General features: G+C 63.8%; 93 protein-coding genes and 3 pseudogenes (2 of these 96 only partly in view). 48 read left to right on the top strand and 48 right to left on the bottom strand.

The annotated features are described in order from the left end of the window. On the top strand, positions 1-205 hold the 3' end of the coding sequence (locus UNPA324_RS13480) for a zinc-dependent alcohol dehydrogenase family protein (protein ID WP_141934874.1). The gene continues 812 nt to the left of window position 1, outside the view; only the last 205 of its 1,017 coding nucleotides appear in the window; its start codon lies beyond the left edge, outside the window; it ends in the stop codon at positions 203-205. 201 nt (positions 206-406) lie between these two features. Here UNPA324_RS13480 and UNPA324_RS13475 read toward each other — a convergent pair whose 3' ends face one another. Together UNPA324_RS13475 and UNPA324_RS13470 are read right to left on the bottom strand one after the other, a co-directional pair. Next, complete coding sequence (locus UNPA324_RS13475) at positions 407-1,924, bottom strand: M81 family metallopeptidase (protein WP_141934873.1); 1,518 nt, start codon at positions 1,922-1,924, stop codon at positions 407-409. Positions 1,925-2,174: 250 nt separating this feature from the next. After that, positions 2,175-3,914: a methyl-accepting chemotaxis protein gene (locus UNPA324_RS13470; RefSeq protein ID WP_141934872.1), complete on the bottom strand. Its 1,740-nt coding sequence runs from the start codon at positions 3,912-3,914 to the stop codon at positions 2,175-2,177. A gap of 224 nt (positions 3,915-4,138) precedes the next feature. Here UNPA324_RS13470 and UNPA324_RS13465 point away from each other — a divergent pair, with 224 nt between their 5' ends. From UNPA324_RS13465 to UNPA324_RS13450, 4 genes are all read left to right on the top strand, one after another. After that, entirely contained in the window at positions 4,139-5,521 is a 1,383-nt protein-coding gene (locus UNPA324_RS13465) for an ethanolamine ammonia-lyase subunit EutB (protein WP_141934871.1), read from the top strand. A gap of 159 nt (positions 5,522-5,680) precedes the next feature. Beyond that, complete coding sequence (locus UNPA324_RS13460) at positions 5,681-7,267, top strand: B12-binding domain-containing radical SAM protein (protein WP_141934870.1); 1,587 nt, start codon at positions 5,681-5,683, stop codon at positions 7,265-7,267. Continuing rightward, a complete protein-coding gene (gene eutC / locus UNPA324_RS13455; protein ID WP_141934869.1) occupies positions 7,264-8,049 on the top strand; it encodes an ethanolamine ammonia-lyase subunit EutC in 786 nt (261 codons plus the stop codon). Before UNPA324_RS13460 ends, eutC begins: the two co-directional genes overlap by 4 nt. A gap of 205 nt (positions 8,050-8,254) precedes the next feature. After that, positions 8,255-10,621, top strand: a complete 2,367-nt coding sequence (locus tag UNPA324_RS13450; protein ID WP_128917075.1) for an efflux RND transporter permease subunit — start codon at positions 8,255-8,257, stop codon at positions 10,619-10,621. A 290-nt stretch (positions 10,622-10,911) separates the two neighbouring features. On the opposite strand, the gene UNPA324_RS13445 is transcribed toward UNPA324_RS13450, so the two are convergent. Continuing rightward, positions 10,912-11,409, bottom strand: a complete 498-nt coding sequence (locus tag UNPA324_RS13445; RefSeq protein ID WP_128917076.1) for a hypothetical protein — start codon at positions 11,407-11,409, stop codon at positions 10,912-10,914. A gap of 459 nt (positions 11,410-11,868) precedes the next feature. On the opposite strand from UNPA324_RS13445, the gene UNPA324_RS13435 reads away from it, so the two are divergent. The 6 genes from UNPA324_RS13435 (at position 11,869) to UNPA324_RS13410 (ending at position 18,071) form a co-directional block, all read left to right on the top strand. Next, positions 11,869-12,102 (top strand): hypothetical protein, encoded by a 234-nt coding sequence (locus tag UNPA324_RS13435; protein ID WP_128917077.1) that lies wholly within the window; start codon positions 11,869-11,871, stop codon positions 12,100-12,102. Positions 12,103-12,293: 191 nt separating this feature from the next. After that, complete coding sequence (gene hpnC / locus UNPA324_RS13430) at positions 12,294-13,178, top strand: squalene synthase HpnC (protein ID WP_141934868.1); 885 nt, start codon at positions 12,294-12,296, stop codon at positions 13,176-13,178. Next, positions 13,168-14,007: a presqualene diphosphate synthase HpnD gene (hpnD, locus tag UNPA324_RS13425; protein WP_141934867.1), complete on the top strand. Its 840-nt coding sequence runs from the start codon at positions 13,168-13,170 to the stop codon at positions 14,005-14,007. Before hpnC ends, hpnD begins: the two co-directional genes overlap by 11 nt. Further along, positions 14,007-15,263 (top strand): hydroxysqualene dehydroxylase HpnE, encoded by a 1,257-nt coding sequence (gene hpnE, locus UNPA324_RS13420; RefSeq protein ID WP_141934866.1) that lies wholly within the window; start codon positions 14,007-14,009, stop codon positions 15,261-15,263. Before hpnD ends, hpnE begins: the two co-directional genes overlap by 1 nt. 64 nt (positions 15,264-15,327) lie before the next feature. Beyond that, on the top strand, positions 15,328-17,325 hold the full coding sequence (gene shc, locus UNPA324_RS13415; protein ID WP_141934865.1) for a squalene--hopene cyclase: 1,998 nt from the start codon (positions 15,328-15,330) through the stop codon (positions 17,323-17,325). Next, positions 17,259-18,071 (top strand): phosphorylase, encoded by an 813-nt coding sequence (locus tag UNPA324_RS13410; RefSeq protein WP_128917082.1) that lies wholly within the window; start codon positions 17,259-17,261, stop codon positions 18,069-18,071. The genes shc and UNPA324_RS13410 overlap by 67 nt, the downstream gene beginning before the upstream one ends. A gap of 136 nt (positions 18,072-18,207) precedes the next feature. On the opposite strand, the gene UNPA324_RS13405 is transcribed toward UNPA324_RS13410, so the two are convergent. Further along, positions 18,208-19,476, bottom strand: a complete 1,269-nt coding sequence (locus UNPA324_RS13405) for an ROK family protein (protein ID WP_141934864.1) — start codon at positions 19,474-19,476, stop codon at positions 18,208-18,210. 256 nt (positions 19,477-19,732) lie between these two features. Between UNPA324_RS13405 and UNPA324_RS13400 the strand changes: the two genes are divergently transcribed. The 5 genes from UNPA324_RS13400 to UNPA324_RS13380 all read left to right on the top strand — a co-directional run bounded on the left by UNPA324_RS13400 (position 19,733) and on the right by UNPA324_RS13380 (position 26,133). Continuing rightward, positions 19,733-20,695 carry a sugar-binding protein gene (locus tag UNPA324_RS13400; protein ID WP_181769388.1) on the top strand — a complete coding sequence of 321 codons (963 nt, stop codon included), beginning with the start codon at positions 19,733-19,735 and terminating at the stop codon, positions 20,693-20,695. A 57-nt stretch (positions 20,696-20,752) separates the two neighbouring features. Further along, the gene (locus UNPA324_RS13395; protein ID WP_141934863.1) at positions 20,753-22,279 is read left to right on the top strand and encodes a sugar ABC transporter ATP-binding protein; all 1,527 of its coding nucleotides are present in this window, start codon (positions 20,753-20,755) and stop codon (positions 22,277-22,279) included. Beyond that, the gene (locus tag UNPA324_RS13390; RefSeq protein ID WP_141934862.1) at positions 22,276-23,334 is read left to right on the top strand and encodes an ABC transporter permease; all 1,059 of its coding nucleotides are present in this window, start codon (positions 22,276-22,278) and stop codon (positions 23,332-23,334) included. Before UNPA324_RS13395 ends, UNPA324_RS13390 begins: the two co-directional genes overlap by 4 nt. Positions 23,335-23,483: 149 nt before the next feature. Then, positions 23,484-24,830 (top strand): carbohydrate porin, encoded by a 1,347-nt coding sequence (locus UNPA324_RS13385; protein WP_141934861.1) that lies wholly within the window; start codon positions 23,484-23,486, stop codon positions 24,828-24,830. 769 nt (positions 24,831-25,599) lie between these two features. Next, positions 25,600-26,133 carry a cytochrome b gene (locus tag UNPA324_RS13380; RefSeq protein WP_141934860.1) on the top strand — a complete coding sequence of 178 codons (534 nt, stop codon included), beginning with the start codon at positions 25,600-25,602 and terminating at the stop codon, positions 26,131-26,133. A gap of 1,196 nt (positions 26,134-27,329) precedes the next feature. On the opposite strand, the gene hpnH is transcribed toward UNPA324_RS13380, so the two are convergent. Continuing rightward, entirely contained in the window at positions 27,330-28,490 is a 1,161-nt protein-coding gene (gene hpnH / locus UNPA324_RS13365) for an adenosyl-hopene transferase HpnH (RefSeq protein WP_128917089.1), read from the bottom strand. Between the two features lie 36 nt (positions 28,491-28,526). Then, positions 28,527-29,453 carry a 4-hydroxy-3-methylbut-2-enyl diphosphate reductase gene (ispH, locus tag UNPA324_RS13360; protein ID WP_128917090.1) on the bottom strand — a complete coding sequence of 309 codons (927 nt, stop codon included), beginning with the start codon at positions 29,451-29,453 and terminating at the stop codon, positions 28,527-28,529. A gap of 465 nt (positions 29,454-29,918) precedes the next feature. Here ispH and hpnN point away from each other — a divergent pair, with 465 nt between their 5' ends. Further along, on the top strand, positions 29,919-32,507 hold the full coding sequence (gene hpnN / locus UNPA324_RS13355) for a hopanoid transporter HpnN (RefSeq protein WP_128917091.1): 2,589 nt from the start codon (positions 29,919-29,921) through the stop codon (positions 32,505-32,507). On the opposite strand, the gene UNPA324_RS13350 is transcribed toward hpnN, so the two are convergent. Next, positions 32,475-33,107 carry a DUF2147 domain-containing protein gene (locus UNPA324_RS13350; RefSeq protein WP_164935926.1) on the bottom strand — a complete coding sequence of 211 codons (633 nt, stop codon included), beginning with the start codon at positions 33,105-33,107 and terminating at the stop codon, positions 32,475-32,477. The genes hpnN and UNPA324_RS13350 overlap by 33 nt on opposite strands. Positions 33,108-33,248: 141 nt before the next feature. On the opposite strand from UNPA324_RS13350, the gene hpnO reads away from it, so the two are divergent. Beyond that, positions 33,249-34,640, top strand: coding sequence for an aminobacteriohopanetriol synthase HpnO (gene hpnO, locus UNPA324_RS13345; protein ID WP_128917093.1), 1,392 nt, complete (start codon positions 33,249-33,251; stop codon positions 34,638-34,640). Between the two features lie 10 nt (positions 34,641-34,650). On the opposite strand, the gene UNPA324_RS13340 is transcribed toward hpnO, so the two are convergent. The 8 genes and pseudogenes from UNPA324_RS13340 to UNPA324_RS13305 all read right to left on the bottom strand — a co-directional run bounded on the left by UNPA324_RS13340 (position 34,651) and on the right by UNPA324_RS13305 (position 40,814). After that, a complete protein-coding gene (locus UNPA324_RS13340) occupies positions 34,651-34,956 on the bottom strand; it encodes a HigA family addiction module antitoxin (RefSeq protein WP_128917094.1) in 306 nt (101 codons plus the stop codon). Positions 34,957-34,968: 12 nt separating this feature from the next. Next, positions 34,969-35,248: pseudogene (locus UNPA324_RS13335) on the bottom strand (type II toxin-antitoxin system RelE/ParE family toxin). Between the two features lie 68 nt (positions 35,249-35,316). After that, positions 35,317-36,081, bottom strand: a complete 765-nt coding sequence (locus tag UNPA324_RS13330; protein ID WP_141934857.1) for an anti-sigma factor family protein — start codon at positions 36,079-36,081, stop codon at positions 35,317-35,319. Continuing rightward, on the bottom strand, positions 36,078-36,626 hold the full coding sequence (locus tag UNPA324_RS13325; RefSeq protein WP_181769387.1) for a sigma-70 family RNA polymerase sigma factor: 549 nt from the start codon (positions 36,624-36,626) through the stop codon (positions 36,078-36,080). The genes UNPA324_RS13330 and UNPA324_RS13325 overlap by 4 nt, the downstream gene beginning before the upstream one ends. Before the next feature lie 142 nt (positions 36,627-36,768). Beyond that, positions 36,769-37,104, bottom strand: a complete 336-nt coding sequence (locus UNPA324_RS13320) for a cupredoxin domain-containing protein (protein ID WP_128917096.1) — start codon at positions 37,102-37,104, stop codon at positions 36,769-36,771. A 14-nt stretch (positions 37,105-37,118) separates the two neighbouring features. After that, positions 37,119-38,063 (bottom strand): metallophosphoesterase family protein, encoded by a 945-nt coding sequence (locus UNPA324_RS13315; RefSeq protein WP_128917097.1) that lies wholly within the window; start codon positions 38,061-38,063, stop codon positions 37,119-37,121. A 237-nt stretch (positions 38,064-38,300) separates the two neighbouring features. Beyond that, positions 38,301-39,182 carry an alpha/beta fold hydrolase gene (locus tag UNPA324_RS13310; protein WP_128917098.1) on the bottom strand — a complete coding sequence of 294 codons (882 nt, stop codon included), beginning with the start codon at positions 39,180-39,182 and terminating at the stop codon, positions 38,301-38,303. Positions 39,183-39,194: 12 nt separating this feature from the next. Continuing rightward, positions 39,195-40,814 carry a GMC family oxidoreductase gene (locus UNPA324_RS13305; protein ID WP_141934856.1) on the bottom strand — a complete coding sequence of 540 codons (1,620 nt, stop codon included), beginning with the start codon at positions 40,812-40,814 and terminating at the stop codon, positions 39,195-39,197. A 174-nt stretch (positions 40,815-40,988) separates the two neighbouring features. On the opposite strand from UNPA324_RS13305, the gene UNPA324_RS13300 reads away from it, so the two are divergent. Beyond that, positions 40,989-42,161 carry a M20 aminoacylase family protein gene (locus tag UNPA324_RS13300; RefSeq protein WP_128917100.1) on the top strand — a complete coding sequence of 391 codons (1,173 nt, stop codon included), beginning with the start codon at positions 40,989-40,991 and terminating at the stop codon, positions 42,159-42,161. Between the two features lie 73 nt (positions 42,162-42,234). On the opposite strand, the gene UNPA324_RS13295 is transcribed toward UNPA324_RS13300, so the two are convergent. The 3 genes from UNPA324_RS13295 to UNPA324_RS13285 all read right to left on the bottom strand — a co-directional run bounded on the left by UNPA324_RS13295 (position 42,235) and on the right by UNPA324_RS13285 (position 46,640). Further along, positions 42,235-43,863 carry an inorganic phosphate transporter gene (locus tag UNPA324_RS13295; RefSeq protein ID WP_141934855.1) on the bottom strand — a complete coding sequence of 543 codons (1,629 nt, stop codon included), beginning with the start codon at positions 43,861-43,863 and terminating at the stop codon, positions 42,235-42,237. A gap of 99 nt (positions 43,864-43,962) precedes the next feature. Beyond that, on the bottom strand, positions 43,963-45,405 hold the full coding sequence (locus UNPA324_RS13290) for a UdgX family uracil-DNA binding protein (protein ID WP_141934854.1): 1,443 nt from the start codon (positions 45,403-45,405) through the stop codon (positions 43,963-43,965). Then, positions 45,405-46,640: a putative DNA modification/repair radical SAM protein gene (locus UNPA324_RS13285; RefSeq protein ID WP_141934853.1), complete on the bottom strand. Its 1,236-nt coding sequence runs from the start codon at positions 46,638-46,640 to the stop codon at positions 45,405-45,407. Before UNPA324_RS13285 ends, UNPA324_RS13290 begins: the two co-directional genes overlap by 1 nt. A 161-nt stretch (positions 46,641-46,801) precedes the next feature. Between UNPA324_RS13285 and UNPA324_RS13280 the strand changes: the two genes are divergently transcribed. Genes UNPA324_RS13280 through UNPA324_RS13270 form a run of 3 tightly spaced genes read left to right on the top strand, consistent with a single transcriptional unit; the run spans position 46,802 to position 52,582 of the window. Further along, positions 46,802-47,608, top strand: a complete 807-nt coding sequence (locus UNPA324_RS13280; protein WP_141934852.1) for an ImuA family protein — start codon at positions 46,802-46,804, stop codon at positions 47,606-47,608. Then, the gene (locus UNPA324_RS13275; RefSeq protein WP_181769386.1) at positions 47,505-49,100 is read left to right on the top strand and encodes a Y-family DNA polymerase; all 1,596 of its coding nucleotides are present in this window, start codon (positions 47,505-47,507) and stop codon (positions 49,098-49,100) included. The genes UNPA324_RS13280 and UNPA324_RS13275 overlap by 104 nt, the downstream gene beginning before the upstream one ends. Next, entirely contained in the window at positions 49,097-52,582 is a 3,486-nt protein-coding gene (locus UNPA324_RS13270) for an error-prone DNA polymerase (RefSeq protein ID WP_141934851.1), read from the top strand. Before UNPA324_RS13275 ends, UNPA324_RS13270 begins: the two co-directional genes overlap by 4 nt. A gap of 192 nt (positions 52,583-52,774) precedes the next feature. Here UNPA324_RS13270 and UNPA324_RS13265 read toward each other — a convergent pair whose 3' ends face one another. Further along, a complete protein-coding gene (locus UNPA324_RS13265; protein WP_141938856.1) occupies positions 52,775-53,545 on the bottom strand; it encodes an SDR family NAD(P)-dependent oxidoreductase in 771 nt (256 codons plus the stop codon). Positions 53,546-53,723: 178 nt separating this feature from the next. Continuing rightward, positions 53,724-54,011: a hypothetical protein gene (locus UNPA324_RS13260; protein WP_128917193.1), complete on the bottom strand. Its 288-nt coding sequence runs from the start codon at positions 54,009-54,011 to the stop codon at positions 53,724-53,726. A 68-nt stretch (positions 54,012-54,079) separates the two neighbouring features. Between UNPA324_RS13260 and UNPA324_RS13255 the strand changes: the two genes are divergently transcribed. The 3 genes from UNPA324_RS13255 (at position 54,080) to UNPA324_RS13245 (ending at position 60,040) form a co-directional block, all read left to right on the top strand. Continuing rightward, positions 54,080-55,504 carry a CoA transferase gene (locus UNPA324_RS13255; RefSeq protein WP_141934850.1) on the top strand — a complete coding sequence of 475 codons (1,425 nt, stop codon included), beginning with the start codon at positions 54,080-54,082 and terminating at the stop codon, positions 55,502-55,504. Between the two features lie 145 nt (positions 55,505-55,649). Beyond that, positions 55,650-56,894, top strand: coding sequence for an efflux RND transporter periplasmic adaptor subunit (locus UNPA324_RS13250; protein WP_128917108.1), 1,245 nt, complete (start codon positions 55,650-55,652; stop codon positions 56,892-56,894). A gap of 29 nt (positions 56,895-56,923) precedes the next feature. Then, positions 56,924-60,040, top strand: coding sequence for an efflux RND transporter permease subunit (locus UNPA324_RS13245; protein ID WP_141934849.1), 3,117 nt, complete (start codon positions 56,924-56,926; stop codon positions 60,038-60,040). 3 nt (positions 60,041-60,043) lie between these two features. On the opposite strand, the gene UNPA324_RS13240 is transcribed toward UNPA324_RS13245, so the two are convergent. The 7 genes and pseudogenes from UNPA324_RS13240 to UNPA324_RS13210 form a co-directional block, all read right to left on the bottom strand. After that, the gene (locus tag UNPA324_RS13240; RefSeq protein WP_141934848.1) at positions 60,044-61,006 is read right to left on the bottom strand and encodes an amidohydrolase family protein; all 963 of its coding nucleotides are present in this window, start codon (positions 61,004-61,006) and stop codon (positions 60,044-60,046) included. A gap of 51 nt (positions 61,007-61,057) precedes the next feature. Then, the gene (locus tag UNPA324_RS13235; RefSeq protein WP_141934847.1) at positions 61,058-61,615 is read right to left on the bottom strand and encodes a P-loop NTPase family protein; all 558 of its coding nucleotides are present in this window, start codon (positions 61,613-61,615) and stop codon (positions 61,058-61,060) included. A 70-nt stretch (positions 61,616-61,685) separates the two neighbouring features. Beyond that, positions 61,686-62,036 carry an addiction module antidote protein gene (locus UNPA324_RS13230; RefSeq protein ID WP_141934846.1) on the bottom strand — a complete coding sequence of 117 codons (351 nt, stop codon included), beginning with the start codon at positions 62,034-62,036 and terminating at the stop codon, positions 61,686-61,688. A 76-nt stretch (positions 62,037-62,112) separates the two neighbouring features. After that, positions 62,113-62,322 (bottom strand): annotated as a pseudogene (locus UNPA324_RS13225) (type II toxin-antitoxin system RelE/ParE family toxin); the annotation flags it as partial. Positions 62,323-62,426: 104 nt separating this feature from the next. After that, positions 62,427-63,824: a TolC family outer membrane protein gene (locus UNPA324_RS13220; protein ID WP_181769385.1), complete on the bottom strand. Its 1,398-nt coding sequence runs from the start codon at positions 63,822-63,824 to the stop codon at positions 62,427-62,429. A gap of 218 nt (positions 63,825-64,042) precedes the next feature. Beyond that, positions 64,043-64,822 (bottom strand): enoyl-CoA hydratase, encoded by a 780-nt coding sequence (locus UNPA324_RS13215; protein WP_128917114.1) that lies wholly within the window; start codon positions 64,820-64,822, stop codon positions 64,043-64,045. 148 nt (positions 64,823-64,970) lie between these two features. Next, complete coding sequence (locus UNPA324_RS13210; protein WP_128917115.1) at positions 64,971-65,636, bottom strand: hypothetical protein; 666 nt, start codon at positions 65,634-65,636, stop codon at positions 64,971-64,973. Between the two features lie 291 nt (positions 65,637-65,927). Between UNPA324_RS13210 and UNPA324_RS13205 the strand changes: the two genes are divergently transcribed. After that, complete coding sequence (locus UNPA324_RS13205) at positions 65,928-66,473, top strand: sigma-70 family RNA polymerase sigma factor (protein ID WP_128917116.1); 546 nt, start codon at positions 65,928-65,930, stop codon at positions 66,471-66,473. 2 nt (positions 66,474-66,475) lie between these two features. Further along, complete coding sequence (locus tag UNPA324_RS13200) at positions 66,476-67,114, top strand: NrsF family protein (protein ID WP_128917117.1); 639 nt, start codon at positions 66,476-66,478, stop codon at positions 67,112-67,114. 10 nt (positions 67,115-67,124) lie between these two features. Here UNPA324_RS13200 and UNPA324_RS13195 read toward each other — a convergent pair whose 3' ends face one another. Together UNPA324_RS13195 and UNPA324_RS13190 are read right to left on the bottom strand one after the other, a co-directional pair. Next, positions 67,125-68,225 (bottom strand): DUF2336 domain-containing protein, encoded by a 1,101-nt coding sequence (locus UNPA324_RS13195; RefSeq protein ID WP_128917118.1) that lies wholly within the window; start codon positions 68,223-68,225, stop codon positions 67,125-67,127. Between the two features lie 63 nt (positions 68,226-68,288). Then, a complete protein-coding gene (locus UNPA324_RS13190; protein ID WP_128917119.1) occupies positions 68,289-69,446 on the bottom strand; it encodes a GGDEF domain-containing protein in 1,158 nt (385 codons plus the stop codon). 442 nt (positions 69,447-69,888) lie between these two features. On the opposite strand from UNPA324_RS13190, the gene UNPA324_RS13185 reads away from it, so the two are divergent. From UNPA324_RS13185 to UNPA324_RS13170, 4 genes are all read left to right on the top strand, one after another. Further along, positions 69,889-70,458, top strand: coding sequence for a sigma-70 family RNA polymerase sigma factor (locus UNPA324_RS13185; protein ID WP_181769384.1), 570 nt, complete (start codon positions 69,889-69,891; stop codon positions 70,456-70,458). Then, positions 70,455-71,150, top strand: a complete 696-nt coding sequence (locus tag UNPA324_RS13180; protein ID WP_141934844.1) for a hypothetical protein — start codon at positions 70,455-70,457, stop codon at positions 71,148-71,150. The genes UNPA324_RS13185 and UNPA324_RS13180 overlap by 4 nt, the downstream gene beginning before the upstream one ends. A 16-nt stretch (positions 71,151-71,166) precedes the next feature. Further along, positions 71,167-72,882: a S8 family serine peptidase gene (locus UNPA324_RS13175; RefSeq protein ID WP_128917121.1), complete on the top strand. Its 1,716-nt coding sequence runs from the start codon at positions 71,167-71,169 to the stop codon at positions 72,880-72,882. A gap of 626 nt (positions 72,883-73,508) precedes the next feature. Continuing rightward, complete coding sequence (locus tag UNPA324_RS13170) at positions 73,509-74,222, top strand: TIGR03809 family protein (RefSeq protein WP_181769383.1); 714 nt, start codon at positions 73,509-73,511, stop codon at positions 74,220-74,222. 127 nt (positions 74,223-74,349) lie between these two features. On the opposite strand, the gene UNPA324_RS13165 is transcribed toward UNPA324_RS13170, so the two are convergent. The 3 genes from UNPA324_RS13165 to UNPA324_RS13155 all read right to left on the bottom strand — a co-directional run bounded on the left by UNPA324_RS13165 (position 74,350) and on the right by UNPA324_RS13155 (position 77,294). Next, the gene (locus tag UNPA324_RS13165; RefSeq protein WP_141934842.1) at positions 74,350-75,720 is read right to left on the bottom strand and encodes a TIGR03808 family TAT-translocated repetitive protein; all 1,371 of its coding nucleotides are present in this window, start codon (positions 75,718-75,720) and stop codon (positions 74,350-74,352) included. Positions 75,721-75,949: 229 nt separating this feature from the next. Beyond that, positions 75,950-76,606, bottom strand: a complete 657-nt coding sequence (locus UNPA324_RS13160; RefSeq protein WP_141934841.1) for a pyroglutamyl-peptidase I — start codon at positions 76,604-76,606, stop codon at positions 75,950-75,952. A gap of 82 nt (positions 76,607-76,688) precedes the next feature. Beyond that, a complete protein-coding gene (locus UNPA324_RS13155; RefSeq protein WP_141934840.1) occupies positions 76,689-77,294 on the bottom strand; it encodes a CGNR zinc finger domain-containing protein in 606 nt (201 codons plus the stop codon). Positions 77,295-77,383: 89 nt separating this feature from the next. Here UNPA324_RS13155 and UNPA324_RS13150 point away from each other — a divergent pair, with 89 nt between their 5' ends. Further along, the gene (locus UNPA324_RS13150) at positions 77,384-78,286 is read left to right on the top strand and encodes a haloalkane dehalogenase (RefSeq protein WP_128917126.1); all 903 of its coding nucleotides are present in this window, start codon (positions 77,384-77,386) and stop codon (positions 78,284-78,286) included. A 76-nt stretch (positions 78,287-78,362) separates the two neighbouring features. Here UNPA324_RS13150 and meaB read toward each other — a convergent pair whose 3' ends face one another. The 4 genes from meaB to UNPA324_RS13130 form a co-directional block, all read right to left on the bottom strand. Further along, the gene (gene meaB / locus UNPA324_RS13145) at positions 78,363-79,352 is read right to left on the bottom strand and encodes a methylmalonyl Co-A mutase-associated GTPase MeaB (RefSeq protein WP_128917127.1); all 990 of its coding nucleotides are present in this window, start codon (positions 79,350-79,352) and stop codon (positions 78,363-78,365) included. 51 nt (positions 79,353-79,403) lie between these two features. After that, on the bottom strand, positions 79,404-80,915 hold the full coding sequence (locus tag UNPA324_RS13140) for a tripartite tricarboxylate transporter permease (protein ID WP_128917128.1): 1,512 nt from the start codon (positions 80,913-80,915) through the stop codon (positions 79,404-79,406). 4 nt (positions 80,916-80,919) lie between these two features. Next, the gene (locus UNPA324_RS13135; protein WP_141934839.1) at positions 80,920-81,411 is read right to left on the bottom strand and encodes a tripartite tricarboxylate transporter TctB family protein; all 492 of its coding nucleotides are present in this window, start codon (positions 81,409-81,411) and stop codon (positions 80,920-80,922) included. Between the two features lie 242 nt (positions 81,412-81,653). Further along, entirely contained in the window at positions 81,654-82,646 is a 993-nt protein-coding gene (locus UNPA324_RS13130; protein ID WP_128917130.1) for a tripartite tricarboxylate transporter substrate binding protein, read from the bottom strand. A gap of 217 nt (positions 82,647-82,863) precedes the next feature. Here UNPA324_RS13130 and UNPA324_RS13125 point away from each other — a divergent pair, with 217 nt between their 5' ends. Then, a complete protein-coding gene (locus tag UNPA324_RS13125; protein ID WP_141934838.1) occupies positions 82,864-83,340 on the top strand; it encodes an SRPBCC family protein in 477 nt (158 codons plus the stop codon). Positions 83,341-83,347: 7 nt separating this feature from the next. Here the strand turns inward: UNPA324_RS13125 and UNPA324_RS13120 are convergent, their stop codons facing one another. The 5 genes from UNPA324_RS13120 to UNPA324_RS13100 all read right to left on the bottom strand — a co-directional run bounded on the left by UNPA324_RS13120 (position 83,348) and on the right by UNPA324_RS13100 (position 91,907). Beyond that, the gene (locus UNPA324_RS13120) at positions 83,348-84,115 is read right to left on the bottom strand and encodes an RsiV family protein (protein WP_141938852.1); all 768 of its coding nucleotides are present in this window, start codon (positions 84,113-84,115) and stop codon (positions 83,348-83,350) included. Between the two features lie 59 nt (positions 84,116-84,174). After that, positions 84,175-86,331 carry a methylmalonyl-CoA mutase gene (gene scpA / locus UNPA324_RS13115; protein ID WP_141938850.1) on the bottom strand — a complete coding sequence of 719 codons (2,157 nt, stop codon included), beginning with the start codon at positions 86,329-86,331 and terminating at the stop codon, positions 84,175-84,177. A 34-nt stretch (positions 86,332-86,365) separates the two neighbouring features. Beyond that, complete coding sequence (locus UNPA324_RS13110; RefSeq protein ID WP_141934837.1) at positions 86,366-88,246, bottom strand: methylmalonyl-CoA mutase family protein; 1,881 nt, start codon at positions 88,244-88,246, stop codon at positions 86,366-86,368. Between the two features lie 108 nt (positions 88,247-88,354). Continuing rightward, complete coding sequence (locus tag UNPA324_RS13105; RefSeq protein WP_141934836.1) at positions 88,355-90,370, bottom strand: acetyl-CoA carboxylase biotin carboxylase subunit; 2,016 nt, start codon at positions 90,368-90,370, stop codon at positions 88,355-88,357. Positions 90,371-90,377: 7 nt separating this feature from the next. After that, a complete protein-coding gene (locus UNPA324_RS13100; RefSeq protein WP_430641872.1) occupies positions 90,378-91,907 on the bottom strand; it encodes an acyl-CoA carboxylase subunit beta in 1,530 nt (509 codons plus the stop codon). Positions 91,908-92,051: 144 nt separating this feature from the next. On the opposite strand from UNPA324_RS13100, the gene UNPA324_RS13095 reads away from it, so the two are divergent. The 4 genes from UNPA324_RS13095 (at position 92,052) to ribB (ending at position 97,332) form a co-directional block, all read left to right on the top strand. Further along, the gene (locus UNPA324_RS13095; protein ID WP_128918448.1) at positions 92,052-93,458 is read left to right on the top strand and encodes a helix-turn-helix domain-containing protein; all 1,407 of its coding nucleotides are present in this window, start codon (positions 92,052-92,054) and stop codon (positions 93,456-93,458) included. A 363-nt stretch (positions 93,459-93,821) separates the two neighbouring features. Further along, a complete protein-coding gene (locus UNPA324_RS13090; protein WP_128918405.1) occupies positions 93,822-94,448 on the top strand; it encodes an Lrp/AsnC family transcriptional regulator in 627 nt (208 codons plus the stop codon). Positions 94,449-94,541: 93 nt separating this feature from the next. Continuing rightward, a complete protein-coding gene (locus UNPA324_RS13085; protein WP_502705454.1) occupies positions 94,542-96,197 on the top strand; it encodes an acyl-CoA synthetase in 1,656 nt (551 codons plus the stop codon). Between the two features lie 58 nt (positions 96,198-96,255). Continuing rightward, on the top strand, positions 96,256-97,332 hold the full coding sequence (gene ribB, locus UNPA324_RS13080; protein WP_141934835.1) for a 3,4-dihydroxy-2-butanone-4-phosphate synthase: 1,077 nt from the start codon (positions 96,256-96,258) through the stop codon (positions 97,330-97,332). 261 nt (positions 97,333-97,593) lie between these two features. Here the strand turns inward: ribB and UNPA324_RS13075 are convergent, their stop codons facing one another. After that, positions 97,594-98,418 (bottom strand): AraC family transcriptional regulator, encoded by an 825-nt coding sequence (locus tag UNPA324_RS13075; protein ID WP_128918407.1) that lies wholly within the window; start codon positions 98,416-98,418, stop codon positions 97,594-97,596. A 95-nt stretch (positions 98,419-98,513) separates the two neighbouring features. Between UNPA324_RS13075 and UNPA324_RS13070 the strand changes: the two genes are divergently transcribed. The 6 genes from UNPA324_RS13070 to UNPA324_RS13045 all read left to right on the top strand — a co-directional run bounded on the left by UNPA324_RS13070 (position 98,514) and on the right by UNPA324_RS13045 (position 104,589). Continuing rightward, positions 98,514-100,595, top strand: coding sequence for an FUSC family protein (locus UNPA324_RS13070; RefSeq protein ID WP_141934834.1), 2,082 nt, complete (start codon positions 98,514-98,516; stop codon positions 100,593-100,595). Beyond that, complete coding sequence (locus UNPA324_RS13065; RefSeq protein ID WP_128932633.1) at positions 100,595-100,813, top strand: DUF1656 domain-containing protein; 219 nt, start codon at positions 100,595-100,597, stop codon at positions 100,811-100,813. Before UNPA324_RS13070 ends, UNPA324_RS13065 begins: the two co-directional genes overlap by 1 nt. Continuing rightward, on the top strand, positions 100,810-101,757 hold the full coding sequence (locus UNPA324_RS13060; RefSeq protein WP_128918410.1) for an efflux RND transporter periplasmic adaptor subunit: 948 nt from the start codon (positions 100,810-100,812) through the stop codon (positions 101,755-101,757). The genes UNPA324_RS13065 and UNPA324_RS13060 overlap by 4 nt, the downstream gene beginning before the upstream one ends. A gap of 342 nt (positions 101,758-102,099) precedes the next feature. Beyond that, positions 102,100-102,828 carry a LuxR family transcriptional regulator gene (locus UNPA324_RS13055; protein WP_128918449.1) on the top strand — a complete coding sequence of 243 codons (729 nt, stop codon included), beginning with the start codon at positions 102,100-102,102 and terminating at the stop codon, positions 102,826-102,828. An 84-nt stretch (positions 102,829-102,912) separates the two neighbouring features. Then, positions 102,913-103,545 (top strand): acyl-homoserine-lactone synthase, encoded by a 633-nt coding sequence (locus tag UNPA324_RS13050; protein WP_128918411.1) that lies wholly within the window; start codon positions 102,913-102,915, stop codon positions 103,543-103,545. Positions 103,546-103,629: 84 nt separating this feature from the next. Then, positions 103,630-104,589: a LysR family transcriptional regulator gene (locus UNPA324_RS13045; RefSeq protein ID WP_128918412.1), complete on the top strand. Its 960-nt coding sequence runs from the start codon at positions 103,630-103,632 to the stop codon at positions 104,587-104,589. Here the strand turns inward: UNPA324_RS13045 and UNPA324_RS13040 are convergent. Together UNPA324_RS13040 and UNPA324_RS13035 are read right to left on the bottom strand one after the other, a co-directional pair. Next, complete coding sequence (locus UNPA324_RS13040; protein WP_128918413.1) at positions 104,556-104,801, bottom strand: DUF2274 domain-containing protein; 246 nt, start codon at positions 104,799-104,801, stop codon at positions 104,556-104,558. The genes UNPA324_RS13045 and UNPA324_RS13040 overlap by 34 nt on opposite strands. Before the next feature lie 4 nt (positions 104,802-104,805). After that, positions 104,806-105,300: pseudogene (locus tag UNPA324_RS13035) on the bottom strand (TraB/TrbI/VirB10 family type IV secretion system protein); the annotation flags it as partial. On the opposite strand from UNPA324_RS13035, the gene UNPA324_RS13030 reads away from it, so the two are divergent. Beyond that, positions 105,269-105,832 carry a site-specific integrase gene (locus tag UNPA324_RS13030; RefSeq protein ID WP_141934833.1) on the top strand — a complete coding sequence of 188 codons (564 nt, stop codon included), beginning with the start codon at positions 105,269-105,271 and terminating at the stop codon, positions 105,830-105,832. The pseudogene UNPA324_RS13035 and the gene UNPA324_RS13030 sit on opposite strands and share 32 nt — an antisense overlap. 48 nt (positions 105,833-105,880) lie before the next feature. Here UNPA324_RS13030 and UNPA324_RS13025 read toward each other — a convergent pair whose 3' ends face one another. Both UNPA324_RS13025 and UNPA324_RS13020 read right to left on the bottom strand, forming a co-directional pair. After that, positions 105,881-106,663, bottom strand: coding sequence for an enoyl-CoA hydratase/isomerase family protein (locus tag UNPA324_RS13025; RefSeq protein WP_128918415.1), 783 nt, complete (start codon positions 106,661-106,663; stop codon positions 105,881-105,883). Between the two features lie 132 nt (positions 106,664-106,795). Further along, the gene (locus UNPA324_RS13020; protein WP_128918416.1) at positions 106,796-108,886 is read right to left on the bottom strand and encodes a molybdopterin oxidoreductase family protein; all 2,091 of its coding nucleotides are present in this window, start codon (positions 108,884-108,886) and stop codon (positions 106,796-106,798) included. 235 nt (positions 108,887-109,121) lie between these two features. On the opposite strand from UNPA324_RS13020, the gene UNPA324_RS13015 reads away from it, so the two are divergent. Genes UNPA324_RS13015 through UNPA324_RS13000 form a run of 4 tightly spaced genes read left to right on the top strand, consistent with a single transcriptional unit; the run spans position 109,122 to position 113,400 of the window. Then, positions 109,122-110,096 carry a tripartite tricarboxylate transporter substrate binding protein gene (locus tag UNPA324_RS13015; protein WP_164936116.1) on the top strand — a complete coding sequence of 325 codons (975 nt, stop codon included), beginning with the start codon at positions 109,122-109,124 and terminating at the stop codon, positions 110,094-110,096. Between the two features lie 15 nt (positions 110,097-110,111). Further along, a complete protein-coding gene (locus tag UNPA324_RS13010) occupies positions 110,112-110,582 on the top strand; it encodes a (2Fe-2S)-binding protein (protein ID WP_128918418.1) in 471 nt (156 codons plus the stop codon). Then, positions 110,579-112,705 carry a xanthine dehydrogenase family protein molybdopterin-binding subunit gene (locus UNPA324_RS13005; protein WP_141934832.1) on the top strand — a complete coding sequence of 709 codons (2,127 nt, stop codon included), beginning with the start codon at positions 110,579-110,581 and terminating at the stop codon, positions 112,703-112,705. The genes UNPA324_RS13010 and UNPA324_RS13005 overlap by 4 nt, the downstream gene beginning before the upstream one ends. Continuing rightward, on the top strand, positions 112,702-113,400 hold the full coding sequence (locus UNPA324_RS13000; RefSeq protein ID WP_128918419.1) for a molybdate ABC transporter substrate-binding protein: 699 nt from the start codon (positions 112,702-112,704) through the stop codon (positions 113,398-113,400). The genes UNPA324_RS13005 and UNPA324_RS13000 overlap by 4 nt, the downstream gene beginning before the upstream one ends. Positions 113,401-113,409: 9 nt before the next feature. On the opposite strand, the gene UNPA324_RS12995 is transcribed toward UNPA324_RS13000, so the two are convergent. Together UNPA324_RS12995 and UNPA324_RS12990 are read right to left on the bottom strand one after the other, a co-directional pair. Then, positions 113,410-114,216, bottom strand: a complete 807-nt coding sequence (locus UNPA324_RS12995) for an SDR family NAD(P)-dependent oxidoreductase (protein WP_128918420.1) — start codon at positions 114,214-114,216, stop codon at positions 113,410-113,412. 23 nt (positions 114,217-114,239) lie between these two features. Further along, positions 114,240-115,343, bottom strand: the 3' portion of a protein-coding gene (locus tag UNPA324_RS12990) for a TRAP transporter large permease (RefSeq protein ID WP_128918421.1). It continues 189 nt past the right edge of the window; only the last 1,104 of its 1,293 coding nucleotides appear in the window; the start codon falls outside the window, past its right edge; its stop codon occupies positions 114,240-114,242.

Here is a 115,343-nt window from a genome sequence, read left to right as displayed (position 1 = left end):
CCAGGCCTTGTTCTTCGGCCAGCGGCGCATGCTGGGCGGTCCCGCCCCAGTGCGCCGCTTCCTGCCCGACTTGATGGATCGCGTGCTTCAGGGCCGGATCCAACCGGGCAAGGTGTTCGATCTCACGCTGCCGATCGACCAGGTCGCCGAAGGCTACAAGGCGATGGACCAGCGCCGCGCGATCAAGACGCTGCTGACGGTGTGATGACAGAGGAGGGCGTCGATCTCGTTTGAAGCGACACCTTGTCGATTCTACCCAGTCATCATCCGTTCAAAATCCGCTGCTAAGGTGCCACTCGACGATTGGCTTGCCGGATGTACGCGGGCCGTATCGCAAGCCTCGGCCTTCGTGCCGAGGTTTTTTGCGTGGCATCGTGCGGAAGCTGGCGGAGCCGAGCGGGGAGGTTCAACTCGGCGGCACGTCGTCGAGCGGCCAGATGGGACGGCGGACGTTCCGATACGACAGCTTGGTGTGATCGTTGGTGGCAAGGCCGCCGCTGTCGGCCAGGATCACCTCCTTGGCCATGGGCCCGAAGGCAGCCCGGAAGTGGTGCGCTGACTTGACCGCGACGATGCGGAATTGAGCCGGTTCTGCTCCGAGAATTCGGAACATTTCCTGATCGTAGGTTTGCAGCGTGTTGGTCGAAATCGCGATCGAGATGCCGTCGACCTCGAGCAAGGCGCTGGGCCCGAGCGTCATGGGCTGACCGGCATTCATCGGCCCTTCGCATATGAAGGCGCCGTCCGACAGGCCGGTCACCCGCCCGGTCAGCGTGAGCGGAGGTCCGTAGCTTTCGGGATGGCGTTTTGCCCCCAGAACGACATCCAGGCTGGCCCCAAGGCCCGCGGCATGGCAGCGGGCCGCGGCTTCGGGGTCGCCGAGGACGCCGAAGAGCACGCTGCGGATTTCGGCCTGCAGCAGCGCCTCCAGCAGGCGGATGCCATCGCCGTAGGCGCCCGATCCGGGGTTGTCACTGAAGTCGGCGATCACGAGGGGACGGGTGTCGGCGACATCCGCTGCGGCCGCGGCGGCAAGCCTCGTTGCGGTCGGCAGGTCCAGCGCCGTGACGGTGACTTCGGCGCGCCGGTGGACCATCTCGTCCTGGAGCGCGGCCGCGGCCTGCCGCGCGGCCGCTTCGGCGGCGTTGTGAGAGGCATCGTAGGTGACCTGAACGCTGGGGCCGACCTCGGCAATGTCCGAGCGGCTGAAGCCCGCGCAGACATCGACGGACAACAGGCCGGGCGTTTGCGCCTGCATGTCCGCGGCGCGCGCCAGCAGGTCGCTCATCACGCCGCCCTGGGTGCGTCCGTGGTTGCATCCGTCGAGCAGAGCTGCCTGCGAGCGGAAGACTTTCGGCCGGATCGTGCCATCCATCGCCGATTGCAGCAGTTCGGCGGCGCGGTACGCCGTCTCGTATTGGTCGATGTGCGGATAGGTGCGGTAGGGCAGCATGATGTTGGCCAGCCGGCCCATGCGTTCGGTGACGTTGGCATGCAGATCGAGCGTCACCGCAATTGGAATCGTTTCGCCGAGACGCTGGCGCAGTCCTTCGAGCAGGGCACCTTCGGCGTCGTCGTCGGTCTCGGTCACCATCGCGCCGTGCAATGCCAGGATGACGCCATCGAACGGTCCGGCTTCGCAGGCTTCAAAGACCAGGCGCTGCAATTCGGCCCAGCACGCGGCCGTCACCTTGCCGGATGGGGTGGCCGCGGCGGCGACCGGCTGTACCAGTGTCCAGCCGTAACATTTGGCTGCGGCCAGATGCGCGGCGATCTCCATTCTGGTGTCGGCCAGGGCCACGGCGATTTCGCCATCACGCAGAAATAGCCGTTTGCGATAGTCCTCGAGTGTCGTCGGGACGATCGAGAAAGTGTTGGTCTCGTGGGCGACTTGCGCCGAGAGAACACGCCGCGTCTGGCTCATGGGATTCCTTGGTTTTTTTCTTATGCAATCTCACAAGTCAGCCGCGCCGACACGCGCCGTCTCCTGCTCAGCACTGCATGACCGCATCGTGCCCCTGTTTTGCCCGACGAGTCAAAATCAATACCGTAAGGCCAGCAGTTTGCGCTGGCCACCCAAGTCACTGAAAAATCTGACCCCTTCTACTGTGCATGGGGTTGTTTTCCAGTTTTTGTCTGGAAGCCACCGCCGCCTGGCGGCGGAATTCGCGCCGTCATCCCGCCTTGGCGATGCGGCCGTCTGCCGACCCCGACCGCAGGTTCTGGAAGAACTTCTCAACCTCCCGCGACAGCGTATTCGCCGTCTCGGTCACACTGCTTGCGGCCGTCAGCACCGAGGCGGCCGCGGTGTCGGTCTCGCCGATGGCGTCGCGGAGCGAGGTGATGTTCGCCACGAGCGTCTCGTTGCCTTGCGCGGCGCTTTGCGCGTTGGACGAGATCTCGCGCGTGGCGGCGTCCTGCTGACTGACGGCGCCGGCGATCGCCGAGGTGACCTCGTTGATCTCGCGCACCGCGCTGCCGATCTCGCGCACGGCGTCGACCGCGTTGCGGGTCGAGGCCTGGATCATCGCGACGTTCTCGCCGATCTCGGCGGTGGCCTTGGCGGTCTGGCCCGCGAGCGCCTTCACTTCATGAGCGACCACGGCAAAGCCGCGGCCGGCATCGCCGGCGCGTGCGGCCTCGATGGTGGCGTTCAGCGCCAGCAGGTTGGTCTGCTCGGCGATGGCCTGGATCAGATTGAGCACGCCGTCGATGCGCTGCGTGGCCGCGGCAAGGCTCTCGATCTCCGAGATCGACTTCTCGGTGCGCTGGCCGGTCTGCTCGACCGCGCCGGCGCTCTGCCGCACCTGGCGGCCGATCTCCACCACCGAGGCCGACAGCTCTTCGGCCGCGCCCGCCACCGCCGTGACGTTGTGCGAGGCCTGCTCGGTGGCGTCCGCCGCCGTGCCGGCGCGGCTGTTCGCGTCCGCGGTGACGCGGGTGATGGTCTGCGCGGTCTCGCGCATGACGGAGGCGTTGTCGCTGAGGCCGCGCATGATCGCGCCGATCGCCTCGCGAAATTGCTCGACGGATCGTTCGATGTGGCGGGCGCGCTCCTCGCGCGCGGCGGAATCCTGCGAGACCTGCGAGGCGAGATTGCGGTTGCGGCTCATGGCCTCCCGGAAGACCTGGATCGCGCGGGCGAGCGCGCCGATCTCGTCGGCGCGGTCAGAGTGCGGCACCACGATGTCCTCGGCGCCATCAGCGACCTGCTTGATGGTAGCGGTGATCGCGGCGAGCGGCCGGGCGATCGAGCGGGCGATGATGACGATGCCGATCACGACCAGGGCCAGCGCCACGCCGCCGAGGCAGGTCAGTACGAAGGAGAGGGTGCGGTTGGTCTCGGTCTCGCGCGCGATCTGCTTGGCGCGCTCGGCATAGACCTTGGATAGCGCCTCGAGATCCTTGTTCAGCGCCGAGCGCACGGCGCGGTTGGCGTCGTTGTCGCCCCATTCCCGCCCTGCGGCCGCATTGATCTCGACGCCGCGGCGCACCAGCTCCTTGCGGAACTCGACGAACTGCTCGATGCGCTTCTTGAAGGTCGCGAACTGCTCGGCATCGTCGGCTTTGACGATGGTCTCCCAGCGCTTCACGACGCCCAGGATCTGCTCGTTGAACTTGAGCAGGCCGTCGCCGAATTTCTTCACGACCTTCGGCTCGGTCGACATGTAGACGCCGCGCGATTCCATCACGACCGCATAGACCAGCGAGTTGACGCGCTCGACGTTCAGCGCGGCGGCGTTCGCCGTCTCGATCGCGCTGGTCAGGTCGGCGCTGCGGCGGCTGTTGTAGTCGGACAGCATCGCGATCGCCGCCGTGAGCAGCGCGAACAGTGCGAAGATCGCATAGAGCTTGGTGGCAAGCGTGAAGCGGCCGGCCAGCTTGGCGGCATTCCCAGATCGGTCTGATGTCATGGTACTCAGGGCCCGGAATGGCCTGAAGCGGCCGGTGAACGGGATCGTGTAAAATTGATGCAAAACTATGCAGAACGAAGATGGATGCGGCGTTAACGCGCCCGTTAGCTGCCTCGGTCCTCGGGCGAAGGAAACGCAAGTTATTTCAGCGTCTTGATCAGAAGGTAGAGTTTCAGGATAGTCCTGGACTCGGCCACCGGCCGACGGCCCCCCTGGAGAGACCCTTGGTCTACCGCCACACCATCGACGCCACGACCCACACGTTCCCGGACCTGCGCGATCTCCTGGCCAAGGCGACCCCGCCGCGCTCCGGCGACCGGCTGGCCGGGATCGCCGCCGACACGGCCGAGCAGATGATCGCGGCGCGGATGGCGCTCGCCGACGTGCCGCTCGCCCAATTCCTGCAGGAGGCCGTCATCCCCTATGAGGCCGACGAGGTCACCCGCCTCGTCATGGACGGCCACGACGCGACGGCCTTCGCGCCGGTGGCATCCCTGACGGTCGGGGCCTTCCGCGACTGGCTGCTGTCGGATGCCGCAACGCCGGCGGTCCTGAAGACGCTCGCGCCCGGCGTCACGCCTGAGATGGCGGCCGCGGTCTCGAAGCTGATGCGCAACCAGGATCTGATCCTGGCGGCGCGGAAATGCGAGGTCACCACCGCCTTCCGCAACACCATCGGCCTGAAGGGCCGAATGAGCACCCGGCTGCAGCCCAACCATCCGTTCGACGATGCCAAGGGCATCACCGCCTCGATCCTCGACGGCATCCTGCTCGGGGCCGGCGATGCCTGCATCGGCATCAATCCCGCGAGCGACGATCCGGCCGTCATCGCGCAATTGCTGCGGCTGCTCGACGAGATCATCGCGCGGCTGAAGATCCCGACGCAGGGCTGCGTGCTGACCCATGTCACGACGACGCTGTCGCTGATCGGGCAGGGCGTGCCGGTCGATCTCGTCTTCCAGTCGGTCGCCGGCACCGAGGCCGCCAACCGCAGTTTCGGCATCGACCTTGCGCTTCTGAAGGAGGCGCAGGAGGCCGGGCTGTCGCTGCGGCGCGGCACCATCGGGCAGAACGTGATGTATTTCGAGACCGGCCAGGGCTCGGCCCTGTCGGCGGGCGCCCATCACGGCGTCGACCAGCAGACCTGCGAGGCGCGCGCCTATGCGGTCGCCCGCGCCTTTGCTCCGCTCTTGGTCAACAGCGTGGTCGGCTTCATCGGCCCGGAATATCTCTATGACGGCAAGGAAATCATCCGCGCCGGGCTGGAGGATCATTTCTGCGGCAAGCTGCTCGGCCTGCCGCTCGGGATCGACATCTGCTATACCAACCATGCCGAGGCGGACCAGGACGACATGGACAACCTGCTGACGCTGCTCGCCGCCGCCGGCGTCACCTTCATCATGGGCGTCCCCGGCGCCGACGACGTGATGCTGAACTACCAGTCGACGTCCTTTCACGATGCGCTCTATGTCCGTGACGTCTTCTCCCTGCGCCGGGCGCCGGAATTCGATGACTGGCTGGTGCAGGCCGGGATTGCGGGCGCCGATTTCCGCATTGCCGGCGATGCGGGCCTGCTGCCTGATTTTGCCTCGCGGCTCATCGCCTGAGGGCGGCGCAAAGCGTCAAACTCGCCCCGTCAGGAAACTATCGGCGCCTCCCGGAATTATGCTTGTGCCACAATATTGAGAAATTCCGGCGGCAGCATTACGCTATGTGTCTGGCTGGCAATTTCCGCACCATCGATCGAGCGTGGCGGGGGAGCTTAGATGCGAGCTGAAAGTAACGGAACGTCCCGGCGGATCCTCTGTGTGTTTCCGCGCTACACCTCCTCGTTCGGTACGTTCGAGTATTCCTATCCCCTGACCGACGGTGTGCGCGCCTTCATGCCGCCGCAGGGGCTGCTGCTGATCTCCGCCTATCTGCCGCAGGATTGGCAGGTCAAATTCGTCGACGAGAACCTCCGCCGCACGACCCGGGAAGAGTTCGAATGGGCCGAAGCGGTCTTCGTCAGCGGCATGCACATCCAGCGCCAGCAGATGAACGACATCTGCCGCCGCGCGCATGAATTCGACTTGGCCGTCGCGCTTGGCGGTCCCTCCGTCAGCGCCTGTCCCGACTATTATCCGTCGTTCGACTATCTCCATGTCGGCGAGCTCGGCGATGCCACCAACCAGCTGATCGAGATCCTGTCGCGCGACACCTCTCGCCCCGAGAGCCAAGTGGTGCTGACCACCAGGGATCGCGTGCCGATGACGGAGTTTCCGATCCCGGCCTACGAGCTTGCCGACGTGAAGAAATATTTCCTCGGCAGCATCCAGTATTCCAGCGGCTGTCCCTATCAGTGCGAGTTCTGCGACATCCCCGGCCTCTACGGCCGCAACCCGCGCATCAAGTCGCCGGAGCAGATCATCGCCGAGCTCGATCGCCTGCGCGAATGCGGCATGACCGACACGGTCTATTTCGTCGACGACAATTTCATCGGCAACCGCAAGGCGGCGATGGACCTGCTGCCGCATCTGATCGAATGGCAGAAGCAGACCGGCTACGTGATGCGGCTCGCCTGCGAGGCGACGCTCAACATCGCCAAGCGCCCCGAGATCCTCGAGAAGATGCGCGAGGCCTTTTTCATCACCATCTTCTGCGGCATCGAGACGCCGGACCCGGGTGCATTGCATGCGATGCACAAGGACCACAACATGATGGTCCCGATCCTGGAGGGCGTGCGCACCATCAACTCCTATGGCATGGAGGTGGTGTCCGGCATCATCATGGGGCTCGACACCGACAAGCCGAACACCACGGACGCGCTGCTCGCCTTCGTCGAGGAATCGCAGATTCCGCTGCTCACCATCAACCTGCTGCAGGCGCTGCCGAAGACGCCGCTGTGGGACCGGCTGGAGCGCGAGGGCCGCCTGGTCCATGACGAGGGCCGTGATTCCAACGTCGATTTCCTGCTGCCCTATGATGACGTCGTCTCCTCCTGGAAGTACTGTATGGAGGTCGCCTACGCGCCCGAGAAAGTCTATGCGCGCTATCAGCATCAGTGCGACTACACCTATGCCAACCGCCTCAACGTCCCGGTGGCTCCGGAGATGAAGACCTGGCCCAATATCAAGCGCGGCCTGATCATGCTGCGCAACATCTTCTGGCAGATCGGGGTGCGCGGCGACTACAGGCGCGTGTTCTGGAAGTTCGCCTTCGGGCGAATTCGCCGCGGCGATCTCGAAGGCCTGATCGGCTCCGCCACGATCGCGCATCACCTCATCACGTTCGCGCGGGCGGCCTCGAGCGGCAAGCAGAACGCCTCGAACTACTCGCTCCGGCTGCGCGAGGCTGCCGTTCCGGCCGAATGAGCGACAAATCCGCTCCGGCTCGTCCGACCCCCGACCTTAGGTCGTTCACGCCCGCGCGCGTTGCGCTTGGGCGCAGCGGCGCAAGCCTGCCGACCACAGCGCTGCTCGATTTCACGCTCGACCATGCCCGCGCTCGCGATGCCGTGCATGCCGCCTTCGATGCGCGGCGTCTGCTCGCCGATCTCAGCGCGCTAGGCCTTGCCGTCACCGAGGTGAGGAGCCAGGCCGTCGACCGCAGGGACTATCTGCGGCGGCCGGATCTGGGACGACGGCTTGAACCCGGCTCAGCGGAGCTTCTAGAACGAGCGGCTTCCGCGCCGTGCCAGATCGCTATCGTGATCGGCGATGGCCTGTCGGCGGCAGCGGTTCACGCCCATGCGGTGGCGCTGGTGAGGCGCCTGCTGCCGCTGCTCGCAGCCGATGATGGTGTCGCGATCGGCCAAATCGTCGTCGCCTCAGGCGCGCGCGTTGCGCTCGGCGACGAGATCGGCGCCATTCTCGGCGCGCGCATGGTTGTCATGCTGATTGGCGAGCGGCCGGGCCTATCGGCGCCCGACAGTCTCGGCACCTATCTGACTTTCGCGCCGAACCCCGGCCGTTCCGATGCCGAGCGCAATTGCGTGTCCAACATCCACCACGCCGGGCTCAGCTATGACGAGGCCGCCGTCAAGATCGCCTGGCTGGTCCGTGAGGGGCTGGCGCGGCAGGTCAGCGGCGTGGCGCTGAAGGACGAGAGCGCGGACCGCGCGCCGCGTCGAATTGGCACATTCCCGCCCGGATGACCTGCAGGCCCCGAAATCGCCGCATCTTGATCGATTTGCCCACACTTCGCCTGCTTGCGAGAGGGGTGATTGACCTGCTAAACCCCTCGCGGCGATTTTCCGCGCATTTTCAAAGGGCAAGCCTCCCATTGGTATGGCGTTTTCAAGCCGTTCGCGGGGCGCAATAAGCTCTCAAGACCGAGCCGATTTAGGAACTGGATAAGGCATGCTCGAAAAGCACCGCGAGAATGAGGTTCATGTCGACAAGGTCGAGCAGGGACCTGCGTCCTCGATCGCCTTCGGGCTGGAGCGTCTCGGGCTGATCGCCGTCCGGGCGCCGATCCTCTCCTGCATCGTCCTGCTCGCGCTGATCGTCGGCGCCGTGTTCGGCATCCACCGAATCAAGATCGACGATTCGCTGTCGCAGCTGTTCCGCTCCGACACCCGCGAGTTCAAGCAGTACGAAGATGTGACCAAGAAGTTCCCGGCCGAGGAATTCGACGTCCTCGTCGTGGTCGAGGGCAAGACCCTGCTGGCGCGGAACAATTTGGAGAAGCTGCGCGACTTCGTCACCGACCTGCAGCTGGTCGAAGGCACGCGCGGGCTGGTCTCGCTGTTCTCGGCGCGCCAGGCGCCAGCGCCGGGCAAGCTGCCGGCGGCACTATTCCCGGCCGAGCTACCCCAAGGCGCCGACTACGACAAGTTCATCGAGACGGTCAAAAACAACGAGATCATCCGCGGCAAGTTGTTGTCGGAAGACGGCACGCTGGCACTCATCGTGCTGTCGCTCGATCCGGAGGTCGTCGCCTCCAGCAAGCTGACCAAGACCGTCGGCGACATCCGCGCGTTGATGAAGGAGGATCTCAGCGAAACCGGGCTCAACGTGCAGCTCTCCGGCGTGCCGGTGATGCAGCTCGAGATCCGCAATGCGGTCGAGCGCGACGGGCTGACCTACAACATCCTCGGCATTCTTGCCGGCTGCATCATCGCCATCGTCTTCTTCCGCAAGGTCTCGTTCATGATCGCGGCGGCGTTCCCGCCGATGATCGCGATCCTGCTGGCGCTCGGCGCACTCGGCTGGGCCAATTTCAATCTCAACATGTTCCTGAACGTGATGACGCCGCTCATCATGGTGATCAGCTTCTCGGACTCGATGCAGCTCACCTTTGCCGCGCGTGACCGGCTGATCGCAGGCCAGGACAAGTTCACCGCGTTCAAGAACGCGGTGCTGGTGGTGGGGCCGGCCTGCGTGCTGACGCACGGCACCGCCGGCATTTCCTTCATCGCGCTGCAGTTCTCCAGCTCCGACCTGATCCGCAAATTCGGCGAGGCGGGCCTCGCCGCCACCGTCATCGCGCTGGTCGCGGTGCTGTCGCTGGTGCCGGTGTTCGGCGTGCTGTTCGTGCGCAATGAGAAGGTGTTCGCGGTAAAGTTCCAGGGCGCGGATGCCGGCGTCCAGGCACTGCGCAATTTCTGCTACTGGATCGCGGTGCGCATGGTGGGCCGGCCCGGCCTGTTCAGCCTGATCGCCGTGCTGTTCGTCGGCGGCCTCGGCGTCATCTACGCCAATCTGGAGCCGCGCTACCGGCTCGCCGACCAGGTGCCGGACAAGCGCCAGGCCGTTGCCGCCAGCGACCGGCTGGATGCCAAGCTCACAGGCGCCAATCCGGTCAACGTGCTGGTCGTGTTTCCGAAGGGGCAGTCGCTGTATTCGCCGGAAACGCTCCAGACCATCGCCGAAGTGCACGCGACGGTCGAGAAGGCCGCCGGCGTCGGCAACGTCTGGTCGCTGGAGACGCTGCGTCGCTGGCTGGCGGAGAAGGCCGGCAGCGCCGACGTCGCAACGCTGAAGGAATATGTCAGCGTCATCCCCGAGCATCTGGTGCGGCGCTTCATCGATGCCGAGCAGGACGCCGTCGTGGTCGCAGGCCGCGTGCCGGACAAGGATTCCAGCCAGCTGCTACCGATCGTCGACAAGCTCGACACCGAACTCGACGCCGTCCGAAAGAAGCATCCGGGCTATGAGGTCGCGGTGACAGGTCTTGCTGCGATTGCGGCGCGCAATTCGGCCAGCATGATCGAGAAGCTGAACCGCGGCCTCACCATCGAATTCGCGCTGGTCGCGATCTTCATCGGCCTTGCCTTCCGCTCCTGGGTCGTGATGTTCGCCTGCATCCTGCCGGGCATTTTCCCGGTGGTGATGTCGGGAACGGTGCTGTGGGCGATGGGCGAGGGCCTGCAATTCGCCAGCGTCGTCGCGCTCACCGTCTCGTTCGGGCTGGGCCTCAGCGCCACCATCCACTTCCTCAACCGCCTCAGGCTGGAGAGCAAGCCGGGCGTCGGCTCGGCGCTTGCGGTGGAGCGGGCGACCGTGCTGGTGGGACCTGCGCTGATCCTGACCACGGTGGTGCTGGCCTGCGGCCTCGTCGTCACCGTGTTCTCCGACCTGCCGTCGCTCAGGCTGTTCGGCTGGCTCAGTGCCTTCTCGATGGTCATGGCCCTCGTCGCCGATCTCTTCATCCTCAGGCCGACGGCGATGTGGCTGATCAACCTGCACGCCAGGCTGCAGGGGACCGACAAGCCGGCGATTTAGAGAGGGGCAGCGAAGGCCGTCCCGCGCTCACGCGTCGATCCGGACGACACCGTGCGGATTGAACTTGAAATGTCCTCGGCCAATCCTGCTCGCGCTAAAGCGCGAGTTTGCGGTCGCGCAGCGTCGCATGGATACCGCGCTCGGCCATGGCATTGGCGATCTCTCCATCGGCTTCACCGCGGACCATTCGTTGCCGCGGATCGTGTCCGTCTTGGTAAGTGCCCCTCGTGTCAGCAAAAAGCCCCCGGCTCGGGAGAACCGGGGGCTATTCCTTCGAAGTGGGAAGGGCGTCAGCTCTTCGTCATGGTGATGTTCACGCCGCGGATCTCGCCCTTCGAGCTGATCTGCACCGTCTGCTTGCTGCCGTTGGTGCGCAGCGAGAGGTTGGCCGCAAAGCCGTTGGCCTCGACGAACACGTCGATCTGGCCGCCGCCGGCGGTGCCCTGGAGATTGCCGAAGATGTTGCGGCTGGACTCGCTCCAATTGCCGGAGATGCGCTCGCCCTGGCTCGTCACATCGCTGGTGAGGTCGAACTTGTAGCTGTCGGACGCGCAGTGCAGAGCCTGCTTCAGGCTGAGGCCGCTGCCGGCGACCTTGTAGTCGGCCTTGCAGCGAATGCGCTCGGTGGAGCCGTCGGACAGCGACACCGTGCCGGTGCCGGCCCAGGCGCCGTCGAAACCGGCAAACGGGCCGGACGACTGAGCGTGGCTTGCCGAAACCGAGAAGAGCAGCGCAGCACCGATGCCGGCCGCCTTGATTGCCAGTCCAGATCGCCCAAACAATGTCATCTCAAATATCCCGTTTTAGAACGACGCCCGCTCACACTTGAGAACGTCTCGCCACATCGAAAGTTTAGTGTTCCGAGCCCGTGGCAGGTTCAAAGCCAGGCCGCCAGAGATGACCATTCACGAAGCCTCACGCCAGGCCTGGAGCCGCCGATTTGTGCTGTTTCGGGATGTTTCCGGCGGGAAAAGCGGGGCGGACAGATGCAGCTCTGCAACAGGTCTGCGGTAAAGCGCGACGTCCCTGAATTATGACGTAGTATCAAGCTCTTACATCTGTCAATGAAGGTTGAGGGAAGCCCTGATTTGGTGAGGGCGGCGCCAATTTGGCCGCATTTGCCAGTGCTTGTGCCTTCTCTGAGGCCGCTACCGCGCGGCGACTTGCCATCAGAACAATCCGTTCCGGTCGTCCGCCCTGTGCAGTCCGGCTCCGGTGCGATTCTGTCGCCAGAATGAAGGAATACAATGCGTAAGCTTCTCGTCGCTCTCACCCTGCTGTCGGCATCTGTTTCGACGGCGGCGTTCGCCCAGCAGGGGCGTGGCACGGACGCCGAGCAGAAGGCCTGCACCCGCGACGTGCAGAAATACTGCCGTCCGGTCATCGACCAGGGCGATTTCACCATCCTGGCCTGCCTCAAGGAGAACCGGGCCAAGATCTCGCAGGCCTGCGACCTGGTCCTGAAGACCCACAACCAGTAAGCTCGGCCACTGGCCCACAAAAGGCGGCCCTGGGGCCGCCTTTTCGGGCCCGATTCGCGGAAGGGCAGCCATCGCCAGACAGGATTGGTTTTGCGGCCGTATTCCCCTATATGGGGGCCGCGGCGGATCGCCGGCATGAGCCCGCGAGCGAAGAAGCCCTTTCTGTCCAAACGATTGTAAACCAGCCCTCGATGACCTCTGCGAGCGAATTGCGATCCGGCAAGGGTGACCGCGACGAGAATTTTCCCGTCGCGTCCTGGATCATTCATCCGCGTCATCGCGCCCTGATCCTGGCGTATTATAATTTCGTCCGCACCGCCGACGATATCGCCGACCACGCGACGCTCCCGTCCGACCAGAAGCTTAGCTATCTCGACCTGCTCGAGGCGGAGCTGCTCGGCAAGGGCGACACCCAGGCTGAGGCCGTCAGCTTGCGGCGCGCGCTCGCCGAGCGCGGCATGGCGCCGCGCCATGCGCTCGACGTGCTCACTGCGTTCCGCATGGACGTGACCAAGCTGCGTTACGAGAACTGGGACGAAGTCATCCACTATTGCCGCTATTCGGCGATGCCGGTCGGCCGCTTCATGCTCGACGTCCACGGCGAGAGCACCTCGACCTGGGCCGCATCGGATGCGCTCTGCGCGGGCCTGCAGATCAACAACCATTTGCAGGATTGCGGCAAGGATTTCCGCGAGCTCAACCGCGTCTATCTGCCGCGCGATGCGCTGGCAGCACATGGCGCCTCGGTCGAGCAACTCGGGCTTGCGCAATCGCCGCCGGCGATGCTGGCCTGTCTGCAGGAGCTCGCCGCGCGCAACGAAGCGCTGCTCGACGAGGGCAGGTCGTTGAGCGCCGAGATCCGGGATTTCCGTCTGGGCATCGACGTCGCGGTCATCCAGGCCTATGCCGACCGCATCGTGCGCCTCCTGAAGGTGCGCGATCCCCTGCGCGAGCGGGTACATCTGAACAAGTTCGAACTGCTCGTCTTCAGCCTTGCCGGAATGCTTGGTGAGGCCGGCCGCCGCGCAATTGGACGCAAGGCCATTTCCAGACCGGGGACTGCACATGACGCTTGAGGCGACCTCGCCCGGCGCCAATTATGGCTCGACCGCATCCGGCAGCTCCTTCTACGCCGCGATGCGCATCCTGCCGCATGACCAGCGCGAAGCGATGTTCCAGATCTACAGCTTCTGCCGCCAGGTCGACGACATCGCCGATTCCGACGGCCCGCGCGAGGAGCGGCTCGCCGCGCTTCAAGAGTGGCGCAACGACATCGACGCGCTCTACCAGGGCAATCCGCCGCCGCGGCTGAAGGATTACGTCGCCTCGGTGAAGACCTTCGGCCTCAAGCGCGAGGATTTCCTGGCGATCGTCGACGGCATGGAGATGGACGTGCCGCAGGACATCCGCGCGCCCGACATGGCGACGCTGGATCTGTATTGCGATCGCGTCGCCAGCGCCGTGGGACGGCTGTCGGTGCGGGTCTTCGGCCTGCCCGAAGAGGACGGCATCCAGCTCGCCTATCATTTGGGCCGCGCGCTTCAGCTCACCAATATCCTGCGCGACATCGACGAGGACGCAGGTCTCGGCCGGCTCTATCTGCCGCGCGAGGCGCTGCTGCATGCCGGCATCACCTCTGATGATCCGAACCGCGTGATTGCCGAGCGCGCGCTGCCGAAGGTCTGCCTGCCGCTGACGCAGCGTGCGAAGGCGCATTTCGAGAAGTCGGACGAGATCATGAAACGCAACAAGCGCCGCGTGGTGCGCGCGCCGCGGATCATGTCGAAATACTATCATTCCATTCTGGATCTCCTGATTGCGCGCGGTTTCAACGCGCCGCGCCAGCCGGTGCGTGTGTCGAAGGTCACACGCATCGCCATCCTGCTCCGCTACGCTTTCATCTGATGCAAAAGACAGCTCACATCATCGGTGCTGGAATTTCCGGCCTCTCCGCCGCCGTGCGGCTCGCCAATGCCGGCTTCAAGGTCGCCGTGCACGAGGCCACGCAGCAGGCCGGCGGCCGTTGCCGTTCTTATTTCGACGGCGCCACCAATCTCACCATCGACAACGGCAATCATCTGCTGCTGTCGGGCAACAGCCATGCGCGCGCCTATGCGCGCGCGATCGGCACCGAGGCGGGACTCGTCGGGCCGGAAAGCGCGCAGTTCCCCTTCGTCGACATCAAGACCGGGCAGCGCTGGCAGATCGATCTCGGCGCGGGCCGGTTGCCGACCTGGGTGCTCGACGAGAGCCGTCGCGTTCCTGATACGAGTCTCACCGATTACCTGAAGCTGGCGCCGCTGATCTGGGCCTCGGAAGAGACATTGGTCGGCAAGTCCATTCCTTGTGAAGGCGTGCTCTACCAGCGACTGGTGCAGCCGCTGCTGCTCGCAGCCCTCAACGTCGATCCGCCCGAGGGCTCGGCGGGGCTTGCCGGCGCGATCGTGCGCGAGACGCTGCTTGCGGGTGGGCAGGCCTGCCGTCCGCTGATCGCGCGCGACGGCCTCAGTGCCGTGCTGATCGAGCCCGCGGTGAAGTTTTTGCAGGAACGTGGCCATTCCGTTCAGCTCGGCCATGAACTGCGTTCGTTTGCGACCAGTGACGGCAAGGCCATTGCGCTGCATTTCGGCGGCGAGGACGTGATCCACATCGGTGAGGGCGATGTTGTCGTGATGGCGGTGCCGCCACGCGCGGCCGCGAGCCTGCTGCCGGGGCTGAAGACGCCGACGGAATTCCGCGCCATCGTCAATGCGCATTTCCGCATCACACCGCCGCCGGGTTCGGCGCCGATCCTCGGCGTGCTCGGCGGCGTCGTGGAATGGCTGTTCGCGTTCCCGAACCGGCTTTCCGTCACCATCAGCAATGGCGACCGTCTGGTCGACATGCCGCGCGAGGAACTCGCGCAGACGATCTGGAACGAGGTCTGCGAGGCGGGCGGCGTGTCCGGTGAGCTGCCCCCTTGGCAGATCGTGCGCGAGCGCCGTGCCACATTCGCGGCGACGCCGGCGCAGAATGCCTTGCGCCCGGGGCCGGTCACCGCGCTGAAAAACCTGTTCCTCGCGGGGGATTGGACTGCTACGGGATTGCCTGCAACCATCGAGGGATCGGTGCGATCAGGTGATCGCGCCGCCGATTTGGTTCTGGCCGCCAAAGGATCCTGACAGGCGGCCCTGACGGGCAAACGTCCCGGCCAATTTCAATCGACTATCGGAGCAATCGAGCGAGATGGATTCCGTGAACGCGACCAGCCGCGAAGCCCTTCAACAGGAGGCCTTGCAACCGGGGACCTTGCAACCGGGCATCCTGGAATCGAGCATTGCATCGGCGACGCAGGGCGTCCTCGACTTCCAGCAGGCGGACGGCCATTGGGTGTTCGAGCTCGAGGCCGACTGCACGATTCCGGCCGAGTACATCCTGCTGCGCCACTATCTCGCCGAGCCGGTCGACGCCGTGCTCGAAGCCAAGATCGCCAATTATCTTCGCCGCGTTCAGGGCGCCCATGGCGGCTGGCCGCTGGTGCATGAGGGCGAGTTCGACATGAGTGCCAGCGTGAAGGCCTACTTCGCGCTGAAGATGATCGGCGACAGCGTCGACGCCCCGCACATGGTGCGTGCGCGCGAGGCGATCCATGCGCGCGGCGGCGCTGTTCACAGCAACGTCTTCACGCGCTTCCTGCTTGCGATGTACGGCGTGGTGACCTGGCGCGCGGTGCCGGTGTTGCCGATCGAGATCGTGCTGCTGCCGTTCTGGTCGCCGTTCCACCTCAACAAGATCTCCTACTGGGCGCGTACCACCATGGTGCCGTTGATGGTGCTCGCAGCGCTCAAGCCGCGCGCGAAGAATCCGAAAGGGGTCGGCATCGACGAATTGTTCCTGCAGGATCCGCGCTCGATCGGCATGACCGCCAAGGCGCCGCATCAGAGCATGGCCTGGTTCCTGCTGTTTCGTTCGCTCGACGGCATTTTGCGCGTGATCGAGCCGCTGTTTCCCAAGAGCCTGCGCAAGCGCGCCATCGATGCGGCGCTCGCCTTCACCGAGGAGCGGCTCAACGGCGAGGACGGCATGGGTGCGATCTATCCGCCCATGGCCAACATCGTCATGATGTATGACGCGCTCGGCAAGGACGAGAACTATCCGCCGCGCGCGGTCACGCGCCGGGGCATCGACAAGCTCCTCGTCATCGGCGAGGAGGAGGCCTACTGCCAGCCCTGCGTCTCGCCGGTCTGGGATACGACGCTGACGGCGCATGCGCTGCTGGAAGCCGGCGGCGACAAGGCGGTGCCGGCCGCCAAGCAGGGCCTCGACTGGTTGATCCCGAGGCAGGAGCTCGAGGTGAAGGGCGACTGGGCCGTGAAGCGGCCCGACGTGCGTCCGGGCGGCTGGGCCTTCCAGTACAACAATGCGCATTACCCCGACCTCGACGACACCGCCGTGGTGGTGATGTCGATGGACCGCATGCGCCGGGAACACGGCGCGAGCGGCTATGACGCCGCGATCATCCGCGGCCGGGAGTGGATCGAGGGCATGCAGAGCGACGACGGCGGCTGGGCCGCCTTCGACGTCAATAATCTCGAATATTATCTCAACAACATCCCGTTCTCCGACCACGGCGCGTTGCTCGATCCGCCGACCGAGGACGTCACGGCACGCTGCATCTCGATGCTGGCCCAACTCGGCGAGACCGCGAAGACCAGCAAGCATGTGGCTGACGGGGTCGCCTATTTGCGGAAGACCCAGCACCCCGAGGGGTCCTGGTACGGCCGCTGGGGCATGAATTTCATCTATGGAACCTGGTCGGTGCTCTGTGCCCTCAACATGGCCGGGGTCGACCACAAGGACCTCATGATTCGCAAAGCCGCCGGCTGGCTGGCCTCGATCCAGAACAAGGACGGCGGCTGGGGCGAGGACGCCGTCAGCTACCGACTGGACTACAAGGGCTGGGAAGCCGCCCCCTCGACGGCCTCGCAAACGGCATGGGCCTTGCTTGCCCTGATGGCGGCAGGCGAGGTTGATCACCCGGCCGTCGCCCGCGGGGTGGAGTACCTGATTGCAACACAGAACGAAAAAGGACTGTGGGACGAGCAGCGGTACACCGCCACAGGCTTCCCCCGCGTGTTCTATCTACGTTATCATGGTTACCCAAAGTTCTTTCCGCTGTGGGCACTGGCGCGGTATCGGAACTTGCGGAACACCAACAGCAGGGTGGTAGGGGTCGGAATGTGACTTTGGGGACGGGGGACTATTTTACCGCGGGTCAGGCCATCGACCCGCGTCCGATACTGATCGTGACCGGACTGGTGCAGGAGGCCCGCATCGCGGCCGGGCCGGGAATGGCCGTGATCTGTTCATCGAGCAGCCCGACGCAGTTGCGGGCGCTTCTGACCGTGGTGGATCCCGAGACGATTCGCGGCGTGATCTCGTTCGGCGTGGCCGGCGGGCTCGACCCGACGCTGCGTTCCGGCGATGTCGTGCTGGCGACCGAAGTGCTCGACGGCGACACCCGCTGGGCCGCAGGCCTCTCGCTCGGCGACGATTTGATCGACCGCCTGACCTCGGGGCGCCGCCGCGTGGTGCGCGGCAGCCTTGCCGGTGCCGAGGAAGTGGTCACGGGGCGCTCCTGCAAGGCGGCGCTACACTCGGAGACGGGCGCTGCCGCCGTCGACATGGAAAGCCACATCGCGGCCGCCTATGCCGCCGAGGCCGGGCTGCCCTTTGCCGCGGTCCGCGTCATCAGCGATCCCGCCCACCGCGCGCTGCCGGCGCTCGCCCGCGCCGCGATCAAGCCGAACGGCCAGATCGACCTCGCGGCCGTGCTGCGCGGCATCGTGCGCAATCCGGCGACGCTGCATGCGCTGGTCTCGACCGGCATCGACTTCAACCGCGCTTTGCGGAGCTTGCGCGGCTGCCGCGATTATCTGATCGGCACCGAGCTGATCGACAGCGAGGCGCTGGTGTCGAAGGCGGCCTGACCTCTTGATGCGATAAAGCAAAAGGCCCGGTCGCCATCGGCGACCGGGCCTTTTGCGTATGAGTGTCCGTAGCCGGGATGGGGTGACAGCGTCATCCGGGAGCCGACCAGATCGCCAAGGCCGCGGCTTCTCACGCTCACTCGGTCGCCTCCATGCGGTTTCGGTCCACGACCCACAGTGTCCGTCGCATCATGCCCTCGACGATTGCCGCCGATTCGCTTGGACGCAGATAGATCGCCGTGGACTTGAGCAGCCATGGCAACACCGCTTGCTCGAGCCGCTCCTCATAGGCGCGGCGCATCATGTCGAATGCCTGCAGTCCGGGTCCGGCCAGGATCACATGGTGTGGGCGCAGCACGGATATCGTTGCCGCGACCGCCTCGGCAAGCGCGCGACCTGCCTGCTGGAATACATGCTCGAGACGGGGATCGCCGCCCCGCGCTCGCTCGCGCAGCAGGGCCATCTGCGCCTCGGACGGTTGTTGCGACACCGCCGGCGGCAAGTCGAGAAAGGTACGGGCGTCGCGGTAGAGCGCGTAGTCGGCGAGATGGGCCTCGATGCAGCCGCGCTGGCCGCAGCGGCATTGCGGCCCGTTCGATCCCAGTTTGATATGGCCGATCTCGCTGCCGGCGCCGGCGCCCCAGCGCGCCTCACCATCGACAACGACGCCCATGCCGACGCCGTGGCCGACCATGATCGTGGCCGAGAGGCCCTGCGCCAGCGCCGGCTCCGCGGCGCAAAGCGCGAGCGCAACCGCAACAGCGTCATTCGCCATCACGACTTCGGCGTCGAAGGCCTGGCGCACCGGCTTCACCAGATCGATATCGGTGACGGACAGCGCCGGACTCCACAGATGCCGGCCGGTGTCCGCGTTCACGATGCCCTGCAGGGCAATCCCTATTCCCAACAGGCGATGGCGCGGTGTGGCCGTCGCCTCAAGCATCGAATCGATCTGCGCGATCACGAGATCGCATAACGCGCCCGTATCGAGCGCCCGCGTCGCGATTTCGAGCCGCGATTGCGCCAGGCCGGAGCCGCTGAAATCCGCGATCAGTGTTTCGATCAGGTTCATGCGCAGCGAGACCGCAATGATGCGGCCGAACTCCGGGTTCAGGGTCAGCAGCACAGCGGGCCGGCCGCGACGGCGGCCGTTCAGCCCGTCCGCATCGTCTTCGTCCGTGTCGTCGGCCCATGACGTTGCCGCTGTCTCGGTCTCGCACAGCAATTCTTCCGCGATCAGCTTCGACGTCAGGCCGGAAACGGCGGGGAAGCTCAATCCCGTACTCCGGGCGAGCTCCACGCGCGGCAATGGCCCCTGACGTCGCAGGACTTCGACGAGGCGGCCGCGGTTCGAACCGCGGGCGGTGCCTGAAATGCGTCTGGGCGGTTCAATTTGGTCAGCCATGCTGTCTCTTTAGTTCACGACGTGAAATTAATATGCGGGTGGTCGGTTAGTGTGATCGGAAAAGCACAGCCGGAAAACGTCGTCTGGGAGCTATATTTACTATTATCGTACCTTATGTACTATTTCCGCTTGAAGAATGAGCCAGTACATCCTGTTTTCGGTGTTTTGCTCTGCGACATTTCTTCGCTGTGTAAATAAAATAGGGCGCAAAAGGCGTCATGAAGCCCTTATCCGGGGTGTCCAAAGGGAGGTGCAGATGAACGGATCGATGAAGAAATTGCTAGTGCCGTTGGTCGCGACCGCCGCGCTCGCGATGGCGACGGGAATGGCACAGGCCCAGCAGAAGAAGACCATCGCGCTGGTCACCAATGTTGCGGCCGACTTCTGGACCATCGCCGGCCGCGGGCTGGAAAAGGCGCAGAAGGAACACCCGGAATACAATATCGAACTGATTGTCACCAACGAAGGCACGGCGGCGGGCCAGCGGCGCGAGTTGGACGACCTGCTGGTGCGCGGCGTCGCCGGTATCTCCATCTCGGTCGACGATGCGCCGCACGCGACCGAACAGCTCAACAAGGTTGCGGCCAAGACCGTGTTGATCACGACGGACAGCGACGCGCCGCAGAGCAATCGTCTCGCCTATATCGGCACCGACAACGTCGCGGCCGGGCGGCAAGCAGGCGAAGAGATCAAGAAGGCGCTGCCGAGCGGCGGCAAGATCGCGCTGTTCGTCGGCACGATGGACGCGGACAATGCCCGCGAGCGGGTGCAGGGGATCAAGGACGCGATCGCCGGCACCAAGGTCGAGCTGGTCGACGTGTTCACCGACCAGGTGGACTTCGCCAAGGCCAAGGCGAATATGGAGAACGTGCTGGTCAAATATCCCGACATCGCGCTCTTGTCCGGCCTTTGGAGCTACGAGACGCCGCTGATTTATGACGCGGTCAAGGCGGCGGGCAAGGCCGGCAAGGTGAAGATCGTCGGCTTCGACGAGGACCAGCGCACGCTGCGGGGAATATCCGACGGCACAATCGAATCCACGGTCGTGCAGCAGCCATACGAATTCGGGTATCTCTCCGCCACCAACATCATCAAGACACTGAACGGCGACAAGTCCTGGATTCCGGCTAACAGCAAGCTGATCGTGCCAACCCAAGTGGTCAGCAAGTCCAACGTCGCGGAATTCACCGCAAATCTGAAGGCACTGTTGAAGAAGTGACTTCAGCGCCTTTCGACGCCCGGCTGGCACAGTCGGGCGTCGTGCGGGAGGAAATGAATGGCGGACATCCTGTTCGAACTCGCCGGTATCAGCAAGTCCTATCCCGGGGTCATGGCCCTCGACGACGTCAGTCTGCGTGTGTACCGGGGCGAGGTGTTGGGCCTGATCGGCGAGAACGGCGCCGGCAAATCGACGCTGATGCGCGTGCTGGGCGGCGTGATCGCGCCGAGCGAGGGCGTGATACGCATCGGCGGCACCGACCACGCCCGTATGACGGTGAACGAGGCGACGCAGGCCGGCATCGCCTTCGTGCATCAGGAACTGAACCTTTTCGAAAATCTCGACGTCGCCGCGAACGTCTTCATTGGACGCGAGTTGCTTGTCGGCGGCCCGCTCAAGCTGGTCGACGATGCAAAGATGCATGCCCGCGTGATGCCGCTGCTGGAGCGGCTGGGCGCCGATTTCACCCCGGACACGCTGGTCGACAACCTGTCGATCGCCGAGCGCCAGTTGGTGGAGATCGCCAAGGCGCTCTCGATCGACGCCCGCGTCATCATCATGGACGAGCCGACCTCCAGCCTGACGATTTCGGAGACCGAACGGCTGCTGGAGGTGATTGCGGATCTGAAGGCGCACGGCATCTCGGTGATCTATATCTCTCACCGGCTCAGCGAGATCATGACCTGCGCCGACCGCGTCGTGGTGCTCCGCGACGGGCGCACGGTGGGGGAGCTGGCGCGAGACCAGCTCAGCCATGCCGCAATGATCCGGCTGATGATCGGCCGCGACCTGAAAGCGCTGCATACGCCGCCGAAGCGGCCGCCGCAGCCGGGCGGCTGCGATATCGTCGGCCTCGTGACGTCGGCCTTTCCCGACCGGCAGGTCGATCTTTCCGTGCGGCATGGCGAGATACTCGGACTGGCGGGGCTCGTGGGCGCCGGTCGCACCTCCCTTGCCCGCGCGGCTTTCGGCATTGATCCGCCGCTGGGCGGCGAGATCAGGATCGACGACGCGCCGATCGATGTCGCATCGCCGCGGGAGGCGATCAGGCAAGGCATCTATCTGATGCCGGAGGATCGCAAGAAATCCGGGCTCGTGCTGGAGCTGCCGATCCGGGAGAACGTGACGCTGGCCAGCCTGCTGAATTATGCGCAGATGTGGCTGGTCAGCGCCCCGGCCGAGCGCAAGGCTGCCAAGGAGCAGGTGAGGCGCCTCTCCATCAAGGTGCCGAGCATCGATATGGAAGCCGTGACGCTCTCGGGCGGCAACCAGCAAAAGGTCGTGCTGGGCAAGTGGCTCTCCATGCAGCCGCGCGTGATGTTCTTCGACGAGCCGACCCGTGGCGTCGACGTCGGTGCCAAGAGCGAGATCTACGCGCTGATGCGCGAACTCGCCGACCAGGGCGTCGCGATCGTGATGATCTCTTCGGACATGGAGGAGGTCATTGGCGTCTCCGACCGGATCGCGGTGATGCATGAAGGCAGCGTCAGCGGCGTGCTGGAGCGGCCGCAGTTCAGCGAATACAACGTGTTGCAGCTTGCAATCGGCCAGGCGCTGGAAACCGTGGAAGCGGCTGCGCCATGAACAAGAAAGAACTTGGCCTCGGCCTGCTGCTCGTGGTGATTTCCGCCGTCACGGGCGCGATCAATCCAGCCTTCCTGTCGCTGGTGAACCTGCTCAACATGGCCAATCTGATCGGCCTGTTCGGCGTGTTCGCGCTCGGCGAGGGGCTCGTGATCATCACCGGCGGCATCGACCTCTCGCTTGGCTCGATGTTCGCGCTGCTCGGCGTCGTATTCATCGACCTTCTGACGACTTACGAGGTCCCGTGGCCCCTGGCGCTGCTGGCCGTATTGCTGGGCGGGCTGGCGCTGGGAGGCATTCAGGGCTTCCTCGTCACCCGGCTGAAGATGCAGCCCTTCATCGTGACGCTGTGCGGCCTACTGATCTATCGCGGCGCCGCCCGCTATTATACGAGCGACTCGACACGCGGCTTCGGCTATGGCGACGAGGCCGCGACGCTGAGCAGCATCGCCTCCGGCAATGTGGCGGGCATCCCGAACACCTTCATCTTTCTGATCATCCTTGCGCTCGTCCTCGGCGTGCTGCTGCACCGCTCGGTCTACGGACGCTGGCTTTATGCCGTCGGCAAGAACGAGGAAGCGGCGCGCTTCTCGGGCATCAACACCAACATGGTGATCGCAACCGCCTATATCATCAGCGGTGGGCTCGCCGGAGTTTCGACGATCTTGTTCGTGTTCTACACCAACTCGGTGTCTCCGAGCTCCTTCGGCAATTTCTATGAGCTCTACGCGATCGCGGCTGCCGTCCTGGGCGGGTGCAGCCTGCGCGGCGGCGAAGGCTCCATTCTCGGTATCGTGCTGGGGACCGCGCTGCTGCAGGTGCTGCAGAACCTCGTGAATATCCTGGGCATCCCCAATTCCCTGAACTTCGCGGTGATGGGGACGGTGATCTTGATCGGCGTGTTGGCGGATCATCAGTTGCAGGCCCGGCGTCGGCGCAAGATGGCGCTGGCCGGTCTCGCCCGCACGGCGCCGAAATCGACACGTGAAGGACAGCAGGGTGCAGCACCGCGCGGCGTGGACGCGCTGCCGGTGAGAACGGGCGACCAGGCATGACGGATCCAGGCTCCAGTTGACACAAGGCTGCTTCGTGGGCGTGCGGCTGTGATGGTGTGCTGGGGAAGGAGCGCGTTTCAGGCTCGAGGGCTTGGGCAGGAACGCGAGGCAACAACGACAAAGCCTGAGACGGCGGGAGGACGAAGAAAATGTTGCGCAGGTTAGTGAGCACCGCATGTGCGTGCGGTGTGGGGATTGCTCTCTCATCGCTGCTTGGCGGTGCGGTACATGCGGCCGATTTTTCGACCAAGGCCGCTCCTGTTCCTTATGCGGCTGACGATTTCTGGACGAGACCGTATCTATTCGGCGACCTCGGCCGAACCAAGCTGAAGGAGCAGGGCATCGAGCTGGGCCTGACGCTCGGTAACGAATCCGTCGGCAACGTCTCGGGCGGGAGCAGGAACACCGCAGCCAACGCGGGTCAGCTGTGGTTTGGTGCAAAGCTGGATATGGGAAAGCTTGCCGGCATCCCCGGCGGCACGGTCGGCCTCACGCTGGTCGACCGCTTCGGCAAGAACCTGAACACCGAGGCGGACATTCCCGCCTTGCAACTGACCAACGAAGTGTTCGGCCGCGGCAATATCCTGCGCCTGACACAGCTCTATTACTCGCAGAAGCTGTTCGATGACCGTCTCGAACTCAAAGGCGGCCGTCTTCCGGTCGGCTCCGACTTCTTCTTCGGTCTGTGCGAGTTCATCAACCTGACCTTCTGCGGCGGCCAGCCCGGCAACATCCAGGGAGGGTACATCTACAACTGGCCGGTGAGCCAGTGGGCCGGGGTCGTCCACTACAAGATCGCGCCGGAGTTCACGATCTCGGTCGGCGTCTACGACGCCAATCCGGGTTACCTGACGACGTCAGACCCCGGCATCTACTTCTTGCCAGGCATCCCCGCCTCAAACCCCGCCAGTGGCGTGATGGTGCCGGTGGAGTTGGTCTGGACGCCGAAAGGGCCCTTGACCGGGACCTGGAGAGTTGGCGGCTGGTACGACAGCGCCTCGTCGATCGATGGCGGCCTTCCCGGTGTCGTCAGCACCATCCCGGGCGTCGGCGGTGTGCCGGATCAAAACCTCAGCGATCAAAGAGGCCGCTACGGCGTCTACGAGTCGATCCTGCAACGGTTGACCGTCGACGGTCCTGGCGCGGTGGGTTGGTACACCTTCCTCAATACGACCGTTGCCGATCACCGGACGTCGTACCAGGACTACCAGATCGCCCTGGGCTTCCGGCATACCGGAACGTTCAGCTGGCGTCCCCAGGACGAAGTCGGCTTCGCGGTGGGCACCACCCATGTGAACACGGCGGCCCTCAGCCCCAACGCCGGCGGCAACGAGGTTCCGCTCGAAGTCTGGTACGGCTGGCAGGCGACGGGATGGATGAACCTCAAGTTCGACGCGCAGTATGTGATCAATCCCGGCGGACGCGGCTATAACGCCGTGGGCGTGAAGACCGACAATGCCGTCGTTCTCGGCATGCGCACCGAGGTCCACTTCTGATGTGACGCGAAAGCCGTTCGACGCGAAAGCCCGGACATGCATCCGGTTGTCTTGAACCTTTTGCATGAGAGTGGGCCACCCCATAGGGAATAGGGAGCGTCGCTCCGGTCTTCCCCTTGGCGTTGGAGCTGAACAAAAGAAAAAGCCCGGTCGTGCGACCGGGCTTTTTCCGTCTGGCGCGTAGCCAGCTTCGTAAGGATGGGTGCGCGCGCCGGAATGACGGCGAGGGGGCGGCGCCGCTTGTCCCAACGCACCCGTCGGGCAAACACCGCAAAGTCCGTCAACCCCTCGTCATAAAAATATTCCACTTTCCAGAATTTCGGATTTGTGGCATAGGGCGTCTATTCCGGCCCTGCCAGAGGGGCTTCGCGATCGTCACGAGATGCGGGGTTGGGGTGCGGTGGACGCGGCAGCGCCGGCACGGAAAGGCGATGACAGGGCGGGCAACCGTGAGTCAGGCGCGACGCGGTACGATACGGCGCGGTTACAGCGGTTTCGGTCGTCGTCGGAGGCGAGCACACGCGAGCCCCCGGCGATCAGGTCAAACCGTCCGCGGACGGAGAAGTCATGTGGCCCTTGCTGCAAGCCTTATTTCTGTTCTTCATAGAACAGATAACACATAAAGCGACCAAAGACTTAGGCTTATATTCGCCGGCAAGAAGTGGGCCTGCTCGGATCAGCCGGGACCTAATAGGCCCCGTTTCAAGCTTCTCTGCTTGGTCTGATCAAGATCAAAACCGCCTGCCTGCGCGCATGCGATAAAATAACTATGAGCCGCTTTGTCGAAACCGACGAACACTATGATCCGACGACCGTCTGGCTGCATTGGATCACCGTCGCCCTCGTCATTGTCTTATGGGGAATAGGTCAGACCGGAGACCTCTTTCCGCGCGGGCCACTCCGCACCGGAGTGTGGTCCACGCACGTCGTGTTAGGCTTCCTCACTGCATTTGTTATCGTGACGCGAGTTGCTTGGCGGGCGCATTTTGGGCGCGTGCTGCCGCCTGCCGATAGCGGGACCCTCTATACGATCGCGAGACTAACGCATTTAGCGTTGTACATCCTGCTTGGCCTCGTGGTCGTGGCTGGCATCATTGATGCCTCGTATCGCGGCTTCAATATCTTTGGACTGTGGTCGGTGCCGCAATTCGGCAGTGGTGACCCGGCGACCCGGCATAGTATCAACGAGTGGCACGAGTTCGCAGCCAATGCGCTAGTCGTGGTCGCCGGAGTTCACGCCTTGGCGGCGTTGGGGCACCAATACGTATGGCGTGATCATTTGCTCGACCGTATGCGGCCGTAGCCGCCTCTATTCGGGGCCCGTGGCTTCCTGTGCCTTGTTCATTGTGACCGACGATCGCTTTGCCCCTGCGACGGTGGGGATCGAATTCGTCAAGTGCTCTCTATTAATTACGGCATGGGTTGTTTTTGATTCTTTGCAAAGACGCCGGACGATCGAGGGGAGGGCCGACAGACGTCTCCATCAAGCGTCGGGCAAAACACCGCAAACCCCGTCAATCCCTCCTCGTAAAAATATTCTTATTTCCAGAATTTCGGATTTATGGCATAGGACACTCATCCCGGCCCTGCCAGAGGGGCGCTTCGCGATCGTCACGAGATGCGGGTTGGGGTGCGGTGGACGCGGCAGCGCCGGCGCGAAAGGCGATGACAGGGCGGGCAACCGTGAGTCATGCGCGGCGCGCTACGACACGGCGTAGTCACAGCGGCCAAGCTGGTACTCGGGGGTGAGCACACGCGAGCCTCGGATGCTTCCGGCGAGGCCGTCCGCGGACGGAGAAGTCGTGTGGTCCCGGCGCCCGGGGTTCTGGCGTCAAACCTCGCGGTGATGTGGCAGCCAACCGGCACGCGCATCGATCAGCGGCGAGGCGACGGGGGCAATAGTGCAACGCTCCCCGAGGAGAGCACGAAGGACACCGTTAAAACCAACCGCGCAGGGAAGGCCGGGCGACCGGCAACACCTGTGATCCACCCCGTGTGCATCTTCATAGCGCACGGATCTGGGGTGCCGCCGGCGCCCGGCCTTTCCTGCGCCCTCTGGCTTTCATGGGGCGTGAACGAGACGCATAGCCCGGGCGAATGCACCGCGGGAATGCGAAGGTGTGTCTGCGATGAAGCGCGCTGATAGAAAGCAAGCCCGTGCCACATACGCCGTCATTGCGAGCGCAGCGAAGCAATCCAGAATCTTTCCATGGAGGCAGTCTGGATTGCTTCGCTGCGCTCGCAATGACGGCGAGAGAGAATGACTCGATCTCCTCTCGTGCCCCGGACGCAGCGCAGCGTCCCTTCGACGATGCGCTGCAGAGCCGAGGCCCATGCATCGACACGGCACGCGGCTGCTGGGTCCCGGCTCTGCGCAGCAGCGCAAAGCGCGCTGCAGCGCGTCCGGGACACGGACAACTCATCTTGCGGCAATGGCCCAAAAGAAAAGGCCCGATCGCGTTCGCGGCCGGGCCTTTGACGTGAGATTTGATCGCGCGCTTACGCCGCGGTCGAAGCCTTCCGCGCCGCCTTCGCCTGCGCCGCCTCGGCTTCGTCCTTGCGGATTTCCGACAGCTTCTTCTGGACCTGCTCCGAGAAGATGTACTGCGCCGGGCGCTGCTTGGACATGTCGATCTCCGGCGCCATCGGGCCCGTGGTCTTGATGCCGCGCAGCGACACCCACATCGCCTTCAGCGGGTTGTTGAGGGCGGCGGTCGCCGCCGTCGGCTCGTAGCCGCAATGGGCCATACAGTCGGCGCACTTCTCGTAACGACCGGTGCCGTAGCTGTCCCAGTCGGTGGTCTCCATCAACTCCTTGAAGGTTTTTGCGTAGCCTTCACCGAGCAGATAGCAGGGCTTCTGCCAGCCGAAGATGTTGCGCGCGGGCATGCCCCAGGGCGTGCATTCGTATTCCTGGTTGCCGGCGAGGAAGTCGAGGAACAGGCCGGAATGCATGAAGTTCCACTTCTTGCCCTTGCCCATCGCGAAGATGTCGCGGAACAGCTTCTTGGTCTTGGTGCGGTTGAGGAAGTGCTCCTGGTCCGGCGCGCGCTCATAGGCATAGCCGGGGGACATCGAGACGCCGACGCCAAGCTCGACGGTGAGGTCCAGGAATTTCGCGATCTCCTCGGCCGGATGGCCGTCGAAGATGGTGGCATTGACGTTGACGGTGAAGCCGCGCGCCTTGGCTGCCTTGATCGCGGAGACGGCGCGGTCGAACACGCCCTTCTGCGACACCGCCTTGTCGTGGTGATCGCGCAGGCCGTCCAGATGCACCGAGAAGAACAGGTACGGGGAGGGCTCGAACAGATCGAGCTTCTTCTCGAGCAGCAGCGCGTTGGTGCAGAGCGAGACGAACTTCTTGCGCGCGACGAGGCCGCGCACGATCTCGCCGATCTCCTTGTGGATGAGCGGCTCGCCGCCGGGAATCGCGACCATCGGCGCGCCGCACTCGTCGGCCGCGTCCCAGCACTCCTGCGCGGTCATGCGGCGGTTGAGGATCGCATCCGGATAGTCGATTTTGCCGCAGCCGACGCAGGCGAGGTTGCAGCGAAACAGCGGCTCCAGCATCAGCACGAGCGGGTAGCGCTTGCGGCCAAGCAGTTTCTGCTTGAGCAAATAGCCGCCGATACGCATTTCCTTGAAGAAGGGGATTGCCATTACAAGTTTCTTTCTGAGCTTTTCAATTCGGGTGAGTCAGCTCGCAGCCAGTTGGGCCGGAAGCCGGAATTCGATGTTTTCCTCGCGGCCCGGCAGCACCTGGACCTTCACCGGTCCGATCCGCCGCATCGCTTCGATCACGTCATCCACGAGTACCTCGGGCGCCGAAGCGCCGGCCGTGATGCCGACGGTCCTGGCATTCTTCAACCAATCCGGATTGAGCTCGCTGCCGTCGGCAATCAAATAACTCGCGACGCCGGCCTCGGTGCCGATTTCGCGAAGCCGGTTCGAATTCGAGCTGTTGGCAGCGCCCACTACCAAGATCACGTCGACCAGCTTGCTCAAGTCCCTTACCGCAGATTGGCGGTTCTGTGTCGCATAGCAGATATCCCGGATATCCGGACCTTGAATATCTGTAAAGCGGGCCTGAAGGGCCGCGATGATGTCCTTGGTGTCGTCAACCGAGAGGGTGGTCTGGGTGATGTAGGCCATTGGCGTATCCGCCGGCAAGGTCAGCGCCTTAACCTCTTGAACGCTTTGGACAAGCAGCACCGGGGCGGGAACCTGGCCCATCGTGCCCTCGACCTCGGGGTGTCCGGCATGGCCGATCAGGATCAGCGTCCGGCCCTTGGTGATGTAGCGCTTCCCCTGATTGTGAACTTTCGTGACCAGGGGGCAGGTGGCATTGAGCACTGGAAGGTCGCGCGCGGCGGCCTCTTCCTCGACGCTGCGGGCGACGCCATGGGCGCTGAACACCGTCACCGCTTTGGGCGGGACCTCGGACAGCTCCTCGACGAAGATTGCCCCTTTGTTTTTCAGGCTCTCGACGACGTATTTGTTGTGCACGATCTCGTGGCGCACATAGACGGGCGGGCCGTACTTCTCCAGTGCCCGTTCCACGATTTCGATCGCACGCACCACGCCCGCGCAAAAGCCGCGCGGTTGCGCCAAATAAACTTCCATGGGACGCCCATCACGCAAGTTGCACCAATCCGCTTCTAAGTCCCCGGCGTCATGCCGATACTGACCAATGAGTTGCAATATCCGCACCATTGGTTCGCGCACGCGGTAGCCACCCACCCCCGTCGGGGCTCCGGCGCATGGAGGCGCAAGACTTTGTGTCAAAAAATCGGCAGCAAGGAAAGGTCGAATGAAACCTCCAGCGCCCGACAGTGTGATTTTGTCGGTAACATAGTAAGGTAACGGCCTTGAGCGTGATGGGTAGCCGAGCTTCCCAGTCTTTCGTCACTTTCCCGCCTCAACTCCCCGCCTATACCGACCGCCCCGCATGGTTTTGCCCGGGTCTCCCGCCGTTTACCTCGAACCTTCTCGCGGCGAGAACCACCCAAAACAGCAATAGGTTTCGCCTGGGAACTCCGATAAACAGCGGGCGTTTCCGGCAAGCTGTTAACCGCAGAAAGAAAAGAAGTGCTGCAAAGCGTCGTCGTTGCCATCGTCAGGGCCTGCACCCGGCTTGCCTCCCTCGTCGTCGTTCTCGGACTCCTGCTGGCGGTGGGCGCGGGCTATTACGCGTCCAAGCACTTCGCCATCAACACTGACATCAATTCGCTGATTGCCCAGAATCTGGACTGGCGCCAGCGCGACCAGCAGTTCGATCGCGCCTTCGACCGCGATGCGACGATCACGGCGGTCGTCGAGGCCAAGACCCCCGAAATGGCGAGCGCGGCGTCGGACGCGCTCTACGCCAAGCTGAAGGACGACAAGACCAACTTCCAGTCGGTGCAGCAGCTCGGCAGCGGCGAGTTCTTCGAGAAGAACGGCCTGTTGTTCCTGCCGACCGAGGAGGTCGGCAAGATCACCGGCCAGTTCGAATCCGCTGCGCCCCTCATCGAAATCATGGCCGGCGATCCCTCGATCCGCGGCCTGACCGGCGCGCTGGAGACGGGGCTTGCCGGCGTCAAGCGCGGTCAGGTCAAGCTCGACAACACCGCGCGGCCCTTCAACCTGATCGCGCAGACCGTCGAGACCGTGCTCAACAAGGGCAATGCGAGCTTCTCGTGGCGCGAGCTCGTCAGCGACGAGCCGCTGTCGGATAGCGACAAGCGCGCCTTCATCGAATTCAAGCCGATCCTCGACTACAATGCGCTGGAGCCCGGCAAAGGCGCTACCGACGCCATCCGCAAGGCCGCAGCGGATCTGGATTTTCCAACCAAGTACCAGGCGCGGGTGCGGCTGACCGGCCCGGTCCCGATCGCCAACGAGGAATACGCCACCGTTCAGGAAGGCGCCGTCATCAACGGCATCGGCACGGTTCTCGTCGTGCTGGTCATCCTGTGGCTCGCGCTGCATTCGGCGAAGATCATCTTCGCCGTGTTCGTCAATCTCTTCGTCGGCCTTGCGATCACGACCGCGGCCGGCCTGATGATGGTCGGATCGTTCAATCTGCTGTCGATCGCGTTCGCGGTGCTGTTCGTCGGCCTCGGCGTCGATTTCGGCATCCAATACAGCGTCCGCTACCGCTCGGAGCGCTACAAGCACAACGATCTTTCGGGCGCGCTGGTGCTGGCGGCCAAGCGCTCGGCGGTGCCGTTGTCGCTCGCGGCGATGGCGACGGCCGCCGGCTTCCTCTGCTTCATGCCGACCGACTACAAGGGCATCGCGGAGCTCGGCCAGATCGCCGGCGTCGGCATGCTGGTGGCGTTCCTCTCGTCGATCACCGTTCTGCCGGCCATGCTGAAGCTGCTGAACCCGCCCGGTGAGAAGGAGCCGGTCGGCTATGCCTTCCTGGCGCCGCTCGATCACTTCCTGGAGAAGTATCGTGTGCCGATCGTCGGCGGCACGTTGCTGCTGGCGCTCGGCGGCCTGCCGCTGCTCTACTTCATGAAGTTCGACTTCAACCCGATGAACCTGCGCAACCCGAAGGCCGAATCGATCGCGACCTTCCTCGACCTGCGCAAGGACCCCAACACCGGCGCCAATGCCATCAACGTGATGACGACGTCGGAGGAGCAGGCAAAGCAGGTCGAGGCGAAGCTGGAGAAGGTGCCCGAAGTGCTCAGGGTGATGTCGCTCGACAGCTTCGTGCCGCAGGACCAGCCGCCGAAGCTGAAGCTGCTCGCGCAGGGCGCCAAGGTGCTGAACCCCGCGCTCAACCCTGATCAGATCGATGCGGCGCCGTCGGACCAGGAAAACGTCGAGGCGCTGAAATCCTCGGTCGACAATCTGCGCCGGACCGCGGGCGAGGCCAAGGGTCCGGGTGCGGTCGCCTCGCGCCGTCTGGCAGACGCGCTCGAAAAGCTCGCCAATGGCGACGAGGCGACGCGCAACAAGGCGCAGGACGTGTTCGTCACGCCGATGAAGATCGTGTTCGACCAGCTCAGAAATGCGATGCAGGCCGGGCCCGTCACCCTGAACTCATTGCCGCCCGATCTCGTCAGCGCCTGGAAGAGCAAGGATGGCATCATCCGCGTCGAGGCGCTGCCCAAGGGCGATCCCAACGATAACGACACGCTGCGCAAATTTGCGGCGGCGGTGCTCGTTGCCGAACCGACCGCGATCGGCGGGCCGGTCTCGATCCTGAAATCCGGCGATACCGTGGTGCGGGCGTTCATCCACGCCGGCATCTATGCGCTGCTGGTGATCGGCCTCCTGCTGTGGATCACGTTGCGCCGGTTCGTCGACGTGCTGATGACCCTGGTGCCGCTCCTGGTTGCGGGGGCGGTGACGCTCGAGATCTGCGTGTTGATCGGCCTGCCGCTCAACTTCGCCAACATCGTCGCGTTCCCGCTGCTGCTCGGCGTCGGCGTCGCCTTCAAGATCTATTATGTCGTGGCCTGGCGCTCAGGCCGGACAAACCTGCTCCAGACCAGCCTGACGCGCGCGATCTTCTTCAGCGCGCTGACGACGGCGACCGCGTTCGGCAGCCTGTGGCTGTCGAGCCATCCCGGCACATCCAGCATGGGCAAGCTGTTGGCCCTCTCGCTGGTGACGACGCTCGCGGCCGTGCTGCTGTTCCAGCCGGCCCTAATGGGCAAACCCCGCAATCTCAGGGAGTAGGCAGATGTCGCCGACCGGATCGGCGGCGCCCTTCTGAGCGGGTTTGGCTGCGCCGGCGGCCTTCGGGGCTGCCGGAGCAGGCGCGGGTGCGGCGGCAATCGTCGTGCTTGCGGCTTTGGGCGCCGCGCCGGCGGGCTTCGGCGCGCCCTTGGCCATGGCGTTGGCGGTGCTCAAGGGGATCGGCGGGCCAACCCGGGTCCAGGTCTCGCCACCGCAGAGGAAGCCCATCACGCAGCCCTTGATTTCGAGTTGGTCGGTACCCGAGGGCGTGATGGTCGCGCTATAGATCTGGCCGTCCTGGGCGTTGTAGACTTGGCCCTCCCACTGATCGGCGCCTGACGTCTTCTTCATGTCGATCAGCGTCACCATGCCCAGCGTCGGCCTGTTCTTTTTCGAGACATCCGGATTGTTCTCGTCGCGCCCGCCGGGCTTCTTTTCCCAGGCAACGGCACCCCACATGCTGCCATTGCATTGGGCGACGCGGATGTTGGCGACGCCATCGGCGACCCGCCAATCGCCGGTGGGGTCGGCGGCGAGGGCCGGGGTCAGGCAGGTGTAACCGCCAGCCAGTATTAGTCCGGTGTAAAGGGCCAAACGCATGATAGTTCCTCGGCAGTGCAACATGGTCTAAAGCTGTGCTTGCGAAGATGGTCCGAAAAAGGGCAAAAGGCCGCACAGACCGTTTTCAGTAACGGTCCCTTTTCAGTTGACGAGACGACCCTCAACCGAAGTATGTAACGGATGCACAGCCCAAATCCAGACATGTCTCAGCTATTCGCGGACCGTCAGGCCCAGCGCAGCACCCTGCATAATCGGTATCTGAACGAGCAGTTCGTTCGGGTCCTCAAGACCATCGGCTACGATGTCGGCTTCCAGAAGGGGCAGGGGCAGTATCTCTACGATCGCGACGGCGCGCGCTACCTCGACCTGTTGTCCGGCTTTGGCGTGTTTGCGATCGGACGCAATCATCCGGTCATGCGCGATGCGCTCAAGAGCGTGCTCGATGCCGACCTGCCCAATCTCGTCCAGTTCGACGTCTCGGTGCTCGCCGGCGTGCTGGCCGAGCGGCTTCTGAAATACGTCCCCTATCTCGACAAGGCGTTCTTCGCCAATTCCGGCGCCGAATGCGTCGAAGCTGCCATCAAATTCGCGCGCGGCGCGACGGGGCGTCCCGGCATCGTCTATTGCGCCCATGGCTATCACGGCCTGACCTATGGCGCGCTGTCGCTGACCGGTGATTCGAATTTCCGCACCGGCTTCGAGCCGCTGCTGCCCGGCTGCACCCCGATCCCGTTCAACGATCTGGCCGCGCTGGAAAAGGCGCTGGCCTCGCGCGAGGTCGCGGCCTTCGTCGTCGAACCGATCCAGGGCAAGGGCGTCAACATGCCCACCGACGAGTTCCTGCCCGGCGCGGCCGCGCTCTGCAAGAAATACGGTACGCTGTTCGTCGCCGACGAGATCCAGACCGGCATGGGCCGCACCGGCCGCTTCCTCGCGGTCGAGCACTGGAACGTCGAGCCCGACATGGTGCTGCTGTCGAAGTCGTTGTCCGGCGGCCACGTACCAGTCGGCGCTGTGCTGACGCGCAAGAGCATCTTCGACAAGATCTTCAACCAGATGGACCGCGCCGTGGTGCACGGCTCCACCTTCTCCAAGAACGATCTCGCGATGGCCGCCGGCATCGCCACGCTTGATGTCATGGAGTCCGAGAAGCTGATCGAGTCCGCCGCCAAGCGCGGCGCCGAGCTGCGCCTCGCGCTGACGCGGATGGTGCCCGGCTACGAGCTGATGAAGGAAGTCCGCGGCAAGGGCCTGATGATCGGCGTCGAGTTCGGCCCGCCGAAATCGCTGCGGCTGCGCGCCTCCTGGAACGTGCTGGAGGCCGCCAACAAGGGCCTGTTCTGCCAGCTCATCACCGTGCCGCTGTTCAAGGATCACAAGATCCTGACCCAAGTCGCCGGCCACGGCAGCCACACCATCAAGCTGCTGCCGCCGCTCACCATCACCGAGGAAGACTGCAGCTGGATCGAGAAGGCGTTCGACGACGTCATCGCCGGCAGCCACAAGGTCCCCGGCGCGATCTGGTCGCTCGGCAAGACGCTGGTCGACAACGCGGTGCGAAGGTCGGCGTAAGGCCGATCGCTCAGGCCACCCTAGGCTTGTTTACGGTCTCGATGCGGTCGAGCGCCTTGCCGAGATCGCGTCTGGCGATCTGGATGTCGTAATCGTTCTGAAGATTGAGCCAAAGCTCGGCGGTCGTGCCGAGCGCCTTGGCGAGACGAAGTGCAGTGTCGGCAGTGATTCCGGTCTGCTCACTCGCAATCCGCTCGATCCGCGTGCGTGGTAGGCCGCATGTCTTGGCGAGCGCGCCGGCGGACATGTCCAGCGGGATCAGAAATTCTTCCCGCAGGACCTCGCCAGGGTGCATGGGCTTGAGCTTCTTGGCCATCGTCGTGCTCTCCTAATGATGGTCCACGATCTCGACCTCAGCTGGACCGTCTGCCGTCCAGACGAAGCACACCCGGAACTGGTCGTTGATTCTGATCGAATGCTGTCCCTGCGATCAGCCATGAGCGCCTCGAGGCGGTTACCTGGCGGCGCCCTTAAGTCACTGAGTTCACCTGCAGCGTGAAGATAGCGCAATTTCCGGCGTGCAACCTTCACCAAGTCGGCCGGGAAGCCCTTGGGACTGTCGCCGCTAAAGACCGCTTCAGTACTTTATCCCGAAACGTCCTGATCACTCAAGCAGTGTATCATTGTTTGATACATTTGCAGCGTTCGTATCAGTGTATGATACATTCTCCAGAGGCTACCCCTCCACATTCGCCTTCATCGCCGCCTCGAACTTGTCGACGAACTCGGCGAGCTCGTCGGCGCCGATATCGCTGACGGCCCAGAAGTTCAGGCCTCGATTGCCCCAGCGACGGCAGTTGAAGCCTTGCATGGTCTCGGTCTTGGGCGCGCGGTATTCCGCGTTCGATGTCTGCGACACGAACAGATTGACCACGTGCTGCCGGCGCTTGTAGACGACCGCGCCGATGGCGCGGGCGTCGACATAGTCGAGCCGGCCGCCGACCAGCGTAAAACCCTGCGCGGTCAGGTCGATCACGGGCGGGGCGACGTCAAGCTTGCCGTTGAACCACGGCTTGACCGTGTGCTGGTCGGTGGAGACCACGTCGATGAGATGACCGGCCTGGAGCGAGCGCAGATGCGCGGAGACCACCTCCGACAGGATGCGCTGCTGGTCGTCCTGGCGCAGCACCAATGCGACGACGCCCGTTGCGGCGAGCGCGGAGACCGCCGAGCCCATCGCAAAGCCACGCAGCACCGAGCGGCGGGTCGGCTGGGGCTGCGGCTTCGGCAGCGAGGCCTCGATCCGCGTGCGCAGGCTTGCCGGCGCGGTGTAGCGCAGATCGGTGTCGGCAAGTACGCGCTGCATTTCGCGCTGCGCGGCGAACTCCGCGGCGCAGTCGGGGCAGCCGGCGATATGGGCTTCGACTTCGCGCGCGTGGCCGGCATCGAGCTCGTTGTCGAGCAGCGCGTGAAGCAGGATCCTTGCTTCGTCGCAGGTCATTTCGCTTGCTCCTCTTCCGCCGTCCAGGCTGCGCGCAGCATGGCGCGCGCGCGGGCGAGGCGGGACATCACGGTGCCGACGGGGGCGCCGACGGCGTCGGCGATTTCACGATAGGACAGGTTGTTGATCTCGCGCAGCACGAAGGTTTCCTTGAACGGCTCGGCGAGCGCGTCGATCAGCTTGCGGATGGCGCCGGCATCGCGGCTGCGCAGCACCTCGGTCTCCGGGCTTGCCTCACTCTCCTGCCAGATCGGCGTCTGATCGGCGGCGCCGGGCGTATCCTCGATCGCGCTGGGCCGATGCGCGCGCCGCGCATATTCGGCGTTGCAGACGTTGCGCAGGATCGCGAACAGCCAGGGCTTCATGGCCGGTCCGCGATAGCTGTCAAAGTGCTTCAGCGCGCGCAGATAGCACTCCTGCACCGCATCTTCCGCATCGGAGGCATCGCGCAGCAGATAGCGCGCGAGCGTGTAGACGTCGTCGAGATAGGGCAGCGCCGCCTCACGGAAGCGTTGCGCCTTCTGCAAATCGTCGTTGGCGGGCATCGCTCCTCGCTTTGCCTCTTGTTCTGCTTGTGGCTTCGTTTCGTCCCTGTTCGTCTTGCCGGGGTGCGTGACCGAAGGCAGACGAGCCCGGCCGGCGTGGGACCACCGGCCGGGCAAGACGTTGATGCCTTGGTTGGAGACGTTACTCAACCTTGATCATCCCCGTCATGTGCGGGTGCAACGAACAAAAATACTTGTAGTCGCCCGCATTGGTGAAGGTGAACGAGAACTTGTCGTCGGTATCCAGGGTCTTGGACCGGAACTTGCCGGCCGATACCACGGTGTGCGGGATGTCGTCCCGGTTGGTCCAGGTCACGGTGGTGCCGACCTTGATATTGAGCTCGGCCGGCTGGAAGACGAAATTGTCGATATGGATCTCCAGGTCGTCGGCACGGGCTTTTGTCGCGGGCAGCAGGATGGCCGCAGCCAAGGCGAGGCCGAGATCGACACCGAAGTCGCGGCGGTTGAGAGTCTTCATGGTCAGCTTCCACCTTAGCCCTGGAGCGGCGTGTCGATGATCGCGAGCCGCTGCTCGTTCTGCTTGAAGCTGACGCTGGCAACGCCGAGCATGCCGCGGAGCTTTGCGTCCTCGACCTTCATCGGACCGGGCGAGGGGGCGGCCCCCGGCGCGGGTTGCGGGAAGGCGGTCGAGCGCGCGGTGTGGAAGGTGACGTTGCCCTCGACCTTCTGCATCACCTGGTGGATGTGGCCGTTCAGGACGGTGACCGAGCCGAAGCCTTTCACGTGTTCAAGCGCGCGGCCGCCGTCCTCGGTGCCCCAACCCCATTGCGGATAGACGGTCCAGAGCGGGATGTGCGCGAACAGCACGATCGGCGTCGATTTCGACTTGCCGCGCAGATCGTCCTCGAGCCAGGCGAGCTGCTCGGCGCCGAGATTGCCGAGGCCGCCGGCCTTGAGGTCGACCACATTGACGAGGCCGATGAAGTGCACGCCACCGGCGTCGAACGAATACCAGCCGTGGCCCTTGGTGCCGCGGCCGTATCGCTCGCGATAGAGCTTCACCTCCTCGTCGATGAAGTCGTGCTCGCCGGGCACGTAATGCACATCGAGCTTGGTCTGCGAGATGATGCGATCGGCATTGTCAAACTCGCTGGCCTTGGACAGATGGGTGATGTCACCGGTATGGATCATGAAGGACGGTTTGGCCGGCATGGCGTTGATCTTGTTGACAGCTTCCTCAAGCGTGCCGAGCGCGTTGGGATTGGCCGGCTTGTCGAAGCCGACATGGCTGTCGCTGATCTGGAGGAAGGTCATGCCCGGCGCGGCCGCGGTCGCAGCTTGCGCGGAATCGATGATGCCGAGCGAGCGCGGCACGCCGCCCGTGACAGTCCAGAGCACCCCGGTGCCGGCCCAGGTCATGCATTCCAGCACCTTGCGGCGGCTGACGCCGTCGTCCCCGTGATCGTGTCCGCTCATCGCACGTCTCCACTTCGCCCGGAATTGGGCTTTCGGGGAGGTGATCGGGGGTGCGGGGGACTTATTCCCGGAGGAGATGACGATTTCGTGAGGAGGGAGCGTGTCCCGGACGCGGCGCAGCGCCTCTTGGCGGTGCGACGCAGAGCCGGGACCCAGAAGGCCGCGCAGCATGCGGTGAGTTGGGCCCCGGCTCGGCGCAGCAGCCTTGCACGCTGCAACGCGTCCGGGGCACGAGACCTACTTTGCGAACTCCCGCGCCGCTTCCACCACGGCCGCCGGCACCTCCTGCGCCACGCAATGCCCGGCGCTTTCAAAGACCAGCGTGCTGACTTGCGGAATCAGCGACACCGCGCGTCGCGCCATCTCGCAGTAGATCGGCCCGGACTTCGCGGCGGTCGCGACGCGCACCGGGCAGTCGATCTCGGCGAGCGAGCCGAACGGATTGCCGCGGACATCCCCAACGTAGACCTGCGTCATCGCCTCGTAGATCGGACGCAGCATCGCCGACTCGATCTCGGGCGTGCAGCAGAGCCGGACCCGGCCATTCTCCAGCGGCACAAAGCCGTGGCGAACATAGGCCCGAAGCGAGGTCTCGGTCCAATCCGCAAACGTCGGCGCCGTGCGATAGCGTTCGAAGACGGCATCAGCACTGTCGAACTCGGCGCGCCGGCGCAGCGTGCGCTGTATTTGCGATAGGGAGTCATCGCCCAATCCGCCAGAGCGCGCCGCGCGCGGGTCCATCGCGGTCGGCTCCATCACGAACAGCCGCGTGAAACGCCCGGGCGCAAGTTTTGCCGCGAGCAGAAGGTCGGTCGCGCCGGCACTGTGGCCGATGCCGTAGACGTCGCGCAGATCGAGCGCGTCGATCACCCGGCAGATGTCCTCGGCAAAGTCCAAGAAATGATAGGCGCCGGGTTTGTGGCTCGCGCCATGGCCGCGGCGGTCGAGCGCATAGACGGTATAGGTCGATGCAAGCTCGCGCGCGACCTCGTCCCAGACGTCGGCGACGAAGCCTGTGCCGTGCACGAGCAGGGCGGGCGGCTTGCCGCGCTCGCCCCGTTGCAACATGGCGATCTCTGCGCCGGCGGGGCCGATGGAAAAGCGGTGTGGGCTGGTCATGATGGCGGGACGCTACTTCGCATCCTCCAAAATCATCGTCGCGCCCTTCTCGGCGATCATCGCGGTCGGTGTGTTGGTATTGCCCGAGGTGATGGTCGGCATGATCGAGGCATCGACAATGCGCAGGCCTTCGAGGCCGTAGAAGCGCAGGCGCTCGTCGACCACGGCCATCGGATCGCTCACCGCGCCCATCTTCGCCGTGCCGACGGGATGGAAGATGGTGGTGCCGATATCGCCGGCGGCTTTTGCGAGCGAGGCATCGTCGTCGCCGACGGTGGGACCGGGCAGATATTCGCTCGGGCGATATTTGGCGAGCGCCTTCTGCTGCATCAGGCGGCGGGTGGTGCGGATGGCGTCGGCGGCGACCTGACGGTCGTCGTCGGTCGACAGATAATTCGGCGCGATGATCGGTTTCTCGTCCGGGCTCGCCGAGCGCAGCCGCACGATGCCGCGCGCTGTCGGCTGGAGATTGCAGGCGCTGACGGTGATAGCGGGGAAGCGGTGCAGGGGATCGCCGAACTTGTCGAGCGATAGCGGCTGCACATGGAACTGGATGTTGGCGCGTGCGCGCGTCGCATCGGAGCGCGTGAAGATACCGAGCTGCGACGGCGCCATGGTCAGCGGGCCGCGGCGGCGGAAGGCGTAGTCGAGACCCATCAACCCGCGGCGGAACAGATTGTAATAGGTCTCGTTCAGCGTGCGCACGCCCTCGACCTTGTAAATCGCCCGCTGTTGCAGATGGTCCTGCAGATTGCGCCCTACACCCGGCTTGTCCATGACGATGTCGATGCCGAGCGGCGACAACCAGTCGGCCGGCCCGATGCCGGAGCGATGCAGCACCTGCACCGAGCCGATCGAGCCGGCCGAGAGCACCATCTCGCGTTTCGCGCGTGCCTCGATCATCTCGCCGTTCTGAATGAAGCGCACGCCGACGGCGTGGCCCTGCTCGATGATGAGGCGGTCGACCAGCACATGCTTCTCGAGCCGCAAGTTCGCCCGGTTGAGCGCGGGCTTGAGGAAGCCGCGCGCCGAGGACCAGCGCCGGCCGCGCTTCTGGTTGACATGGAAATAGCTGGTGCCTTCGTTGTCGCCCGTGTTGAAATCCGGGATGCGCTTGATGCCCATCTCCTCGGCGGCATCGCCGACCGCATCGAGAATGTCCCAGGACAGCCGCGGCGCTTCGATTCGCCAGCCGCCGCCCGCGCCGTGATGCTCGCTTGCGCCAAGGAAATGGTCCTCGAGCTTCCTGAACAGCGGCAGCACGTCGTCGTAGCCCCAGCCGGTCATGCCGAGCTGGCGCCAATGATCGTAGTCGGCAGCCTGCCCGCGCATCGAGATCATGGCGTTGATCGCCGAGCAGCCGCCGATCACCTTGCCGCGGGGATAGGCGAGCGAGCGGCCGTTCAGCCCCGGCTCGGCCTCAGTCTTGAACATCCAATCCGAGCGCGGATTGCCGATCGCGAAGAGATAGCCCACGGGGATGTGGAACCAGATCCAGTTGTCGTCGCCGCCGGCTTCGAGGACGAGGACGCGATTCCTGGAATCGGCCGAGAGCCGGTTGGCGACGATGCAGCCGGCCGTGCCGGCTCCGACGACAATGTAGTCAAACTCACCTTCGAGCCGTCTTGGCATTCTGCTCCCACCCGGATGGTCAATCGACGTTTCGTCCTAATAGGCAGACGCCGCGGGCCGGGACAAGCCCGGCCATGCCGGCAGGTCAGGGCTAGGCCCCGATCCCGGGCAGTTGGGTGGACTGCTGCTTGCATGGTAGAGAGTCCCGTATTCCAACAAAGCTCGAGACCCTCAATGCCCATCGTGAACCGCGTCGCCGACCTTCAACCCGATATTCAGGCCTGGCGCCGGGACATTCATCAGCATCCCGAGCTGCTGTACGACGTTCATCGCACTGCAGCATTCGTGGCGGATCGGCTGCGGGAGTTCGGCTGCGATGAGGTCGTGACCGGCCTTGGCCAGACCGGCGTGGTCGGCGTCATCAAGGGGAATAAGCCGGCCGGCGAGGGGCTCAAGGTGATCGGCATGCGTGCCGACATGGACGCGCTGCCCGTCGACGAGCAGACCAACCTGTCTTACGCCTCCAAGACCCCGGGCAAGATGCACGCCTGCGGCCATGACGGCCACACCGCGATGCTGCTCGGGGCAGCCCGCTACCTCGCCGAGACCCGCAATTTTGCCGGCGATGCGGTCGTTATTTTCCAGCCGGCCGAAGAGGGCGGCGCCGGCGGCGCGGCCATGGTCAAGGACGGCCTGATGGAGCGGTTCGGCATCGAGCAGGTCTACGGCATGCATAATGGTCCGGGCATTCCGGTCGGCTCGTTCGCGATCCGGCCTGGTCCGATCATGGCGGCGACCGACGAGGTCGACATCATGATCGAGGGCCTCGGCGGTCACGCCGCGCGTCCGCACAAATGCATCGATTCCGTGCTGGTCGGCGCGCAGGTGATCTCGGCGCTGCAGTCGATCGTCGCGCGCAGCGTCGATCCCCTGGAATCGGCGGTGATCTCGATCTGCGAATTCCACGCCGGCAACGCCCGCAACGTCATTCCGCAGACGGCGACGCTGAGGGGCACCATCCGCACGCTCTCGCCCGAGGTGCGCAAGCTCGTCGAGAAGCGCGTGCACGAGGTCGTGGCTGGCGTGGCACAGATCACCGGCGCCAAGATCGACCTGCATTACAAGCGCAACTACCCGGTCGTGAACAACCACGCCGCGGAGACCGAGGTGGCGCAGCGCATCGCCAAGCAGGTCGCAGGCGATGCCAATGTGCACGAGATGCCGCCGCTGATGGGCGGCGAGGATTTCGCCTACATGCTGGAAGCGAGGCCCGGCGCCTTCATCTTCTGCGGCAACGGCGACAGCGCCGGCCTGCATCACCCCGCCTACAATTTCAACGACGAGGCCATCGTCTACGGCACGTCCTACTGGGTGAAGCTAGTCGAGGAACAGCTGGCGGCGTCGTAAGGCTAAGCTCAAAACACAAATGAAAAGGGCCCGTGCATCGCACGGGCCCTTTGTCTTTGAGGAGCGTGATCGCTCAGAAGATGCGCGAGAAGATCACGTAGAGCGTGGCCGACAGCATGATCGCGCAGGGCAGCGTCAGCACCCAGGCCATCAGCAGGTTGCGGATGGTCGACCATTGCAGGCCCGAACCGTTGGCCGCCATGGCGCCGGCGACGCCGGACGACAGCACGTGCGTGGTCGAGACCGGCAGGCCGAACATGTCGGCGGCACCGATCGTGGCGGCGGCCACGAGCTCGGCGGAGGCGCCCTGCGCATAGGTGAGGTGGCTCTTGCCGATCTTCTCGCCGACGGTGACGACGATGCGCTTCCAGCCGATCATGGTGCCGAGGCCGAGCGCGATGGCGACCGCGATCTTCACCCAGGTGGGAATGAACTTGGTGGCGGCATCGAGCGAGCCCTTGTAGGCGTTCAGGGTCGCGATCTCCTCCTTGCCGAGATCGTTCTCCTTGTCCTTCATCAGGAAGCGGATCGCTTCCGACGTCATGTACATGTCGTTGCGGGTGTTGCCGACGGCTTCCGCCGGGACCTTGTTCAGCGTGCCGTATTTGGCGACCTGATCGCCGACGTCCTTCACCAGCACGGCGAGCGAGGGGTAGGTGCCCTCGTTGATCTGATGCAGGGCGATGTATTGCGTCACGGCCGGGCGGGGATCGCCGATGATGCTGTGACCGGCGCCTTTCGCCGCGATCACCTTGGACGCGGCGTCCGAGGTCTTCTGGAACTGGGCGACCTGGGATTCCGGCAGCGCGCGGTTGAGGGCGTAAGCCGTCGGCACCGTGCCGATCAGGATCAGCATGATCAGGCCCATGCCCTTCTGGCCGTCATTGGAGCCGTGCGCGAAGCTGACGCCGGTGCAGGTTGCGATCAGCAGGCCGCGGATCCAGAGCGGTGGCGCCTTGTTGCCTTCGGGCGCGGCGTAGAGCGCCGGGTTGCGCACGATGAACTTGAGCAGCAGCAGCAGCACGGCGGCGCAGATGAAGCCGACCAGCGGCGACAGCAGCAGCGCGTAGCCGATCTCGGTGGCCTTGCTCCAGTCCACGCCCGAGGTGCCGTCGCGGCCGCGCATGACGGCGTTGGCGACGCCGACGCCGATGATCGAGCCGATCAGCGTGTGCGAGGAGGAGGCGGGCAGGCCGAAGAGCCAGGTGCCGAGATTCCACAGGATCGCGGCGATCAGCAGCGCGAACACCATGGCGAAACCGGCGCTGGAGCCGACCTGGAGGATCAGCTCGACCGGCAGCAGCGAGACGATGCCGAAGGCGACCGCGCCGGAGGACAAGAGCACGCCAAGGAAGTTGAAGAAGCCCGACCACATCACCGCGACTTCGGCCGGCAGCGAATGGGTGTAGATCACGGTCGCGACCGCATTGGCGGTGTCGTGGAAGCCGTTGACGAACTCGAAGCCGAGCGCGATCAGCAGCGCGACGAACAGCAGGATGTAGGGCAGGTAGGTCGTCACGCGTGTGCCGGTCGCGTTGACGTCGACATAAATGCTGTAGGCGACGAACAGAAGGCCAGCGGCGAGGATGCCGAAGAACAGGATCATCGTCAGTGGATTGAAGCCCTTGTCGAGATTTGGCCGCGAGGCCGGCTGGACGGGCGCGGGATCTGCTACCGCGCGGTCGAATGCAACATCGGTCATGTCTGGACGCCCCTTGACTTGCAATTGAGGGGCATTGTCTGCGACGGATTTGAAGGCTGGATGACAAGCGGCGGTTGAAAACCGCTTTCTTGCCAGTATTCAGGCGGCGCGCGCCGCTTTCCTCTGCAAGCTCGCGGCAATCTTCAAATCGTCGACAAACCGACGATATTCCAGCGCCTTGGCTTCCGGATCAGGCAGTCGCAGCAGGTAGGACGGGTGCACCGTCACCAGCGCTTTTCGTCCGTCGGGAAGCTCTATGAGGCGGCCGCGGCTCTTGCCGATCGGGGTGATCTTGCCGAATACACTTTGTGCCGCGGTGGCACCCATCGCCACGATCAGATCGGGCTGAATTGCCGCAACTTCCCGCTCATACCATTGCCGGCATGCCCGGATCTCAGGCGTATTCGGCTTCTGGTGCAGGCGTATCTTTCCGCGCGGCACGAATTTGAAGTGCTTGACCGCGTTGGTGACATAGACCTTCTTGCGGTCGACGCCGGCTTCCTCCAGCGCACGGTCCAGCATCTGCCCGGCCGGGCCGACGAAGGGATGGCCGGCGAGGTCTTCCTTGTCGCCGGGCTGCTCGCCGACCAGCATGATGTTGGCTGACTTCGGGCCTTCGCCGAACACGGTCTGGGTCGCGTCCTTGTAGAGATGGCAGGCGCGGCAATGCGCGGCTTCCTCGCGGAGGGATTCGAGATCGTCGGCGGTGGTCTTGCGTTTCATCGGAGCCTCCGGCCGCTTCTGGGGCTTGTGCGGATCGGTTGCGGCGTTGGCGATCATGGCGCCGGTCATGCGCTCGGCGTCCTCGATCAAGGGCTTAATGATCGAAGCCTCGGGCAGGTTCCTCCAGTATTTCTTCGGCATCTCGGCCTGCATCGCCTTCACCTTGAGCCGGGCCGGATTGAAGATGCTGGCGTAGTAACGCCGCCAGGTTTCCTCGAGTCGGTCTTCGCCCGGCGCCTCGCTCTTGCTGACACCTGAGGTGAACGAGAGCGCGTGGCCATCCCAGTGCGCGCAGAGGTCCGGCGTCAGGATCGACCAGGGCATGTCGGCAAAGCGCCGGGCGAAGAACGGCGCGGCGAGCTCCACGATGTGATGCTCCGGCTCGAACCAGGCAACGTAATGCGCTGCGCGTTCCCTGCCGATCTCGCGGAAGCGCACGAAGGCATGCATCTTGTGCTCGTCGCGATGGACCGCTCTCGCCATGGCGGTGACTTGCGCGACGTCAGGGTCGGTCGCGACCTCGATGAGATCGTGATTGTCCTTCAGCCGAAACAGCAGCCGATAGAGGATGGCAAAGCGCTCGGGATCGCGGTGCAGAATCGCTGCTTTCGCGAGCTCGATGAATTTGCCTGACACGTTGAAGGTGCCGTCGTTCACCTCGAGGATCGGTGACGGCGCGGGCGGTGCGAACAGCTCGGTTTCGCCGCCTTGCACGGCCCAGGTGACGTCGGCGGGCTTCACGTGATGGAGCACGAGGCTGCGTGCGGCTTTGCGCCAGCCGTCGAAATCGGTTTCGGTGTCGAGGATGATGTATTGCATCAGAAGCCAAACCCCAATTGTGTTGCCTTCGGTTTGAATCGTTCGATCAGCCGCGCGTCGTCGAGACGGGGTGGCGAGGGACGGTGATCGCTGAGGACGATGAACGGCAGCGCCTTGTGCTTGGGCACGTGCAGGCGCGCGAGATCGGCGAGGCGGATCGTGGTGGTGCGCCGTGTCGCGATGATGCGTTCGACCGCCCTGGTGCCGAAGCCCGGCACGCGCAGCAATTCCTCACGGCTGGCGCGGTTGACGTCGAGCGGGAAGCGGTCGCGGTGGCGCAGCGCCCAGGCGAGCTTCGGATCGATCTCGAGCGGCAGCATCGCGCTGTCGTCGACGATCTCCGCAACGTCGAAGCCGTAGAACCGCATCAGCCAGTCGGCCTGATAGAGCCGGTGCTCGCGCAGCAGCGGCGGCTGCACCAGAGGCAAGGCGCGGCTCGCGTCGGGAATCGGGCTGAAGGCGGAATAATAGACGCGCCGCAGCCGGTAGGCGCCGTAGAGATTGGCGCTGGTGTGGAGAATGGTGTGGTCGGAGGCACTGTCTGCGCCAACGATCATCTGCGTGCTTTGCCCGGCGGGCGCAAAGCGCTGCGGCCTGGCCTTCGTCTTTGCGCTGCGGTCTTCCTCGGCCTCGTCGAGCTTCAGCCGCAGCCGGCCCATGGTGCGGCGGATCGCGCGCACGTCCTTCTCCGGCGCGAATTGCTGCAGGCTCGCCTCCTGCGGCATCTCGATGTTGATGGAGAGACGATCGGCATATTTGCCGGCCTCCGCGATCAGCACGTCGTCGGCCTCGGGAATGGTCTTCAGATGGATGTAGCCGCGGAAGTGATGCTCCTCGCGCAGTTTTCGCGCGACGCTGACCACTTGCTCCATGGTGTAATCGGGGCTGCGGATGATGCCGGAGGAGAGGAAGAGACCTTCGATGTAATTGCGCCGATAGAAGTCGAGCGTCAGCTTGACCACTTCCGCGATGGTGAAGCGGGCGCGCGGCACGTTCGAGGAGGCGCGGTTGACGCAATAGAGGCAATCGTAATTGCAGGCGTTGGTCAGCAGCACCTTGAGCAGGGAGATGCAGCGTCCGTCCGGTGCATAGGAATGGCAGATGCCCATGCCCGGTGCGGTCGAACCCATGCCCTTGCCGTCGCTGGAATCCCGCTTTTCGGTGCCGCTGGAGGCGCAGGACGCGTCGTACTTGGCGGCATCGGCCAGGATCTCCAGCTTGCGTTGCACATCCATGTTCGAATCCCTTTGATTCCGCTGATGAATCCGACAGATCGCCAATTCGATTGACTCTTCGGGCGCCGTTAGCTTTATATTAGAACATATCATGAACAAATGAGCCAGCCGCTGGTTCTTCTTTTGAAGACCACGGCACCAATTCCTGAGGAGCGGCGAGCATGAGCGGCGCACGTATGAGCGCGCTTGCGATCTTGCGCGGCCAGATCGAGCGCATCGAGACGGCGGAGGTCGTGCATCGGTACGATCGGGTGGCGCTCGGCCACGGCGAGGTCGACGACGCGCTGAAGGGCGGGCTCGCCCGCGCGGCGATCCACGAGGTGTTTTGCGCTGGGCCTCAGGGCGCGGCGGCAACGGGGTTTGTCATGGGCCTCGCAGGGCGCGTGACGGCACGCAAACCGCTGCTGTGGGTGCGGCAGGATTTTTCGGAAATCGAAACCGGCGCGCTGTCGATGAGCGGGCTCAAAGAGCTCGGCCTCGATCCGCGCCGCGTGGTGATGGTCCGCGCCGCCGATGTCGAGAGCGCGCTGCGCACCTCGGCCGATGCGCTCGCCTGCGACGCGCTGGGCGCCGTCGTGCTCGAGCTTTGGGGCGAGACCAGGCAGTTCGATCTGGTGGCGAGCCGCAAGCTGACGCTGGCCGCGCAAGGCTCGGGCGTCACCGGCCTGATGCTGCGCATGGCGGCGCAACCTTTGCCGTCGACCGCGGAGACACGATGGATGCTGCGCGCGGCGCATTCGCCGCCGGGGCCGGCTTCAATGCCTGCGGCGCCTTGGGACGCCTGGGGCGCGCCGCGCTTCGATGCCGAGCTGTTGCGCAATCGTCATGGCCCGTGCGGCCGGTGGATCATGGAATGGAATTGTGATGAGTGCCAGTTCAGTGAGCCGTCGACGTATTCTCAGCCTGTGGCTGCCGCGCCTGCCCATCGACCGGATTCAGCGGTTCTTTGGGAACGTCGGGCTAGTTAAGAACAGCAATGAGCCGAGCATCGTCGTCATCAAGGACAACAATGCGTTGGTGATCCATGCACTGGACGAGGCCGCCGAGCGCCTCGGCCTGTACATCGGCCAACCCCTGGCCAATGCCCGGGCGATGTGCCCAGATCTGAAAGTGTTCGACGCCGATGTCGTGGCCGATGCGAAGACGCTCAGCGACATCGCCGATTGGTGCGACCGCTTCACGCCGCTGGTGGCGCTCGATCCGCCGCACGGGCTGTTCCTCGATATCACCGGCTGCGCACATCTGTTCGGCGGCGAGGCTGCGCTGCTAAAGACGCTGGTTCGTGCGCTCGCTCGCCAGGGCTTTGCCGTCGGTGCGGCGATCGCCGGTACCTCGGTCTGCGCGCGTACGCTGACGCGGCAGGCCTCCGGCAGCATCGTTGCCGATGGCAACGAGACGGCGGCGATCGAGCGGTTTCCGGTGTCCGCGCTCGGCGCAGGCGAGGTCATCACCACCGGCCTGCGCCGCGCCGGCCTCAAGACCATCGGCGACGTCGCCGCGCGCGCGCCGAGCGAGATCACGGCGCGGTTCGGCGCCCGGTTCTCCACGCTGCTCGCCCACGCGCTGGGGCAGGGCGATGCGCCGATCAGCCCGCGCAAGCCGCCGCCCGATTACATCGTGGAGAAGCGCTTTGCCGAGCCGATCGCGACCGACACCATGATCGCGATGACGCTGTCGCGGCTTGCCGACACGTTGATCGCATCCATGGAGAAACAGGGCAAGGGCGCGCGCCGGCTCGAAGCCGCCTTCTTCCGCACCGACGGCGTGGTGCGCGCGATCATGGTCGAGACCGGACGTCCGGTGACGAAAAGCGCGGTGATCGACCGCCTGTTCCGCGAGCGTCTCGATGCGCTCGCCGATCCGCTCGATCCCGGCTTCGGCTTCGATATGGTGCGCCTGTCGGCGAGCCGCACCGAGATCGTGGTGCAGGAGCAGCGCGATCTCGACGCCCATGTCCACGACAATGACGAGCTCGCCGCGCTGATCGACCGCATCGCCGCGCGCATCGGGGGAAAGCGCGTCGTCGTGCATCTGCCTGAGGATACCCATATTCCTGAATGTGCGGTAATGGTCGCGCCGGCGCAGCATTATCTTGCTGCCGCCATGCAGGCCGAATGGCCCGCACGTGTCGAGAGCGAGCCGCCGCTGCGTCCCTTAAGGCTGTTCGACAAGCCGGAGCCGATCAAGGTGCCGTTTGCGGCCGTGCCGGATGGTCCGCCGCATCAATTCACCTGGCGGCGCGCGCTGCATGCCGTGGTGCGGGTGGAGGGGCCCGAGCGCATCGCGATGGAATGGTGGCGGCAGGACGGCAAGCAGCTGACGCGGGATTATTTCCGCATCGAGGATGCCGAGGGCCTGCGCTTCTGGATCTTTCGCGACGGTCTTTATGAGGGGGAAGTGTTCGACGATGACGGCAAACCCGCTTCTCCCAATTGGTATGTGCACGGTCTCTTCGCATGAATACGCTTAGCTATGCCGAGATCGGCATCACCACCAACTTCTCCTTCCTGCGCGGCGGCTCGGATCCGCGCGCCTATGTGCATCAGGCCAGCAAGCTCGGCATTCCCGCGATCGGCATTGCCGACCACAACACGATGGCCGGCGTGGTGCGGGCCTACAAGGAGCTCGACAATGACGAGGTTCTGCACAAGCCGAAGCTCCTGATCGGCGCGCGCATCGTCTTCATCGACGGCACGCCCGACATTTTTGTCTATCCGCGCGACCGCGCCGCCTATGGCCGGCTTTGCCAGCTCCTCACCCGGGGCAAGCGCGGCGACGACCTCACGCGGATCGAGAAGGGCGAGTGCCGTCTCACCTTCGCCGATCTCCTGGAATTTTCGGAAGGTCAACTCCTGATCCTGACGCTGCCGCATCGCTTCGATCCGGCACAGGCGCTGGATGTTCTTGCGCAGCTGAAGGCAGGCCGTGCCGAGGGCGTATGGCTGGCGGCGAGCCTGGTCTATCGCGGCGATGACCGGCGCCGCCTGGCGCTGCTCGATGATCTCGCCGCCAAGGCAAAGGTGCCGCTGCTCGCGACCAACGAGGTGCTCTATCACGACCCCGGCCGCCGTCCGCTGCAGGATGTGCTGACCTGCATCCGGGAAAAGACCACGATCGAGGCTGTGGGGCGGAGGCTGGAAGCCAATGCCGAGCGCTTTCTGAAGACGCCGCGAGAGATGGCGCGGTTGTTCCGCGATTTTCCTGATGCGATCGCGGAGACCATGCGGTTTGCGGACGCAATCGAATTTTCACTCGACCAGCTCAAATACCAATATCCGGACGAGCCGGTGCCGCCGGGCAAGACCGCGCAGGGACATCTGGAGGATCTGACCTGGGCGGGCGTCGACAAATATTTCGGCGGCAAGATCGAGGACAAGCTGCGCGCGACGCTCAACAAGGAGCTCGCATTGATCGCCGAGCTGAAATACGCGCACTATTTCCTCACCGTGCATGACATCGTGCACTATGCGCGCAGCCAGAACATTTTGTGCCAGGGGCGGGGATCGGCGGCGAATTCGGCCGTGTGCTACGTGCTCGGCATCACCTCGGTCGATCCGACCAAGGTCGATCTGTTGTTTGAGCGCTTCATCTCCAAGGAGCGGCTGGAGCCGCCCGATATCGACGTCGATTTCGAGCATTCGCGCCGCGAGGAGGTGATGCAATATGTCTATCGCCGCTACGGTCGCCACCGGGCCGCGATCATCGCCACCGTCATTCACTACCGCCCGCGCAGTGCCATTCGCGACGTCGGCAAAGCACTGGGCCTGACCGAGGACGTTACCGCCGCGCTCGCTGACACCGTCTGGGGGAGCTGGGGCAAGGGCCTCAACGACATGCAGGTCCGGCAGGCCGGGCTCGATCCTAAAAATCCCATGATCAATCTCGCCGTCGAGCTTGCCACCGAACTGATCGAATTCCCGCGCCATCTCTCCCAGCATGTCGGCGGCTATGTGCTGACGCAGGACCGGCTCGACACCTATGTGCCGATCGGCAATGCCGCGATGGACGACCGCACCTTCATCGAATGGGACAAGGACGACGTCGACGCGCTCAGCATGATGAAGGTCGACGTGCTCGCGCTGGGCATGCTGACCTGCATTCGCAAGTGCTTTGATCTGATCGCGGATCACAAGGGCAAGCGCTGGGTGCTGGCGAGCGTCCCGCAGGACGATCCCAAGGTTTACGACATGCTGTGTGACGGAGAGTCGCTCGGCGTGTTCCAGGTCGAGAGCCGCGCCCAGATGAACATGCTGCCGCGTCTGAAGCCGCGGACCTTCTACGATCTCGTCATCGAAGTTGCGATCGTGCGGCCCGGACCGATCCAGGGCGACATGGTGCATCCGTATTTGCGCCGACGGAACGGGCTTGAGAAGGTGAGCTATCCCTCGCCTTCGCCGGACCATGGCGACAAGGACGAGCTCTACAGGGTGCTGCACAAGACGCTCGGTGTGCCTCTATTCCAGGAGCAGGCGATGCGCATCGCGATCGAGGCGGCCAAATTCACCTCCGAGGAGGCTAACGGCCTGCGCCGTTCGATGGCGACCTTCCGCAATGTCGGCACCATCGGCCAATATGAGGAGAAGCTGATCGGCAACATGGTCGCGCGCGGCTACGATGCCAATTTCGCCAGAAGCTGCTTCGACCAGATCAAGGGTTTCGGCTCCTACGGTTTCCCGGAGAGCCACGCAGCGAGCTTCGCGCAGCTCGTCTACATCTCGTCATGGCTGAAGCATTATCACCCCGACGCCTTCTGCTGCGGCCTGTTGAACTCGCAGCCGATGGGCTTTTATGCGCCGGCGCAAATCGTCGGCGACGCTCGCAAGAACGGCGTCGAGGTTCGTGACATCGACGTGTCCTACAGCTTTGCGCAAAACACGCTGGAGCAGGGAAGCGGCAAATATTGCGCGGTGCGCCTGGGCTTCCGTCAGATCGATGGATTCCACTGGCCGGACGAGGACGAGGAGAGGCTGAAGAGGGATCAGGCGCTACGCAAGCGAAACATAGGTGCGCACGAGTTAGATGCACATCAAGTAGAGGCGCAGGAGTCAGGGACGCACGAACAGTTGGGCTCTCTCCCCCGCAAGGGGGGAGGGAACCCGCCCACCACCCGTGTGGAAGAAATTGAACAAGACTGGGCCGACCGCATCGTCGCCGCCCGCAGCCGCCGCCCCTTCACCTCACTGGAAGACTTTGCCCGCGACACCGGTCTGCCCAAGCGCGCGCTGATCCTGCTGGCGGATGCCGATGCGTTCCGCTCACTCGGGCTCGATCGTCGCGAGGCGCTGTGGCAGGTGCGGCGGCTGCCCGACGACGTGCCGCTGCCGCTGTTCGAGGCGGCGACCGCGCGCGAGCAGCCGGACGAGCATGCCAAGCCGTTGCCCGAGATGCCGCTCCCCGAGCAGGTGGTCGCGGACTACCAGACCATCCGGCTGTCGCTGAAGGGCCATCCGATGGAATTTCTGCGCGAGACGTTTTCGCGCGAGCGGATCGTTGCCTGCAGGGAGATCAGCCACGAGAACGAGCGGCGCCGCGTCCGCTGTGCCGGCGTGGTGCTGGTCCGGCAGCGGCCGGGCAGTGCCAGCGGCGTCGTGTTCATGACGCTGGAGGACGAGACCGGCATCGCCAATGTCGTGGTCTGGCCCAAGATCATGGAGCAGTACCGGAAAGAAGTGATGGGCGCGCGCCTCATCGAGGTTCACGGCTATATCCAGAGCAGCCCCGAAAAGGTGACGCATCTCATTGCCCAGCGCATGATCGACCGCTCGCACGATCTGGTTGGCCTTGCCAACGACGCGCTGAGCCGCAAGCATCCGGTGCCGGCAGGCGCCGACCTGATCGAACCGCTCAACAACGACTCCCGCGCCCATGCGGATATGCCAGCGCAAAAAATCCGCCATCCCCGCAACGTCCGCATCCTGCCGCCGTCGCGGGACTTTCATTGAGGTGTGGTGCGAGATGCCGCCACAGCGTCATTGCGCTCGCAATGACGAGATCGTCGAGCCCATCGCGCACCACACCCTCAGTCGTCATGCCCGGGCTTGACCCGGGCATCCACGTCTTTCGGCGAGCGCGGTAGCGCGTGGATGGCCGGGTCAAGCCCGGCCATGACGGCGGAGGAAACCGGAACAGACGTCCTAAAAATTCACCCGGTTCGAAATCGCCCCATCCACGACGAGATTGGAGCCGGTCGTGAACGCCGACACCGGGCTGGCCAGAAACACCGCCGCGCTTGCGATTTCCTGCGGCGTTGCCATGCGGCCCGTCGGATTACGCTTCATCGCGTCGTTGTAGCGCTCGGGCATGTTCTTCTCGATCATGTTCCAGACCCCGCCCTTGAAGTAGACGGTGCCGGGCGACACGACATTCACGCGGATCTTCTTCTTGGCGTATTGTCGCGCCAGTCCCTTGGCCATATGGATCAGCGCCGCCTTGATCGGGCCGTAGGAGCTGGCCAGATCAGCCTGCGCCGCCGAGATCGACGAGATGATGACGAAGGCGGCATCGCCGCTTCGTTCGCCGCTCGTCTCGAGGAACGGCCGCGCGGCGTCGAACGCATGCACGGCGCCGAGCAGGTCGAGCCGGAAATTCTGCTCCCACGATGCGGGATCGTGGCCCTGCGCCATCGCGCCGGCATTGGAGAACAGCAGATCGACGCCGCCAAGCTCCCTAGCGGCGCCCTCGATCCAGGATTTCAACGCCGCGCCGTCGGTGACGTCGACCGGGCCGCCGGTGGCCTTGACGCCGCTCGTCTTTAATTCAGCGACTGTCGCCGCGACCTGATCCGCATTGCGCGCACACACCGCGACATTGGCGCCTTCGCCGGCGAGCGTCGCCGCAATCGCCCGCCCGATGCCGCGCGTGCCGCCGAGCACGATGGCGTTCTTGCCTTTGAGACCGAGATCCATTGTTGGGTTTCCTTTTTGTTGGTCGTGGAGAGTGTAGCTGTTTCGGAAGACGTCCAGAAGCCTCCACATCGTCATTGCGAGCGCAGCGAAGCAATCCAGAAATGCACCTGCGAAAAATAGTCTGGATTGCTTCGTCGCAAGGGCTCCTCGCAATGACGCGGAGGGAGGCGCAACCTCCTCACTCCGGCGCCGCGCCCACCGGCGGGCCGCCGGGCGGGCGGTGCAGGAAGGTCAGCGACGCATAGGCGCCGACCCAGGAGCCGATCGCGGCGAAGGCGACATAGAAGGCGTTTTCGGTGTAGCTGATCACCGCGTAGGATGAGAGCAGGTACCAGATCGCGCTCCAGCTGGCGGCCGGCACGCGCTTGCGTGCGACCACGGCCGAGGTGAACATCACATAGACCGCGTCGGTGGCCGCCGTTGCGACGAACACGGCACCCGCGGTGAGGGGATCGATGGCGGCCATTGCAATCCTTTCTGCGATCATGACATGGTCGCGAAAAGTACAGCAAACGACGAGGGAGAGAAGCGGCCATGCAAAGCCCCGCCGATATTCTCAAGGATATCTGGACCTCCGCCGGCGGCGATCAGGCCGCGCTCGAACGCGTGCGGTTGACCGGCGAGGAGCCGCAGATTCCGTCTTCATTTCGTGTCGCCGTTGCCGGCCAAACCACGATTGCTGCTGCGGGCCTCGCCGCTGCCGAGATCTGGCGGCTGCGCAGCGGGCAGATGCAAGACATCTCCGTCGATATGCGTCACGCCGTCGCCGAATGCCGCTCCGAGCGCTATCTCCGCGTCGACGACCAGCCGCCGCCCCCGGCATGGGACGCGATTGCCGGTGTCTACAAGACCGGCGATGGCCGCTTCGTCCGCTGCCACACCAACTTTCCGCACCATCGCGACGCCGTCTGCAAGGTGCTTGCTTGCAAGGCGGAGCGCGACAAGGTGCAGGCAGCGCTGATGCAATGGAGGGGCGAGGATTTCGAGACGGCCGCTTACGCCGCGGGCGGCGTGGTTGCGCTGATGCGCAGCTACGACGAATGGTCTGCACTGCCGCAGGCGCGCGCGCTCGCGCAATTGCCGCTGATCTCGATCGAGAAGATCGGTGAAGCCGCGCCAAAGCCGTGGCCCCAAAGATCATCGAAAGGATCATCGAACAACGATCGTCCGCTCTCGGGCCTTCGTGTGCTCGATCTCTCCCGCGTCATCGCAGGTCCCGTCGCCGGCCGCACGCTCGCCGCGCATGGCGCTGATGTGCTGCTGGTGTCGGGGCCGGAGCTGCCCGCCATTGACTGGCTCACCATCGACACCGGCCGCGGCAAGCTCACCACCTTCATCGAACTGAAGACCGAGACGGGCAGGGCGCAATTGCGCGAACTGCTGGAGGACGCCGACATCTTCTCGCAAGGCTATCGCCCGCGCGCGCTTGCCGCCCTCGGCTTCGCGCCGGAGGATGCAGCGAAGATCAATCCCGGCATCGTCTATGTGACGCTGTCGGCCTATGGCCATGCCGGTCCCTGGGCCGAGCGACGCGGCTTCGATTCCCTCGTGCAGACCACGACCGGATTCAACGATGCGGAAGGAAAGGCCGCCGGCCTCGAGGGTCCGAAGGAATTGCCGGCGCAGATGCTCGACCATGCCACCGGCTATCTGATGGCGTTCGGCGCGATGATGGCCAAGGCGCGTCAGGTCCGCGACGGTGGCAGCTGGCACGTGCGCGTGTCGTTGGCGCAGACCGGGCGCTGGCTGTGGAATCTCGGCCGGCTCGACGGCGGACTGAATACCCCGGATCTTACGGGCGAAGCCGTACATACTGCGTTCATCGAGAGCATGCCATCTGGCTTCGGCACGTTGAAGGCGGTGCGCCATTCGGCGCTGCTGTCGACGACACCGGCGCAATGGTCTCGTCCGGCGATGCCACTCGGCAGTCATCCGGCACAGTGGCCGGCGCGAAGCTGACATGAAGCTGACACATCGTAGAATTTTAACGCAAACCGAAAGGCGATCGGCGTTTTTTAGGTTGTTTGAAATCCCAATTCGGCACTATTACCGCGACCGATAAGGCAGGCGTCTGCCAAGATCGTCGCAGACACGACCGGGCTCCATGGTAGTTGAAAATACCAAGCGATTGCAGGTGTTTACAAAACAACGGGTGATCACATCCGTAGTTCTACTAGCTCTTGCCGGCGCCGCTGCCTACGGCTTCCTCTCTTCGGGGGCCAAGGAAAAGAAGCACTCCGAGATCTCCAGCCAGTCGCGCAAGAACGCGCAGAACTTCACGCCGACCCCGTCCGAATGGGCGACGTTGACGATCGAGCCGGTCAAGGCCAAGAGCTTCCGGGCCGAGTATGTCACCGAGGGCAAGGTCGCCGTCGACGAGGACCGCTCGACGCCGGTGTTCTCGCCCTATGCGGGCCGCGTCACCAAGCTGCTGGCCAAGCCGGGTGAGACGCTCAAGCAGGGTCAACCGCTGTTTACAATCGAGGCCGCCGACACGGTGCAGGCCCAGAACGACTTCATCGCGGCGATGACCTCGCAGAACAAGGCGAAGTCGGCGCTCGAACTCTCCGATATCCAGTTCAAGCGCGCCAAGGACCTCTACGAGGGCCATGCCATTCCGCTGAAGGACTATCAGCAGGCGGAAGCGACCCAGGTTCAGGCGCGCAACGACATGCGCTCGTCGCAGACCGCGCTGGAAGCCGCGCGCAACAAGCTGCGCATCCTCGGTTTCACCGACGAGACCATCAAGGCGTTCCAGGACAAGGGCGCCATCAATCCGGAAGTGACGATCTATGCGCCAATCGCCGGCACGGTGGTGCAACGCAAGATCGGCCCCGGCCAGTACGTCAATTCCGGCGCCAGCGATCCGGTCTTCGTGATCGGCGACCTCTCCACCGTCTGGCTCACCGCCTTCGTGCGCGAGAGCGATGCGGCCGCGGTGTGCATCGGTCAGGACATCACCGTCAACGTGATGGCGCTGCCGGGTCGGCCGCTGACCGCCAAGATCAATTACGTCGCCGCCGCGATCGATCCCAACACCCGTCGCCTGCTGGTTCGCGCCACCATCGACAACAAGGACGGTCTGCTCAAGCCGGAGATGTTCGCAAACGTCACGATCTATTCGGCCGGTGACCGCGCCGCGCCGGCGGTGCCGAAACAGGCCTTGATCTACGAAGCCGACAAGGTTCGTATCTGGGTCGCGCGTGAGGACAAATCGGTCGAGCTGCGCCAAATCAAGATCGGCCTCATCAACGGCAACCTCGTCGAGGTCACCAGCAATCTGAAACCCGGCGAGCAGATCGTCACCAAAGGCAGCCTGTTCATCGACCGCGCGGCGTCCGGTAGCTGATCGACGACCCAAGAAAATTGAAGACCTGAATGGATCGTCTCGTCGCCCTTGCCGTCAATCGGCGCTTCCTGATGGTCGGCATGTTCGTTGCCGTCTTGATCGGCGGCCTGATCGCGTTCAACCAGCTCAACATCGAAGCCTATCCCGATCCGACCCCGCCGATGGTCGACATCGTGACGCAGAGCCCGGGCCTGTCGGCCGAGGAGATCGAGCGCTACATCACGATTCCCATCGAGACCCAGGTTGCGGGCCTGAAGAACGTCACGACCATCCGCACCATCTCGCTCTACGGTCTTTCCGACGTCAAAATTCAGTTCTCCTTCGCCTACACCTATGACGAGGCGTTGCAGCAGGTGTTGAACCGCTTGGCGCAGCTCGCGCCGCTGCCCGGCAACGTGCAGCCGCAGATTTCGCCGCTGAGCCCGATCGGCGAGATCTTCCGCTACCGGCTCGTGGGTCCGCCGAACTACAGCGTGCTCGATCTCAAGACCATTCAGGACTGGATCCTGCAGCGCCGCTTCCGCGCCGTGCCCGGCGTCATCGACGTCACGGGGTGGGGCGGCAAGAGCAAGACTTATGAGCTCCAGGTCGACTTCAACAAGCTGGTCGCCAACGGTCTGACGCTGCCGCAATTGCTCCAGGCGGTCGGCAATTCCAACGTCAATGTCGGCGGCAACACCGTCAATATCGGCCAGCAATCGGCCGTGGTGCGCGGCGTCGGCCTGATCCGGTCGATCGACGATCTTGCCAATACGATGGTCTCGCAGACGGGCGGCAATCCGGTGCTGGTCAAGGACGTCGCGACCGTCACCGTCGGCCAGAAGCCGCGCCTCGGCATCGCCGGCCTCGACGAGGCCGACGACATCGTGCAGGGCATCGTCCTGATGCGCCGCGGCGAGCAGAGTTCGCCGACCATCAAGCGCGTCCACCAGCTCGTCCAGACCATCAACAATTCCAGCATCCTGCCGCCCGGCGTGCGCATCGAGCGCATCTACGACCGTGGCGACCTGATCGAGCTCACCACCCACACGGTGCTGCACAACATGGTGGTCGGCATCCTGCTGATCGTACTGTTGCAGTGGATCTTCCTCGGCGATTTGCGCAGCGCGCTGATCGTCGGCGCCACCATTCCGTTCGCACTGTTCTTCGCCGTCATCATCCTGGTGCTGCGCGGGGAATCGGCCAATTTGCTGTCGGTCGGTGCGATCGATTTCGGCCTGATCGTCGATGCCACCGTCATCATGGTGGAGGCGGTCTTCCGCCGCCTGACGCAGACGACGCCGATGTCGGAATCCGAACACATGTCCAATGAGACGCTGTTCGGCATGAAGAGCCACGCCATCCTCAGCGCGGCCGCCGACGTCTCGCGCTCGATCTTCTTCGCCGCGGCGATCATCATCGCGGCCTTCCTGCCGCTGTTCACGCTGTCGGGTGTCGAGGGCAACATCTTCGGGCCGATGGCCCGCACCTATGCCTATGCGCTGGCCGGCGGGCTCCTTGCGACGTTCACCGTGACGCCGGCGTTGTCCGCAATCATCCTGCCCGCGCATGTCGAGGAAACCGAGACCAGGGTCATGCTGATCCTGCACCGGCTGTACTCGCCGTTGCTGCAGTGGGCGGTTGCCAATCGCGCCATCGTGCTGGGCGGAGCGGTCGGCCTCGTGCTGATGACGGTGGCGCTCTGCCGTCTGCTCGGCCTCGAATTCCTGCCGAAGCTGGAAGAGGGCAATCTCTGGATTCGCGCCACGCTGCCGCCGACCATCTCGCTCCAGGAAGGCAATTCCTACGTCAACGAGATGCGCAAGGTGATCCGTGCCCGTCCGGAGGTGGAGTCCGTGGTGTCGCAGCACGGTCGTCCCGACGACGGCACCGACGCCGCCGGCTTCTTCAACGCCGAGTTCTTCGCGCCGCTCAAGCCCGTGAGCCAGTGGCCCGGCACGCGTGACAAGGAAGAGCTGACCGCGCAACTGCTCAAGCAGCTCGACGATCGCTTTCCCGGCGTCGAATTCAACTTCTCGCAATATCTCCAGGACAACGTCTCCGAAGCCGTCTCCGGCGTGAAGGGCGAGAACTCGATCAAGCTGTTCGGCAGCGACCTCCAGGCGCTGACCGACACCGCCAACAAGATCAAATCGGTGCTGGCCACTGTGCAGGGCGTCACCGATCTTGCGGTGTTCACCTCGCTCGGGCAGCCGACCGTCCAGATCGACATCGACCGCGCCAAGGCCGCGCGTTATGGCCTTGCGCCGGGCGACATCAATGCCACGATCAAGGTCGCGATCGGCGGCGACACGGCCGGCGACCTCTACGAGCCGGGCAGCGATCGTCACTTCCCGATCATCGTCCGCCTCGCGCCGGAATATCGCAGGAGCGCGGAGGCAATCCAGAATTTGCGGATCGGCGCGCCCGGGCCGAACGGCACCGTCACCCAGATTCCCCTCAGCGAGGTCGCCAACATCAGTCTCGTCTCGGGAGCGGCCTACATCTATCGCGAGCAGCAGGAACGCTATCTGCCGATCAAATTCTCGGTGCGCGAGCGCGACCTCGGCAGCGCGATCCGCGAGGCTCAGGACAAGATCGCCGAGCAGGTGCAGCTGCCGCCCGGCTCGCACATGGAATGGGTCGGCGAGTTCGGCAATCTCCAGGACGCGATCCGGCGGCTGTCGATCGTGGTGCCGATCTCGCTGGCGCTGATTGGCGTGCTGCTCTGGTTCAATTTCGGCTCGATAGCCGACACGCTGCTCGCGATGAGCGTGATCCCGATGGCGATTTTTGGCGGCGTACTTGGCCTCTTGATGTCCGGTACGGCATTCAGCGTCTCCGCGGCGATCGGCTTCATCGCGCTGTTCGGCATCGCCGTGATGGACGGGATCATCATCCTGTCGCAGTTCAATCAGCTCATCGAAGAAGGCATGGACCGCATGACCGCGGTGGTGCGTACCGGGGAGTTGCAGCTCCGGCCGGTGCTGATGACCTGCGTCGTCGCCGGCGTCGGCCTTCTGCCGGCGGCACTGTCGGAGGGGATCGGCTCGCAGGTGCAAAAACCGCTCGCGGTCGTGGTCGTCACCGGCATGATGCTGGCGCCGGTCGTGATCCTCGTGACCTTGCCGGTCCTGATCTCGTTCTTCTCGCGCCGCGCGCGCTGAGCGTCAAAATCCGTAGAGCCGCGCCGGATTGTCGACCAGGATCTTCTTGCGCACGTCGGCATCCGGTGCCCACACCGGAAGCTGGTTGAGCAAACGGCCGTCGTCGATCTGGTAGAGCGGCGCGATGTCGGTGGGCTTGCGTCCCTCGACGTGGCTGGAATCCGGATGCGGCCAGTCGGTGCCCCAGACGATTCGGTCCGCATTTGCCGCGATCAGCGCCTGCGCGTAGGGCACCATGTCCTGATAGTCGGGTGCGAGCTTCGACGAACGATAGGCGCCGGAGATCTTCACATAGGCCTTGCCGGATTTGACGAGCGCGACCAGGTCGGAAAATCCCGGCTGCTCAAGCCCGAGCGAAGCCTCGAGGCCGCCGAAATGGTCGAATACGACGGCCACCGGCGCGGTCTCGACGAGGTCCTTGATCGCCGAGATCATGGCCAGCGTGGTGTAGAGTTGCACGTGCCAGCCGCGCGCCTTCATGCGCTCGACCGCAGCGGTGAAGCGTGGCCGGCCGACATTGGGGTCGTTGACGCCGCCCGTCGCCAGATTGAGGCGGATGCCGCGGAAGCCCTCCTGCTGCATCGTGTCGAGCTGCGCCTCGGTGGTCTTGTCGTCGATCACGGCGACCCCGCGCGCGGTCGCCCCGCGCGCCTTCATGCCGAACAGGGTGGAGGAATTGTCGGTGCCGTAGACACTCGGGGTGACGATCACCACGCGCTCGATATGCAGCGCCTTGTGCAACGCGGCCATTTCTTCAGGGCTTGCCGGCTCCGGCGTATAGACGCGCCCTGCGAAGAACGGAAACTTTTCGACGTCGCCATGGATGTGGGTGTGGCAGTCGCAGGCATGCGCCGGGACCTCGAAATTGATCGGCGTCGCGGGCTGCGCTGCACGCGCGTGGGCTTTGCTGGTCATGGCTGCTCCGGCGGCAAGGGAGGCGAAGAGGACGCCGCGTCGGCTGAGCATGGTTTCTCTCCCTGCTTCGTTATGTGAAGATGATGCCGGGACGGTATCACATCAGCCCGGCAACAGCTGCACTTCGCTGCATAGCTGCTCAACGAGGTCCGCAAGTGGACGTGAGCCGTCAACGCGCACGGCCGGGCAGCGCAAGCCGGCGACCCAGGCCTCGTGCTTTGCGAGGCTGCGGCCGTCGCGGTCACCGGCCTCGTAATGCGCGGCCCATTCGATGAAGGCTTCGGTCTCTTCGTGACGCCAGCCGCCGGGCGCGACAGCATCAGCGCCGAAATGCGCGGCCTCGCGGGCCCGCAGCCGCTCCAACCGTAGTTCGCGGGGTGTGACCACGAAGACGACGAGGTCGAAATGCGCGACGAGCTCGTCGCCCCAACCGGTGGCGGTTCCACTCAATACCCAGTCGTGCCGCGGCAGGAACATCTCGCGCATCAGGCGCAGCCGATCCGCGGCCGGGCGCGTCGTCTGGTAGGGCGGCACGGTTGGAAGCCAGAAATAGTCGTCGCTGTCGTGATGCGGCAGCGCAAGCCGGCCGGCAAGCGCGCGACCGAGCGTCGTCACGCCGGAGCCCGAAGCTCCCATTAGATGGATGCGGCGGCTTTTCATGGGCACCCCCTGACCTGAATGGCCGGCGGCCGGTGATGGCGATCGCGGCGTTCCAGGGCGCCGTGCTCCCTTACGCAGCGCGGCGGCGCTTTGAGGTCCGTCCGCTTGTCGCGGGTTGGGCCGATAATGTCAGACCCAACGCTGCGACAATGCGCATGATTGTGCCGAATTCAGGATTTCCAGTCTCACCGAGGGCCTTGTACAGACTCTCGCGGTTCAAACCGGCTTTCTTCGCGATCGCACTCATGCCGCGCGCACGCGCGACGAGGCCGAGCGCGTCGCGCACGAAATCGGCATCGCCGGTCTCCAGTGCGGCCGCGATATAGGCCGCCTGACGCTCCTCGGAGTTGAGATAGTCGGCGGCGTCGAAGCGCGTTGTCCCGGATGCCGTTTTGACTCTTGTTCTTGCTACCTTCGGCATCACAATGTCTCCGCGAGTTGCTGGCCAGCTTGATGTCTTGTGGCTGCGTGCGCTTGTCGCCACCACATAGCAGGATCACGATCTGCGTTCCGCGCTGCACATAATAGATCCGGTAGCCCGGGCCGTAGTCGATGCGCATTTCCCGGATGTTGCGACCGACGCCCTTGCTGTCGCCGGGATTGCCCATTTCCATGCGGCGAGTGCGGACGGTGATCCGGGCAACCGCGCTGGCGTCCTTGAGCCGGTTCAGCCACTCCGAAAAATACTGGGTTTGCCTCACCTCCATCATAAGGCGCAACTGTAGCCCGTGGGCTACAGAATGTCAAAGAGGCTAGCGTGCACGAGACGGCGGGCGGTCCGTGGCGCTGGGAAGCGATGCGTCGCGGACGCCTAATGCCCTGACGGCGTGCGTAGGCCGTGCCAGGCGTCGCGGACCTGTTGGTAGTGCACCTCGGGCAGATAGTCCGGCGTGTTCAGGCTCAAGGTCTTGACGTCGAGATGGCCGGTGGCGCTGAGCAGCGTGTAGGAGGCGATGACGCGGTCGCGCAGCGCGCCGATCAGGCGGGCCTTGGCCTGGATCAAATCGGCCTGCGAGTTCAGCACGTCTACCGTCGTGCGCTGTCCGCCAGCGGCCTCGCGCTGCACGCCCTGCAGCGCGACGGTTGCGGCTTTCACCTCGGACTCCGAGGCGGATACCGCGACCTTGGCGCCCTCATTGGCAACCCAGGCGCTGACCGCCGCCGTGCGCGCCTGGTTGCGCACCTGGTCGAGCACGAGCCGGCTCTGCGCCGTCATCTCCTTGGCCTGCCGGGTCTGTGCAGCGGCCTGGCCGCCGTCATAGATCGGCGCGGTGACGTTGGCGACGATCGAGGCCTGGTCCTCGGCGAAGGTGCCGAGCGTCGGGTCGTTGTTGCGGCTCTTGCTGGCGCTGCCCTGGATGGTGGCGCTCGGCAGCAGCGCGCCTTCGGCGACGCGGATGTTGGTGGAGGCGACATCGACGTCGAAGCTGGCGGCCATCACCGCCGGATGCTGGCGGATCGCCATGGTCATGGCGTCTTCGCGGCTCTTCGGCAGATAGCGGTCGACGACCTCGGCGGGCCGAAGCTGCGACGGTGAGTTGCCGATCACTTGCGCATAGGTCGCCTGACTGACGGCAAGTGCGACTTCGGCGGCGTTGAGATCGGCAAGGCCGCGATTGAGGCGCGCCTCGGCCTGCGCGCTGTCGGTCGGCGTGACGTCGCCGGCGTTGAGGCGGCGCTGGGTGACCGCGAGCGTCTCGCGCAGGAAAGCGACGTTGGAACGCTGCGCCTCGACCAGTGACTGGTTGGCGAGCACGTTGGTATAAGCGGTGACCGCGTCGAGCAGCACGCCCTGGCCGACATTGCGCAGCGCCTCGCGCCCCGCTTGCACCTGGAGTTCGGCGGCCCGGACGTTGTTGGCGGTGCGGAAGCCGTTGAACAGGGTCTGCGTCACGGTGACGCCGATGATCCAGGGCTTCAGGTTGCCGGTCTGGATCGTGTTGTCGGGCAGAAGATTGCGAACCGTTTGCAGGCCGGCGCTGAGGCTCGCCACGATCTGCGGCCGGTAACCGGCGAGGGCCTGCGGCACGTTCTCGTCCGTAGCGCGTTGTCGCGCACGTTCGGCATTGAGCTGCGGATTGGTCTGGTAGGCCTTGGCCAGCGCTTCCGGCAGGGCTTCGGCCCAGGCGGCGGAGGGCAGGGCGCAACAGAGCGCCAGCGTGGTCCATGTCACAAGCACGGGACCGACGCCCGATCGATGCCGCGTCATCCCGCGACCAGCTCTGGCGGCACGCCCAATCATGTAATCCCGCTTAATACGGCTGTCCGCCCCCGCCGACGGTGGCCTCTTAACTGTTTAACCAGCCGAGGTCCCGCAGGCAAACTGCCGCGGGGAAAACCCCCATGAAATCCGTGCTTGTTGCAGCTTCGTCACAGGTTTTGCGGGAACGCAGCCGAGCCTTACACCAGCCTGACCGTTTGCCGAGATTACCGGTTCTTGTTCACCGGTTTGCGCTTCTCGATGAACGCCGCCATGCCCTCGGAGCGGTCCTCCAGCGCGAAGGTCGCGTGGAACAGGTTGCGCTCGACGCTCATGCCCTCGGCGAGCGTGGTCTCAAAGGCGCGGTTCACCGCTTCCTTGGCCATCGCGGCGGCAGGGCGCGACATCGCGGCGATCTTCTCGGCCGCCGCCATCACCTCGTCCATCAGCTTGTCAGCGGGCACGATGCGGCTGACGAGGCCTGAGCGCTCGGCTTCCGCCGCATCCATCATGCGACCGGTGAGGCACAGGTCCATTGCCTTGGACTTGCCGATCGCGCGCGTCAGGCGCTGGGTACCGCCGATGCCGGGAATGGTGCCGAGCGTGATCTCGGGCTGGCCGAACTTTGCGGTGTCGGCGGCGATGATGATGTCGCACATCATGGCGAGCTCGCAGCCGCCGCCGAGCGCATAACCGGCAACCGCCGCAATCGTCGGCTTGCGGCAACGAGCGATGCGGTCGCCGCCGATCGCGGCAAAATCCTCGGAGAACATGTCGATGAAGCCCTTCGGCTGCATCTCCTTGATGTCGGCGCCGGCGGCAAAAGCCTTTTCGCTGCCGGTCACGATGATGCAGCCGATGGCGTCGTCGGCCTCGAGATCGTCGACGGCCGCTGCGATCTCGCGGAAGACACCGAAGGAGAGCGCGTTGAGCATCTTCGGCCGGTTCAGCTTGATGATGCCGACCGCGCCTTTGCTTTCGACGATGATGTGTTCGAACGTGCTCATGCTTCACCCACGCGTTTGATTAGGCGGGCAATGTGCCCGCTGGCGCGGATGCCTTCAAGGGGGCTAAAGGCCGCCGGAACACGCAGCGAGACGCGCGTTCCGGAGAGGTGTCTCAGGCCAAGAATTCAGACCAGGATCGGGCCGGCAATCACGCCATGAACATGCGCGCGGCGGACGCCAGCGTCAGCAGCGTGCCGACGCCGATGAAGATCTTGCCGATCAGGGAGCTCTGGTCCCAGGCGGAGCTCTGCTGGCTGCTTGCCATCACCGGCGCCGGCCGGGGCTGGGCCTCGGTTGCGGCAATCACCGCCTTCTGCGCCGACGGGTTGTCCTGTTGCAGCGCGCGATCGATGTCGTTGAGCTGATCGGGTGCGACGACCTGGCTCTCGGCGTTCGCGGCGTTGGTATTATCGGCCGCCGCCTGGACATTGTCGTTGGCGCGGTCCGTCATCGCGGAGGCCGCCGCCGCAGTCGGCGTGCCGGTGGCGGCGAGCTGCGCATTGGCATTGGCAACCGCAGGCGGCATCTGGCTCGATGGCGACGCGTCGTTGTCGGCCGCCTTGCTGTCGGACTTGGCCTCGTCGGCCTTTGCCGGGGCGTCGGCCTTGTCGTCCGATTTCTGTGCCGTCTTGCTGTCGCTGGTGCGGCGTGACTCGTGGCGCCGGTGCTTGCTCGGCTTGGCCGCGTCGGCCTGCTTGCCCGCGCTGTCCGATTTAGTTGTTGCTGAGCTTGGGGCCGCCTGTGCAAGGCCTCCGAACAGCAACAAAAGCCCGGCCAGAGCAATCAGGGCCGCGCGCCCGCTGGCTTTCATCATGGTGATGATCTCCCCAATTCCGCCCGCCCCCGGAACGAACAGAGACCCTGGGGCGTGACGACAGCGGGGCAGAAAATGGGAATCTTCGGGCACCACCGGGCAAAAACGGGGCAAATCGCCTCCCGCACCGTCGGCCGCCGGGTGCGGGATGAGCCGATCGGTGTTATGAGCCGTCGCAGAGTTGACGGCCGTATCGGTGGCGAGGTCCGGGCATGGATCACGAATTCGTGATCTGGTGCTGTCCGCGTAACAAATTGAACGAACGGCCGAATTGCATGGTGAGGGGCGCGCGTGCGCGGACGTGAGGACGAATGGACCGGCCTGATGCGGTCGGCCATGGCAGGCGATGATGCGGCGTATCATCGCTTGTTGAAGGCGGTCACACCGGTGCTGCGCGCCGCGGCGAGGCGTGGCTTGGCGCGGGCCGGGCAACCTCCCGACCAGGCCGAGGATATCGTGCAGGAGATATTGTTGGCGGTGCACCTGAAGCGGCACACCTGGGACAGCGAAGCCCCCTTCGCACCCTGGCTGTTCGCGATCGCCCGCAACAAGCTGATCGATGCGCTCAGGCGACGCGGAAGGCGCGTCTTCGTCAACATTGACGATTTCGCCGAGACGCTGCCGGGCGAAGCTGCGCAGGAGACAGCCTCTGCGGGCGAGGTCGCAGCGCAACTGGGCACGCTGCCGCAGCGCCAGCGCGACGTGCTGCAGTCGATCGCGGTCGAGAGCGCCTCGATCAAGGATACGGCGTCGAAGCTTTCGATGAGCGAAGGCGCGGTGCGGGTCGCACTGCATCGCGGACTTGCGGCACTGACTGCCAAATTGCGGGACCACTAGTCATGGATACCGACCAACTGATCCGCTCGCTCGCAGCCGACAACGCTCACCGCGTGCCGCGCGTCGGGGCCATGCTGACCATGGCGCTGCTGGTGGCCGCGCCCTTGTCGATCCTGATTTTCGCGACCTTCCTCGGCGTGCGGCCGGACGTGATGACCGCCATGCGCAACCCGTTCTTCGACATGAAGTTCGCGGTCACATTGTCGCTCGCGATCCCCGCGATCATCGTCAGCCTGCATCTGTCGCGTCCCGAAGCCTTGATGCGCGGCTGGGGCTGGCTGCTGCTGCTTCCGGTCGGGCTGCTTGCGGTTGCGATCGGCAGCGAGGCGATGATGGCGCCGGCGATGCCGATGACGATGCGGCTGATGGGCAAGAATTCCAGGGTGTGCCTGCTCGCTATCCCTGCGATGTCGCTGCCGCTGCTTGCAGGTGCGCTGTTCGGCCTGCGACATGGTGCACCCTCGCGCCCCGCGCTGGCCGGTGCGCTCGCCGGCCTGGTGTCGGCCGGCTTGGCCGCGACGCTCTACGCCTCGCACTGCACCGACGATTCACCCCTGTTCGTCGCGACCTGGTACACGCTCGCGACCGCCCTGGTGACGGCGATCGGCGCGGCGGTCGGATCCAAAGTCCTGCGCTACTAACGAGCCAGCCTCACGCCGCCGGAATCGTGCTCTGCTGCATGCGGTGGAAGCGCAGCACCTGCTGCGCGGTCGACGAGCGCAGCGCCTCGTAAACATCGCGCAGCGCCAGCACGTCGGTCTGCGAGCCGCCCGAGAGCTTCTCGCGCATGGCGATGATGGCGCGCACGCTCGGCCAGGACATGCCCGCGACCTTGGCGAGGATCATCACGCCCTCGGTGCGGCTTTCGATCATCATGGTCTCGGCGGTCTCGACCGCGACGCCCGCGAGCGCGGCGAGCCCCGCATTGGTCTCGTCGAACTTGCCCTGCTCGGCGAATGTGGTGACCTGGAATTCGTTGAGGCGGCCGTCCTCGTGCAGCGATTTCACCAGCGCGCGCGCCATCTCGGTCTGCTTCGTCATGGCGGTGGCGCGGACCCTCTGGGCCACTTCCTGGACCACGCTCGACACCTCTTCCGCGAGCTCCGGATGCGCCGCCTCGAGCTTCCTGCGCACGCTCAAGGACGCCTTCGCAACCAGCTTCAAATAGTGAGGGCGCGGCAGGTCCGGCCGCAGGCCGATGCAGGTGGCGAGGTCGTCGTCGCGTTCGGCGCGCGTGACGAGGTCGGTGAGGCTTCCCTCGGAGAGCCGCGCGCCCGGATTCTTGACGGTCGACTGCACCACGTCCACGTCGCCGCGCGTCACCAGCACGTCGGTCAGCGCTTCCGACAGTACGCGCCGAAGCGAGATCGCCTTGAGATGCGCCTGGCCCCTCGTGCGCGCGATCTCGATCAAGGTCGTCTCGTCCAGCCGTTCCGATTTCGACAGCACGGGCCCGGAGACCTCGATGACCTCGTCGAGCGCGAGCATGCGGATGATTTTCGGCGGCGCGGCCGCGATCGGAGCAAGGCGGTCGGCGAGCAGCGCCCTGGCCGACGTCTCGATCCGTTCGACCAGGCACTGGAAGACGTCGTCGAACACGCGGATGTGGTCGTCCGAATAGTCCACCGCGTTGCCCACGAAGAGATCGGTGACGCGGCGCAGCGCCTCGACCCGGCGCGCGACGGTGCCGTGCGACAGGGCGGTCTGCAATTCCTCGAGCAGGTTCGATGATTTTGCGGATTTGGATCTCATTGCCCTGTCCTGGAGCGTTCGGTCCGGCGGCGGCTTCTGTCGCACCGGAAAAAAATGGATTGGTCAGCTCGTTGCAATGCGGTTGCGCCCTTGCGCCTTGGCGGCATAGAGCGCACGGTCGGCGCGCGCGAGAAAGGTGTCGGCAGTATCGGCATCGCGCAGCGTCACGACGCCCGCAGAAATGGTCACGTGCATGCCCGGGGAGAATGCGTTCCAGTCGAGATCGGCGACGATGCTGCGCAAGCGCTCGAGCATGCGCTGCGCGGCCTCGTCCGACGTGTCCGGCAGCAGCAGCAGGAATTCCTCGCCGCCGTAGCGGCCGAAGCAGTCCGCCGGGCGGATATTGGCGAAAATGGTGATCGCGAAGGTGCGCAGCACCTCGTCGCCGACGGGATGGCCGTGGGCGTCGTTGATGCGCTTGAACCAGTCGAGATCGATCAGCGCGATCGCGAAAGGAGCCGACGCCTTTCGCGCCTTTTCGATCTGGACGTCGAGAAGGCGCATGATGCAGCGGCGGTTGTAGGAGCCGGTGAGTTCGTCGAGCTCGGCCAGTTCCTCGATGCGCTGATAGGCGGCCTTCAGCTCGATGCTGCGCCGGTACAGGATCTTGCGCAGGGTGGCGCCGAACAGGCCGAGAAAGGCGCACTGGCCGATCACCAGCACGAAGCAGAGCATCGAGGCGGTTCGCTCCAGGCGGGTCGCAACCGGCAGTCCGATCGGCAGGTCCGAGCCCAGGAAGACCAAGGCCAGCCCACAGGTGGCCAGGCCCCAGGTGACCATCGCCTGGCGCGAGGTCATGCGCAGCGTGCCAAACGCGAAGATCAGAAACAGCACGGCGAGGAAAGCGACCCCGACGGTCGGCACGGCGAGCAGGAACACCAGTTGCAGCGCCATATGCGTCGAGATCTGGAACACGGTGAGGTAATGATCCTCGAACCGGTCGCCGAAGCCGGCTTCCGACAGCACGGTGAACGTCCCGATGATCAGCAGGCCGCCGAGCCAGAACAGCGACGGAACGGCCATGTCGACCGTGCCGCCATAGGCGTAGAGCAGCAGGACCGAGGCGCCCAGCGAATAGCTCGCCACCTGGCCGATATACATCTGGCGGCGCTGCCGGGCGCGGCGCGCCAGGACGTCGGGGGCCGCAGCCTCGGGCGCGAGGACGATATCCGCGACCTCAGCGGCATTCCTCTCGGGAAAGGACGTCGCGGCCGTGCTCATGGTCCCGCCAACAGGTGGATGTCAGCGTAAAAATCTACGTGGCAAGCCTTTAGGTTTGGTATCCTTTTGAAACCGAATCCGAACCGTGCAGCACGGAACAAGGTAATGGGCTGGCAGGAGAAATTTTGCCGGCGATCAGGCATCGGTTTGCGATGCGATCGAGCCTAAGTTGGGCTTGGCGAGACATATGTCGTGCAACGCTGCTATGGAACCGGATGAGGCCGGGGCGGCCTGTGCCGGACAGGCATTCCGCAGGGAAGTATCTCAGTATTATGTTACCAATCTGGATTGTGGCGGCCGACAGCCGCGTACGGGACGAGAAAAAAGCGCGTATGTGGGGTGGATCACACAGGCGCCCGTCCGACTGCGGTAAGTTGAACAATTTTGCACCACCCGTCGAACCGTCCGCTGCGCCGACCCGACCAACTTTGCGAGATGGCCTTTGAGCGTGACACAGTCGGCTTCGGACGAGGTCCTAATCGCCAGGATCGCTCAGGGTGACCGGCTCGCCATGCAGGTGCTGTACGGGCGGCACCACGTCAGGGTTTACAGGTTCGGGCTCAGGCTCGTCCGGGACGAGCAGGCGGCGGAAGACCTCATCAGCGAGGTGTTTCTCGACGTCTGGCGTCAGGCCGGCAAGTTTGAGGGCCGATCCGCAGTTTCCACCTGGCTGCTGGCAATCACCCGATTCAAGGCCCTGTCTGCGCTCCGGCGCAGAAAGGATTTTGAACTGGACGAAGACGCCGCGAACGCGATCGAGGATACGGCCGACGATCCGGAAACGGTGGTGCAGAAGAAGGATACCAGTGCAGCGTTGCGGGGGTGTTTGACGGGCCTCTCGCCGGAACACCGGGAAATCGTCGATCTCGTCTACTACCACGAGAAGTCCGTGGAAGAGGTGGCCGAAATCGTCGGGATACCGGAGAACACTGTGAAGACGCGCTTGTTCTATGCGCGCAAGAAATTGGCCGAACTGCTGAAGGCAGCCGGCGTTGAGCGAGGCTGGCCATGATGGCTTTGAGCAAGAAGATGCTGGAGCAAGAGCCCAGTGAAATTGAACTGCTGCTGCCCTGGCACGCTGCCGGCACGCTGAACGCGCGCGATGCGCGCCGTGTCGAGGAAGCGCTGGCGCGCGATCCCGAGCTTGCCAAGCAATATGCCGCGATCCGCGGCGAATATGAAGAGACCATTCATTTGAACGAGAGCTTAGGGGCTCCGTCGGCACGCGCGATGCAGAAGCTGTTCGCCGCGATCGACGCCGAGCCGGCGCGGGGAAGCGGCTCGCTGCCGCTGTCAGCGCGCATCTCGACCTTCTTCGCGAGCCTGTCGCCGCGCACGCTGGCGTGGTCGGCGAGCCTTGGCGCCGTCGCGCTCGTGCTGCAGGCCGGAATCATCGGCGCCGTGCTGATGAAGAACCAGCCCGCGACCTTCCAGACCGCCTCGCTCTCGACCGGCACGCCGATCACGCGCGAGCTTGGCAGCACCGCCGCGCCAGCGCGCGCATTGGTGCGCTTCACGCCAGAGGCGCGCATTTCCGACATCACAGGGCTGCTCGACAGCTACCACGCCTCGATCATCGACGGAGCCAAGGGCGGCATGTTCCGTCTCCAGTTCGATAAGGCCATGAACCAGGACGAGCTCGCTTCGCTGCTCGGCAAGATGCAGCGCGAGAAGTTCGTCAACCTTGCCGTCGCGGCGCCCTAGGCGCGCCGCTGAGCCGATGATTGGCAAATCCGAGAGCAGGGTGCGCGCCGGGGCCTACGCTTCATCGGTCGGCGCCGCGCTTCTGATCGCCGCCTGTCTCGGCGTCGAGGTTGCGCAGGCGCAGGCGATCATGCGCACGCCCACGATCAGCGTGCCCTCGCGAACGCCGACCATCTCTACGAACATCACCCCACGGGTCAGTCCCAATATCGCCGCGCGCGCCGTCAGCGTCGATCGCGGCCCACGGACGATCGCGACGATTCCCCACACTACGACCTCGCGCATCCGGCCGACCACGACGGTGCTGCCCTATGCGCGCTACTCGCCGAACCTGTATCCGGCCTGCACCGCGCCCTATCGCGATGCCGATGGAGAATGCCTGGCGCAGCCGAACACAGGCGGCAATGGCTCAGCCAAATCCGGCAAGAAGAGCGCTGGCAAGGGCCGGGGCGACGCCACGCCGGCCGCCGCCAATCTGCGCAGCTTCGCCAACGAATTCGTGGCGGAGATCGATGGCACGCTGTCGCCCGGCGATGCCGACGCGCTTGCCCGCCGGCACGGCTTGACGCGCGTCTCTTCGGAGAATTTCCCGCTGATCGGGGCCACGTTCGGTCTGTTCCGCATCACCGATGGCCGACCGTACGAGACGGTGCGGCGCGAATTTTCGGCCGACGGCAGTGTGCGCTCGGTCCAGCCGAACTTCCGTTATGTGCTCCAGGACCAGAAATCGACGATCCCGAGCGAGGGCGATCCCGCGCAATATGCCTTGGCCAAGCTCCGCCTGCCGCAGGCGCACACGCTGGCGCGCGGCGCCAACGTCACGGTTGCCGTGATCGACTCCGGCATCGACGCCAGGCATCCCGAGCTTGCCGATTCCGTCGCCGACAATTTCGATGCGCTTGGCAGCGCCGAGGGGCCGCACATCCACGGCACCGGGATCGCCGGCGCGATCGTGGCGCATGCCCGGCTGATGGGTAGCGCGCCCGAGGCGCGCATCATCGCGATCCGTGCCTTCGGTGGTGCCAATGGCGGCGCCGAAAGCTCGTCCTACATCATCCTGCGCTCGCTGAATTACGCCGCCGAGCACGGCGCGCAGATCGTCAATATGAGCTTTGCCGGTCCAAAGGACGCGGTGATCGAGCGCGCCATCGCGGCCACCGCCGCGCGCGGCCTCGTGCTGATTGCGGCCGCCGGCAACGCCGGCGCGAAATCGCCGCCGCTCTATCCGGCCGCCAATCCGAACGTGATCGCGGTCAGCGCGACCGACCAGCAGGACCGGCTGTTCGCGGCGTCCAATCGCGGCAATTACATCGCCGTCGCAGCGCCCGGGGTCGACATCTTCGTGCCGGCGCCGGACGGCAAATACCAGATGACGTCGGGAACATCGTTCTCGGCCGCCTATGTCTCCGGCGTCGCGGCGTTGCTGCTCGAGCGCAATTACACCTTGAAGCCGGAAGCGCTGCGCATGACGCTGGCGAAGACGGCGCGCGATCTCGGCTCTCCTGGGCGTGACGAGTTGTTCGGCGACGGCCAGACCGACGCGTTTGCCGCGGTCACGGCCGTTCCCGCTGACAGCGCGACCCCGGTCGCGGCGGCGTCCGGTACAACAAAACGTGAAGATACCGCCAAGCGTCGCGATGAGCCCGGCAGCCGCGCGATCGAACAACCCTCGCTGTCGAGCGCGGATGATAAATCCACGGTTTCTCAGGCGGATAGGCCGGCGGCGCGATAGCGGCTGCGTCAAAGACGCGCGCGAGATCGAAGGTCAAAAAAGCGAATGCCGCGTTGAACGTTCAGCTCCCTGCCACGACCAAATTATGTGGGAGCGGTTATCCCTCCCCATCAGTCATATCAGGCGCGAGCGCCCATCCACCCCAAGCGCCCATATGGCTTGACCCGTCCGGTTGTCCCCCCGGACGGGTCTTCTCTTTTCAGAGCGTTTTTGAGCGACGTGGATTCCGGTTCGCGTGAAGAAAAACGCGTCAAAGCGAGAATCCAGAGCATGGGTTCTGATTCAACCAGAACCGATGCTCTGGGCGTCCGATTCTTTGAATTTCGCGCGCGTTCAGCTTTCGGTTGAAAGGTCGCGCCGGCAACGATGGCCGTCGCTCGTGCAGCAAGCCGCAAGCCCGCTATGCTTGTGCGAAGCTTGACTCGAAATCACAGCAAATCTCCGCACGACTACGGTGTTTGACGACGAACGCGGTGCCGTTGCTGGACAAGTCAAAACTTTTCCACAAAATATTCATGTCGCGTCTAAATTGATTCGTGTGCGTTGCGTCCCCGCGTCCGTGTTTTCTCCTGACGGGCTGGTTCATGACACATCGCCAAGAATCTGACTGCGCGTCTGGTCGTGCCGTGGCTGTTGGCCGCGACGTCGCGGCGCGCTGGTGCGCCCTCGCCGAGCAGCGGCTGCAACATCTCTCCGAAATGTTCGAGACCGGCCGCTGGCGCCGCTATCACACCGAGATCGCATTCCTCGAAAACATCCAGGAAGCCAAGCGCGCCGTCCAGACCTGGCGCGCGCTCGCGACCGGTGGGGACGTCGCCGAGGCGGCGGCGAGCGTGACGCCGGCATTCGGATGGTCGCCGGCGACCATGCCCCGCGTATTTCCGCGTGAGCAGCAAGCGCAGACCATGCAGCCGAAGGCCGTCCACATCGCCCCCGAGACGGCCGCGCCGGTCAGGCTCGATTCGAAGCCGGACGTCCTTGCCGAAATCACCGAAGCCCCGCTCGCGCCGCTCGCCGCACCCGCAGCTTTGGCGTCGTTTACCGCGCCCGCCGAGATGCCGCCGCTTAGGGCTCCCGCGGCGAGGGCACCGCTCGCAGCACCTGCCGTGAGGCCGCCGCTCGCCGCAATGGCTCAATTCACCGCGCCGGACGTGAAGCCGCCGCTCGCGGTGCCTGCCGCGAAGCCGCCGAAGACTGCGCCTGCTGCGATGGCGGCGCTCCTGCCGCAATTCGCCCCGCCGGCCGAGGAGATCGTCGCAGCCCCCGAGCGCGTCATCGAATTCACCTTTAGCCTCGACGGCCTGGAAGCCAAGTACCCGCTGCTCAGGAACGCGTTCTAACGCCGCAGGTGAGGGCAGAGGACCGGAGCCATATCCTTCGCCCCCGTCATCCTGAGGCGCGAGGCATGGGACGCGAGGCGTCCCATGGCGAGCCTCGAAGGATGCGCGGCCCGGCTGGCAGCCGCGCCTACCTTCGCACCGCATTCCCGCCGAGCACCACCTGCGCAAATCGCTGCGCGCCGTCTGCCGACAGATCCGAGGTCACGGCACGGGCGTGATCGAGGCCGACGACGGCGCCGCGCGGGGTGTCCGAGATTATGTTGTTGTTGACCAGCGCAATGCCGGCGCCCGGCACGACGGAGACGCCCACACCCGCGAAGGCCTTGCGGATCACGTTGCCCGTGATCGCGACGTCGCGCAGATATTTGCCCCAGCCGGCGACGATGCCGTAGGACGGCGCGTTCTCGATCACATTGCCGGTCACCGAAGTGTCCGCCTCGATGTAGATGCCGACGCCGGCATCATCATCCGGCGCGGTGCCGATCGGGCGCTTTGGGATCAGATTGCGGATGATGTTGCCCTGGACCACCGCGATGCGGCCGCCTTCGTTGAAATTGCAGACGGAGACGCCGACGGCGGCGCCATCGACCGCGTTGTTGGCGATCACGGCGGCTTCGAACGCGAACTCCGAGTAGAGCGCGACCTCGCGCACGTCGCTGACGCTGTTGCCGGTGATGTGGATATTGGAGGCCGAATTGCCGCGCACGGCGGAGTAATCACAATTCCTGATGCGATTGCCGCGCACGATCACGTTGCCGGCGCGAAAGGCATTGATGGCGTTGCCGTATTGGCCGGAGCCGCCGGGACCGGCCTTGATGTTCTCGATGCGGTTATCACTGACCAGCGTGCCGTCGTCACCGATCGCGGTGCGCAGGATCTCGATGCCGTTGTCGTTGGTGCCGACAATCGTGTTGCGGCAGACGTTGAGGCCTTTGGCATCGAAAGACACAACCGCCGTCACCGCGATGTCAGTGAAGATATTGCCGGAGATCTCGCCGGACACCTGCTCGAGCCAGATGCCGCTGCCGCCCGAATTCGTGATCTCGCAATCGGCAATGCGGACGTCGCGTCCGCCGAGCAGGTGGACCAAGCCGCGCCGTGCCGGCAGTGGAATGCTGCCGCCGTCGAAGATGATACCGGTGAGGCCGATCGCGTCAGAGCCGTCGCTCTGGATCGCCGAGGTCCCGCCGGTGAAGAGAAGCTTCGTCGCTCCGCGCACGCCGATCAGCTGTGCGCCCTTCGGCAGCCGCAGCAGCCCGCTGCGGTAGACGCCGGGCGGTAACGCCAGCGGCATCTGCGCCCGCGCCGCCTCATCGATCGCACGTTGCAGCGCGCGGCTCTGATCTTCGCTGCTGCCGGGCCGCACGCCGTATTGCGTAGCGTCGCGGCCGAGCAGGGACATCAGCGGCGCCGCGCGCGCGGCGTCGGCCGGCATGGCCAGCGCACCGGCGATGCCGGCGGTGGAGGCTCCGATGAGGTGACGGCGATTGAGGTCCATGACGCGTCCTCCGGCGGACGCGGGAGTCCGCGAGGCTTAGGTAGCGCAGGGCGGCAGGTGCCGTGAGGATTGTTCGCGGTAGGGTTAAGTGTTTACCGCAAGGAGGTGTTGTAGGGTGGATTAGCCTCGCGGCTGCGCAAAGCGCAGTCCGCCAGGCGTAATCCACCATCTCGCCGCGACGACGGTGCTCGTTGAGCCAAGAGGGTGGATTACGCTGCGCTAATCCACCCTACGAAACCTGCGTGTTCCGCGCCTTCCGTGCCAACTGCACCATCTCCATCAGCATCGCCTCCCCGGCATCCACCAGCTCCTCCAGCGTGATCCGGGCTGCGCCCTTGCGGCGCACGGCGCCGCTGCGCGCAAGCAGGGGGATGTGGATGAACGCGGCAAGCTGCGGACCACCTGCCTTTACGTTCTCGATCGCGCGCCAGCTCAAATAGTTGCAGAGATAGGCGCCGGCATCGCGCGAGGATCGTGCATCGATGCCGGTGAGGCGCGCGGCGCGCAGCAGCCTTGCCGTATGCGGACCGAATGTCATGGCGTCGGCATGGCCGGCGATGCCGCGCTTGCTCGAGCGCGTGTTGGCGGCATCGGGCCAGAGCATGGTGACGGCGTTGCGCGCGCGGGTCTCGATGCGCAGGTAAGGCGTGCGCGCAGCGAGGCCGAACATCAAGAGCGCATCCGGCTTCACCTTCGCGAGCACATCAGGCAATTGGCGGTCGACCGCGGCATAGGTGACCGGGAAGATGTGGCTGGAGACCGCGACATCATCGAGCGCCGGACGACGCAGTTGCGCGAGCCGCGCCACCAGCGGCTGGGTCGGATTATGAGGCGCGCCGGGAAACGGCCCGAAGCCGGTAATGAGAACGCGAAGCTTGTCGGACAATCGATGTGATCCTCTCGATCCTGTCGGGGACGCCGGCATCCAGTAAACACCGGGACCAGCCTTCTTCCAAGCTCGCGGGTCGTCAGATCTCCGATGTGTTATCGCGCCTGTGGCGCTCTCGATAGGTCCGCGTCTTTTCCCGGTTGCCGCACAAGGTGGATTGGCACCAGCGCCGCGTGCCGGGCTTCGAGCGATCGAAGAACACCCGCTGGCACTCGTCGGCGGCGCACATCTTCAGCCGCTCGAGCGTACCGGCCAAGGCCGCGTCGTACAATTCGGCGACGATCGCCGACAGGCCCGCTTGCGCATCGCTCATCACCGGCCGGAGTGCAAAACCATCCTTGCCGATGGCGGCGACATGCAGTGCAAAAGGCTTCATCGCAGCGTTGAGCGGGGCGATGACGGCTGGTTTGCGACGGCGCTCCGCCGGCTCGCATTTGAGGTAGTCGCGAATCGCGGCGCGCAGTCGCAAGGCCGCCTCGAAGGTCTTCTGCGATGGCGCAGCGGCACGTTCGGCCAGCCCACGCTGGCGCATCCATTCGTCGAGCGCGGCAAGATTTTGCAGCTCGTCCGTCTGCTGATGCTGGACGCCGCGATGGGTGAAGTGCCGCAAATCCAGCGTGTTGGCGAAATCGTAGAGATTCGCCAGCGCGTCCGGCACATGGAACTTGCGCGATTCCTTCGACATGGAACACCATTTAATATTTTTTACTGGTTGAAACAAGTGACCGGTATAGATCGTTTACTGGTGTGCAAGACAGGGAACGGAGTTTCATCATGTTGCACGTCAACCATCCCCCGATCTCGACCGAGGACGTCTCCTACCGGAAGTACATCGAAGTGCTGGATACCCAGATGGCCTACGTCGACGTCGGCACGGGCGACCCCATCGTGTTCCTGCACGGCGTTCCGACGCCGTCCTACCTCTGGCGCAATATCATTCCCCATCTCTTGCCCTATGGCCGCTGCCTTGCGCCCGACCTCGTCGGCATGGGCAATTCGGGCGCGGCGCCGAACGGCTCCTATCGCTTCGTCGATCACCAGCGCTACCTCGATGCCTGGTTCGATGCGCTGGGCCTGACCGAGAATGTCATCCTCGTCGTTCACGACTGGGGCGCGGCGCTCGGCTTTCACTGGGCCCGTCGCCACCCGGAGAGGGTGAAGGCAATCGTCTATATGGAAGCGATAGTCCGGCCGTTCCGCTCCTGGGACGAATGGCCCGACGCGACGCGCGCCTTCTTCCAGGGCCAACGGAGTCCGCAAGGCGAAGACCTGATCCTGCAGAAGAACCTGTTCATCGAATATCTCCTGCCGCTGCGCCATATCGCGCCGGACGCGCTCGAGGTTTATCGCCGCTATTTCCGCAATCCTGGTCCGAGCCGTCAGCCGATGCTGACCTGGACGCGCGAATTGCCGATTGAAGGCGAGCCCGCCGATGTGGTCGCGATCGTCGAAGCCTATGCGGATTGGATGTCGAAGAACCGGATTCCGAAACTGTTCATCGATGCCGAGCCGGCGGGCTTCCTGATCGGCGCCCAGCGCGAGTTCTGCAGAGCCTGGCCCAATCAAGAGACCGTCCTTGTGAAAGGGTCGCACTTCCTGCAGGAGGAGGCGCCTCAGGAGGTCGGCGAGGCGACCGCGCGCTTCGTCTCGAAGGTGCTGGCCGGCCAGATCAGTTAGGTAATCGCGAGATTGGGGCGGATCGCGAGCTCGGACTTTGCTTCACCTCTCCCCGCTGGGGAAAGGTGAAGCGGCCTCAATGCAGGAGCTTCACGATCTCCTCGGCAGCGAGTGCCGGTGTGAGGTGGCCGTCGGCCACCTCGGATTCGATCTTCTTCACCCTGGCGCGAACCGATGCCTCGCTGCGCAGCCGCGCCAGCATGCGCTGCTCAAGCATCGACCACATCCATTTCACCTGCTGTTCGCGCCGCCGCGCGGCAAAATCGCCGGCCGCATTCATCGCCTTGCGGTGATCGAGCACCTTCTGCCAGAGGTCGGCGATGCCGGTGCCGGCCAGCGCCGAATAGGTGACGACGGGCGGATGCCAGTGTTCGGATCGGGGACTGAGAATGTGCAGCGCGCCGCGATAGTCGGCGGCGGTGATGTTGGCGCGCTTGAGGTTGTCGCCGTCGGCCTTGTTGATGGCGATCATGTCGGCGAGCTCGACCAGGCCCTTCTTGATGCCCTGCAATTCGTCGCCGCCGCCGGGCAGCATCAGGGCGAGGAAGAAATCGGTCATGTCGCAGACCGCGGTCTCCGACTGGCCGATGCCGACGGTCTCGACCAGCACGACGCCGAAGCCGGCCGCCTCGCAGAGCAGCATCGCCTCGCGCGTTTTCGCCGCGACGCCGCCAAGTGTGCCCGAGGACGGCGACGGGCGGATGAAGGCATCATCCGAGGCCGACAGCCGCGCCATCCGCGTCTTGTCGCCGAGGATCGAGCCGCCGCTGCGCGCCGAGGACGGGTCGACCGCGAGCACCGCGACCTTGTGGCCCTGCGCGATGAGGTAGGTCCCGAGCGCGTCAATGGTGGTGGATTTGCCGACGCCGGGCGAGCCGGTGATGCCGACGCGGAACGCCTTGCCGGTGTCCGGCAGCAGCATCTGCACCAGCTCGCGCGCCAGCGCCTGATGGTCGGCGCGCCGGCTCTCCACCAGCGTGATGGCGCGTGCTAGCGCCGCGCGGCTGCCGGCGCGGAGCTCCTTGGCGAGAGCTTTGATGTCAAGCGGGGCTTTCTTCTCAGTCATGCCCTGCTTTACAACGCCGAGGCGAGGCAGGCGAGGGCTGCTCGCCTGGAATCACCTGCTTGTTGCCGCCGCGGCTTGCGGCTGTTTCACCTTGCGCCAGACCCAGACCATCACCGGCCACAGCAGCGCGCCGATTGCCATCGCCGCGAGGATGGCCGCGACCGGGCGTTCGAAGAACGGCAGGATACTGCCGTCGGACTTGATCAGCGAGGTCACGAAGGCCTGCTCGACCATGGTGCCCATGACGATGCCGAGCACCATGGCGGCGACGGGATAGCCGTTCGCCTCCATGACATAGCCGATCACGCCGAAGGCGGCGACGGTGACGACGCCGAACATGTTGTTGCCGATCGCGAACGAGCCGACCGCGCAGCACAGCATGATGATCGGCATCACGGTGGAGCGGGGCGCCAGCAGGATATAGGCAGCAATCCGGATCATGGCGATGCCGAGCGGGATCATCAGGATGTTCGCGATGATGAACATCAGGTAGATCGCGTACATGCTCGACGCCTTCTCGGTGAACAGCGTCGGGCCCGGGTTGAGGCCCTTCATGTAGAGCACGCCGATCGCGATCGCGGCGATAGTGTCGCCGGGGATGCCGAACAGCAGCGAGGGCACCCAACCCGAGGCGATGCTGGCATTGTTGCTGGCACCGGCCTCGACCAGGCCCTCGACATGGCCGGTGCCGAACTTTTCCGGCTCCTTGGAGAAGCGCTTCGACATCGCGTACGAGACCCAGGCGGCCATGTCCGCGCCGGCGCCCGGCAGCACGCCGATGATGATGCCGACGATGTTCCCGCGCGTCATCTGCCAGTGATACTGCTTCGTCAGCCTCCATTGGCCGGCCATGATGCTTCCGAATTTGCGCCGCGGCAGTGGCGGCGGCTCGGGCGTCAGCATTGCGCGCATCACCTGCGAGACCGCGAACACGCCGACCAGCGCCGGGATCGGCTCGATGCCGCCGAACAGATCGGTGATGCCGAAGGTGAAACGCGGGACGCCGCCGGGATTTTCGATGCCGATGCAGGAGACGAGCAAGCCGAGGAACATGCCGGCGATCGCCTTCACCGGCGAGGAGCGCGCCACCAACGTGGCGCACATCAGGCCGAGCAACGCCAGCCAGAAATATTCGAAGGTCGAGAACGACAGCGCGATCTCGGCGAGCGGCGGCGCCAGGATCATCAGCGACAGCACGCCGGCGATGCCGCCGACGGCGGAGAACCAGACGCCGGCACCGAGCGCGAGCTCGGCCTGGCCCTTGCGGGTCATGGCGTAGGCCTCGTCGGCATAGGCGGCGGAGGCGGGCGTGCCGGGAATGCGTAAGAGCGCGCCGGGGATGTCGCCCGAGAAGATCGCCATCGAGGACGCCGCGACGATGGTCGCGATCGCCGCGATCGGTGACAGATAGAAGGTGACAGGGACGAGCAGGGCGGTCGCCATCGTTGCCGACAGGCCCGGCAGCGAGCCGATCACGAGGCCGTACACGGAGGCCGCAAACATCGCGATGATGACCTCCCAGGTGGAGATCAGCGCGAAGGCTTCGAGGAGGGTTTTCAGCATGGGATTACCAGGGCGTCGGCAGCAGGCCGGCGGGCAGCGGCACGCGCAAGAGCTTGCCGAAGATGAGGTGAATGGCGAAGGGCGAGAGCGCCGCGAGCGGCAGGGCCAGCTTCCACTTGGCCCCTAACGCGGTCGAGGTGACGTAGACCATGATCGCCGCGGTGATGATGAAGCCGAGCCGGTCGGCTGCAAATACGTAGAACAGCAGCAGCGCCGGCGGTAGCAAGGCGCGCAGGCCATATAGCTTGCCTTGCGGCGGCGGGCTGACTGCCTGGCCGTGCTCTAGCGGGATCAGCTCTTCCTCCTCCTCGAAGGAGTGGCCAATCCCGAACACGATTGCGAGCCCGCATAGCGCGAGCCCCGTGCCGATCACGAGCGGAAACACGTTGGGGCCAACCGGCTGCCCCGGTACCGGCGGCAAGATCCAGCCGCCATAGGCAGCTGCCGCGCCGAGTGCGACGAGAAACGATCCCGTGACGGAGTCGGGAAGACGCATGGGAGAAGTCCTACAGAGGGTGTTCCCCCTCTCCCCGCGCGCGGGGAGAGGCAGAGGCGGCCTTCGGCCGCCGTTGTTGAAGAACGCCGATGCGCAGCATCGGCTTTGGTGAGGGGGTTCTCCGCGCGGAGGGTGAAAGTGGGACTCATGGAGAGTTCCCCTCACCCTGAACCCGTGCTTCGCGCGCATTCCAGCCTCTCTCCGCAGGCGGGGAGAGGCGATCAGAGCGTCGCAGCGACACGTCACGCCTTGCTGAGGCCTGCTGCCTTCATCGCTTCGCCCATCTGGGCGTCGCCCTTGTCCATGAAGCCTGCGAACTGGCCGGCATCGCCCCATACGGTGCCGAAGCCGCGGTTGCTCATGAAGTCCTTGAACTCGGCGGAGTCGTAGACCTTCTTCAGCGCCGCGGTGAGCTTGGTTGCGATCTCAGGCGGCAGATTCTTCGGTGCGCCGATGCCGCGCCAGGCGCCGGTCGCGTAGTCGATGCCGATCGCCTCCTTCAGCGTCGGCACGTCCTTGAAGACCGGATTGCGCGCCGGCGCCATGATGGCGAGGCTCTTGGCCTTGCCCGCCTCGATGATCGCGCGCGCCTCCGGCACCGAGCAGGTGGTGAGGTCGAGGCCGCCGGCGGCGAGATCCTGCATCGCGGGCGCAGCCCCGTTCGACGGCACCCAGGCGACCTGGTTGGCGGGCAGGCCCATCGCCTGCATCCAGCCGACCAGCGCCAGATGCCAGATGCCGCCTTGGCCGGTGCCCGAAGCCTTGAACTTGCCGGGAGGCGCCGCCTTGATCGCCTCCGCGAGCTCCTTGACCGTCTTGTAAGGCGAGGAGGAAGAGACCTGGACGCCCGGGGGGTCCTCGTTCATCAGGGCCAGCGGCGTGTAGCTCTTCGGCGTCAGCTCGGTGAGGCCCTGCCAGTGCATCATCGAGATTTCGACAGTGAGCATGCCGATGGTGTAGCCGTCGGGCTGCGCGGTCGCGATCGCGCTATGCCCGACTACACCGGAGCCGCCGGTACGGTTGACCACGTTGAAGGGCTGGCCGAGGTCCTTTTCCAGCAGCGCGGCGACAATGCGCGCCGTCGCATCGGTTCCGCCACCGGCGCCCCAGGGCACGATCACGGTGACCGGTCGGGCCGGGTAGGCCTGTGCGAGTGCGGGCTTGAACCCGATAGCGGCGGATGCCGCGACTGCGGCGGTCGAAGCCGCAAAGGTGCGGCGCGAAATCTTGGACATCAATGCCTCCCAGCGGCGCCCGTGACGTCGGGCGCTCTTGTCAATGACGACATTCTAGTCAGCTTTGCAGCGCCGCCGCAAGGTAGCGCTACCAAGGAGATCGACAGGGTGTGTGAAAACAGCATGCCCCATCGGATAGGCAGTCGGAAATCGGGTGGGTTTTGCCGGCACGCTGCGCCAACCTGCGCGCGTAACGAAAGCCAAAGGCAAGTAATCGATGACCCAAGCCTATTACAGCGCCGTGCTGGACCGACCACTGGACGAAGTCTGGTCGCTGATCCGCGATTTCAACAACTATCCCGCCTATATCGACGGCGTGAGCGAGAGCGTGATCGAAGACGACAAGCGCGGCGATGAAGTCGGCGCCATCAGGCGCTTCTGCTATCTCGGAAACTGGATCCGCCAGAGCCTGGTCGATCACTCGGACCAGCAGCACAGCCTAACCTATGCCGGTCTCGAAGCGTTGCAATATCCGCAAGATGATGGACGCCGGACGCCGGCGCCGACGCGCTACCAGGGCACCATGCATCTGCGCCCGATCGTCGAAGGCGATCGTACCCTCATCGAATGGTCGGTCGTCCTCGAGACCGAGCCTGCGGATGCCGATCGCTGGCAAGCCCTGTTTGCGTCCTGGATTCCGGATTGGACGGATTCGCTGGCGCGGACATTGGCGCGGCCCCATCCGAGATCTTAGCGATCGCTCACGGCTCCTCGGCGTCGCCCTTCGGACGCGCGCCGCCGAAGATGCGGGTGCCTTCCGCGGTCAGGTAAGGCTTCAGCGTCTCCCACGGCACGAACGCGACATACTCGCCCTCGGCGTAGGGACCGACGGCGTAGGGCGGATAATGGAAGGTGAGGCCGGAGCTCTTGCCTGCTTCAGTTGACGGTGCGAGCGTCACCGCGCCGACCTTGAGCAGGCTCGGCGCGACCCCATTGAACCATTCGTCGGTCGCGGTGTCGCCGGCGTCGCGCTTCTTTTTCTCCGCCTTGAGCGAGGCGATGATGGCCTTCACCGTCGCCTTCATGGTCGCCCCGTTGTCGGCGGTTTCGGTGAAGAACGGGCGGATCGAGATGCGCTTGTTGCCGGCCTTGTCCCACAGAATCGTGTTCACGTCCGAGTTGGGATGCGCGCCACGGGTGTTCATGTAGTCGTTGCGGAGGATGCTGACATAGCGGTCGGCGACCACTGAGCGGAGCTCATATTTGCGCTCGAAGTCCCAGCCGCCGTCCCTGAAGAACTGCGGGTCCGCTTTGCGCGCGGCCGCAGCTTCCGCCGCATTCTTGTCGAGCCATTTCTTGCCTTCGGAGAGGCAATCGGCCGCGAGCGCCGCATCCGCCTTGATCCTCTCGTCGAGGAGGACGCGGGCCTCGACGCTCTTGGTCTTGACGAGCGCGTCGGGCTTGGGATCGGCAGCGAGGACGGGGCCGAACAGTGCGCAGCAAAACGTCGCGACGGCGAACGCGCGCATGAACGTTGGCGCGAGAAACATCACGCAAAATCCTTCTTGTCGGAAGATCGGCGGCGCAGCTACTCCGCCGCCTCGCTATGCCCGAGCCGAGCATTCAGCTTGCGGATCAGTTCCTCGGCCGCCTCCGCGATCACCGTGCCCGGCGGGAAGATCGCTTCCGCCCCGGCGGCATAGAGCGCATCATAATCCTGTGGCGGCACCACGCCGCCGACGATGATCATGATGTCGTCGCGGCCCTGCTTCTTCAGCGCGGCCTTCAGCTCCGGCACTGCGGTGAGATGGGCGGCGGCGAGCGAGGAGACCCCGAGGATGTGCACGTCGTTCTCGACCGCCTGCCGGGCGGCTTCGTCGGCGGTCGCAAACAGCGGCCCGATGTCGACGTCGAAGCCGATATCGGCGAAGGCCGATGCGATCACCTTCTGGCCGCGGTCGTGGCCGTCCTGGCCGATCTTGGCGACCAGGATGCGCGGGCGGCGGCCTTCGGCTTCCTCGAAAGCGTCGATCAGCGCCTGAACCTTCTCGACCTGGTTGCCCATGCTGGACGCCTCCCGCTTGTAGACGCCGGTGATGGATTTGATTTCGGCGCGGTGGCGGCCGAACACCTTCTCCATCGCGTCGGAGATTTCGCCGACGGTCGCCTTGGCCCGCGCCGCGTCGATGGCGAGCGCCAGCAGATTGCCGTTGCCTTCGCCGGCCGAGCGCGTCAGCGCGGCCAGCGCGGCATCGACGTCCTTCTGGTTGCGCTCGGCTTTCAGCCGCGTCAGCTTGTCGATCTGCAAGCGCCGGACATTGGTGTTGTCGACCTTGAGGATGTCGATCGGGACCTCGTCGGTCGGTCTGTACTTGTTGACGCCGATCACGGCCTGCTTGCCGGCATCGATACGGGCCTGGGTCTTGGCCGAGGCCTCCTCGATGCGCAGTTTTGGCACGCCGGCCTCGATCGCCTTCGCCATGCCGCCGAGCTCCTCGACCTCCTGGATGTGGCCCCAGGCCTTGACCGCGAGATCGCGCGTGAGCCGCTCGACGTAGTACGAGCCGCCCCAGGGATCGATGATGCGGGTGGTGCCACTCTCCTGCTGCAGGAACAGCTGGGTGTTGCGGGCGATGCGCGCCGAGAAATCGGTCGGCAAGGCCAGCGCCTCGTCGAGCGCGTTGGTGTGCAGCGACTGGGTGTGGCCTTGCGTCGCCGCCATCGCCTCCACCGTCGTGCGCATCACGTTGTTGAAGACGTCCTGCGCGGTCAGCGACCAGCCAGAGGTCTGGCTGTGCGTGCGCAGCGACAGCGATCGCGGGTCTTTCGGATTGAACGGTTTCAGCAGCTTCGCCCAGAGCAGGCGCGCCGCGCGCAGCTTGGCGACCTCCATGAAGAAGTTCATGCCGATCGCCCAGAAGAACGACAGGCGCGGCGCGAAGCGGTCGACGTCGAGGCCGGCGGCAAGGCCGGCACGCAGATATTCGACGCCGTCCGCGAGCGTATAGGCGAGCTCGAGATCCTGCGTCGCGCCGGCCTCCTGCATGTGATAGCCTGAGATCGAGATCGAATTGTACTTCGGCATCTTTTGCGAGGTGTAGGCGAAGATGTCCGAGATGATCCGCATCGAGGGCGCCGGCGGATAGATGTAGGTGTTGCGCACCATGAACTCTTTCAGAATGTCGTTCTGAATGGTGCCCGAGAGCTTTTCCGGCGGCACGCCCTGTTCCTCGGCGGCCGCGACGTAGAGCGCGAGGATCGGCAGCACCGCCCCGTTCATGGTCATGGACACGCTCATCTGGTCGAGCGGAATGCCTGCGAACAGCGTGCGCATGTCGTAGATGGAATCGATGGCGACGCCGGCCATGCCGACATCGCCGCCGACGCGCGGATGGTCAGAGTCATAGCCGCGATGGGTGGCGAGATCGAAGGCGACCGACAGGCCTTTCTGCCCGGCCGCGAGGTTGCGGCGGTAGAACGCGTTGGAATCCTCCGCCGTGGAGAAGCCCGCATATTGCCTGATGGTCCAGGGCTGGTTGACATACATGGTCGGGTAGGGGCCGCGCAGGTACGGCGCGATGCCTGGCCAGGTCTCAAGGAAATCGAGCCCGGCGATATCTGCTTCTCCGTATGCTGACTTGACCGGAATGCCCTCCGGAGTCACCCACGGATCGACGGGAACAGAAGAGGCGACGGCCGAGCACCTTTCGAAAGCAACATTTGCAAAATTCGGGATACCGCTGATGGATGACATTTGAGTGCTCGCATTCGATTGGCAATTATCCGAAGGAAATCTTCGGGTCTTGGATCCAGTCGTAAGCGGCATTTAGCGTCGCCAAGGCGTCGCAACCGACGTGAATGAAGCTGCCGATGCCAGCCCGCCGAAACGCGGCCTCGAATTGAGAGGGAGGTCCCGCCAAATAGATGTGCCTAGCGCCGACTTGCTGAAGCGCTTGGGCAGAGATCTCGGCGCGCTCCGCATAGATCTTATCGCTGGAGCAAAGGCAGGCGAGTTCGGCACCAGAGCCCATGAATGCGAGGGCAAGCTCGGCTGGGTCGGTGACGCCTGCGCCGTCGATAGCCTCAATTCCTCCGGCTTCGAAGAAGCTCTTCGCGAAGGTCGCGCGGGGCGTAAAGTCGGTCGGTGTGCCCAGATTAGCAAGAAACACTCGCGGCCGCGCGCCGCCTAGCTTCAATATCGCATCGGACCTGTCGCGAAGCGATTCGAATGGTTCCGCAAGCCGCATCGGCGGCAGTGCATCGAATACGAATTTCTGGTCAACACTAGGCGGAAGAGCCATCGGTGTTACTTTCAGTACCGCCGCTGCGCCTTCGTCAAGGTTTGCGAACTCGCTCACCCCGGTCAGCGGGTCGCGGCGCTTCGCGAGATTGGCTTCGCGCGCCCTGCGCGTAGCTGTGATCTTCGCCTGAAACGTTCCCTGCTGGAGAGCGGCAAAGATGCCGCCGGCGTTTTCAATCTCTTGGAAACTTCTCCAGGCCGCCTCGCAAAGCTCCGTTGTCAGCGCTTCAATGCTGCCCGCGCCTGCGGCAGGATCGCTAACCTTGGCAAGATTGCTTTCCTCCAGCAGCACAAGCTGCGTATTGCGAGCCACGCGCCGGGCAAACGCGTCTGGAAGGCCCAGCGCCGACGTGTGCGGCAGCACTGTGATCGCATTGGCACCGGCTATTCCGGCAGAAACTGTCGCTATGGTAGCGCGCAAGATGTTTACGTAGGGATCGCGCCGGGTCAACATACGCCAAGAGCTATCGGCCGCAATGAACAGCGGCTTTGGCGCAAGACCGCACGCCGATTCGATGCGGGCCCAGAGGAGTCGCAACGCGCGGAATTTAGCCGTAGTCAAAAACTGGTCGGCGTCAGCAGAGAGTCGCGCATAGATCATGCTTCGCGCTTCGTCCAGCGGAATGCGCGCCGCCTCTAAAGCGTGCAGATATGCCACGCCGCAGGCAAGCACGAAGGTAAGCTCCTGCACTTCTGAGCCGCCAGCATCATGAACGATACGCCCATCGCTCACGGCAAAGGGCCCCCTGAACCCCAGCGTTACAAGCCCTTCGATCGAGCTGGCAACGGTCCGCACGATTTCGTCCCAAGTGTATGGACTGCGTCCGCGGAGGGCGCACGCGCCCAGCGGATCGAGCCCAAATCGAATGTCGCAGATGGCTGGATCGAGGCCGACCGACTTCACATATTCCGCGACATGGATCGCGGCCTTACGCCCGTGTGTACCAATCTGAAGTTCAATCCCAATGCCGGCATCAAGGTGGACGTCCTTTAATGCTTTGGCGACGGCGTCCGGCGTTTGATCGAGGCCGAACCCGCGGCTACAGTTGGCGCCGGCAAAGACGAGCGCCAGGCCCGTCGCTCCGTTCTCCAGATCCTGAAGGGCCTGCCTGTTGGCCGTCACCGCGTCCGGATGATCGATGCGCTGCATGATCTGCCAAGGCGCCGCGGGTGCCCGCCCCTCGACCGGCGCAATGTCTTTCGCACGGAGGTAAATCGGCTCGATTCTCAAGCCGTCGTACGTCTTTCCAATCAGCTTTTCGAACGGCGCTCCCTTTAGCACGCCGTCAACCAGCGTGCGCCAGTCCTCGCGTGAAGCAGGCGCAAAGCCGGATGCCAATGCGAACCGTTCGGTATTCATCGACTTAGTCCCAAGTGACGCCGAGCCGCCCAGCATCACTTTTATGTGTAAGTAAACGGAATTCCTGCAGACAAGCTGCCTATCTCAGGTCGCGATCTCTTGCAGTATTCAGGAAAACTCCAAAATCAGCGCGTCCACTGCGAGCGTTGCGCCGGCGCTAGCGTGGATCTTCTTCACGGTGCCGTCCTGCTCGGCGCGCAGCACGTTCTGCATCTTCATGGCTTCGACCACGGCGAGCGTCTCACCGGCCTTGACCTCCTGACCTTCGCTGACCGCGATCGAGACGACGAGGCCCGGCATCGGGCAGAGCAGCTTCTTGCCGCTGTCGGAGGCCGTCGTCACCGGCATCAGCCGCGCCGAGGTCGCCTCCGCTTCGGTCCAGACATAGACGGGCACCTCGACGCCCTGATGCGCGAGACGGATGCCGTTCGGAATCGGCCGCGCTTGCACGGCGACGAACTGCCCGTCGATGGTGCCCTGCCAGACCGGATCGCCGGGCTTCCATGCGGACTGCAACAGATGCGCATTGCCGGTCTTGCCCTCGGCATCGACGAAGCGGATCGCGATTGCATCGCCTTCGCGCGCGATATCGAGCAGGATCTCCTGGCGGTCGAGCCAGACCGCGCGGCGGCGCTCGCGCTGCACGACCCGGCCGCCGAGCTGTCCCGAGATTTGCCGCTTGCGCTCACCGAGCACGTGGTCGATGGCGGCGCCGACCGCGGCGATCCGCCGGGCGACCTCGCCTTCGGGCACCCGCACCGCAAAGCCCTTGGGGAATTCCTCGGCGATGAAGCCGGTCGAGAGCCGCCCCTCGCGCCAGCGCGGATGGTGCATCAGCGCCGACAGGAACGGGATGTTGTGACGGATGCCGTCGACATAGAACGAATCCAGCGCGGTGGCCTGAGCCTCGATTGCGGCCGCGCGCGACGGCGCGTGCGTCACCAGCTTGGCGATCATCGGATCGTAATGGATCGAGATCTCGCCGCCCTCCTGCACGCCGGTGTCGTTGCGAATGGTGATGCCGTCATGGCTCGCTTCCGCCGGCGGGCGATACTTCACCAGGCGCCCGATCGACGGCAGGAAGTTGCGGAAGGGATCTTCGGCGTAGAGGCGCGATTCCACCGCCCAGCCGGTGAGCGTGACGTCCTTCTGCGCGATGGCGAGCTTCTCGCCGGCAGCAACCCGGATCATCTGCTCGACGAGATCGGTGCCGGTGACGAGCTCGGTGACGGGATGCTCGACCTGGAGGCGCGTGTTCATCTCCAGGAAGTAGAAGCTCTTGTCCTGTCCTGCGACGAACTCGACGGTGCCGGCGGAATCGTAATTCACGGCCTTGGCCAGCGCGACCGCCTGCTCGCCCATCTTGCGGCGGGTGGCTTCGTCGAGCAGCGGCGACGGCGCCTCCTCGATGACCTTCTGGTTGCGGCGCTGGATCGAGCATTCGCGCTCGCCGAGATAGATCACGTTGCCGAGCTTGTCGCCCAGCACCTGGATCTCGATGTGGCGGGGATCGACGATGAACTTCTCGACGAAGACGCGATCGTCGCCGAACGAGGCCTTGGCCTCGGCCTTGGCGAGATTGAAGCCTTCGGCAACCTCGGCCTTGGAATGCGCGATGCGCATGCCCTTGCCGCCGCCGCCGGCGGAGGCCTTGATCATCACGGGGTAGCCGATCTCGTCGGCGATGCGGACCGCGTGCTTGTCGTCTTCGATGACGCCGAGATAGCCGGGCACGGTTGAGACCTTGGCCTTGGCGGCCGCCTTCTTGGACTCGATCTTGTCGCCCATCGCCGCAATCGCGCCCGGATTCGGACCGATGAAGACGATGCCCGCGGCCTCCAGCGCGCGCGGAAACGCCTCGCGCTCGGACAGGAAGCCGTAGCCGGGATGCACGGCCTCGGCGCCGGTCTTGCGGCAGGCCTCGACGATCTTCTCGATCACCAGATAGCTCTCGGCCGCGGCGGGCGGACCGATCAGCACGGCCTCATCGGCCATCTCGACATGGAGGGCGTCGCGGTCGGCCTCGGAATAGACCGCAACCGTCTGGATTCCCATCCGGCGGGCAGTCTTGATGACCCGGCAGGCGATTTCGCCGCGATTGGCGATCAGAATCTTTTTGAACACTGCGATCTCACAACGGCAAATTGTCGTGCTTCTTGGCCGGCGCTTCCACCTTCTTGTCCTTCAGCATCGCGAGCGCCCTTGCGATCCTCCGCCGCGTCGAATGCGGCATGATCACATCGTCGATGTAGCCGCGCTCCGCCGCGATGAACGGCGACAGGAAGCGGTCTTCGTATTCCTTGGTGCGGGCGGCGATCTTGTCGGGGTCGCCGATGTCACTGCGGAAGATGATCTCGACCGCGCCCTTGGCGCCCATCACCGCGATCTGGGCGGTCGGCCAGGCATAGTTCATGTCGGCGCCGATTTCCTTGGAGGCCATGACGTCGAAGGCGCCGCCATAGGCCTTGCGGGTGATGACCGTGACGAGCGGCACGGTGCACTGCGAATAGGCGAACAGCAGTTTCGCGCCGTGCTTGATCAGGCCGCCATATTCCTGCGCGGTGCCCGGCAGGAAGCCCGGTACGTCGACGAAAGTGACGATCGGGATGTTGAAGGCGTCGCAGAAGCGGACGAAGCGCGCGGCTTTCCGCGAGGCGTCACTGTCGAGCACGCCGGCCAGCACCATCGGCTGGTTGGCGACGAAGCCGACGGTGCGGCCCGCGATGCGGCCGAAGCCCGTGACGATGTTCTTGGCGAAGGCCTCCGAGATCTCGAAGAAATCGCCCTCGTCCACGACCTTCAGGATCAGCTCCTTCATGTCGTAGGGCTTGTTCGGATTGTCGGGGATCAGCGTGTCGAGGGAATCGTCGATGCGCTCGATCGAATCGAAGCTTGGCCATTCCGGCACGCCGTCGGTGTTGTTGGACGGCAGGAAGTCGATGAGCCGGCGCATCTGCAACAGCGTCTCGACGTCGTTCTCGAAGGCGCCGTCCGCGATCGAGGAGCGCGTCGCATGCACCGAAGCGCCACCGAGCTCCTCGGCGGTGACGACCTCGTTGGTGACGGTCTTCACCACGTCCGGGCCTGTGACGAACATGTAGCTGGTGTTCTTCACCATGAAGATGAAGTCGGTCATCGCCGGCGAATAGACGTCGCCGCCGGCGCAGGGGCCCATGATCACCGAGATCTGCGGGATCACGCCCGAGGCGAGCACGTTGCGGCGGAACACGTAGGAATAGCCGGCGAGCGCGGCGACGCCCTCCTGGATGCGGGCGCCGCCCGCGTCATAGAGGCCGATGATGGGCGCGCGCGCCTTCATCGCCATATCCTGGAGTTTTGTAATTTTCAGCGCGTGCGTTTCCGAGAGCGAGCCGCCGAACACCGTGAAGTCTTTGGCAAAGACAAAAGTCTTGCGGCCGTTGACGGTGCCCCAACCGGTGACGACGCCGTCGCCGGGGATCTTGTTCTTCTCCATGCCGAACTCAGTGGAGCGGTGCTCGACGAACATGTCGAACTCCTCGAACGATCCCTTGTCGAGCAGAAGCTCGATGCGCTCGCGCGCGGTCAGCTTGCCGCGGGCATGCTGTGCCTCGATGCGCTTTTCCCCGCCGCCCAGCCTGGCGCCGGCGCGACGGTCTTCAAGGGCTTCAATGGTCGAGATCACGGAATTCTCCTCGATGGCCCCGCCGTTACGGTACGCGGGCCCTTCTCCCGCGATACAACCGCAAGACCGACCTTGAGAAGGCTTGAACATGCACAACTGCGCATGTTACATTCTTGCAAATTGCAAATTGCGAAGTTGCAAATGACTGGAAAGCTATTTATTGGGCGACGGTTCCGCGAAGTGAGGGAGAGCAAGAAGCTCACTCAAAAGGCGTTCGCCGAACGGCTCGGAATTTCACTTAGCTATTTGAACCAGATCGAGAACAACCAGAGGCCGGTTTCGGCCTCTGTCCTGGTGCTTCTCGCCGAGCGCTTTCAGATCGACCTCAGTTCGCTGTCGGTCAATGACAACGACAGGGTCATGTCGATGCTGACGGAAGCGCTGGCCGATCCGATCTTTGCGCCCTACGCGCCGAACATGCAGGAGCTGAAACTCGTCGTTCAGAACGCGCCGGGTTTCGCGCAAGCGCTCCTCAACGCGCACCAGGCGTACCGGCGCAACAGCGAGCAGCTCGCCAGTCTGGACGGCCAGATAGTCAACTGGGCCGGCGAGCCGACCGCTTACGAAGAAGTCCGCGACTTCTTTCATCTGGTCGACAACTACGTCCACGAGCTCGATACCGCCGCCGAGGCGCTCGCCGAGCGCCTCGGCATTCCCGACAACAATACGACCACGGCGCTGGTCAACCACCTGGAGGCCCGACATGGCGTGCAGATCCGCCAGAGCGGACCGCACGAAAATTCGTTACGGCAATTCGATCGTGCATCCCGCACCTTGTGGCTGAGCCCCTACCTTCCCACGCCAACCCGAAACTTCCAGATCGCACTGCAAATCGCCGCCCTCGAGGAGGAGGAGCGCATTGGCCAGATTGCCGACCAAGCGGCTTTTCGATCCGCCGATGCGCGGAACGTCTGCGCGGCGGGATTGCGCAACTATTTCGCCGGCGCTCTCATTCTGCCCTATCAAAGATTCCTGCAATCCGCGCGAGACTTGCGCCACGATTTGGAGCTGATTGCCACGAGGTTCGGCGCGAGCCTGGAGCAGGTGGCCCATCGCTTGTCCACCTTGCAACGACCGGGCTCCAAGGGCGTGCCCGTGTTCTTCGCGCGGCTAGACCGCGCCGGAAACATCACCAAGCGACATAGCGCGGCAAAGCTGCAATTCGCACGTTACGGGGCGGCGTGCCCGCTCTGGAACGCTCATCAGGCGTTCGAGGCACCCAGCCAGATCATTCGGCAACTCGCCGAGACGCCGGACGGCGTCAGGTTTCTCTGCATTGCGACCGAACTTTCGAAAGGCCGCGGCGGCTTCGGCTCGCCGCGCCCGCGCTACGCCATCGCGCTCGGATGCGAAGTCTCCTACGCCAAGGATTTCGTCTATGCGGACGGGCTCGACCTCACCAACAAGGGCACCTACGAGCCGATCGGAATCTCCTGTCGAATCTGCGAGCGCACCAGCTGTCCCCAGCGCGCGATCCCTCCGCTCAAGAGCAGATTGAACATCGATCGAGACTGCAGGCACATACTGCCCTACCGGATTTCAAGCTAGTTGGGGAATGGTGAAGCGAAGCTCCTAAGATCTCTGCTCTTGCTAGGGATCCAGCTCCACTAAATGCGTTCGCCACGAGAGGTTAGCAGAGGCTGCGCAATTGCTGCCAGAGGGCGTTGCTCATTCTGCAATCATTGTGCACACAGCCGTGGCAACAGCCAAACGAGCCTTTTCGGCCATGCAGAATAGATTTGGCAGCGCCGCATAGATTGTCCGTTTTTCGATATAAGTCGTCATTTTATCGAAATTCTACATGCCCAGGCAGCGGTTAGCATTCGTTTCATCGAGATGTCATCACGCGAGATAACGCGGGGGGCCGGGCCTCGATGCCATAACGAACGCTTGCCCACGGGAGAAACCGACATGACGACGACAGCTTTAGATCGGATCGATATCAAGATCTTGAATGAACTGCAGCAGAACGCGAACTTGACGAACGTTGAGCTCGCTTCTCGCGTCAATCTCTCACCATCCCCCTGCCTCGCCCGAGTTCGCACCCTCGAAAAGCTGGGAGTCATTGACCGAAGAATCGCTGTGCTGGATCCAGCAGTTCTCGGCATCGGCGTCACTGCCTTCATACAGATCAAACTTGAAAAGCAGATTCAATTGTCCCTCGACAGTTTCACGCGCTCAATAGATCGCCTGGGTGAGGTGATGGAATGCTATCTCATGACGGGAGATAGCGATTATCTCCTTCGCGTCATGGTATCAGACATCGAGGCTCTTGAAGACCTCATCGTGAACAAGCTCTCACGGATCGCAGGTGTTTCCAGCATTCGCTCAAGCCTGGCGCTGAAGCGGATTTCCCATAAGACTGTGCTTCCTATCGACACAAACCGTCCCGTTCAGATCAAGTCGGGCAACCCTGCTTCTAGGCGCATCGAGAGACCCACCAAATCCCAATATGATGCTTCGCCTCAGGCTCGGCCCGACGGCGGAATGAACTTGGAGACTTCGCGGATCTTTGATCACGGCACGGCCGGCCTTTAGCCGCCAAAAAATATGCGATGTCAGAAGCGACCGTTGAGAGCGACTCCAATCACGGTGGCCATCGACACTCATTCTGATTCACGATGTAACCCAATGGCTTCAGAACAGATGACGATCAGTCCATTCGACAAGAACTTGGATAAAGTGAAAGCGAATTATGTACCGTTGACCCCGGTGAGCTTCCTACAGCGCAGCGCCCACGTCTATCCGAATCTCACTAGTGTCATCTACGAGAAACGGTGCTTCACGTGGAAGGAGACTTTCGAGCGTTGCAGGCGGTTTGCCTCCTTTCTGGATCAGTACGGCATCCGTCGCGGCGATACTGTCGCCGTGATGCTGCCAAACGTGCCGGCCATGGTGGAATCGCACTTTTCAATACCGATGATCGGAGCGATCATTCACGCCATAAATATTCGGCTTGACGCCGCCAGCATCGCGTTTCAGCTTGATCATGGCGGCGCCAAAGTCCTGCTGGTCGACCCAGAATTTGCAGACCTGATTAGGGAGGCGATCGCCCTTCTATCCGGACCGAAGCCACTGATCGTCGATGTCAGGGACAATCACTTCTCGAGCGCTGCAATCGGGGACATCGACTACGAAACTGCACTCGTACCCGGCGACCCCGCCTTCGCGTGGCATCATCCGAATGATGAGTGGGATGCAATTGCCCTCAGTTATACCTCTGGAACTACGGGTGATCCAAAGGGGGTCGTAACGCACTATCGCGGAGCCTATCTGAGCGCCGTTAGCACCATCCTCGCCGGCAATCTCGGCCAGCATCCGGTCTACCTCTGGACGCTGCCGATGTTTCACTGCAACGGCTGGTGCTTCCCCTGGACCCTGGCAGCAGCTGCCGGCATTAATGTCTGCCTGCGCAAGGTCGAGCCGACCAGGATTTTCGAGCTGATCAAGCAGCACGGCGTTACCCACACGTGCGGCGCGCCGATTGTCTACAATATGCTGATCAACGCGCCCGACGCGTTCGAGCGCAATGCGGCCCGCGGCGTCGTGGGCCTGATCGCCGGCGCTGCGCCTCCGGTTGCAGTGCTCGAAGGCGCTGAGAGCATCGGCATAAAGCTCACGCACGTCTACGGCCTAACCGAGGTCTACGGGCCCGCCTCCGTCTGCGCCGAGCAACCTGGTTGGGACGAGTTGCCCGCCGCCGAGCGCGCGAAGATGAAGAGCCGGCAGGGCGTGCCTTACCATCTGCAGGACGCCGTCACGGTCATGAATCCCGAGACGATGCAGGAAGTACCGCGTGACGGCGAGACGATCGGCGAAGTCATGTTCCGCGGCAACATGGTGATGAAAGGTTATTTGAAAAACGAGAAAGCCACCCGGAAGGCCTTCGAGAGCGGTTGGTTCCACACCGGCGATCTCGGCGTTCTGGATGAACATGGCTACGTCATCGTCAAAGACCGATCGAAGGACATCATCATCTCAGGGGGCGAGAACATATCATCGGTGGAGGTGGAAGACGTGCTCTACAAGCATCCGGCCGTGTTGTTTGCTGCCGTGGTGGCCAAGCCGGACGCGAAATGGGGCGAAGTCCCGTGTGCTTTTGTCGAGCTCAAGGACAATTCCGCTGTAACAGAACCCGAACTCATTGTTTTTTGCAAAAATCAGCTTTCAGGGTTCAAGGCACCGAAATCAGTAATTTTTGGCCCGCTTCCGAAAACCTCCACCGGAAAGATTCAGAAGTTCCTGTTACGTGAAACGGCTGGATCAGCGAAGGCAATAGCGGGCTAAAGCTGGGGCTTCGAACACAAACTTGGTCATTGAGCGCACCAAACGGACCGAGGGACACATGATGGCCTCGATTTCTGCCGCCCTGAAAGCATTCTCCGAAGGAGAGATTGTCGTCGTTGCGGACGATGATGATCGAGAAGGTGAAGGAGATCTCGTTGTCGCGGCGTCTCTTTGCTCAACTGAAAGGATGGCGTTTATTATCCGCCATACCTCTGGAATCGTCTGCGCACCCATCACGTTAGAGCAGGCGCGTCGTTTGAGACTAGATCCAATGGTCGTCCACAACGAGTCCAACCACACCACCGCTTTCACTGTCTCGATCGATTACAAGCCTGATGGCGGGACCGGAATCTCAGCTGAAGAACGCGCCTCCTGCTGCCGGGCGCTGGCCAACTGCAATGTCAGCGCAAGCGACTTTGCACGTCCTGGCCATATCTTCCCTCTTATATCGAAGGAGGGTGGCGTCCTGATGCGGTCGGGTCATACTGAAGCTGCGGTCGACCTGTGCCGGTTGACCAAACTGGCTCCAGTTGGAGTAATCAGTGAACTGATGAACGACGACGGGTCCGTGATGAAGGGCTCGCAAGTTCGAGATTTCGCCGCCAGGCACGCTTTCAAATACGTAACTATTGCTGACATCATTGGCTTCCGGCAGGCGCGTGAGAAGTTGGTTGAAAGGGTCTCAAGTGTGACCGCCGACAGCCCGATTGGTCCGCTGCAGGGATATTCGTATCGTACGCCGTTTGATCCGATCCATCACGTGGCATACGTGTATGGCGGGATCGGCGACGGCAAGAACGTACTGACCCGATTTTACAAGCCGAACATCATCCGGGACATGTTCTCGGGAGAGGCACAAGCAAAGATGAATGTTGTGCTGCAACGCTTCAAAGAGAACGGAAGTGGTGTGCTCGTCTATCTAAGAGACGGTGCGGCTGGTGTTCCACCGGCCCCCCTGCTCCCATCGTCCTCTTCGGAAGAGCACCGTGGCCGGCAGTGGCGCGAGATCGGCGTTGGGGCGCAAATATTGCGAGATCTTGGCATAGCCTCGATCCGCCATCTGACATCATCCACCCATCACTTCAAGGGGCTTGCGGGATTCGGCATCGAGATCATCAAAAACGAGCAACTCTGATAGAATTGAAGAAGGATGCATAAGGTAGCGCTTTCGCGGCGGCGCCGTTCCGCTCAAACCACGAGGGGACACGCAAAGTCGACGCTCTCAATGCAAGAGCAAAGACGTCAGTCACAACGGACGTCCGTGGACGGGATCGCGGTCATGAGAACGAACCGGGCGATCACCGATTTCCGGTCCTGTTCATGAGCGGAAATATTGTCGCGGGAGGACTTCGAGCCATCCACGACAGCCGGTCCCACTTTCAAAAGGCCAGCTTCTCTAACTGAGATGAGCCGCGGGCGTCTGTTCGCCTCGCTTAGCACGGTCGGAAAAATACCGCGCCGGCGATTTGCCAAGCGCTTTCTTGAACATCGTTATGAAAGCGCTGACGGAGTCGTAGCCGAGAACCTCGGATACAGCTTGCACTGAATCTCCCGCCGACAGCCGCTGAAGCGCGATGATGATGTGCAGTTGTTGGCGCCAACGACTGAACGTCATGCCGGTCTCGGCGACGACGAGGCGCATCAAGGTTCGCTCCCCTAGCGCCATCGCCTCGCCCCACTCTGCCACCGTACGGCGATCCGCCGGGTTTTCCATCAGCGCATCCGCAATCGCACGCAGCTTTGAATGACGCGTAACCGGAAGATGCAATCGCTCCGTCGGCATCTCGATGAGTTCGTTCAGCAGAACCGCGACTATATGAGCCGCCGGACCTTCCTGATCATAAAGAGGCGCCAGTGTCGCCAGACGGTGAATGACCTCATGCAGCAGAGGAGTGATCGACAGCGTGCAACACTCGTGCGGAACAGGTGCCGCGTTCATATCCACGTACAGGAAGTAAATGCTGGCATTGGCGGTCGCGCGGTTGCTGTGCGGCATGCCTCCAGGAATCCAGACGCCGCATCGCGGAGGCACCATCCAAAGCCCACTAGGGACCTCGCAAGTCACACCCCCCCGCTGGGCAAGAACCAACTGCCCTTTCCGATGTGTGTGGATCGGAACTTCGTCCTCTTTCTCCTGCGTATCTACCATGAGTGCGACGACCGGACGCTCGAGCGAGTCCGGATCCAGCTCACGAAAGTACTGAAGGAGAGAACCGCGCATTGTCATCTTTTAGCAATTTTTTGGTAAAGTAACGAAATTCCTGGAGGGCCGCAAGTTCTATCGTTCGGGTGCTTGTCAGACCTGGAATTAGAACGATGACCCGAACGCTCCTCTCCCGCATTTTCGGAGACGCCATTTTTCCCGGCAGCTTCGACCCCAGATGGGCGCTGTTTTCGGCCAATTCGTTCATCGCGGCGATGCTCGCAATCTACCTGGCGTTTCGTCTGGGCCTGCAGAGGCCCTACTGGGCGATGCTCACTGTCTATCTTACCGCCCAACCGCTCGCCGGCGCCGTCCGTTCGCGAGCCGTTTACCGCTTGCTCGGCACTCTGCTCGGCGCCAGCGCAGCCGTGGCGTTTGTCCCACTGCTGGTCAATCAGCCATCCTTGATGACACTCGCCATCACGAGCTGGGCCGCGTTCTGTCTGTACGTTTCCCTTCAGGATCGCACTCCTCGCAGTTACGCCTTTGTGCTGGCAGGATACACAGCCACAACCGTCGCGTTCTCGAGTGTAGCTGCTCCACATTTGGTGTTCGACGTCGCTCTGGCCCGCGTCGAGGAGATTGTGCTCGGCATCTGCTGCGCAACGGCTGTTCATACTCTGCTCTTTCCAAGCGACGTCACCAGTGCCCTTATCAAGTCGATTGATGCAGCGGTTCGTGATGCCTCCGCTTGGACAGCAGATGTCTTCCTCAAGCGCGCTCCGACCAAGAGCAACGCGGCACGCTGGCGGCTAGCTTCGGACGTTACGCAGTTCGAAATACAGTTGACCCACCTCCGTTTCGACACAGCAGCAGCGAAACCGCCGATCTGGGCGATTCGGGCCGTGCAGGACAACCTCGCGCTCGTCCTTCCAACGCTGACAGCGATCGAAGACAGGCTGGATGCACTGGGGGAGCGGCGTACACCGGAACTGGATCAGCTTCTCTCAAAGCTGGGCGAATGGGTGCGGGCCCCCGCTAAATCGCAGCACAGCGCAGACGACCTGATGCGCTTCTGCGCAGAATTCAAGGTCGCACCTCCTGCCATGCAAAACGAATGGGATACGTTTCTCGTATCCAGCTTGATCGCCAAATCAAGGGCGATGATCGAAACATTGGCCGTAATCCTGGAACTAAGTGAGGTCATCCAAGGATCCAAGCCTGCTTCCCGCCTAGCGACGGCATCTGCTTCCAAAATCCATCGTGCCAAGAGAACCCTCCATCGTGACCAGGGCCTCGCGGCGTTATCCGTCGCCGCTTTTTTTGCGGCAGTCCTTGGCTGCGCCGCGGTCTGGATCGCCACGGCATGGCCGGAAGGCGGCATCGCCGCGCAGATCGCCGCTATTGCTGCAGCGCTCTACAGCAGCCTCGACGATCCTGCACCCACGCTGATGTCCTACACACTCTGGACTGTGGCGTCGCTGCCGATCGCAGCCATCTACCTCTTTGTCATTTTCCCAGCAGTCGATGGGTTTCCGATGCTGGCGGCCTCGCTGGGTCCGCCGTTTCTCGTCATCGGCTATCTCCAGGCCAATCCGCGTCACATTGTCAAAGCGTTGGCTCTCGGGCTCGGTCTAATCGGGGCACTCGATCTGCAGAACAGATTCTTGGAGGACTTCGCTTCGTTCGCTAACGTCAATGCAGCGTCACTAATCGGTCTTATTGCGGCGTTCTTGGCAGTTCGCGCATTTCGTTCTGTGACCGCAAAGCATGCGGCCAAACGCCTGATCCGGCATGGCTGGGTCGATCTAGCAATCCTGGCCGGTGCCCACAGACCGATGAACCGAGAACGCTGGGTGGGCGTAATGCTCGACCGTCTCGGCCTGATCGTTCCGCGATTGGCGCTGTCCGGCACGGACGTAGAAACAGAAGCTGGCCGCTCGCTTGCCGCTCTACAGATGGGACTGGATCTGCTCGATCTGAAATCAAGCGTGGCGAACGCGAACGACCACGGGAGCGAGCATCTCGAAGGTCTTGTTGTCAAACTGTCGCACGCCTTCCGATGGTTTGCATCTGGGAATATCGAGCTCCCTCTCGAGGATGCGCAGGCATTGTGCGCAACCATTGATACCGAACTTCGCGAATACTGCAAATGGGACGCCGCAATCCAGCGAGCAAGACTAACCGCGCTGGTCGGCTTACGCCGCGCCCTGTTTCCAGATGCACCAGCTCCTACTGGTAACAGAGTTGCGTGATGAATGAAGAGATCAACGTCGCGGGCGTGTTCATACCGACCTTTGTCGTCGCCTGTATCTTCGCGCTCGGGCTAGGGATGGCACTGTCCGCAACACTCAACCGCTCTGTCTCATTCGAGATCAAGAGCTTCGCATGGCACCCGGCGCTATTCGATTTCGCAATCTTCGTGATTCTCGTCGACATTTGCTACACGCTACTTGGAAAGTTTCTTCCATGACTACCAAACGTTCGATCCCACGCATCGTTGTTACTGGTCTGGTCGTCGCAATTGCGGCGCCGATTGCCATCAACTTGTGGGACCACTACGAGGAGGCTCCCTGGACGCGTGACGGCCACGTCCGCGCCGACGTCGTCGCCGTGGCTTCGGACGTCTCCGGGCTGGTCGAAGAGGTTCTGATCAAGGACAATCAGGCGGTTCGCAAAGGTGACGTACTCATCCGGCTGGATCCACAGCGCTTCCGCCTGGCCGTCCAGCAGGCAGAAGCCGTGGTCGCAAGCCGCGAAGCCGCGCTTGAACGGACCTCGAATGACCGTACCCGTTATGAAAAGCTTAGCGACGGCGTTGTCTCTCAACAGCAACGCGAGACGGTCCGCGCGGCTGACCTCCAAGCGAAGGCTACCTACAATCAAGCGCTGGCGGATCTGGAAATCGCACATCTTAACCTGATCCGATCAGAAATCCGCGCGCCGGTTAGTGGTCGCGTAACGAACCTCGATCTCCGGCCGGGCGCTTATCTGCCGGCCGGACGAGGCATAATGGCGCTGATCGAAACCGATACGGTGCGTGCGGAAGGCTACTTCGAAGAAACAAAGCTCGCGCGCATCCATGTAGGCGATCCTGCCGACGTCATCCTGATGGGGGGCTCGACACTGAGAGGAGAGGTCGAGAGCATCGCCCGCGGAATTGAAGATCGCGAAAGGAGTTCCGGTGCGAGCATGCTGGCGAACATCAATCCGACCTTCTCGTGGGTTCGGCTCGCACAGCGAATTCCAGTACGGATCAAGCTCCATGTGAAAAATGATGCGGATGAACTGATCGTTGGGCGGACCGTCACAGTTTGGATCGATAGCGACAATAGCCCCAATCCAACAATTACGAAAATGCTCGGGTCACGCATCTTGCGTCTCTTGCGTTCAGCAGCGATACCGGAGCGCTCTTGAAGATGCGGCAGCATTCGACGCCCAACACTGAACTGCGAACTGGTCTCGCTGCCCGGTCAGCGCAATATCCGCAGCACGACAGGTCCTTGGCCAGTTGCATAGCCGCATCACATTCGGCAATTTAGGGGTGACGGTCGCGATTTCGGCACAAAATGCCGGGCGCATTATGAGAATAGGCAAAGACAAACTGTACGAGGCACGGCTTTGTGGTGTTTGGTATAAGAGGTTTTTGCCTTCACTTCACCAGCCGCGAAGCGCGGCTCTTTGGTCATTTGTTGTGGGCAAAATCAACGAATTGGGCGAGATCTCTGCTCTCGCACCATGCACGGTTGCTTGGCAGCGATGCGCCGCATTTTTCAAAATTTCATTGATCTCCTCGCGACGGCAGAAGATCTCCAAGACTTCTCCAAAGCCATGGCGGACACCGCGACCGCTTTGGACTTATCGTGTTTTGCCTATCTAGCCCTCCAGCGCGCCAACAGAGGCAAACCGCGCCTAATCTCTACATATCCATCGCGGTGGGTAGAACACTATCTACGAAACAATTATCAAATACTTGATCCCGTTATCCAAGAAGCTCTTCGAAACCCCGAGCCCTTTCGATGGGGGGCTAATTTCAACTCGAAGTTCACATCGAAAGCACAGGATCGGCTTTTCGAAGAGGCAGGGGAATTCGGAATTCGGTTTGGCTTTACGGTGCCCATTCACGATGGCCACGGCCCCATCGCTGCATTGACCTTTGCCGTGGACCAGAGCCGCCCACAATTCGAACGGTTCATTGAATCGCATGAACGCGTTCTTCAGCTTATGGCGATGTATTTCCATGCTCATACCCGCCGAAAGCTAGCGAACGTACACGATTTAGAGGGGGCATGCCTATCTCCGCGTGAGTTCGAATGCTTGGAGTGGGCAGCTCGTGGCAAGAGCGCTTGGGAGATTGGATGCATTCTCGGCATCTCGCGCAACACGGTTGCCTTCTACCTAGAAGGAGCGAAGAAAAAACTTGGTGTTCGGACGATTGTGCAAGCGGTAGCACGCTTAGCCGCTGTGAAAAGAAAGCAGCAAAATTAGGGGCGGAGCCCCCTACAACTACAGGTAATGACTTGAGATCCGAGATCCGCTCCAAAGGTGACGATGTACACCCCTGGAGGGACTATGATTCAGCTAATCACACCGCCCTTGTATGGCCAGTTCGCCGAAACCCTCGCTGAAATGCATCGGTTACGGTATCGCGTTTTCAAACTTCGCATGGCATGGGACGTTCAAACCAGCGGCGACATGGAGATCGACGATTTCGATGCACTGCATCCCGCTTACCTAGTCCAGCTATGTGACAACGGGCAGGTGCAAGGTTCCGTACGCCTCCTCCCGACACTTGGCCCGACCATGCTTTGCGACACCTTCCCTACGCTTCTCGAAAGTCAACCTGCGCCGTCAACTCCTCTCGTTTGGGAAAGTAGTAGATTCGCGATCGATGTTGCTGCCGATGCCCCGAAGGGGGATCACGGTCTTACTCGTGCTGTTTACGAGCTATTTGCGGGAATGGTAGAGTTCGGGCTCTCAAGACAACTCACTGACATCGTTACCGTCACAGACGTCCGTATGGAGCGAATCCTTAGACGAGCGGGTTGGCCCCTGCGGCGCATTGGCAATCCTTCCGCAATTGGCAACACCTTAGCCGTGGCGGGTTACCTCGAGATCTCGCGCGATACTCTGGTCACCCTTCGTAGAGCCGGCGGGCTTTCGGCACCGGCCCTTTGGACGCCAGTAATCTTCGCGGCCGCGTAGAACGATACAGGCCAGTAAACGATATGCCTGTTCCCGCCTAGAGCGGGGACGCCGCGTCTTGCGGTTCGCTACCGAGCTAGGTACATGACGGAAATTGAGACCAGGAACGGTCAGCGAAACGCGGCGAGAGCTGTTGACCTGCAACAGCTTCGACTTGCGGTTGCCGCTTCTGACCATGGAAGTTTTCGACGAGCCGCAGAAGCGCTTTCAATCAAACATACCGCGTTCAGCCGTGCTATCGTCCAACTCGAGCACCTCGTGGGAACTTCACTGTTTGAGCGCTCAAGTGGGGGAATCAAGCCTACGTTGACCGGCCGCGTAGTTTTGCGCATTGCACGACTGATTCTGGAGCAGGTCGATATGCTCGTTGACACCGGAAGGTCCGGTGGTCGCGGCGATACTGGGCATCTTGTCGTCGGCTTCTTCACATCCATGTCCACGGGCAATTTGCGAGCGACGATAGGTGAGTTTAAGAAGCTGCTCCCAGGGCTCGAACTGGCAACGATGGAACGCTCACGCTTCCGTCTGATGACTGCCCTCCGTAGCGGAACCGTCGACGTTGTCGTTAGCCCTGGACGTTTACCTTCAAAGGACACAAGATCACTATTGCTCTGGAGCGAACGCATCCTGATCTCGTTGCCGCAGGATCACTGCCTGGCGGCACGCGAGATCATCTATTGGACAGATTTGCGTAACGAAAAGATCCTTCTAAGTGAATATGATCCAGGACGAGAGCTCGAGGATCTCTTGATTTCGAAGCTGGTACTGCCCGACGATCGGCCCAAGGTAGAACGCCATGACGTAAGCCGTGGCATTATCAAGAGTCTGACGAGTATGGGCATGGGACTTAGTCTGGCTATGGAATCGGATATTGGTGCAAGCTTCGCTGGCCTTGTGTACCGGGAGTTGCAGGACGGAGCGGGACCAAGCCGGGTGGACTTCTATGCGCATTGGCGCGACGACAATGAGAATCCGGCTCTGAAGCGTTTCCTTAATCTGTTGGCAGAACGCTATCCCTCACCCTCGCCGGCCCTTGGGGAATGACCAGATCGTCTCGCTTTTGCAAATCCACGGTCCGTGGCCATAAAGCGCGCCAGCATGGGCGCGATCAGCTTTGCCGGGTCGATACGCTGCCCACTTTCGCGCGCCAAGGCCTCTGCATAGGCGACGAGATCTCGATGCACTGACGCTGGAAGCTCAGTGGCGACCTTGACCGGCTTGTCGTCGGGCAGCGCTCCTATTCTAAGCTTGGGCATGGCGTTACCCTCCGTATGGCACAAGTATGAGGTCACGATTGACGAGAACGCGAACTGGAAAACCAGGTCGCACGGTCAGAGTAGGCTGGACGTTGAGACTGCGCCGAACCACCTGTTGTCCGGTTTGATTCAGCGAGTCCGAGGCTCCGTGTCGCAATGCCTGGATAATGGCGCTGTCGTTGCTGTTGGTGTCGGAGCCGGCACCCGGCTCAGTCCCGACAGCAAGAAACGTCGAAAGTGCCGCAGCTTTGAACAGCTCACCCCAGTGATTGTCGACTTGGTCTTCGAGGCCTGCATACCCGGCGGCGTCAGCGGCAGGCTGCCGCTCGAGAACGATGGAAAGTCCATTCGGCATGATCAGCCGCGTCCACACGAGTAGGACACGGGACTGGCCGAAGCTTACCTGGCTATCGTAAATTCCGATCAGACGCGCTCCCTGAGGCACAAGGAGAAAGCGGCCGGTCGGTGTGTCAAAAACATTCTCGGTGACCTGCGCGGTCTTTGGTGCCTTCGATATCTCGCACTACCGACCTGCCGAACGGCCAAATAGTGTTAGGATTGTGCATCCTAAGAACGGAGAAGAAGCTTGGTGGCCGCTGTTTGACGAAACGGGCGTCCCCCTTTTTCCTGAATTTATGGCCGAGCTCGACGAGATTAAGAAGACTTCGCTCCCGGGCCTGGTATTCCGGCGTACCCATGCCCATCGTAGCTCGGCAATCCCGCTTCCATGGATTACACCGCGCAAGGACCTGCGCTATTTGCGCAGCGTTGTGAAGAAGATAGTTGCAGAGGCTGGCATCCGCCAGGAACTGTCCTTCACCTCCTTCCGGCATGGAGGTTTCACTGAGGGCGCCGACAGCGATCTGACGGACGCAGAACTGCGAGCCGCGGGCCGTCATAGGTCAAACCGTCAGCTGCCGACCTACGCCAAGCGCACCGGCAAGCAGCTGATCACAGCAACAAAAAAGCGTCGCGAGGAGCGGACAAGATCACTCCTTTTTCGATTGAATGTCATTCCTTCGCCGGAATAAAGTGCTGCAGATGGCCGGAGCATGTCGCCCCTACGACGAGATGATCGTCTATTTCCCCGTCCAAACCGGCTTTCTCTTCTCGCTGAACGCCTTCAGGCCTTCCTTTGCGTCCTCAGTCATGGCCAGCAGCGCGATCTGGCTTTCGGTGTAGGCGATGCTCTCGTCGAACGACATCGAGGCGATGGCGCGCATGGCATATTTGCCGCGGCGGATCGCGGTCGGTGACTTGTCGACGATGCGGCCGATCAGCCAGTCGACCTTGGCATCGAGCTCGGCGGCAGGCACCGCGTAGTTGAGCAAGCCCGCCGCTTGCGCGGCCTTGGCGTCGAACGGCTCGCCGGTGAGCGCCCATTCGTTGACGAGCCGCGGCGGCGCGATGGTCTGCAAAAGGCTCAGCACCTGCATCGGGAACACGCCGACTTTCACCTCCGGCAGGCCGAAGATGACGTGATCGGCCGCGACCGCCATGTCGGTCATGCAGAGCAGCCCCATGCCGCCGGCCATGCAGACGCCGCCGACCCGCGCAATCGCGGGTTTGGTGGCGTTCTGCGACAAGCGCAGCAGATCGGCATAGTCGACATTGGGCTTGGAATGATCCATCGCGAACGCCGCGCCGGAATTCTGCAAATCCGCGCCCGCGCAGAATGCCTTGTCGCCCGCGCCTGTCAGCACGATGACACGAACATCCTTGTCCTCATGCGCCTCGCGATAGCCTTTGCTGATGCCCGCGATGACCTCGCGGTTCAGCGCATTGCGTTTATCCGGACGATTGATGGTGATCCAGAACGCCTGTCCGCGCTTCTCGGTGATGATTGCTGTGGTGTCGGTCATGGCACGCTCGCTTCCGTCGCTTCGTGCCGCCATTTGCGGCAGCTCCGGCGCAAGGTGCAAGCTCAAACTACTGCGCGGCAGCGCTTTAGCGTCTCGACGCAAATTTGCAGGCGAACAAGGCGGAGCGACCCCTCAGGCAACGACCGCTTTCCTGATCCAGACCTTGTTGTCATGGAACGCAGCGCCGCCGATGGGCGCAACGGTTTCGGCGCCCGTCAGCATGTTGATGCCACGGCCGCCGATATGGTTCTTGTTGGGATGAACGGATTCCGCGATCAGCACACCGCGCCGCACGCCGTCGAACAAATTTGCGATCAGCGTGGTCTCGCCGCGGGCATTGCCGAGCGTCACCGCATCGCCATCGGCGATGTCGAGCGCGGCGGCATCCAGCGGATGGATCATCACGCTGGCCTTGCCCTCGCGCGCCTGCGAGGACGGCGTCTCGTTGAAAGTGGTGTTGAGGAAAGAACGCGAGGGGCTGGTCGCAAGCCGGAACGGATGGGCCTGATCGGTTTGCTCGATCACGGCCCAATGATCCGGCAAGGACGGCATCTTGTCGACCTCGCCCATGGTCACGCCGAATGGCGGGTGCGCCCAATCGGCCTCGAAGTGGAATTTGCCGTCGGCATGGGCGAAGCCGTCGAGATAGTGGGACGTGCGGAAATCCGGTTGCAGGTCGCGCCAGATGTCGGCCTCAAGGCCGCTGATGTCGCCGTGGCCACTCAACCTCAAGGTCGCGTCGATCAATTCGCGCGGCGTCATCTCGAAACCCCGATGCCTGGCGCCGAGCCGCGGCGCCAGCGCCTGCAGGACCTCGTGGTTGGAGCGGCATTCGCCGGGCGGATCGATCAGCTTCGGCCCGACCGAGATGTGCTGGTGGCCGCCGCCGTAATAGAGGTCGTCATGCTCCATGAACATCGTCGCCGGCAGCACGATATCGGCCATCTGCGCCGTCTCGGTCATGAACTGCTCGTGCACCGCGACGAACAGATCCTCGCGCGCAAAGCCCTGCCGGACCAGCGCCTGCTCCGGCGCTACCGTCATCGGGTTGGTGTTCTGGATCAGCATCGCCTTGACCGGCCCCTTGCCGCGCAAGGCCTCGGCATCGCCGGTGAGGATACGGCCGATCTTGGACTGGTCGAGCGCGCGGATGCTCGGATCGATGGCATCGTGACCCTCGATGATGGATTCGTTGAAGTGCCACAGCGCGTAATTGTTGAAGAAAGCGCCGCCGCCTTCATACTGCCAGGCGCCGGTCACAGCGGGAATGCAATTGGCCGCGTGCATCTGCGTGGCACCGTTGCGGCTGCGCGTGAAGCCGTAGCCAAAGCGGAAGAAGGTGCGCTTGGTCTCGCCGACCGCTTTGGCAAAGGCCTCGATTTCGGCCACCGGGACGCCTGAGATCGCGGACGCCCATTCCGGCGTGCGCGTCTTCAGATGCGCCTCCAGCTCGGCCGGGCAATCGGTGTATTTGTCCAGATAGGCGCGATCGGCGTAGCCGTCGCGGAACAGGACATGCATGACGCCGCAAGCAAAGGCACCGTCGGTGCCAGGCCGCAGGATGATCTTGATGTCGGCCTGCTTCATGGTCTCGTTGTCGTAGATGTCGACTGCCGCGATCTTCGCGCCGCGCTCCTTGCGCGCGCGCGAGGCGTGCGTCATCACGTTGACCTGGGTATTGACCGGATTGGTACCCCAGATCACGACGAGATCGGACAGCGCCATCTCGCGCGGATCGACGCCGGCGATCTTGCCGGTGCCGATCGCAAAGCCGATACGCGCGACATTGGCGCAGATGGTCTGATAGAAGCGCGAATATTTCTTCACATGTGTGAGGCGGTTGAGGCCGTCACGCATCACGAGGCCCATCGTGCCGGCATAGTAATAGGGCCAGATCGATTCTGCGCCGAACTCGCGCTCGGCCGCATTGAAGCGGTGCGCGATCTCGTCCAGCGCCTCGTCCCAGGAAATCCGCGCGAACTGCCCGGAGCCCTTCGCACCCGTTCGGCGCAGCGGAAATATCACCCGCTCGGGGTGATGAATGCGCTCGGCGTAGCGAGCGACCTTGGCGCAGACGACGCCGGCCGTATAGGTCTGTTGCTTCGAACCTCGGACACGACCGATGCTGCGGCCCCCGACCACCTCGACATCGAGGGCACAGGCCGAGGGGCAATCATGCGGACAGGTCGAATGGCGGATTTCGATCTTGGCGTGCTGGTTCATGTCCCAGTTCGTAACACCAAAATACCTGTCAGCCGAGGGGCATTTATCCGGCAGCGCCCATGCGATTTGCTCAAGCCGCACCTGGCGCCGGTTCCTGCTGCGACCGCGAAATGCGGACCGGCCACACCGGAAGCCGCCCGGTATTCCCGGCCCAATCGCTTTTGTGAGGCGTCGACAGTCCGTATTCCGTCCCGCTACAGTGCCGATCAACAAGAACGACATCAGGGAGGTGGGCATGATAGCCCGAAGCTTCGCGCTGGCATTGGCGGCCGGCCTGCTGGCCGCGTTCTCCGCGGCCCCCTCCTTCGCGCAGGATTATCCCACCCACGCGGTCCGGATCGTGGTGCCGTTCGGCGCCGGCGGACCGGCCGACGTCGCGGCCCGGCTGATCGGCAATGTGCTCCAGGAGAGCTTTGGCCAGCCCTTCGTGGTCGAGAACCGCACCGGTGCCGGCGGTGTCATCGGCACGATTGAGGCGGCGAAGTCGCCGGCCGACGGCTACACGCTGCTCATGATGTCGAACACCCAGACCGCGAATGAATCGCTGCTGACGGCGGACAAACGCAAATACGAGCTGATGCGCGACCTCACGCCGATCGCGCCGGTGAATTATTCCGATCTCGTCATCGTGGTGAACCCGAGTGTCCCGGCCAAGACCCTGCAGGAGTTCATCGCTCTCGCCAAAGCGCAGCCGGGCAAGTTGAACTATGCCTCTTCCGGTCAGGGCACGCCCTATCACATGGCCGGCGAGCTGTTCAAAGCCATGGCCGGCATCGACGTCGTCCATGTTCCCTATCGCAACAGCGGGGAGGCGCGCAGCGGCGTGATCGGCGGACAGGTCCAGATGATGATCGACGCGGTGCCGGCGATGGCGCCGAACGTTGCCGAGAAACAGGTCCGCGCGCTCGCCACTACGGGCAGACAGCGTTCGACCGTGCTTCCGAACGTACCGACGGCGATCGAGGCCGGAGTGCCCGGCTATGAGGCGACGATCTGGCTGGGTCTGATGGCACCGGCCGGCACACCGAAGCCTGTGATCGACAAGCTCAATGCAGCCATCAACGCAATGGTGAAGCGGCCTGACATCGTCAAGCTCTGGACGGAACAGGGCGCGGTGCCCATGTCGATGACGCCGGAACAGTTCGACAAATTCCTGCGCGGCGACATCGAGAAGTGGGCTGACGTCGTCAAGAAGTTCGACAAATCCTGAGGCCGCAGAGCGATCATGCCGACCATTCAATTCCGCCTCAACGGCGGTGCCATGGCTGTCGATGCCGATCCCGATCAGACGCTGCTCGATGTGCTGCGCGGTCGGCTCGGCGTCACCAGTGCGCATTTCGGCTGCGGCGCTGGTGAGTGCGGCGCCTGTTACGTTATGGTCGGCGACCATGCGATGGCCTCCTGTGACATGCCGTTGTGGTCGGTCGCGGACAAGGACGTCGTGACGTTAGAGGGCCTCGGCACGTCAGAGCAACCGCATATGCTGCAACGCGCCTTCATCGCCGAACAGGCGATGCAGTGCGGCTATTGCGTCGCGGGGATCCTCGTCAGCGCCGCGGCGCTGCTGAAGCGCAATCCGTCACCGACGGAGGCAGAGGTCAGAGCCGCATTGGACCGCAATCTGTGCCGCTGCGGGTCGCATAACCGCATGGTCCGCGCCGTGCTGCGTGCGGCTGCGGAGATGGCGGCGTCATGACGTCCCCTGCCCCGAAACTGCCGGTCAGCCTCGCGGCCAATCCAAAACTGTCGTCATGGGTGCGGTTCACCGATGACGACCGTGTCGCGATCTCGCCCGGCAAGGTCGAGATCGGCCAGGGTATCATCACGGCGCTGGCGCAGATCGCGGCGGACGAGCTCGACGTCGATATCGGCAGGATCGAGATGGTCCGCGCCTCAACGGCGATAAGCCCAAACGAGGGCGTCACCTCGGGCAGCCTGTCGATCCAGCAATCCGGCCGCGCGCTCCGCCATGTCTGCGCCGACGTGCGCCAGCGCTTCCTTTGCGCGGCATCGGAACGTCTGGGCGTCGACATGTCGCAGCTCAATGTCGATGACGGAATGATCTTGGGTCCCGGCAATGTCAGGACCAGCTATTGGGAATTGAGCGGCGAGGTCTCGCTCGACCACGATGCCGCCGCGGACGTGGCTGCGAAGGGCGCCGACAAGCGCAACGTCGCCGGACATTCGGTCCAGCGCGTCGACATTCCCGACAAGGTGTTCGCACGACCGCGCTTCATCCACGACCTTGCGCTGCCAGGACTGGCGCACGGACGCGTGCTGCGGCCGGATATCTCGGGCGCCAAGTTGACCGCACTCGATGAGAAGGCGGCGCGCGCGGTCCCCGGCCTGGTTGCGGTGGTTCGCGACGGCGGTTTTGCCGGCGTGGTCGCCGACACCGAGGCGGCGGCGGACGCAGCCCTCAAGGCTCTGCGCAAGGGCGCGACATGGACGGCCGGCGAGCCGCTGCCCGATCAAGACGATCTGGCGGGCTTCCTGAAGAGCCAGCCGGTCGAGACCACCGTCATCGACACCAGGACGGTGGGGCCAGCCCGCAAGCCCGCCCAAACCCTCCGCCGGCAATATACCCGCCCTTACATCGCACATGCCTCGATCGCGCCGTCCTGCGCTGTGGCACGATGGGACGGCGATCGCATTCATGTCTGGACGCACAGCCAGGGCGTCTACCTGCTCCGCACCGATCTCGCGATCGTGCTCAAGCTGCCGGCGGAGAACATTGTGGTCGAGCACATGGAGGGCGCCGGCTGCTACGGGCACAACGCCGCCGACGACGTCGCGCTCGATGCCGTGTTGCTCGCCAAGTCCGCCGGCGGCCGTCCGGTGCGGGTGCAATGGTCGCGCCATGACGAGATGTCCCATGCGCCCTTTGGCGCGGCCATGGCCATCGAGATCGAGGCCGATCTCGGCGCCGACAACGAGATCGTCGGCTGGCGCCATGCGATCTGGAGCAACGGCCACGCCGCAAGGCCGGGACGCGCGGCGCAGCCGGCGCTGCTTGCGGCGACCGAGATCACAAATCCCTATCCGCGCATGATCTCGACCAACCCGCCGGCGGCCAATGGCGGCGGCGGCGACCGCAACTCCGTTCCGCTCTATGACTTTCCAGCCTGGACGATCACGAGTCACCGGCGGCTGACCATGCCGGTGCGCACCTCGGCGCTGCGGACTCTCGGCGCACAAGGCAACGTGTTCGCCATCGAGTCCCTGCTCGACGAGATCGCAGCCTTGCGCGGTGAGGACCCGATCGCATTCCGCCTGCGCCATCTGCGCGATGAGCGCGCGAAGGACGTGATCCGCGCCGCGGCGCGGCGCGCCGCCTGGAAGCCGCAGAAGCGGCCCGGCATCGGTCACGGCGTCGGCTTCGCCCGCTACAAGAACTCCGGCGCCTATTGCGCCGCGATCGCCGAGATCGAGGGCGCCGAGGATATCCGCGTGAAGCGGCTGACGCTTGCAGTCGATGTCGGCGAAGCCATCAATCCGGACGGCGTCATCAATCAGATCGAGGGCGGCGCGATCCAGGCGACGAGCTGGGTGCTGAAGGAGCGTGTCCGCTTCGACCGGACCCGCATCACCTCGACCTCCTGGACGGACTATCCGATCCTGACGTTCAGCGAGGTGCCGGCGGTGGACGTCGAGATCATCCAGCGGCCGGAGATCGAACCGGTCGGCGCCGGCGAAGCTGCTCACGGCCCGGTGACGGCGGCAATCGCAAATGCAGTTTACGATTGTCTCGGCGTGCGCGTACGCGACCTGCCGATCACGCGCGACAAGATCATTGCAGCCATGGAGCGTGCGTCTTGACGACACTGAACATCTTGAGCGGCGGCGCGGCGCAAGGCCTGGTGCGCGGCCTCGCGGAGGCCTTCAAGGCGCAGACCGGATTCGGCATTGACGGTGAATTCGGCGCGGTCGGCATAATGGCCGACAAGCTGCGCGCCGGTACGCCGGCCGATCTCGTGATCCTGACGCAGGCGCTGCTTGCAAAGCTCGCCGAGGAGAAGCTCGTCGCCCCATCCTCGCTCACGGATGTCGGCCGGGTCGAGACCGCCCTGGCGGTCCGCAGTCGCGATCCCAAGCTGACGGTGAAGACCGAGGCTGATCTGCGCGAGGTGCTGCGCGGTGCCGACGCGATCTACGTCCCCGACACCAAGGCCTCGACCGCGGGCCAACACGTCGCAAAAGTGCTGGACCAGCTCGGCATCGCCTATGAAGTCGCCTCGCGCCTCAAGATTTTTCCGAACGGCGCGACTGCGATGCGTGAGCTCGCGGCATCGACGGCGGCACGCCCGATCGGATGCACGCAGGCGACCGAGATCATCGCAACCGACGGCCTCACGTTGTCAGGATCGCTGCCGCCGGGCTACGCGCTCGTGACGATGTATACGGCCGGCGTAACCGTACGAGCCGCACATCCAAAGGAGGCCGCCGCGCTGATCGCACTGCTGACTGGCGCAGATCGGAGAGATCTGCGCCAGCGCATGGGCTTTACCGGCTAGGCGCGAAGCCTATTTATGCAGCTGGGTGAGACCGGTCGGCGGACCGTCGACGGCGGTCCAGCCGCCATCGACGAACAGTGTGCTGCCACTGACATAGCTCGCGGCATCGGACGCGAGATAGGCGACGGCGGTCGCGACCTCGTCGGCACTGCTCCAGCGGTTGAACACGGTGTGGCCGGCATAGAGATTGTAGATGTCGGGCCGCTGCTTGAACGGACCGGTGAGCGCGGTCTCGGCGATGCTGGGCGCGATGGCGTTGACGCGCACGCCGGCATGGCCGACCTCGGAGGCAAAGCCCTTCACCAGAAGGCCGATCGCCGCCTTGGTCGAACCATAGACGCCGAGGCCCGGCTCGATGGTCACCGCCCGTACCGAGGAGCAGGCGATGATGCTGCCGCCCTTCTGCTCGACCATGATGCGACCGAAGGCCTGGAAGAACCAGACGGTGCCCTTGACGTTGAGGCTGAGGACGCGATCGAGATCCTCCTCGGTATAGTCGAGGATGGTCTTGCGGATGTTGAGCCCGGGCGTCGTCACGGCGATGTCGAGCCGCGGAAACTTCTGCATTACGGTCTTGGCGAGCGCATTGACGTCCGCGGCGCTCGCGGCGTCGCAGCTAGCCGCTTCGGCCCAGCCGCCCTTGTCGCGAATGCCGGCAGCGGTCGCCTCGGCAGCGTCAAGCGCGCGATCGGCGCAGACGATTCGGGCGCCGAGCCCGGCCAGCGCTTCGGCAGACGATTTGCCGATGCCGGATGCAGCGCCGAGCACCACGGCCGTCTTGCCGGTGAGATCGAAGAGCTTGCGATAGTCAGTCACGAACGAATTCTCCTGTATTGCTGCTATCCCTTGTAGCCCATCAGCAGGCGGGGCAGCCACAGCGAGAACGCGGGGACGTAGGTCACGAACATCAGAGCTGCGATCAGTGCAGCGTAGAACGGCAGGATGGTGCGCATCACCGCGCCCACCGAAATGCCACCAATGGCGCAGCCCACGAACTGGGTCGTTCCGACCGGCGGGGTGTTCAGCCCAAGGGCGCAGTTGATCAGCATCAGCATGCCGAACTGCACCGGATCCATGCCCGCCTTCATCGCGATCGGCAGGAAGATCGGGGTGCAGATCAGGATGGTCGCTGCCATGTCCATGAACGTGCCGAGGACGAACAGAATGACGTTGATGAGCAGGAAGATCATCCAGGGTTGCGACGACACCTTGCTCATCAGGTCGCCGGCGAAGTCGGCCACTTCATAGAGCCCCATCAGATATTGGAACATGGTGGAGACGCCGATCAGCAGCAGCACCACGCCCGTCGTCTTCACCGCCTTGGCGGCAGCGCGCAGGAAATTCTGCAGGGTCATGGTGCGGTAGATGAAGAACGTCAGTAGGATCGTGTAGGTGACCGCGACGGCCGCGGATTCGGTTGCCGTGAAGACGCCGGACAGGATGCCCGCCAGGATGATGCCGACGATCAGAAGGCCAGGCAGCGCGGCCGCGAACGAACGGAACACCTCGGCCCAGCCCGGGAACTTGCCGGCGGGATAACCGCGCTTGACCGCGACGGCGTAGGCGGCGACCAGCATGCAGACCATCAGCACCAGCGCCGGAAGCAGGCCGGCGGCGATCAGGGCGCCGATCGAGACCTTGCCGCCGGCGGCCAGGGCATAGATGATCATGTTGTGGCTGGTCGGCATCAGCGCTCCAACCAGGGAAGCGTGGGTGGTGACGTTGACGGCGTAGTCGGTGTCGAACCCTTCCTTTTTCATCATCGGGATCATCACCGCGCCCATCGCCGACACGTCGGCCACGGGCGAGCCTGAGACGCCGCCGAACAGTGTGCAGGCGACCACGTTCGACATGCCGAGCCCGCCGCGGATGTGTCCGACGAGATTCTTGGCGAGCTGGACGATCTTGTCGGCGACGCCGCCATGCAGCATCAGCTCACCGCT

The organism is Bradyrhizobium sp. UNPA324 (assembly GCF_006658635.1).
Lineage (GTDB): Bacteria > Pseudomonadota > Alphaproteobacteria > Rhizobiales > Xanthobacteraceae > Bradyrhizobium > Bradyrhizobium nanningense.
This window is presented reverse-complemented; position numbering and strand designations above follow the sequence as displayed.

Bases quoted from the DNA above. Each gene is read 5' to 3' on its own strand.
- UNPA324_RS13475 (WP_141934873.1), bottom strand. From the start codon at position 1,924: ATGAGCCAGACGCGGCGTGTTCTCTCGGCGCAAGTCGCCCACGAGACC.
- UNPA324_RS13470 (WP_141934872.1), bottom strand. From the start codon at position 3,914: ATGACATCAGACCGATCTGGGAATGCCGCCAAGCTGGCCGGCCGCTTC.
- UNPA324_RS13460 (WP_141934870.1), top strand. From the start codon at position 5,681: ATGCGAGCTGAAAGTAACGGAACGTCCCGGCGGATCCTCTGTGTGTTT.
- eutC (WP_141934869.1), top strand. From the start codon at position 7,264: ATGAGCGACAAATCCGCTCCGGCTCGTCCGACCCCCGACCTTAGGTCG.
- UNPA324_RS13450 (WP_128917075.1), top strand. From the start codon at position 8,255: ATGCTCGAAAAGCACCGCGAGAATGAGGTTCATGTCGACAAGGTCGAG.
- UNPA324_RS13445 (WP_128917076.1), bottom strand. From the start codon at position 11,409: ATGACATTGTTTGGGCGATCTGGACTGGCAATCAAGGCGGCCGGCATC.
- UNPA324_RS13435 (WP_128917077.1), top strand. From the start codon at position 11,869: ATGCGTAAGCTTCTCGTCGCTCTCACCCTGCTGTCGGCATCTGTTTCG.
- hpnC (WP_141934868.1), top strand. From the start codon at position 12,294: ATGACCTCTGCGAGCGAATTGCGATCCGGCAAGGGTGACCGCGACGAG.
- hpnD (WP_141934867.1), top strand. From the start codon at position 13,168: ATGACGCTTGAGGCGACCTCGCCCGGCGCCAATTATGGCTCGACCGCA.
- hpnE (WP_141934866.1), top strand. From the start codon at position 14,007: ATGCAAAAGACAGCTCACATCATCGGTGCTGGAATTTCCGGCCTCTCC.
- shc (WP_141934865.1), top strand. From the start codon at position 15,328: ATGGATTCCGTGAACGCGACCAGCCGCGAAGCCCTTCAACAGGAGGCC.
- UNPA324_RS13405 (WP_141934864.1), bottom strand. From the start codon at position 19,476: ATGGCTGACCAAATTGAACCGCCCAGACGCATTTCAGGCACCGCCCGC.
- UNPA324_RS13400 (WP_181769388.1), top strand. From the start codon at position 19,733: ATGAACGGATCGATGAAGAAATTGCTAGTGCCGTTGGTCGCGACCGCC.
- UNPA324_RS13395 (WP_141934863.1), top strand. From the start codon at position 20,753: ATGGCGGACATCCTGTTCGAACTCGCCGGTATCAGCAAGTCCTATCCC.
- UNPA324_RS13390 (WP_141934862.1), top strand. From the start codon at position 22,276: ATGAACAAGAAAGAACTTGGCCTCGGCCTGCTGCTCGTGGTGATTTCC.
- UNPA324_RS13385 (WP_141934861.1), top strand. From the start codon at position 23,484: ATGTTGCGCAGGTTAGTGAGCACCGCATGTGCGTGCGGTGTGGGGATT.
- UNPA324_RS13380 (WP_141934860.1), top strand. From the start codon at position 25,600: ATGAGCCGCTTTGTCGAAACCGACGAACACTATGATCCGACGACCGTC.
- hpnH (WP_128917089.1), bottom strand. From the start codon at position 28,490: ATGGCAATCCCCTTCTTCAAGGAAATGCGTATCGGCGGCTATTTGCTC.
- ispH (WP_128917090.1), bottom strand. From the start codon at position 29,453: ATGGAAGTTTATTTGGCGCAACCGCGCGGCTTTTGCGCGGGCGTGGTG.
- UNPA324_RS13350 (WP_164935926.1), bottom strand. From the start codon at position 33,107: ATGCGTTTGGCCCTTTACACCGGACTAATACTGGCTGGCGGTTACACC.
- hpnO (WP_128917093.1), top strand. From the start codon at position 33,249: ATGCACAGCCCAAATCCAGACATGTCTCAGCTATTCGCGGACCGTCAG.
- UNPA324_RS13340 (WP_128917094.1), bottom strand. From the start codon at position 34,956: ATGGCCAAGAAGCTCAAGCCCATGCACCCTGGCGAGGTCCTGCGGGAA.
- UNPA324_RS13330 (WP_141934857.1), bottom strand. From the start codon at position 36,081: ATGACCTGCGACGAAGCAAGGATCCTGCTTCACGCGCTGCTCGACAAC.
- UNPA324_RS13325 (WP_181769387.1), bottom strand. From the start codon at position 36,626: ATGCCCGCCAACGACGATTTGCAGAAGGCGCAACGCTTCCGTGAGGCG.
- UNPA324_RS13320 (WP_128917096.1), bottom strand. From the start codon at position 37,104: ATGAAGACTCTCAACCGCCGCGACTTCGGTGTCGATCTCGGCCTCGCC.
- UNPA324_RS13315 (WP_128917097.1), bottom strand. From the start codon at position 38,063: ATGAGCGGACACGATCACGGGGACGACGGCGTCAGCCGCCGCAAGGTG.
- UNPA324_RS13310 (WP_128917098.1), bottom strand. From the start codon at position 39,182: ATGACCAGCCCACACCGCTTTTCCATCGGCCCCGCCGGCGCAGAGATC.
- UNPA324_RS13305 (WP_141934856.1), bottom strand. From the start codon at position 40,814: ATGCCAAGACGGCTCGAAGGTGAGTTTGACTACATTGTCGTCGGAGCC.
- UNPA324_RS13300 (WP_128917100.1), top strand. From the start codon at position 40,989: ATGCCCATCGTGAACCGCGTCGCCGACCTTCAACCCGATATTCAGGCC.
- UNPA324_RS13295 (WP_141934855.1), bottom strand. From the start codon at position 43,863: ATGACCGATGTTGCATTCGACCGCGCGGTAGCAGATCCCGCGCCCGTC.
- UNPA324_RS13290 (WP_141934854.1), bottom strand. From the start codon at position 45,405: ATGCAATACATCATCCTCGACACCGAAACCGATTTCGACGGCTGGCGC.
- UNPA324_RS13285 (WP_141934853.1), bottom strand. From the start codon at position 46,640: ATGGATGTGCAACGCAAGCTGGAGATCCTGGCCGATGCCGCCAAGTAC.
- UNPA324_RS13280 (WP_141934852.1), top strand. From the start codon at position 46,802: ATGAGCGGCGCACGTATGAGCGCGCTTGCGATCTTGCGCGGCCAGATC.
- UNPA324_RS13275 (WP_181769386.1), top strand. From the start codon at position 47,505: ATGAGTGCCAGTTCAGTGAGCCGTCGACGTATTCTCAGCCTGTGGCTG.
- UNPA324_RS13270 (WP_141934851.1), top strand. From the start codon at position 49,097: ATGAATACGCTTAGCTATGCCGAGATCGGCATCACCACCAACTTCTCC.
- UNPA324_RS13265 (WP_141938856.1), bottom strand. From the start codon at position 53,545: ATGGATCTCGGTCTCAAAGGCAAGAACGCCATCGTGCTCGGCGGCACG.
- UNPA324_RS13260 (WP_128917193.1), bottom strand. From the start codon at position 54,011: ATGGCCGCCATCGATCCCCTCACCGCGGGTGCCGTGTTCGTCGCAACG.
- UNPA324_RS13255 (WP_141934850.1), top strand. From the start codon at position 54,080: ATGCAAAGCCCCGCCGATATTCTCAAGGATATCTGGACCTCCGCCGGC.
- UNPA324_RS13250 (WP_128917108.1), top strand. From the start codon at position 55,650: ATGGTAGTTGAAAATACCAAGCGATTGCAGGTGTTTACAAAACAACGG.
- UNPA324_RS13245 (WP_141934849.1), top strand. From the start codon at position 56,924: ATGGATCGTCTCGTCGCCCTTGCCGTCAATCGGCGCTTCCTGATGGTC.
- UNPA324_RS13240 (WP_141934848.1), bottom strand. From the start codon at position 61,006: ATGCTCAGCCGACGCGGCGTCCTCTTCGCCTCCCTTGCCGCCGGAGCA.
- UNPA324_RS13235 (WP_141934847.1), bottom strand. From the start codon at position 61,615: ATGAAAAGCCGCCGCATCCATCTAATGGGAGCTTCGGGCTCCGGCGTG.
- UNPA324_RS13230 (WP_141934846.1), bottom strand. From the start codon at position 62,036: ATGCCGAAGGTAGCAAGAACAAGAGTCAAAACGGCATCCGGGACAACG.
- UNPA324_RS13220 (WP_181769385.1), bottom strand. From the start codon at position 63,824: ATGACGCGGCATCGATCGGGCGTCGGTCCCGTGCTTGTGACATGGACC.
- UNPA324_RS13215 (WP_128917114.1), bottom strand. From the start codon at position 64,822: ATGAGCACGTTCGAACACATCATCGTCGAAAGCAAAGGCGCGGTCGGC.
- UNPA324_RS13210 (WP_128917115.1), bottom strand. From the start codon at position 65,636: ATGATGAAAGCCAGCGGGCGCGCGGCCCTGATTGCTCTGGCCGGGCTT.
- UNPA324_RS13200 (WP_128917117.1), top strand. From the start codon at position 66,476: ATGGATACCGACCAACTGATCCGCTCGCTCGCAGCCGACAACGCTCAC.
- UNPA324_RS13195 (WP_128917118.1), bottom strand. From the start codon at position 68,225: ATGAGATCCAAATCCGCAAAATCATCGAACCTGCTCGAGGAATTGCAG.
- UNPA324_RS13190 (WP_128917119.1), bottom strand. From the start codon at position 69,446: ATGAGCACGGCCGCGACGTCCTTTCCCGAGAGGAATGCCGCTGAGGTC.
- UNPA324_RS13180 (WP_141934844.1), top strand. From the start codon at position 70,455: ATGATGGCTTTGAGCAAGAAGATGCTGGAGCAAGAGCCCAGTGAAATT.
- UNPA324_RS13175 (WP_128917121.1), top strand. From the start codon at position 71,167: ATGATTGGCAAATCCGAGAGCAGGGTGCGCGCCGGGGCCTACGCTTCA.
- UNPA324_RS13165 (WP_141934842.1), bottom strand. From the start codon at position 75,720: ATGGACCTCAATCGCCGTCACCTCATCGGAGCCTCCACCGCCGGCATC.
- UNPA324_RS13155 (WP_141934840.1), bottom strand. From the start codon at position 77,294: ATGTCGAAGGAATCGCGCAAGTTCCATGTGCCGGACGCGCTGGCGAAT.
- UNPA324_RS13150 (WP_128917126.1), top strand. From the start codon at position 77,384: ATGTTGCACGTCAACCATCCCCCGATCTCGACCGAGGACGTCTCCTAC.
- meaB (WP_128917127.1), bottom strand. From the start codon at position 79,352: ATGACTGAGAAGAAAGCCCCGCTTGACATCAAAGCTCTCGCCAAGGAG.
- UNPA324_RS13140 (WP_128917128.1), bottom strand. From the start codon at position 80,915: ATGCTGAAAACCCTCCTCGAAGCCTTCGCGCTGATCTCCACCTGGGAG.
- UNPA324_RS13135 (WP_141934839.1), bottom strand. From the start codon at position 81,411: ATGCGTCTTCCCGACTCCGTCACGGGATCGTTTCTCGTCGCACTCGGC.
- UNPA324_RS13130 (WP_128917130.1), bottom strand. From the start codon at position 82,646: ATGTCCAAGATTTCGCGCCGCACCTTTGCGGCTTCGACCGCCGCAGTC.
- UNPA324_RS13125 (WP_141934838.1), top strand. From the start codon at position 82,864: ATGACCCAAGCCTATTACAGCGCCGTGCTGGACCGACCACTGGACGAA.
- UNPA324_RS13120 (WP_141938852.1), bottom strand. From the start codon at position 84,115: ATGCGCGCGTTCGCCGTCGCGACGTTTTGCTGCGCACTGTTCGGCCCC.
- UNPA324_RS13110 (WP_141934837.1), bottom strand. From the start codon at position 88,246: ATGAATACCGAACGGTTCGCATTGGCATCCGGCTTTGCGCCTGCTTCA.
- UNPA324_RS13095 (WP_128918448.1), top strand. From the start codon at position 92,052: ATGACTGGAAAGCTATTTATTGGGCGACGGTTCCGCGAAGTGAGGGAG.
- UNPA324_RS13090 (WP_128918405.1), top strand. From the start codon at position 93,822: ATGACGACGACAGCTTTAGATCGGATCGATATCAAGATCTTGAATGAA.
- UNPA324_RS13085 (WP_502705454.1), top strand. From the start codon at position 94,542: ATGGCTTCAGAACAGATGACGATCAGTCCATTCGACAAGAACTTGGAT.
- ribB (WP_141934835.1), top strand. From the start codon at position 96,256: ATGATGGCCTCGATTTCTGCCGCCCTGAAAGCATTCTCCGAAGGAGAG.
- UNPA324_RS13075 (WP_128918407.1), bottom strand. From the start codon at position 98,418: ATGCGCGGTTCTCTCCTTCAGTACTTTCGTGAGCTGGATCCGGACTCG.
- UNPA324_RS13070 (WP_141934834.1), top strand. From the start codon at position 98,514: ATGACCCGAACGCTCCTCTCCCGCATTTTCGGAGACGCCATTTTTCCC.
- UNPA324_RS13065 (WP_128932633.1), top strand. From the start codon at position 100,595: ATGAATGAAGAGATCAACGTCGCGGGCGTGTTCATACCGACCTTTGTC.
- UNPA324_RS13060 (WP_128918410.1), top strand. From the start codon at position 100,810: ATGACTACCAAACGTTCGATCCCACGCATCGTTGTTACTGGTCTGGTC.
- UNPA324_RS13055 (WP_128918449.1), top strand. From the start codon at position 102,100: ATGCGCCGCATTTTTCAAAATTTCATTGATCTCCTCGCGACGGCAGAA.
- UNPA324_RS13050 (WP_128918411.1), top strand. From the start codon at position 102,913: ATGATTCAGCTAATCACACCGCCCTTGTATGGCCAGTTCGCCGAAACC.
- UNPA324_RS13045 (WP_128918412.1), top strand. From the start codon at position 103,630: ATGACGGAAATTGAGACCAGGAACGGTCAGCGAAACGCGGCGAGAGCT.
- UNPA324_RS13040 (WP_128918413.1), bottom strand. From the start codon at position 104,801: ATGCCCAAGCTTAGAATAGGAGCGCTGCCCGACGACAAGCCGGTCAAG.
- UNPA324_RS13025 (WP_128918415.1), bottom strand. From the start codon at position 106,663: ATGACCGACACCACAGCAATCATCACCGAGAAGCGCGGACAGGCGTTC.
- UNPA324_RS13020 (WP_128918416.1), bottom strand. From the start codon at position 108,886: ATGAACCAGCACGCCAAGATCGAAATCCGCCATTCGACCTGTCCGCAT.
- UNPA324_RS13015 (WP_164936116.1), top strand. From the start codon at position 109,122: ATGATAGCCCGAAGCTTCGCGCTGGCATTGGCGGCCGGCCTGCTGGCC.
- UNPA324_RS13010 (WP_128918418.1), top strand. From the start codon at position 110,112: ATGCCGACCATTCAATTCCGCCTCAACGGCGGTGCCATGGCTGTCGAT.
- UNPA324_RS13005 (WP_141934832.1), top strand. From the start codon at position 110,579: ATGACGTCCCCTGCCCCGAAACTGCCGGTCAGCCTCGCGGCCAATCCA.